This is a genomic window from Shewanella kaireitica, assembly GCF_023284045.1.
Classification (GTDB): Bacteria; Pseudomonadota; Gammaproteobacteria; order Enterobacterales; family Shewanellaceae; genus Shewanella; species Shewanella kaireitica.
Map to the genome: position 1 here is coordinate 1 of NZ_JAKIKQ010000011.1, position 115,343 is coordinate 115,343.

Sequence of the window (115,343 nt, forward strand, 5' to 3'; positions counted from 1 at the left end):
AGCTCAGTTTTGTCCATTTGAGTAGAATGGCAGTTGGCTTGCTCTTTTTTACAAGCAATTGGTCGAAGGTTCGAATCCTTCACGACCCACCACTTCTTATAGATTTTGAAACACTCCCTTAGATAGAATCTTTGCAATAACAATTCATACCGTCAGCTCAGTTTTGTCCATTTGAGTAGAATGGCAGTTGGCTTGCTCTTTTTTACAAGCAATTGGTCGAAGGTTCGAATCCTTCACGACCCACCACTTCTTATAGATTTTGAAAGACTTCCTTAGATAAAATCTTTGCAATAACAATTCATAACGTCAGCTCAGTTTTGTCCATTTGAGTAGAATGGCAGTTGGCTTGCTCTTTTTTACAAGCAATTGGTAGAAGGTTCGAATCCTTCACGACCCACCACTTCTTATAGATTTTGAAACACTCCCTTAGATAGAATCTTTGCAATAACAATTCATAACGTCAGCTCAGTTTTGTCTATTTGAGTAGAATGGCAGTTAGCTTGCTCTTTATATAGTCACAACTTGAATGGTTGCGTCATTTTAGGCGTTATCGCCTCTATTTATGATTTCAATATCCGCTTCTTTTAACTCAGTATGTAATCACTTCTTATACTGATTGGTATTATTTTAAATCTTTTCTGCATTAGCCAATTCACCATTAAAGCCAATCCATAGAGATAGTTTTTGATCTAGAGATAGATTATTCATCCTTATTTTTGGTCATATTCCGCTATCGCATCTCAAGGTGTTTGTTGTAGATGAAACGCATTTTTGGTGATATGACTAATAAAGATGAGTCTTCATAAAATTAAAGCTTAAATAATAGGTTAGCTTTTATTTGGTTAGTGACAGTTGTGTTACAAATTTTTTTCACTGCTTTCTTGATTGTGCGGAATACTCATAAGTAGTTGTATTTAATCATTAATTGATTTTTGTTTTTAGTCGATTTATTTTGATCATTTATTTTTTAAGGCTGCACTCTAAAAGAATAGTTACATCTCGCTCTTAAAATTATCGCGACTTATTAACACTTTGTAATTTTCTTTACTAACATTAGCGGCGATGGATGCGAAAGTGATTAATTAGTAAAGAGTGTTCTACCTTTGTCTGATAGACCTATTGCTAATGTTGCCTTGATGTTAAGTCGGTCATATTTCGTAAGGATAATAAAAAAATATGGGAGAAAGGGAATGAAACAAGCAAAATTAAGTATCTTGTGTGCTTCGCTTATCGCTGCAACGAGTGTGAGTGTACAGGCAGATACAGATTTTAAATTTGGTGGTTATGTAAAAGCTGATGTGATGTTCAGTGATTACAGCAATGGCGCACCTGATTCTGGAAGTCTATCACGACAGTTTTATGTACCAGGTACTATTTATGGTGATCCAAGTAACGGTAAGCAAGTTGTTGATTTCCAAGCAAGAGAATCACGCTTTAACTTTAAGTCGTCTACCGATATTGATGGACATAAACTAGTTGGTTTTATCGAGCTAGACTTTATGACTCACACCGACGGCAACGAGCGAGTGTCAAACAGTTACTCGCCACGTATTCGCCAAGCTTTTGTTAGTTTTGATAATTGGGCTGCTGGTCAAATGTGGACCACATTCCAAAATCCAGGCGCATTACCTGAAAACCTAGATTTTATAGGTGCTGCTGAAGGTACGCCTTTTGTGCGTCAAACCATGGTTCGCTACACAAACGGTGGTTTTCAATTCTCCGCAGAGAACCCAGAAACAACACTTAATGCCTATCGTGATCCAACAGGTAGCCGTATAACCAGTGGCAGCGGCATGGTGCCAGATTTTGTAGCTCGATATAATATGAAAACTGAAAGTGGTATGGCATTCACGTTTGCAGGCCTTGCACGTCAGCTTAACGTTGAGCAAGATGATTTAGACGCCTCAACGTTCGGTTACGGCTTAAGTTTTACAGGTGTGATCCCAGTTGGACAGGATGATATTAAAATGTCTGCCACCTATGGTGACGGCTTAGGGCGCTACATGGCACTTAACTACGCTAATGCAGGTGTATTGGACGTAAATGGTGACATTGAAGCGATTACCTCATACGGTGGTTATATTTCGTATCGCCATTGGTGGAATGATAAGTGGCGTACCAGTATCACGGGTTCAGGCTTTAAAGCAGATAACAATATTGACTTGATTGGCAATAACGTAAATAAAGACTCTTATTCTGGTTATATCAACTTATTGTATTCTCCGGTTAAGCCGCTTACGGTTGGCGTAGAGTATATGTATGCCAAGAACACCAAAGAGAATGGTTTTGATGGTGAGCTGAATCGAGTCATCTTTTCAATGAAGTATGTACTCTAGTTGATAAAAGGCTATTATTAGTAAGGTAATTTAGAGAACAAAAAAGGAGGCCGTAGCCTCCTTTTTTATTGAGCTGTTAAACTTATGCCGCTGGCATTAAGTCATTATCTCGTACATATTGTTCAAACTCAGTACAACCGCCAACATGATCTTTATCGACAAAAATCTGCGGTACTGTTTCAACTGGCTTACCCACTGTTTTTTCTAGATCGGCTTTGCTGATCCCTTCAGCATGAATATCTACATATTTGAACTTAAAATCTTCACGTTTTTCAGTAAGTTGCTCTGCAACTTGAACTGCACGTACACAATAAGGACAACCAGGACGACCGAAAATAACTACAAACATATTTATTCCTCAAAAATAGCTTGAGCACTTTATAACATACGCTACGGATTAGTTCTAATCGATATTTTTAGTTGTGTTAATCGCATTGCTGCATTTTCGGCTATATATTTAAGGAACTGCTGATTAGTCGTTCTGCACGGAACCGTTGAGAAATGACCAAGTTTGCTCAAACTGCGTTTCTATAATGGTGTATATTTCAAACTGATCAATCTCTAAGCTGATAGTTACAGTTCGATATCGCTCGGCTCGATTTGATAGCGGCCTTGGTAGTCAAAAATGGACTCAAGCAGATCCCAGCCTTTTTTGCCTTTCTTAAGTAGTAATAGATCTGGCTTTCTAAAGCTGTCGGCATCGTTAGCAAGCTCTTGAGCAGAGCGATACTTTTTATGTTTCATGCCCGGTGTTTTGCTGTGGGGGAAAATAAACAAAGCAAATACGGCTCTTATTTGCGCAGGCGTTTGCATCTTAAAATAGCGGCAAAAATCATTGCCTTCAATATCGATGTAGCGCACGATTAAGCGATCACCATCGGGCTCAAGCAACATAGTTTGGCATTTAAACAAATGGTGATGTTTCTGCTGTAATACTTCTTTAAGGCGCTTATCGGGGTCGACCAACACAGCTTGGCAATGGTTACAGACTTTTGCGGCTATATCGTTCTCTTCTCCGCAATTTGGACAGGCTTTAGAGCGAAACCTAAAGTCACACTGTTGCTTACCGTTGGTAGTGTCTATTAGTGCTTGGCAGCGCCTGCCAAAGTGCTCAATAATGTCACCATCGTCATCAGTTAACCCCCAGAAAATATTGGCGAAGTCGCATACCGGGCAATGAACTTGTACTGGTTTACATTTACTATTGGGTTTGGGCTGACCTACCTCTGGATAGAACAGGTCATAACCATTAGCTGCATAATCAATAATGAGACATTCTGTTTTAGCTGCATCGATACGTAAACCACGTCCCACCATCTGCTGAAACAGGCTGACTGAGGCCGTGGGTCGCATGATGGCTATTAAGTCGACGTGAGGCGCATCAAAGCCCGTAGTGAGCACTGCCACATTAACTAAGAATTTAATCTGCTTCGCTTTAAAGGCTGCAATTAGTAAGTCCCTGTCTTCGCGAGAGGTCTTGGCTGTGACTAGTGCTGGCTCATACCCGTCAAGTTTTGCCATTATCTCTTCGGCGTGCTTAACGGTCGCTGCAAAAATGATCACACCTTGGCGATGCTTTGCTAGCGCAATGAGTTGCTTGACGATAGCGGTGGTGGCTCGTCCGCAATGATTGAGCAGTGAATTAACCTCTGATTCGTTGTATTGCCCAGTAGGCGACGCTGTTAGCTCACTAAAGTCATATTGCGCACTAAGCCCATCAAACATTTTTGGTTGGCTTAAAAAGCCTTGTTTGATCAACGGGCGCATGGGCAGTTCAAAGATGCACTTTTCGAAAACGGGTTTGTCGGTATTGCCGATTTTACCATGATAATGATGACGATAAATCCAACCTAGATCTAAACGGTAGGGGGTAGCAGTTAATCCTAATAGCCTAATCTTGCTATTTTTTGATTTAAGATGAGCGAGCAACTGCTGATATTGGCTGTCTTTTTCTGGGCTGACTCGATGGCACTCATCAATAATGACTAGGCTATAAGGTTCGTTAAACTGTGTTGGCTGTTTAACCGCCGACTGGATACTGGCTACTACTGTTTTCCCACTGGTTGATTTCTGATTTAAGCCTGCAGAATAAATGGAGGCTTTCTGGGTGAGTAGGCCGACTTTTTCTGCGTTTTGCGCCACTAACTCTTTAACGTGGGTGAGCACCAGAACGCGACCTTTGGCGATTCTAGCTAATTCAGCGATTACAATACTTTTACCCGCTCCGGTGGGAAGTACCAATACGGCAGAGTCGCTCGTTGACTTAAAGTGGCTGATGGCGGCATCAACCGATTGTTGCTGGTAGTCTCGAAGTTGCACGTGAGTTTCCGTTTGGCAGGTAAATACAAAAACTGATAGCGAAATCATCACATAAATACGCTGTGACGGTAAGCAAAATGTGGATTTGTTTATTTAAAGGCATAAAAAAAGCCCCTCATAGAGGGGCTGGGAAGGTAAAGCGAGTATTTCTGCTTAACAATTATTCACTGCGGTTAAGACGAGATTCAATCAGGGTATCAATCACGGCAGGATCAGCCAGCGTTGAAGAGTCACCTAAGTTTGTCACTTCATTTGCGGCAATCTTACGTAGGAATCGACGCATAATCTTTCCTGAACGTGTCTTAGGTAAGCCGCCAGCCCACTGAATGAGATCTGGAGTTGCTAATGCGCCAATCTCTTTTCTAACCCATTGGCGAAGCTCTTGACGTAGCTCTTCAGTTTCTACCGTACCCCTCGTCAGCGTCACATAAGCGTAGATCCCTTGCCCTTTAATATCATGCGGGTAACCAACAACTGCGGCTTCAGCAACTTGCTCATGGGCAACTAAGGCACTTTCAACTTCTGCTGTGCCCAGTCTATGACCTGATACGTTAATCACGTCATCAACACGCCCCGTGATCCAGTAGTAACCATCTTCGTCACGTTTTGCACCGTCGCCAGTGAAATACATGCCTCTAAAGGTTTTAAAGTAGGTCAGTACAAAGCGATCATGGTCGCCAAACACGGTTCGCATCTGTCCTGGCCATGAATCAAGGATCACTAAGTTTCCTTCATTCGCGCCTTCTACGATATTACCCATGTTGTCAACAAGTGCTGGTTGTACACCAAAGAATGGGCGAGTTGCAGAACCTGGTTTGGTGTCTGTAGCACCAGGTAGTGGACTAATCAAAATACCACCAGTTTCTGTTTGCCACCACGTATCGACGATAGGGCACTTCTCATGACCAATGACATCGTTGTACCAGCGCCACGCTTCTGGGTTTATCGGTTCACCGACAGAGCCCATTATGCGCAGTGAACTGCCATCGAAACCATCGAACTGCTCTTTACCTTCGGCCATTAACGCACGAATAAGCGTGGGAGCGGTGTAAAGGATATTGACATTATGTCGGTCAATCATTTCACCTAAGCGGGCTGGGCTTGGGTAGTTAGGCACACCTTCGTGGATTAATACGGTAGCGCCATTGGCAAGTGGGCCGTAGACCATGTATGAATGACCAGTGATCCAGCCTACATCGGCAGTACACCAATACACTTCACCGTCTTTATAATCGAACACATATTCGTGAGTCATCGCAGCGTAAACCATGTAACCACCAGTGGTGTGTAGCACACCTTTAGGGTTACCGGTTGAGCCAGAGGTATAGAGTAAAAATAGCGGATCTTCAGCGCCCATCTCTTCAGGAACACAATGCTCGGAGGCAGTTTCCATTAAAGATTCCCACCAGATATCACGGCCATCAACCCAATTAATATCACCGCCAGTGCGCTTCATAACAATGACTTTTTCAATACAATCAACATCAGGGTGGGATAGTGCTTCATCGATATTAGCTTTAAGCGGGATAATACGACCTGCGCGAACACCTTCATCAGCAGTAATAACCACTTTCGAGTTGCCATCAATGACGCGTGATGCGATAGAATCAGGCGAGAATCCACCAAATACCACAGAGTGAATAGCACCAATGCGGGCACAGGCAAGCATGGCAACTGCGGCTTCTGGCACCATCGGCATATAAACTGTTACTACGTCACCGCGTCTTACGCCTTGGCTGCGAAGTGCGTTTGCAAACTTACATACGTCAGCATGCAGTTCACCATAGGTGATTGTACGCTGATCTTTTGCATCATCGCCTTCCCAGATAATAGCCACTTTGTCGGCGTTATTTTCTAAATGTCTGTCGAGGCAGTTGGCTGACGCGTTAAGCGTGCCATCATAGAACCATTTTATGAACAAATTATGGTCATCGAACGACGTTTTCTTTACTTTAGTAAAGGGTTTCATCCAATCGATACGGTTGCCGTGTTCTCTCCAGAAACCTTCAGGGTTTACAATCGACTCCTGATACATTTTTTTATATTGTTCGTCATTTACAAGTGCATTGGCTGCGATTTCACTTGGAACTTTGTAGAGAGACTGCATGCTCATTGGGCTTCCCTTATCTAATTTGCGTGAGATGAGTATGGATTGTGTGAGGGTTATATCTCTATTAGACCTTGGTCTAGTAAAAAAATATCCTTATTTTTTAAAAGGTTGTAATTTATTTTTGGCTAGATTTCATTTGGTTTTTACCGCAAAATAGGTAAAAAAAAGAGAATCCTATGAATTTGACTGTTCTGGTTGGCACTATTGCCATCATATATGTATGTATTTTGTTCCTCATTGCTTGGGGAGCTGAGCGCTGGTTCAGTCGTATCACAAAGCGGATCCAAACTTGGATCTATGGTTTAAGCCTTGCTGTGTATTGTTCATCATGGAGTTTTCTCGGCACGGTTGGTCAATCTGCCGATGATCTTTGGTCATTTCTCCCCATTTTTATTGGCCCTATCTTAATATTTACCGTTGGCTTTGGCCTGCTGAGAAAGATGGTAATTGTGTCAAAGGCGCAAAACATTACCTCTGTAGCTGACTTTATTGCAGCAAGATATGGTAAATCTCAAGTTCTCGCGGCAATCGTCACCTTAATCGCTCTGTTTGGCATCATGCCTTATATTGCGTTGCAACTTAAAGCTATGGTCTTTAGCTTGAATCTTTTTCAGCCTGAGGGCGCATTGTTCGACGGTACAAAAGTCTCACTGGTTATAACAGGCCTATTAGCCATTTTTGCCATTTTATTTGGTACACGAAAGCTTGATGCTACCGAGCATAACCCCGGTATGATGTTGGCGATTGCATTTGAGTCTTTGGTCAAACTCGGAGCATTTTTACTTGTTGGTATTGTCATTAGTTTTGGAGTCTTTGATGGCTTTGGTGACATCTGGCAGCAAGCCAGTGCCAAGGATTTGATCAATGAACCAAATCTTCGTATTGAATCACTGATGCCTGAGCTGCTGGTGGGTATGGCTGCCTTTTTGTGTATGCCTAGGCAGTTCCACGTCATGATGGTTGAGTGCACCAATGAAAAAACCATGGTTAAAGCTAAGTGGATGTTCCCAGTTTATCTACTGTTGTTTGGCCTGTTTGTGGCGCCACTTGCTTTGGCTGGTAAGTTATTACTCGGCGATGCGGTAGCCGCTGACACTTACGTGATTAATCTACCATTAGCACTTGATAAACCTTGGTTAGCTGTTGTGGCGCTGCTCGGTACACTGTCAGCTGCAACAGGAATGGTCATTGTTGCTGTTGTAACCATTAGCGTGATGGTGAGTAACGAGTGGCTGGTACCGCTAATGCTTCGAACTGGGCAAATAAAAGCCAGAAATTTTAGCCAGTTTTCGCAACTACTGCTTAATGCTCGCCGTCTTGCCATTATGCTTATTCTAGGCCTAGGGTATTTTAGCTATCTAACATTTATGGACAACGATTCGTTATCCTCCTTAGGGATGCTGTCATTTGGTGCTTTTGCTCAATTGGCCCCGGCATTAATCGGTGGTATGTATTGGAAACACGGTAATCGCAGTGGTGTTTTCTTAGGGCTGGCGGTTGGCTTTGGTTGCTGGTGTTACATCTTGCTACAGGGAGCAGCTACTCATTCAGGCATTGTTGCGACCGATATCGCTTTACTCGATTCTATTAAGCCCAACGTGCGCGATATTCTCATCGCATTACTGGCGAACTGCGGCTGTTATATGCTTGGTTCCATCTGGTTTCGCGCCGGAGTAGCCGAGCGCATACAAGCCAGCGCTTTTGTAACGCCTGGACGATTGAAAAAGGATACTAACCGCAAGAGTGCACCTGTTTCTCAGCAAGATCTACTCATACTAGCAAGTCGTTTTGTTAGTCCTACACGCGCCTATGAGAGTTTTTCAGGTTTTTCTGAGGATGCTGTTAAAAGCGATAGTTGGCATAAGGTTGCACCGCCTGAACTCATCGCGCATACCGAACATATGCTTGCTGGGGTTCTGGGGGCTTCAAGTGCATCTCTGGTGATGGACTCAGTCATGCAAGGGCGGGATTTGGCACTTGATGAAGTGTTTAGTTTGGTTGATGAAGCTTCTTCTAAAATTATCTTGAGCCAAGATATGCTTAGAGGTGCCATAGAGCACGCCTATGAAGGTATGAGCGTGGTCGATAAGGATCTGAATTTGGTTGCTTGGAATTTTAAGTATGCTGAGCTTTATGACTACCCAGACAATTTTTTACAGGCAGGCATGCCTATCAGTGATGTGGTTCGCTTTAATGCTGAACGCGGCTATTGTGGTATTGGCGATATTGAAGAGCAAGTGGACAAGCGTGTACAGCATATGCGCAATGGCACTCAGCATGTCTCAGAGCGGCAGCGCAAAGATGGCAAAGTCATAAAAATTCAGGGTAACCCCATGCCCGGCGGTGGCTTTGTGATGACTTTTACTGATATTACTCAATACCGCTTGCAAGCAAAAGCCCTGCAAGAATCAAACGAAACCCTTGAGGCTAGAGTAAAAGAGCGTACCTACGAGTTATCCATGCTTAATAGCAAACTGCTTGAGTCGAAGGCGCAAGAGGAGATGGCGAATGCATCTAAAAGTCAGTTTCTTGCAGCTGTTGGCCACGATCTAATGCAACCGCTAAACGCAGCTCGACTTTTCACTGCTTCACTTTCACAATACCCAAACTTAGATCTAGAAGCTAAAACTACCCTCAATCATGTTAACAGCTCACTGAAAATTGCCGGTGAATTACTGACCGACTTACTCGATATTTCCAAATTGGATTCAGGCATGGTTGATGTTAATCGGCGAGATTTTGCCATTGCAGATCTACTCGATGGCTTGGCGGTTGAGTTTGAGGCGATGGCTAAAGATTGTTCAATTAGTTTTAGCGCTATTCCTTGTTCGGCGACCATTAATTCAGATCCAAGCCTTTTAAGGCGGGTGTTACAAAACTTCTTAACTAATGCATATCGTTACGCCAAGGGAAGCCGTGTTTTGTTAGGTTGTCGTTATCGTGGCAGCGAACTTGAAATTCAAGTGCTTGATACCGGCTGTGGTATTGATGAAAGTGAAACCAAAGAGATTTTTAAAGAGTTTAAGCGACTGGATAACCCTGAGAGTAAAAGTGCCAGTGGCTTGGGTTTAGGCTTAGCCATTGCAGACAGGATTAGTCGTGTTCTAGAGCATGAAATCAACGTCAGTTCAACATTAGGGCAGGGCTCAGTATTTTCGATTAAAGTGCCACTTGGTAAGAAGATGACTGCGCCTACACCGAAAAAAGTCGCTTCTCTATTGCAACCTTTAGCAGGCGTGAAAGTATTATGTATTGATAATGAAGAGGCCATCTTAGCGGGGCTGGAAAGTCTATTAACGCGTTGGCAGTGTGAGGTTATCTGCGCCAGCGACTTTGCCGATGCTCGAATTAAGCTTGGGCTTAAAGGCGTTGCTCCTGATATCGTACTTGCAGACTATCATCTCGATAATGATCAAAATGGCGTCGATGCGATGGATGGAGTCAGAAACCTTTATGGTGAAAACCTTCCAGGTATATTGATTACCGCTAATACTCGTAAAGATTTAATTGATGACATTCAGCTTCGAGGTTACCACTACATGGCCAAAATGGTGAAACCTGCTGCGCTTAGAGCATTGATCTCCAGCTTGGTCAGAAAGGACTAATTACTGAAAACAAAAAAGGCACATCGCTTGTGCCTTTTTTAATTAAATGTGGTTTGAATTATTCAACTTTTACTGGAGTTAAACCTTTATCTCTTGATTCAACGGCACTGTCTACATCGAAGCCACCAGTCTTCCAATTTTTCGCTTCTTCAGCATCAAAAGATTGTCCTTTCCAACTTGTGGCACTGCTAAGGTTAAAGCCTTGTTTTGACCAACTCTCCGATTGCTCAGGGGTAAATCCGCCGCCTTTCCATGCTTGAGCTTGCTCAGCATTAAAGCCAATCTCCTTCCATGCAGCTATATCTCTTTCTGACATGCCTTTCCATGTAGCGGGCGCAGATGCACAGGCACTGAGCGCGAGGATAACCATTACTAAACCGAGTTTTTTCATTTCACAGTCCTTATTCTGATCGTGACTTAATATGCCGAATCTACCCAGAGCTATGCCTGTACGCCTCTCGACAACATATGTTCTATCATTTGCGGCAATACTCTCTCCTCATGGATAAGTTAAGAAGAGTGAAACAGAGGACGACGCGTACGACTTATCAACGTAAAAGGTATTTACCGTTCACTATTGAAGATAGTCGCTGAAATATCACTCGACAAGTTATTGCTTCAAATGGAGTAAACCGCCTTGGTATAAAGTTATCGGATGAAAAGTAGCAAATTTTTTGTCTTCGCGATTCAGATTTATGATGACTTGACCCAGCATTAAAGATGGATATACTGAACGACGTGTAAAAAATATAAAACAAGAAGTAATCAATTACTCAAAAGGAAATTGTTATGTCACAACCACGTTGCAACTCATACTACAACGCTACCATCAATACTGAAACTGACTACCCTGAGTTAGAGGGTGATATACGTGTTGATGTAGTGATTGTTGGTGGTGGATTTACTGGCGTAGCGACGGCCGTTGAGCTTAGTGAGAAGGGCTATAAGGTTGCGATTGTCGAAGCCAATAAGATTGGTTGGGGAGCGACAGGCCGTAATGGTGGACAGGTGACAGGCAGTTTGTCAGGTGATACAGCCATGACCAAGCAGTTGCGAAACAAATTAGGCACTGATGCTGAACAGTTCGTTTGGAATATGCGCTGGCGTGGACATGAAATTATTAAAACACGAGTAAAAAAGTACGGTATTGAGTGCGATCTTAAGCATGGCCATTTGCATACAGCCTATAAAGCGAGTCACATAGACGAGTTGCAACAGACCTATGATGAGGCTTGTAGACATGGCATGGAAACTGAACTTGAGTTGCTGACTAAAGAGCAGTTACCTGAGTATATTGATACACCTTTGTATTACGGTGGCCTATTAAATAAACGCAATATGCATCTGCACTCAGTCAATCTTTGTATTGGTGAGGCGAGGGCGGCGGAGAGTTTAGGGGCACAAATTTTTGAGCATTCCGCGGTTGTTGATATTGAGGATGGCGTACTTGCTACAGTGACGACCGCAAAGGGAAAGATCACTGCTAACAGTGTTGTGCTCGCGGGAAATGCCTATCATAAACTGGCGAGAAAAAAATTAAGAGGCATGTTGTTTCCTGCATCACTTGGGAATTGCGCCACTGCACAACTTACTTCTGAGCAGGCGCAAAGCTTGATCCCCAAAAATGTAGCTGTATATGACACCCGTTTTGTACTGGATTACTACCGACTAACCGCTGATAATCGCTTAATGTTTGGTGGTGGCACTAACTATTCAGGGCGGGATTCAAAAAATGTTGCCAATGAACTAAGGCCTGCTCTGGAGCGTACTTTCCCACAACTGAAAGGGATCAATATAGAGTATGAGTGGACGGGGATGGCTGGCATAGTACTCAATCGAATTCCACAGTTAGGCAAAGTTTCAAAAAATGTATTTTATTGCCAAGGATACTCGGGTCATGGGGTTGCAACCTCTCACATTATGGGAGAGATAATGGCTAATGCCATTATTGGAGATCAACAAGAGTTTGGTCTCTTTGCTGAGATGTCGCATTTAAGGATCCCACTCAACGAGTGGTTTGGAAATCAGGCATTGGCACTAGGTATGATGTACTACAAGGTCATGGAGAACTTTAGGTAGTAACAGGTTCTTGAACGTCATAAAAAAGCCGCATTAAAATGCGGCTTTATCGTAACAGATGTTTGTCCCGTCCTGAGTTAAATATCGACTTTTTCCATCTCTAACTGCTGCAGTGCAATGACAGCTTGAGTGCGATTTCTAACGCCCAGTTTTCTAAATATAGCAGTGGCATGCGCTTTAATTGTCGCTTCTGAAACGCCTAAATCATAGGCAATTTGTTTGTTAAGTAAGCCTTCAGCAAACATCTGCAGCACTTTATATTGCTGCGGGGTCAGGTCTGAAAGTTTACTGGCCATCTGATCAGTACCATCATCGCTGACTTCTTGCAGTTCAACACCTTCTGGTAACCATACATCACCAAATAAAACCGCCTCTAGTGCCGTAGCAAGGGTTTCCATAGATGATGATTTAGGGATAAACCCGGAGCTACCATAATGAATAGCACGACTAATCGTTGTATTGTCTTCGTGAGCTGAGATAACAACGACGGGGAGTTCTTGATAGTGAGTTCTAAGATGGATCAATGTCGAATAGCCGTGAGAGCCTGGCATCTGTAGATCCAGCAATACAACATCATATTCAATGTCGCTATTGTCTAAGAGATTTTGCAGTGCATCAGCGCTATCAGCTTCAAACCATTGAGTATTGGTAAACGCTGTGGCTAATGCTTGTCTTAAGGCGTTTCTAAATAGAGGATGGTCATCCGCTATTATTATATTTAAGTTTTCAGGCTTCATGGCTTTATAGGGTTATTTTGGTTGCTCGTGAAGATACTTTCAATGTAACAGATAAATGACAAGCTATTCTATGGCTTTATCCGACAAACGTTATTATTTGGTAAATTTTTGCATGGAGTTAGACTTTGGTCTAAAGGTTTGTACCTTTTATTTATAGGTTAATCAAAAGTTCGAAACAAATTAAAGAGGTTTTAACTAAACCTCTTTAATGTATACGTTTACCCTTGGGTCCAAACTGTAGTTGGCTTTCTATCATCGTCTACTGCGACAAAGGTAAAGACACCGCGTATCGCATGTTCACGAAGGTCTTGGTACATATCCTCTACAAAAATATTAACTTCAACTTTGATTGAGGTATTACCCACATGAATCACTCTGGCAATAATCTCCGCTAAAGAACCGGCGGGAATAGCTTTATTGAAATCAATTCTATCTGAACTGACGGTAACGAGTGTTTTGCGACAAAAACGAGTTGCAGCGATGAACGCTGTCTCATCCATCCAAGCCAAGGCTTCCCCACCAAACAGTGTATTGTGGTGATTAGTAATTGATGGAAACACAGCTTTAATTACGCGAGCTTCAGACTGCTCAATTCTCAGTGACATTGCTTCACTAAATTGAGTCGGAGTTTGAGTTAAGGGCATACGGCAACCTAAGGTTATGCACAAGAGAGGCGCGACTATACCTGTTTCACTTGCATTAGAATAGTGACTCTAACTTATTATTTGGAGATTTTTCCAGCTGTACACTGGTGTTTGTTATTATTGTAACGCATAGAAATTGAGTTGATACGGAGTTGGGCTGAATGAGACATAAATATTTAAAGTGCGTAGTTATGACTGTAATAGCCTTAGTTTTATTGGGATGTCAAAGCAGCAACGAGAAGCTTGCTGTCACTGAATTTGAAGGCTTTATCGGTTTTAAACAGAACAAGCCTTGGGCGATCACTTTTAACGACTGCACAGTCTATCGGTTTGCTGAAGCCAAGGTTTATTATTGGTTTGATAGAAACTTAGATAAGCTGAGCTGCTATAAATTTTCTGAGGCGGATAAAACGGCATTGCTTGGTTTTTTTAACAAGGTATACCAAATGCCAAGTTTAACAGCACCTTCCAAGGGCTTTATTCGTTTCGAGCAATTGAATGTATCGCCATCTGGTTGGGGCACATTTCCAAAGGTTTTTGCTAGGCAAGGTGCCAATTGGTTTCTCGTGCAGGAAGGCTGGATCTATCTACAAGATGCAGACTTTGAATTGGTTGAAATCTATCAAGGACTGCAGGATATGAGCTTAAAAGCCACTCATGACAGTTATTACAAGAATCATTAGATACATTTAGCTAACACATAAAAAAACGCATCGACGGACTTCAGTGGATGCGTTTTCGTAGCGAGATGAATTTACTTTAGTAAGTTCATTCTGGCTCTAGATGCTTTAGCAAGATCACTCAGTAACTTTTCTGAATCTTCCCAATGAATACAAGCATCGGTAATACTCTTGCCGTATACAAGTTCTTCACCAGCAACGACTTTCTGATTGCCTTCTTCGATAAAGCTTTCTGCCATTATGCCTGCAATGGCGGTAGAGCCTTGGCTCATCTGCTGCATAATTGAATCAGCAACATTAAACTGTTGCTTATGCTTTTTCTGACTATTACCGTGACTAAAATCGACAACCATACGTTGAGTCACACCTACACTCTCGAGTTGAGTGGCTGCTTTTTCGATATCTTCGCTATGATAGTTTGGTTGCTTGCCGCCGCGTAAGATAATGTGGCCATAAGGGTTACCATGAGTACGATAAACGGCCATTGCACCATCTTTATCTGGCGAGTAGAAGATATGCGGAGCCTGCGCTGCACGCACCGCATCGACTGCAATATCGATGTTACCGTCAGTACCATTTTTAAAACCTACAGGGCATGAAAGTGCTGACGCCATCTCACGGTGTATTTGGCTTTCTGTAGTACGTGCGCCAATCGCGCCCCAAGTGATCAAGTCTGCAATATACTGACCATTAACCATATCGAGGAATTCGGTTGCGATAGGTAGTTTTAGTTCAGTGATCTGCTGCAAAAGGTGGCGCGCTTTGCGCAAACCTTTGTTAGGACTAAAGCTACCATCTAAGTCGGGATCTGAAATAAGTCCTTTCCAGCCGACCGTAGTACGTGGCTTTTCAAAATAGACACGCATAAGGATGCAAAGATCATCCTTATATTGCTGATGCAGCTTTGCTAAGCGCTGAGCGTAATCGAGTGCAGCTTCTGTATCATGTATTGAGCATGGGCCGATGATGACAAGTAGTCGTTGATCATCGCCATTGATAATAGCCTCTACTTCACGGCGCTGCTCTACGAGATAGTCAGCTGCATCTTGAGTTAAAGGGTATTCAGAAGCGAGTTGTGCAGGTGAAATTACCTTACATAAAAGTGAGGTGCGTAGTTCGTCTGTTTTAATGGTCATTCACAATACCGAGCGTTCGTATGGGCTTTTTGCCTGATTACTTCGGATTATAACTAATCATAGCGTTATGCACAGTGGCAAATAACGGAAATTTAGCGCTAATTTGCCTCTTATTAGCAACTATTTGATTTATGTTATGCATTAGTAGTGGTGAAATGCATGATTCGCTTTAAATAGTTGTTGTGTTGGTAAAGACTGGTTAACGCGCATAGGAAGTAGGAAAATAAGCAGCTGTTATGTGTTATTCATTCAAAAAAGACACTGTGGATAGTTATTTTTAATGAACAAAAACACAGCGCATGGCGGAATGTTCTGCTGTTTCAATAAATGAAGGCTTTAAAAAGCCTTCATTTATTCATGAGGATTAGAACATATGACGCTCTAGGCTGGTTGCTTCTAAGATCTTGGTCGCAATCTCTTCAACCGAATGGTTGGTGGTGTTTACAAACGGAATACGCTCCCTTTTATACATCATTTCTACTTCTTTGACTTCAGTCCTACATTGGCGCAGTGAAGAGTAACGACTATTCGACATGCGACTTTGACGGATCTCATGCAAACGAACGGGATCAATGGTGAGCCCAAACAGTTTATCTTTGTTGCGTTTCAGTGCATCCGGAAGTTTCAAATTATCCATATCATCTTCGGTGAAAGGGTAGTTTGCTGCCTTTATACCAAACTGCATTGAAAGGTATAGGCTCGATGGAGTTTTACCACAGCGAGATACACCCAATAAAATAAGGTCCGCTTTATCCATGTGTTTCATAGTTTGGCCGTCATCATTTTCCATTGCGTAGTTAATTGCTTCTATTCGAGCTTCATAACTGTCGTTGGTTTTACCATGAGTTCGGTGTAAAGCTGGCGTTGCAGGCATGCCTAATTGCTTCTCTAAAGGTGCAACGAATGTGTTCAAAAAGTCGTAATCGAGTCCTTCGCTGCTATAGATGATGTCTCTAATCTCTGGTTTGACGATAGAATGGAAAACCAGTGGTCGCTCACCTGTTGTAATAAAACAATCATTAATTTGTGCCTTAACGGCTTCAGCTTTTTTTTCTGTTTCAACGAACGGAATAGTAAGTGCATCAAATTCAAGGGGAAATTGACTTAGTACTGCATGGCCAAACACTTCCGCCGTGATCGCCGTCCCATCTGAGATATAAAATACTTTACGCAACATTTTGACCTCTTGTAGTAATAAAATTACAAATAAAATTATACATTTACGCTTGTTGTTGGGGAGTGTAAAATGCCGCTGCTCTCGTGTGAAGAGCCACACTAAAATATACTTGCGGAGATTAGAACTGTGCAGCAATACGTACTCTGGTATCAAGAATTAGGCATGGGTGACGTCAACAAGGTCGGCGGTAAAAACGCTTCTCTTGGTGAGATGATTAGCAATCTTTCAAATGCAGGTGTTCAAGTGCCTGGTGGATTTGCGACAACGTCTTTTGCGTTCAATGAATTTCTTGAACAAAGCGGACTTAACCAGAAGATATACGAAATTCTAGAAACTCTAGATGTAGATGACGTGAACGCACTCGCTACAGCAGGTGCACAGATTAGACAGTGGGTTATCGATACCCCGTTCCATCCAGAATTTGAGCAAGTGGTTCGTGAGTCTTACGACAAACTTGCCGCTGAAACAAGCGACGCATCTTTTGCGGTTCGCTCTTCAGCTACTGCAGAAGATATGCCGGATGCATCTTTTGCGGGACAACAAGAAACATTCCTAAACGTGAAGGGCTATGAAGCGGTACTGGTAGCAACTAAGCATGTATTTGCTTCGTTGTTTAACGACCGAGCGATTTCATACCGAGTTCACCAAGGGTATGACCATAAAGGTGTTGCACTTTCTGCTGGTGTTCAGCGTATGGTGCGCTCTGACAAGGCATCTTCAGGTGTCATGTTCACTATGGACACTGAGTCTGGCAACAATGATGTGGTATTTATTACCTCTTCATTCGGTCTAGGTGAAATGGTTGTTCAAGGTGCGGTTAACCCTGATGAATTTTATGTTCATAAGCCAAGTTTAGTTGCTGGCCATAAAGCGGTTGTTCGTCGCAATATTGGTAGCAAGCTTATTCAGATGGTGTATTCAGATGATGAATCCCACGGTAAGCAAGTTAAGATTGAAGATATCGCCGCTGATAAGCGTCGTGAATTCTCAATCAATGACGCAGAAGTACAAGAGCTTGCTAAGCAGGCGATGACTATCGAGAAGCACTACGGTCGTCCAATGGATATCGAGTGGGCAAAAGACGGTAACGACGGTAAGTTGTATATTGTTCAAGCTCGCCCTGAAACTGTTCGTTCTCGTGAAGATGTGCAGCTTATTGAGCGTTACCACCTTAAGACTCAAGGTGACGTTGTTTGTGAAGGCCGTGCAATCGGACACAAGATTGGTAAAGGTGTTGCTAAAGTCCTTAAGTCAATTGACGATATGGACCAGATCCAACCTGGCGATGTACTGGTAACAGACATGACTGACCCTGATTGGGAACCAATCATGAAGCGCGCAAGTGCTATTGTTACTAACCGTGGTGGACGCACTTGTCACGCAGCAATTATTGCTCGTGAATTAGGTGTTCCTGCAGTTGTTGGTTGTGGCGATGTAACTGAACGTATTGAGAATGGTCAGGAAGTAACTGTTTCTTGTGCTGAAGGTGACACAGGCTTTATCTACAATGGTCTGCAAGATTTCGAAGTGATTTCATCACGTGTTGATTCAATGCCTGATCTTCCTATGAAGATTATGATGAATGTGGGTAATCCTGACAGAGCATTTGATTTCGCTCGTCTGCCTAACGAAGGTGTTGGACTTGCGCGTCTTGAGTTCATCATTAACCGTATGATCGGTATTCATCCAAAGGCACTACTTGAGTTTAACCAGCAAACGGCTGAACTTCAGGAAGAGATCCACGAGATGATCGCAGGTTACGACTCGCCAGTTGAGTATTATGTTGCTCGCTTGGTTGAAGGTATCGCGACTATCGGTTCTGCATTCCATCCTAAAAAGGTGATTGTGCGTATGTCTGACTTTAAGTCAAACGAATATGCAAACCTTGTTGGTGGTGACCGTTACGAGCCTGAAGAAGAGAACCCAATGTTGGGCTTCCGTGGTGCTAGCCGTTATATCTCTGAATCGTTCCGTGACTGTTTTGCGCTTGAGTGTGAAGCGATTAAACGTGTACGTAATGATATGGGTCTTAAGAACGTTGAGATTATGATCCCATTCGTTCGGACAGTAAGCGAAGCTGAACAAGTCATCCAGTTGCTTAAAGAGGAAGGTCTTGAGCGCGGTAAAGATGGTCTACGCGTTATCATGATGTGTGAGCTTCCATCAAACGCACTGCTTGCTGACCAGTTCCTTGAGCATTTCGATGGGTTCTCAATCGGTTCAAATGACTTAACTCAGCTTACACTCGGTCTAGATCGTGACTCAGGTATTATTAGCCATCTGTTTGATGAGCGAAACGATGCAGTTAAAGCCTTACTTGCCATGGCCATTAAAGCGGCTAAAGCAAAAGGTGCATACGTAGGTATTTGTGGTCAAGGTCCTTCAGATCACAATGACTTTGCTGCTTGGTTGGTTGAACAAGGCATTGATACTGTGTCACTAAATCCCGATACTGTGATTGATACTTGGTTATACCTTGCCGAAGCACATGGTTAACGTAAACCACTAAAAATGGGATGTTAGATCTGCGTGATTTAACATTTCGTTAAAAACATTAAAAAAGCCGCTTTTTAGCGGCTTTTTTTTGTTTATAATGTTCGGCATAAACTTAAGAATAATAATTGACAGAAGCCGCCATGTTACCGAAGTTATCTCATCAACAAACGCTTGAACCTGTTTACCTTTCCTTTTTGTCTACGCTAGAGGATGGTCAGTTTAGTGGCGATATAGACACCCGCTATAGTGCTCGATTAGCTCAAGCTACCGATAACTCGGTCTATCAGTTCTTACCGCAAGCAGTTATCTATCCTAAGACCGCTGATGATGTACAAGTAGCATTAACACTTGCCAATCAAGCAGAGTTTAGCAAAGTGGTCTTTAGCGCAAGAGGTGGCGGCACCGGTACCAATGGTCAGTCGTTAACCCATGGCATTATTGTCGATATGTCGCGCTATATGAATCAGGTTTTAGAGGTGAACGCAGCGGAAGGTTGGGTCAAAGTGCAGGCTGGCGTGGTAAAAGATGCACTAAACGATGCTTTGCGCGGCCATGGATTTTTCTTTAGCCCTGATTTATCAACGTCAAATCGTGCCACGTTAGGCGGTATGATTAACACTGACGCGTCAGGCGCGGGATCATTAGTTTACGGTAAAACATCAGATCACGTGCTTGGCTTAACCAGCATACTTTTCGATGGCAGTAAGCTTGAGACTCAATCTATCACTCAAGCTGAATTGGATGATGTCACTAAGGTTACCGACAATGCTCTAGGTCAGCAGTTGATTACAACGATTGCAGAAATGTGCAGAGGCAATCGTGAGCAGATTGAACAACGTTTTCCCAAGTTGAACCGCTTTTTGACTGGCTATGATCTGAAAAATGTTTGGGATGACAACTTAGAGAATTTCGACTTGTCACGTATTTTGACAGGTTCTGAAGGCACATTGGCGGTGATCACCGAAGCCAAGTTAAATATTACGCCGCTACCGACTTGTCGGATGATGGTTAACATTAAATATGACTCGTTTGAGTCAGCGCTGCGTCACGCGCCTGACTTAGTTAAAGCCAATGCAACCGTAGTTGAAACCGTTGACTCAAAGGTGCTTAACCTTGCCAAAGAGGACATCATTTGGCATTCAGTGTCATCACTCATTACCGAGGTACCTGGTAAAGAGATCGATGGACTTAACATGGTTGAGTTTGCGGGTGAACAAGCCGATGTTGAAGCCAGACTCACTCTGCTTGAAACCATGCTAACTAAACAGCTTGAGCAAAAAGAGGCAGGGCTTTTAGGGTATCAAGTCACTTCTGACAGAAATAGCATTAACACCATATACGCGATGCGTAAAAAGGCTGTTGGTCTTTTAGGCGCCGCTAAAGGCTCGCGTAAGCCACTGGCCTTCGCTGAAGATACTGCTGTGCCACCAGAGAAACTCGCCGACTTTATTATTGAGTTTAGAGCGCTGCTAGATAGCCATGAGCTGCAATATGGTATGTTTGGTCATGTCGATGCCGGTGTTTTGCATGTGCGTCCAGCACTGGATATGTGTGATGTAGATGATGAAAAGCTACTGAAGACGATTTCAGATCAGGTGGCAGACTTAACACTTAAATACGGCGGGTTGATGTGGGGCGAGCATGGTAAAGGTGTTCGCGGTGAGTATGGCCCTGCGGTTTTTGGTGAGCACTTATATGGCTTACTTGAAGAGGTTAAAGGATTATTTGATCCAAGCAATAAACTTAACCCAGGTAAGTTGGTAGCTCCTAAAAATAGTGGACCGATGCTCTACAATGTGGACAGTGTTAAGCGCGGTAGCTTTGACAGACAGATCCCTATTCAGACTCGTAACGCCTTTCCTGATGTGATGAATTGCAATGGTAACGGCCTGTGTTTTAACTACAGCCATTATTCACCAATGTGCCCATCTTTTAAGGTGACCGGTGATAGAGTTCAATCTCCGAAAGGACGCGCAGGATTAATGCGCGAGTGGCTACGTTTACTTGAAGCAGAAGGTATTGATGTCAATGAGCTGGCGCGTGCTAAGCCTTTAGGCTGGCTCCAAAGAGCGCAAAATAGCTTAAAAATAGATAAAGAGTACGATTACTCCCATGAAGTGATGGAGTCTCTCAAGGGCTGTTTAGCGTGTAAGGCATGCTCTAGTCAATGTCCAGTCAAAGTGGATGTACCAAAATTTAGAGCGCAATTCTTTGATATTTATTATCAGCGCTATTTGCGTCCTGCTAAAGATTATTTGGTTGCAGGCATCGAAGAGTCACTGCCATTAATGGCGTCAGCACCAAAACTGGTTAATGCAGTATCGCAAAATAGCTTGAGTAAGTGGGTGATAAAAAAGTCGCTCGGTTATGTAGATTCTCCAGCACTGTCGGTACCGACTTTAAAGCAGCGCTTAGAAGGCCATGCTAGTCGAGGCTATGATTTGGCTGCATTACAGCAAATACCTGAATCTGAGCGCAGTGATTATGTACTTGTAGTACAAGATCCTTTCAATAGCTTTTATGAAGCCGGCACCGTACTGCATTTTATAAAGCTGATTGAGAAACTAGGCCTTAAACCAATATTGTTACCATTCAAACCAAATGGTAAACCCATCCATATTAAAGGCTTTTTAGATAAATTTGCCCGAACGGCAAAGTCGACTGCTGATTTCTTAAATGAAGTTGCTAAGCTAGATATGCCAATGGTGGGTATCGATCCTGCATTGGTGCTTTGCTACCGTGACGAATACGCTGAAGTGCTTGGTGGTGCGAGAGGCGACTTCCATGTGCAACTCGCCAATGAGTGGCTGCTTGATGTGATAAAGCAGCGGCCTCGAGTTGAAGTAACCGATAGCGTCAACGAGGACAATGAGTTTACTTGGTTTAGCCATTGCACTGAATCAACCGCCAAGCCAAATACAGCTAATGAGTGGAAAGGGATTTTTGAACACTTTGGCGCTAAACTGAATACGGTTAGTCTGGGGTGTTGTGGTATGGCGGGCACCTATGGTCACGAGGCAGAAAATCTCGAACGCTCTAAAACGCTTTATGCGATGTCTTGGGAGCAAACCCTTGCTAAGTTACCGCAATCACAAGTGCTTATTTCTGGCTACTCCTGCAGAAGTCAGGTGAAGCGCTTTAGTGGCTTTAAGCCTAAGCACCCGATAGAAGCCTTACTAAAATTACTGTAAAGCCGATAAAAACTAGCCAATGGCTAGTTTTTGTTTTTAGCAGCGCCTAACGAGCGATAGTACTGAAAGGAAGCGATGTATGACCTCAAAAATAACAACCGCGACAGAAGCACTCAATACGCTGAATCAAGGTGCGCCCTTATGTGATGCTGGTGCTATTTTTGAAATCGCAGACAATGGCGACTGGTATTATCGAGGTGGCAAATTACCGCTTAAGTTCAGTAAACTTTTTGCCAGTATTTTACATAGGATTGAAGGTCAATATTATCTAATTACGCCTGTTGAAAAACTGAAAGTAAACGTGCTGAGTGAAGCGCTCGTTATTGTTGATTATGATGCAAAGCAAGCGGGCTCTTTTGAGGTTACAACAAGTATTGGTACTGAGCATGAGCTTGCAAGTTTTGATGGTTTTACTGTAATGGACGACAAAATTACGCTGCAGCTAGAAAAGGGGCTTGTTGCTAAGTTAAACCGAGCCTGTTTCTATCGATTTATAAATGAATTCATAGCCTAAAATGGTTGCTTGAGCATGAACTCGAATTAACTATTTCAAGATTATGATTTATAAGCTTTTTGATTGATAATCAACAATTAGCTATCGCTAAGGCTAGTTTCTTTTAGCGTAAGTGATAAGATTAAATGAACCGCTAAGCTGCTTAGGAGGTGCTGATTGAATCGATTTGAAAGTTTAAGTTACTTGGTCTCCCATCTAAATGTTGACCTACAAAATGCGTTAGATCAGAGGCTTAAACGCTATGATCTGGACATTAAACTTTGGCCAGTGCTGTTTTCGCTTTGGCAGGAAGAGGGTGTGACTCAAACTGAGCTGTCAAAGCGTTGTGATGTCGCTAACTACACCATGACCAGACTGCTGGATCAACTGCAACAGCAGCAACTCATTACCCGTCAACAAGATCTCGATAACCGCCGCGCATTCAATATATTTCTCACCAATAATGGTAAAGCGTTAGAGCAAGATCTTATTCGAGAGGCCGAGCGGGTCAACGAACTGTTTTTGGAAAACCTAACTGTTGAAGAGCAAGCCAAGTTCTTAACCTTAATCAATAAGATTAATCGTTTCTGCGATTAGCATCTGTCGAAAGTCTGGTTGCCTGTTGGCGACTCTTTTTAAAAGGAATTATCATGTATCGTATTTTCGTCGTATTCATTGTAGCTTTCACAGTCACAGCGTGTTCAGTCAATATTAATAAGTCGAAAACAAAGCCTGCAGTAAAGCCCGTTGAGCAAGTCAGTCAAAGCGCTGGGTTTATTCAATCAATAGCACTGGCGAATGGGGCAACTTTAGTCGTGGAAGAGGGACGATTAGAGCCTCGATCTATTGGTAGCATTAGCGTTAAGCTTTATAAAGATCTTAACGTAGGTGATTTTGTTGCTGCTGTTAATTTTGTTCGTGACGGTACGATTGTAAAGGCTGTTTTAATTGAGAATGGTGACGATAAGCAAAAGCTTTCGATTACAACAGTGACGGCGGGCAGCGGCAATTATCAAGCAAGCCAGTTGATTTGCGTTACATCTAATGAGATTAAGCTTTGCTGATTGTAACTTGATACCTTTAATTGGCAGTTTTACTAGCTCACCATGAGTAGGAATACTGCCAATAACCCTAAAGCTAGAATGCTCTGTTGGCTCATTAATCGGCTTCGATATAACTCTCTTTTCCCCTGCTTTAAACTAGCGACCAAATTATTTTGTTTATAGATCCTACATATGAGCTGTTCGGTGGCAGGATCAAAAAATAGGTGCAGCCTTGCAGGTTTACCATCTTTAAGCACAACTTGATGTTCGCTATTGTGGCCGAAGTTTAGTTTTCTAGAGACTCGCTTGCCATTGACATAGGCTTCTTCCAAGCCACACCAATTACTTGCTTGTAGCTCAATGTTTTCTTGGTTGAGATCATATTTAAAACAAACCATATACGGACCCACAATTTCCCTAGGGCTTTTAATTCAAGCAGAGGAATATGACGTTTGCCAGTCTGGAAAAATGAAAGTTGTATGAAAAGGGGTTATGTAGTTGGAAGTATGCAGATAAAAATTCAAAAAAAAGCCAAGCAACTGCTTGGCTTTTTTTAACTCAAACATTATTTAGCAGCGTTGATGATCTCGCGTGCCATTTCATCAGCAACATCACCAGTAGTACGGTTTTGTTCATCTGACTGCTTAAAGATTGTGAGTAGTGTGTTGTAGATCTCTTCAACTTTCGCTGTAGCAGCAGCAGGATCGTAGTCTTTTTCAAAAGAGACATTAATAATGCCGCCAGCATTTATCACATAATCTGGAGCGTAAAGAATGTTTTGCTCTTTCAACAACTCACCGTGGCGAACCTCTGCAAGTTGGTTATTGGCACAACCAGCAACAATTGTCGCTTTAAGCATAGGAATGGTGATGTCATTGATCGTTGCACCCAATGCACATGGCGCATAAACGTCAACATCTTGATGATAAATGTCTTGCGGGGCAACAACAATAGCACCAAATTCAGAGGCGACTCTATCTAATGACTCTTGGTGGATATCGGTAACAATTAACTCAGCACCTTCTTCATGCAGATGGCGACATAAGTAGTAACCGACATGGCCAACACCCTGTACAGAGATCTTAAGCCCTTTAAGGCTGTCTAGGCCACGCTGATGCTTTACCGCAGCTTTAATGCCCAAATAGGTGCCAAGAGCAGTATAAGGCGATGGGTCGCCACTCTTGCCTTCTAAACCAGCCATATAAGGGGTTTCTTCATGGGCGATCATAATATCGGCGGTTGATACACCAACATCTTCAGCTGAATAGTACTTGCCACCTAAGGTATCAATACAGCGGCCGAACGCTCTAAAGAGTGCTTCGCGGTCTGTTATTTTTGGATCGGCAATGATAACGGACTTACCGCCACCCATAGTCAGTCCTGCTAGTGCGTTTTTGTAGGTCATGCCACGAGAAAGACGCAGGACGTCGGTTATTGCTTCATCGTCTGATTCATAATTCCACATACGACAGCCGCCTACAGCTGGACCTAAGTTTGTGTTATGAATTGCAATAATGGCTTTAAGGCCGCTTTCTTTGTCCTGACAAAAAACAACTTGTTCATGGTCGTCAAAAGAGATGTGATTGAATACTGCCACTTGTTGATCTCCGCTATAAGCATCGAAAATGCCGCTACTGCTAGATTACAGTGCGATCTGTTTGTTATATTTATTGCAGAACGATAGCATTTAGCGATACTCTCAACAAAGTAAAGATTCGGATTATTTGTGATCCATGTGGCAATTCTGCTTTCCACTTTACGTTAACGTAAAGTTTTAAGCGTTATTTAAGCGAGTTAGGCGTGTAAAATTATTAGAGAGTTGCATAGCTATGGACTCAAAAGAACAATAAGAAAGGATGAAAGAGATGGCTGAACAAGAAGTCGATCAAGCTCAAGACCAAGAAGCATTAAGACAAGAGTGGATCAGAACGCAATTTCAAAAAGCGAACAAGTTTCTTGCTGAAAAAGGTATTATGCCAAATAAGGTGTATGCGGATGAAAGTCGCTACTTAGCGCCATTTGTCGCCATTTGGAAAATGGATTCTAAAAAACCAGCTAAGCAAACATTTTGGGTAATGTCAGGCGACTTACCTGCTGATTATGTTGATGTTAATGTCGCGGCAACCGCTCGTGATGCTATCCGTCATTTTTCTATGATGTGGCAAATGAAAGCTGAGAATATTCAGCGTTCAGGTCTGACTAAAGATCCTGCACAAGCTCAGTTTGCTGAGCTACTTATCTCGCGTGCAGAAGGCTTATACAAAATGCAGGCTGATGATAAAATTTGGGGACCTGCTGCATAAGTAATATTTTTTAATTAGCTTTTAAACGCCAGAATAAGTCACTTATTCTGGCGTTTTTGTTTAAAGTCCTTAAGCTCAGTCTTTAAATTGATAGCTCAGCCTAAGTAAAAATAACCACGATTGAGTAGTGTTAAAATCATCGTTAAGGTGTCTTTGTTTTGCGTCAACTCTTGGGTCTGCTGCGAGTCAAAGCTAAACTGGTTAGCTAACAAAGCGATATCTGTAGTTATGTTTGTAGAATGCTCGAAGGCTTCACCGTTAATAAATACTCTGTCAATGCTGTCATTTTCTAACTGCAACAATTTCAAACCACCAATGCGATTTAGCTCTGCACCTTGTTCAATGTCTTCGATTAGCATTTCTGCAGTATAGGGCACGTCAGGTTCACATAAATCCAGTTCAAAACGGTTCTGACTTAGAATGCAGCCTAACATTGTTTGATAACTGTGAGGGTCGCTGGCGAGGTCAGTGATAAGCGCCATCATATCTTGCTGGTGGCTGAGGCTCACTTGGTTAGCTATTGAAGGCTCAGAGGTTGAAGTAAAGCGCTTTAAGCCTGTATTACTATCAATAAGCCCATCGGCGAGCCCGCTGAATAACTCTTGCTGACTCGGAGCGCGGAAACCAATGGAGTAGCTCATCGCTGTGGTTAAGGTTTGGCCCTGGTGAGGGTAGCCAGGTGGAATGTATAACATGTCTCCCTTCTCCAGTACCACATCGATAATAGGTTCAAACCCTTCTATTAATGGTGTGGTTGGATCATTGTTTTTAGCAGCATATTGGCCTTTTTCACCGACAGTCCAATGTCGTTGACCTTCACCTTGAATAATAAACACATCATAGTTATCAATGTGCGCACCGACGCCGCCGTGCGGGGTCGCAAAAGAAGCCATTAAGTCATCAAAACGCCAGTCGGGTATAAAACGGAATGCGTTAATAAAATCTGCTGAATCTGGGTGCCAATGGTTGAGTGCCTGTACTAATAATTGCCAATGGCTATCACCAAATTTATCGTAATCTTCAAAAGGTCCCTGGCAGATCTGCCAGTCATTGTTCTTAGTGATTACTACTCGAGAAGAGATTTCCTCTTCACACGCTAAACCTGCAAGTTCATCTGGGCTGATGATCTCTTCAAAGTTAGGGAATGCATTTCTGATAAGTAACGGCTTTTTCTGCCAATAGTCGGTAAGAAAAGCATTGGTGTCTAAATTAAGACTGTACATGTTTGGCAGCACTCATAAAAAGGATAAAAATAAAGGCGATAAGCCTAAGCTTACCGCCTTATTTACAACATTAGTAGTTTAAAAACTAATGATTAAAGCTCGTCAACAAAAGTTTCTGCACGACCAATATAGTTGGCTGGTGTCATCTTCTTAAGTTCAACTTTCACATCTTCTGGTAGTTCTAGACCATCGATAAAGACGGCTAGTTGCTCACCATCGATACGCTTACCGCGCGTGAGCTCTTTAAGTTTCTCATATGGCTTTTCGATACCATAACGACGCATAACGGTTTGAACTGGCTCAGCCAGTACTTCCCAATTACCATCTAACTCTTTGCGAAGTTGCTCTTCGTTCACTTGTAGCTTACTGATCCCTTTTAATGTCGCTTGATAAGCGATAAGAGAGTGAGCCATACCAACACCTAAGTTACGTAGAACGGTAGAGTCAGTTAAGTCACGCTGCCAGCGAGATACAGGAAGCTTAGCGGCTAAGTGCTGCATCAGTGCGTTAGCAATACCTAAGTTACCTTCAGAGTTTTCAAAGTCGATTGGATTAACTTTATGTGGCATGGTTGAAGAACCAATTTCACCAGCAATAGTGCGCTGCTTAAAGTGACCCAGTGCAATATAACCCCAAATATCACGATCGAAATCGATAAGAATGGTGTTGAAACGTGCTAACGCGTCGAATAGCTCCGCGATGTAATCGTGCGGTTCAATCTGCGTTGTGTAAGGGTTCCAGTTGATACCAAGGCTAGTGACAAAGCGCTGTGAAAGAGCGTGCCAGTCAACTTCTGGGTAAGCAGATAGGTGAGCATTGTAGTTACCTACAGCACCATTGATTTTACCCATGATCTCAACATTAGAGACTTGAGTTAGTTGACGCTCTAAACGGACTGCAACGTTCGCCATCTCTTTACCTAAAGTAGATGGAGAGGCTGGTTGACCGTGTGTGCGTGACATTAATGGTACGGTTTTGTACTCTTTTGCTAATGCTTTAACCGCATCAACAATTTTTTGGCAATACGGCACAACCACTTGATCACGAGCTTCAGTTAACATCAACGCGTGAGAAAGGTTGTTGATATCTTCTGAAGTACAAGCAAAGTGAACAAATTCATCGATTGCAACAAGTTCAGCGTTATCTGCAATGCGCTCTTTGATGAAGTATTCAACCGCTTTTACATCGTGGTTGGTTGTTGCTTCAATATCTTTAACACGCTGGGCATCAGCTTCGCTAAAGTTATCTTTAATTTGATCAAGTAAAGCAAGTGCTGCTTCACTAAAAGGTGGAACTTCTTCAATTTCTGGGCAGCTAGATAGCAGCTTTAGCCAGTTAATTTCGACTTGAACACGGTATTTGGTCAGGCCGTACTCGCTGAAAATCCCTCTTAATGAGGCGGTTTTACTACCATAACGACCGTCTACCGGAGAGATAGCAGTTAGTGCGGAAAGTTCCATTAGAAGCTCCTTGATGAACTTGTCTTATATTATAGGGTGAGGCTTTTCATAGCTGTGTCGACTATTGTTTTTCTTGCGAAGACAAGGTGCCTACGCTTGCCTCCTAATTGACGCCATAACACTGCACTGCGCATGGCAGACAGTAAAAGAGCGCGAATTTTTTGTTGGGTTTGAGTGCGTTTCAAAAACTCTGGGTTACCCGAAATTTGTAATTTGGGGCCAAGTTCACTGACGATGTCGCTGTATATACCGGCAAAGTTAGCAATAACCTGTTCGTCAGTGATTTCAAAATGGCTAAGTTGGCGGTGGATCTGGTTGATCCGCTCAGACAACATTCCCATGGCGTTAGCCGAGCGAGTGAGCTTTCGCTCTAATGCTAAAATGCCCACTAAGTAGCGGGTCACTTCAACATCTTTTTGCTTACCGTCACCCAATTGGGCAACGATCATTTGATAGCCTTTTTTCAGCGCATCTTTATCAGCGTAAACCTCTGACGTTGAGTCAGGGTTAGTCACCAATACTGAATTTAAGCTTGCCGCGAGGGCATCTTTATCTGAGTCGCCGTGTCTGGCTATATACTGCACTTGGGCTACAGCTTGCAAAATGCCTGCAAAAGCCATTGTGCGTTCAAACAACTGATCGCTCATTGATTAATCTCTTATTAGTACGTCGATGATCCCGCCACCAAGACAAATTTCGCCATCGTAAAAAACAGCTGATTGTCCTGGCGTTACCGCAGCAACAGGCTCGTCAAATATTACCCGTATTTGGTCATCGCTGTCATAGGTTACAGTGCAGGGTACATCCTGTTGACGGTAACGTGTTTTCAAGGTGATTTTGGCGCCATCAGCAGGGCCTTTTCTATCGACCCAATGCAACTGGTTAGCCAGTAAACCGTTAGACATTAGGCGTGGGTGGTTACCCCCTTGGCCAACAACTAATACATTGCGGACTAAGTCTTTTTCAACTACATACCAAGGATCTTCACTGCTGTTCTTTAAGCCACCAATGCCTAAGCCTTTGCGCTGGCCTAAGGTGTGATACATCAAACCTTGATGTTGACCAATCACTTCACCTTCGCTGGTTTCGATGTTACCCGGTTGAGCGGGTAAGAAGGTGGATAGGAAATCAGTAAATTTACGTTCGCCAATAAAGCAGATGCCAGTGCTGTCTTTTTTATCGTGGGTGATGAGTCCCATCTCTTTAGCAATATCACGTACTTCGCTTTTTTCTAGCTCGCCAACAGGGAAGAGTGAGCGTGCAACTTGCTCGTGGCTAAGTGTGTATAAGAAGTAGCTTTGATCTTTATTACCATCAACACCACGCAGCATTTGGCTGGTGCCATCAATGTCGCGGCGGCGCACGTAGTGTCCCATCGCAATATAGTCAGCATCTAGAATTTCATCAGCAAACTCGAGAAAAGCTTTAAACTTAATCTCTTTGTTGCACATGATATCAGGGTTTGGCGTTCGGCCCGCTTTGTATTCTGCAAGGAAATACTCAAACACATTATCCCAGTACTCTGAGGCAAAGTTTACTGTATGCAGCTTAATACCAAGCTTATCGCAGACAGCTTGGGCATCTTTTAAATCATCTGCCGCCGCACAATATTCATCCGTGTCATCCTCTTCCCAGTTCTTCATGAAAAGGCCTTCTACTTGGTAGCCTTGCTTCATCAACAAGTAAGCAGATACAGATGAGTCAACACCACCGGACATGCCGACGATGACTTTTTTATCTAGATGGGTGGGGGCGATTGATGTCATAAATCCTAATAAAACCTTTGTGTTTGACGAGCGTTGCAGCCATATATCAGTTAAATATATGGGTTAAAAACCGAATTACAAGGGAGCCTAAAACTCACCTCTTTCTGCGGGGGCGTATTCTATCACGCATTGGGGGACTGATACCAATCAGTATCGGAAGTTGATCAACTTAGCGTGCTTTTAGCAAGTGAATTAAAGCCATTGATCATTGAGTATTTCGAGCGGATAGCGCTTGTCGTTTTGATAATCTTCAATTGATTTGAGTACCAATGGACTTCGCAGCTGAGATTTGAGGCTTGTTATTTCAGACAATGTCAGCCACTTTGTGCAGTTAATCGCGGGATCGATTGGTTTAGAATCAAGGCTGTTATCCAGTGAAGCACAAAAGGTATAGCGCACAAAGGCCAGCTCCTCGGTTGCAGTAAACTGATAGATTGATACCAGTGCTTGCGGCTCTATCTCAAGGCCTGTTTCCTCTTTCACTTCGCGAATACATGCATCAACAATCGACTCATTGGCTTCAAGATGGCCTGCTGGCTGATTATATTTAATTTTGCCTTCAATCAACTCCTCGACTAGCAAGTATTTACCATTAGCCTCAATTACACAGGCGACAGTTGTGTTGGGTTTATACCGTTCAGCCATTCTTACCACCCATATCTAGCTGTCGATACTGACCGTTAGGGAGATCGTCTAGACTCCATTGGCCTATTTTATAGCGGATTAATCTTAGAGTGGGAAAACCGATATTGGCGGTCATCCTTCTCACTTGACGGTTTCTGCCTTCACAGATCTCAATAGTGAGCCAAGTTGTTGGAATTTTTGCTCGCTCACGAATCGGTGGGTTACGTGGCCATACAGAGGGGCTACTCATGATATTAACTCTGGCGGGTAAGGTTAAACCATCTTTCAATTCGACGCCTTTACGCAGCTTATCGAGATCGGTTTCGCTGGGGGCGCCTTCGACTTGCACCCAGTAGGTTTTAAAGGTTTTCTTTTTCGGTTCAGTAATTTGCGCCTGTAACTTTCCGTCATTAGTCAGCAGTAATAAACCTTCACTGTCTCGGTCTAATCTACCTGCTGCATAAACCTCTTGTATTGGAATAAAATCTTTGAGAGTTTTACGGCCCTGCTCATCAGTAAATTGGCAAAGAACATCAAAAGGTTTGTTAAACAATACAATAACAGGATTGTTTACTTCTTTAGGCTTACTAGCCACTCTAGATGGACGCTGTGGTTTTTTCCCTGGTTTTGCAGAGAAACCATGGGGTTTAGCAGGCTTTCTAGCTGGTTTTTTTTTCGAAAATGGCTGAGTCACGCAAATTAACTTTTAAAAAAGGGGCTAATTTGTCTATTGTACTGCTCATTGGCCGTTAGTGGAATTTGAATCTTGCGCGGAATGTTTTATGATGTCGGCCATAAAAGTGTGATCCGCAACTAAATTTGAGTGTTAATGGGATCTTTATTAACCTCGCAGTGGTAAACAAAATAAAAAGTTATCGCACAGTGTTAGTGACGATAAATAATCGAAAGTGACTGAATTTTTTACCTTTTCATCATAAAAATAGACATAATTATTATAAAAATCTTAAATTTAAAATAATGTAGGACGAAAAATGAACGATAAATCATCAACGATCATCTATACCGAAACTGACGAAGCTCCAGCACTGGCAACTCTTTCTTTATTACCCATTATCCAAAAGTTTACCCAAAGTGCAGGTGTTGACGTTGAGACTCGTGACATTTCATTGTCAGGTCGAATCATCTCAATTTTCCCTGAAAATTTAACAGCAGAACAAAAAATCAGTGATGCATTAGCGGAACTTGGCGAGCTGGCGAAGACGCCAGAAGCTAACATTATTAAGCTGCCAAACATTAGTGCGTCAATCCCACAATTAAAAGCATGTATTTTAGAGTTGCAAAATAAAGGGTATGACATTCCTAACTACCCTGATGAGCCTGCAAATGATGTCGAAAAAGACATTCAAGCGCGTTACGACAAAATTAAAGGCAGCGCGGTAAACCCTGTATTACGTGAAGGTAACTCTGATCGCCGCGCACCGGGTTCAGTTAAAAAGTTTGCTCAGAAAAACCCACACTCAATGGGCAAATGGTCGACTGACTCTAAGTCTCATGTTGCTCATATGAGTGAAGGCGATTTTTACGGTAGTGAGAAATCTGTCACGCTCGATGATGCCGGTAGTGTTTCAATTGTACTGAGCAAAACAGATGGTTCAGAGCAAGTGCTTCGTAATGCTATAGCATTGCAAGCTGGAGAAGTTATCGATTCTGCAGTGATGAGCAAAGCTGCATTGGTTAGCTTTTATGAGCGTGAAACGTTAAGTGCTAAAGAGCAGGATGTATTATTGTCGCTGCACTTGAAAGCCACCATGATGAAAGTCTCTGATCCAATTTTATTCGGCCATGCCGTTAAAGTTTACTACAAAGACGTTTTTGCTAAGCACGGTCAACTATTTGAAGAACTCGGTGTTGATGTTAATAATGGTGTCGGTGATGTGTACGCAAAAATCGCTTCACTACCTGCAGAGCAAAAAGCGGCTATTGAAGCAGATATTGCCGCGGTATACGCAAGCAGTGCTGAGCTCGCAATGGTTGACTCTGATAAAGGGATCACCAACTTGCACGTACCAAGTGATGTGATTATTGATGCCTCTATGCCAGCAGCGATTCGTACTTCTGGGCAGATGTGGGGGCCTGATGGCCAGCTAAAAGACATGAAAGCGATGATCCCAGATCGTTGCTATGCCGGTGTTTACCAAGAAACAATTGATTTTTGCATTAAAAATGGTGCATTTGATCCAAGCACCATGGGTAGCGTACCAAACGTAGGCCTTATGGCTCAAAAGGCGGAAGAGTACGGTAGCCACGACAAGACTTTTGAAATTGCCGAAGCCGGTACTGTTAACGTTGTTGATCAAAATGGTGTTGTGCTTATGTCGCACAATGTTGAAGCCGGTGACATCTTCAGAATGTGTCAGGTTAAAGACGCGCCAATTCGTGACTGGGTTAAACTTGCCGTTAACCGTTCACGTTTATCAGCAACTCCAGCTGTGTTCTGGTTAGATGCCGCGCGTGCTCACGATGCTGAAATCATCAAGAAGGTTGAGTTATACCTGAAAGATCACGATACCAATGGTCTTGAGCTTCATATCATGTCGCCAGTTGAAGCAACACGCTTTACCTTAGCGCGTGTTAAAGCTGGCCAAGATACTATTTCTGTAACGGGTAACGTTTTACGTGACTACCTTACCGATCTATTCCCAATTCTAGAGCTGGGCACAAGTGCTAAAATGCTTTCAATTGTACCGCTAATGAATGGTGGTGGATTGTTTGAAACAGGTGCAGGTGGTAGTGCGCCTAAGCACGTGCAGCAGGTTGAGAAAGAGGGGCATTTACGTTGGGATTCATTGGGTGAGTTCCTCGCGCTCGGTGCCTCTTTAGAGCACCTTAGCCAAACAACCAACAATGCCAGAGCACAGGTATTAGCTGACACGCTAGATTTGGCAATCGGTCAGTTCCTCGATACAAACAAGTCTCCTTCACGCCGAGTGGGTGAACTTGATAACCGTGGAAGCCATTTCTACCTTGCTATGTATTGGGCTCAGGCTGTTGCAGCGCAAACGCAAGATAGTGAGTTACAAGCACAATTCACAGCTTTTGCAGAAGCACTGACGAGTAACGAAGAAACAATCGTTGCCGAGTTAAATGGTGTTCAAGGGCCAGCAGTGGACTTAGGCGGTTACTATCGTCTAGACGCGGCAAAGGCATCTGATGCAATGCGCCCAAGTGCAACGCTTAATGCACTGATTAACGGCTAGTTATTAACGGTCTGTGTCTTACAGGCCTGTTAAAAAGCCAATAAAAAAGCAGAGTAGATAACTACTCTGCTTTTTTTATTTCTTATCACATACTAAACTAGTTAGTGGGTGATATTGCTGACGCGTGCATACCTTTTGGACCTGCTTCTACTTCGAAACTGACGGGTTGACCCGCTTTTAGAGTTCGATAGCCTTCCATTTCGATGGTAGAATAGTGCGCAAAAACGTCTTCACCGCCAGCATCAGGGCAAATAAACCCGAATCCTTTGGCGTTGTTGAACCATTTAACAGTTCCGCTTGCCATACTTCCACTTCCTTCTGTTGTTCACTTCCCAGTAAGATAGTAAAACTTATCAGCGAGGAAAGTCCTTCGCTTACTGAACAGAATGAAAGCAGAAAAGCGTGTTGTCAAGTATATTTTAACATCCGAGTAACATTTTACGAACAAAGTGGTACACACTATTTAGTAGGATTTATGTTATTAAATAGATAGAGTTGGATAATCAATTGGAACAAGCCAAGACTAGAGGCTAGTATTGAAGCATGAGCAGAACAGAAAATATTGAACATGTAGAAGAGAGTGTTGAGTCAGAGTTAAAACAGCCTTCTATGTATAAAGTTATTTTAAATAACGATGATTACACTCCGATGGACTTCGTTATTGAGATTTTACAGCTATTTTTTAGAAAGGATGAAGCACAAGCCACTGAAATCATGCTTGCGATTCATCATAAGGGGAAGGGGATTTGCGGTATTTACCCTTTTGGTATTGCTGAAACTAAGGTCGCTCAGGTAAATCAGTTTGCAAGACAAAACGAACATCCGTTATTGTGTTCTTTAGAGGAGGCCTAATTTGGTTGAATCTGTTTTTAATTTTTGGGGGTGCTTATGCTAAATAAAGATCTTGAAGTCACCTTAAATCTGGCTTTTCAGCAAGCCAGAGATGCACGTCATGAATATATGACGGTTGAGCATCTACTGTTGGCATTAATCGATAACCCGGCCGCACAAGAGGCGTTAGTTGCTTGCGGAGCAAATCTCGATAAGCTCAGAGGCGAAGTCTCGAGCTTTATTCAACAAACCACGCCTATCATTGCCGATCCTGAAGAAGAGAAAGAGACGCAGCCGACACTTGGCTTTCAACGTGTGCTGCAAAGAGCGGTATTCCATGTCCAATCATCTGGGCGAAACGAAGTTACTGGCGCCAATGTCTTAGTCGCCATTTTTAGTGAGCAAGAGTCTCAAGCTGTTTATCTATTACGCTCTGGTGAAGTCACTCGTCTTGATGTGGTCAACTTTATTTCACACGGTTTTTCCAAGGACGATATTGACACCGACGCTGAACCAAACCGCATCGAAGATCAAACTGAGACAGAAGAAGAGCGCAGCATTTTGTCGCAATTTACCTCTAACTTAAATGAGTTAGCTAAAAAAGGTGAAATTGACCCACTTATCGGCCGAAGTGAAGAGATAGAACGCTCTATTCAAACTTTGTGCCGTCGTCGTAAGAATAACCCGTTATTAGTGGGTGAAGCTGGCGTCGGTAAAACGGCAATAGCTGAAGGGCTTGCCTACCGTATCGTTAAAGAAGAAGTGCCAGAGGTGATGAGTGAGGCTACGGTCTACTCACTTGATCTTGGCGCATTGCTGGCTGGTACTAAGTATCGTGGTGACTTTGAAAAACGCTTTAAAGGTTTACTCAAAGAACTCGCAAATGATGAGCATGCGATTTTGTTTATTGATGAGATCCATACCATTATCGGCGCGGGCTCAGCCTCTGGTGGCGTCATGGATGCGTCAAACTTATTAAAGCCATTATTGTCGAGCGGCAATTTGCGCTGTATGGGATCTACAACCTTCCAAGAATACCAAAGTATTTTTGAGAAAGACCGTGCACTGGCTCGTCGTTTCCAGAAAGTGGATATCAATGAACCGTCTGTCGCTGAGACGACTAAAATCCTTCAAGGGTTAAAGTCGACCTACGAGGACTACCACAATGTTCGCTACACCATGGCGGCATTGAGTATTGCAGCGAAACTATCAGACAAGCACATTAATGATAGACATCTGCCCGATAAAGCCATTGACGTTATCGATGAAGCGGGCGCGCGCATGGCTATGTTGCCAGCCAGCAAACGCAAAAAGACCATTGGCCAAAGCGAAATTGAAATTATCATCGCCAAAATGGCACGTATTCCTGAGAAGTCGGTATCGAGCTCTGACAAGGATATGCTTAAGAATCTAGAGCGTAACCTTAAGATGGTTGTGTTCGGTCAGGATATGGCGATTGAGGGGCTTAGTTCAGCGATTCGTTTATCTCGAAGTGGTCTTGGTGGCGAAAATAAGCCTGTAGGTAGCTTCTTGTTTGCAGGCCCTACGGGGGTCGGTAAAACTGAGGTCACGAGTCAGTTGGCAAAATGCCTCGGACTGAGTCTAGTGAGATTTGACATGTCTGAGTACATGGAAAGTCATACCGTGTCGCGTCTTATTGGTGCGCCTCCAGGATATGTGGGTTATGACCAAGGTGGCTTGTTAACCGATGCCGTGATTAAGAACCCTCATTGTGTGGTGCTACTCGATGAGATAGAGAAAGCGCATCCCGATGTTTATAATTTGCTACTACAAGTGATGGATCACGGTACATTAACGGATAATAACGGCCGTAAGGCAGACTTTAGGCATGTGACCTTGGTGATGACCACTAATGCTGGTGTACAGGAGACTATTCGTAAATCGATAGGCTTTAAGCAGCAAGATCACACTCAAGACGCGCTGTCGGAAATCAACAAGGTGTTTTCACCTGAGTTCCGTAACCGTTTAGATTCTATTATCTGGTTTAATCACCTTGATATGACTGTTATCGCTAAAGTGGTTGATAAGTTCCTGGTTGAGCTACAAGCACAGTTAGATGATAAGTCTGTAACACTTGAGGTTAGTGATGAGGCGAGAACGCTTCTGGCTGAAAAGGGTTACGACAAGTCGATGGGGGCAAGACCAATGTCACGCGTTGTGACGGACCTAATTAAACGTCCGCTTGCAGATGCAATACTATTTGGCGATCTAGAGAAAGGCGGTATCGCTCGTGTTGATGTGAAGGGCGATGAGATTGTCATTAAAGCGCAATCACAAGAGAAAGCCGTGCATTAATGCTGCGATAGGAGTGAAGTCGATAATGATACACAGGCTTCACTCTTTAGCTGCTATTATCTTGATTAGTGTTACTCAAATAACAGACAACAAAAAGCCGGCGCAAGCCGGCTTTTTAAATACGTTATAGGCTAATAATAACTTAGCGTGAACGGAAGACGATGCGTCCTTTGCTCAAATCGTAAGGGGTCAGCTGAACCGTTACCTTGTCACCCGTAAGAATACGGATATAGTTTTTACGCATTTTTCCTGAAATGTGTGCCGTTACGACATGACCATTTTCAAGTTCTACACGAAACATTGTATTTGGCAAGGTTTCAAGGATTGTGCCTTGCATTTCAATGTTGTCTTCTTTCGCCATTAATCAGTTATCCTGTTTAGCCTTCAAATATTAAAAACGGGCGTATCATGCCGCAAATTCACCTCGCTGTAAAGAAAAGGTTGAGTGAATCACGGCTGTAGAGGCGTTATAGTTTATTTGCTTATGTTTTTGATCTCAATCTCAGTAACCCAGCCTGAGTGGGTGAGAATTTGATGAGGTCGGTAGTCTCGCTTGTAATTCATCTTTCTCGATTCATCAATTTGATAACCCAAGTACAAAAATTGCTTTTGCATCATCTTAGCTATCTTGGTCTGCAATAAGATTAGCAGACTCCCCAAGGAGCGCTTATGTTCATCGGGATCAAAATAACTGTAGATAGCAGATAAGCTATTTGGCAGTACGTCAGTGACCGCTACACCGATCAGTTTGTTATCAATCGACAGTTCGATAAACAGTGGTTGCGTCCAGCTTGCAGTTGCAAAACTATCATATTGCTCAGGCGTTGCTGGAAACATAGCGCCATCAGCGTGGCGTGTATTAACGTAGCGCTCATAGAGGGCATACTGCTCATCTGTTTTATGGTCGACTATTTTCCAGCTTAAATCTTGGTTATTTTTTAGAGTACGTTTCTGTCTTTTTGACAGTTTGAACTCGTCAATTTCGAGCCTAATCGGTAAGCAAGCTGTGCAATGAGGGCATTGGGGCTTATAGATCATGCTACTACTGCGGCGAAACCCTAAGGCCAGCAGTTGTTCAAATAATCCAGCATCAATGATCTCCTCTTGTAGTACCAAGAGTTGCTCTTGCTGCTCATCTAAATAGCTACAAGGAAAGGTTTTGGTTCTGCCGACCGTAATCGGTCTTGATTTAGAGTTCAATCGGTACCTCTGCAGTTAACCAGCTATCAGGGTTTACGTCGCCGTCTCTTAGGTGCTTGAGTAATGTGAGAAAGTCTTTACGCTTTATTGATTTAGCCCCCAAGCTGTCTAAATGGGGATTTTCAACCTGCGCATCAATAAGTTTAAAGCCACATCGCAAAAGGTGCTGCTGTAATACGATCATAGCAGCTTTGGAGGCGTTAGTGCGAAGATGAAACATTGATTCGCCGCAAAAGACCTGCCCAATAGCGAGCCCATAAAGGCCTCCTATGAGGACATCGTCTTCCCACACCTCAATCGAATGTGCATGACCTTGCTGATGTAAACTCAGATACGCCTGTTGGATGTCAGCAGAAATCCAAGTTTCCTCTTGCTTGGCTCTAGGTGCCGCGCAGCCTTGAATTACAGCAGTAAACTGTTTATTGATGCTAAAAGTCCATGGTTGTTTTTTTAGGTATTTGACTAAACTACGGCTAACTCTCAAATTTCCTGGTGCAAAAACAGCGCGAGGATCGGGTGACCACCATAGTATGGGATCATCTTGGTTGAACCATGGGAAAATTCCGTTGTAATAAGCGTTTAATAGCCTTTCTGGCTGCAGATCGCCACCCACTGCAAGTAACCCGTTAGGGTCGCTCAGTGCTTGCTCAGGTGGCGGAAAACCTTGTTGATCTTGATTTAAATAGGACAGTGAGTTCACAATTGAGTAAAATTAGGCAATGTACATACCTTTAAGTTAGCGGAAAAAAGCCTATGTTGAAACCTCATCTTATTGTTTTTATGGTTCTCAGTTTGTTTTTGAGCATACCTCAACTCAGCGCAGCGCCTTATGATCGCAATCAAGCTGTTCCTGTTGAAAAAGTTGAATTTGGTCAAGTCGCATCAGTCAGAAATATCACTGAAAAGCAACTGGTTGAAGACCAAAATACTGGCTGGAAAACGTTTGGCGGTGCACTCATCGGTGGCGTGATAGGACATCAATTTGGTGGTGGTTCAGGCCAAGATGTCGCAACGGTGCTTGGCGCACTCTTAGGCGCTGGCATCGGTAATCGTTACGGTGATAGTTCATATTACCAAGAGCTTAAATTAGTCGAAATGATGATTACTTTGGACAGTGGCGAGCAAGTTATGGTTATTCAAGATTTAGATCAAGGAATGATTTTTAACGTCAATGATGAGGTTCGAGTGGTTTACCTCAAAGGTTATGTCAGAGTTGACCAACAGATGTAATCGGCAACGCTTCAGTTGATTGAAATTTAAGCGCAGTCAAGTAAAACTGCGCTTTTTTATTGTTTAAAATGTTACTAAGACATTCTTATTGCGGGATTTAAACAAACGAATAGCTACTTTGGCTTAGTTTCAAAATCGTAGATTCAATCAACTCGAGCTGCTTTTGAAACTCTATTTCGTCGCATGTGCCACCAATACTGAGCCGAATATGATTATGATGATTATCAAAGTCATCACCATCACGAATGAGTATACCTTCGGCGGCTAGCGCTGCGACAACATGATGAGATTTAAGTGGCAGAGCAAGCTTCAACCAGCCATTAAGGCCACGCCATGTCTGAGTTAACTTTAAACGTTCCCCCATGGCGATACATAGTTGCTGTCTTTGTGCTATTTGTAGCTCTCTATCTCCCATGTACGCCTTATTACTAATAATGCGGCAGGCAAGCTCGGTGTTAAGGGGCGATACCATCCAGCATTGGCTATAAAGTGCCTGTTTAATTTTAGCCAGTAACGGCAGTGGACAAAGCAGGAAACCTTGACGTAGCCCACCACAAAACAGCTTCGATAAACTAGATAGGTAAACCACCTTGTGCTGCTGCTCATCATCAGTGGATGCTTGATCTAGGCACCACATCGGCGTGTGCCATTCTTTAGGCAAACAGTAGTTCACATCGTCTTCAATAATGACCACATCATATTGGCGTGCTAGAGCAATAATGGTTTGCCTTTGTTGCAGATTGTATTGAATGCATGTTGGATTCTGATTGTTAGGGGTTAGATAAACAGCTTTTGGTTTATAGCGCACTATTTGACGTTCTAACTCAGCAAGGTTTAGTCCCTCTTGGGTCAAGGACACTCTCTCAATATTGAGCCCGAGTTGCTGCGCAGCGACTTTTATTCCGGGATAGCAGTTTTCTTCACACAGCAGGTGGTCACCCGCATTCATCAATCCATTTAAGACTGCAAAAATACCTTGCTGGGCGCCGTGACTAAAAACAATTTGCTCTGCAGTTTGAGGTATTTGACGCCTGTGTAGCCACTGGCTGAAATTGAGCTGATGTTGTGGCAGCGGGTCCGCATGGTATTGCATCAGTTGGCTAATCGTATGTGGCTCTTTAGCAAGCTCGCTTAAAGCATCACTAATAATACCGATTTGATTGGTTAGCGGTTGTTCGCAAGTAGCAAAGTTAGCCTGTTGCGGTTTTGAGTGATATCGAGTGCCTTTTACAAAGGTGCCAGCGCCCACTTTTGCATACACATAACCGCGTTGTTCAAGCAACGCATAAGCCCGGGTTACCGTGCCTACCGTAACAGCGACTTTATCCGCGAGTTGTCGCTGCGGTGGGAGCTTTGTGTCTGCTGGCAGTTGGCCATTTTTAATTGCTGCTTCAGCGGCCTCTGCAAGGCGAACATACAAAGGGCCTTGGTAGTTTTTAAGTGTTGGAACCCAAATTGTACCCATGACAATAAAACCATTGATCTGCTATTTGTATCGATTATTATGCGTCTAATGATTTGAGTGTGTCAATTATTGTATGCGTACAATTAGGGGGTGGAGATGAATATGGATTCACTATTTACGTTAATGGTGTCGGCGGCAATATTTTGCGCAACAATGACCATGACGCCTGGGCCCAACAATATTTTGCTCGCGACATCAGGCGCTAATTTCGGTGTGAAACAAACATTGCCGCATATTATCGGCATCCGAGTTGGCCAAACAATGTTGCATATCGCGATTTTGTTGGGACTTGGTGGCTTATTTCAGTCATGGCCGCTATTGCACTCAGTGTTGAAGACGGCATCGGTCATGTATTTATTGTTTCTTGCATATAGAGTGATGACTTTGCCAGTAGACGATGATTTTGACGTGCAGGATAGAAAACCTATGTCAATGAAAGAGGCTGCATTGTTTCAATGGATAAACCCAAAAAGCTGGATGGCAACGATAACGCTTTGTACCGCATTTACGGTAGGTGGTGATGGTTACTGGGCAAGTGCGTTACTAGGCTTATTAGTGTTTAATATTGTCGGCTTTCCAGCTTCGTTCACGTGGGTGGTGTTAGGCGCTGCAATAAAAGACAGACTCAATTCAACTAAGCGTCGACGTTATTTCAACTGGAGTATGGGGGGCTTACTGGTGGTAACGATCCCTTTAATCACCATATGAAGTCGCAGTAACTGATAGCCACCAACTAGCAATTTGTCCTACTGATTGATGGATTGAAACCAATATTAAAGCAAAAGCTAACAGCCTGAAATGGATGTTAGCTTTTTGCAAGGGAGTGTAAATGCAAAAAAAGCATTAGCTTTTAGGCTGTTGATATTTATCAAACCACCACAGAATATGAGCAACTTTAGACATCAAGTTGCTTGGGCGTTTGTATATACCATGAGGCGCATCCGGAATTCTCACCATCGCGGTATCAATATTACGCAGTTTTAGTGCTTGGTAGAACTGCTCTGTTTCTGCGATAGGTGTTCGCTTATCAGCTTCACCTGTTAACAACATCGTTGGAGTCGAGACATTACCAACATAGCTAATAGGAGAGAGCTTCATATAGTGCAGAGGATCTTCCCAAGGCATTTTCTCAAACCAATTTTTAATCACGAAAGGATAAATGTCAGTCGTTAATGCAAAACTAAACCAATTAATTACTGGTTTTGCCACCACAGCTGCTTTGAAGCGGTCAGTATGACCGACTATCCAAGCAGTTAGTACGCCGCCGCCTGAACCACCCGTTACAAATAGGGCTTGTTGATCAATTGATTCCTCTGCAATGACTCCGTCAACGACTGACATAAGATCATCGTAGTCTTGACTTGGGTAATTGTTATAGATGCTTTGGGCAAACTCTTTTCCGTAGCTATCACTGCCCCTAGGGTTAGCATAAACAACAACATAGCCACTAGCGGCCATTAACTGAATCTCGGCCGAAAAATGTGGTCCATAGTTGGTGACAGGGCCACCATGGATTTCAAGAATGAGTGGAAACTTTTTACCAGCCTTTTTCTCTGCGGCATAACCTGGCGGGTAAGCAACCCAGGCTTGAATATTACGTCCATCGAAAGACGATTTCACATTGAGTTCGCGAATATTTGCTAAGGTTTTATGATCGAGAGCATCACTATTGAGGTTTGTTAGCTGGGTGGTTCTCCCTTTTCGATTAATGGAGATATCTGCCGGACGCTGCGGATCTGAATAAGTGAAAGCGATCGTCCCATTTTGGGCGACGTCAAATTCACTGCCAGTATAAGGGCGTCCAAATGACAAACCGCCTAAATTTTTTGCAACGACACTTTTTTTACCTTTAAGGGGTTGATAGGCCACATAAGTTTCACCTCTATCGTGGTAACTCATGTAAACGGCTTTACTGTTATTAGCCCACTGAATGCTATTGACGGAACGATCAAAGTTAGCGGTTAAAGAGCGTTTATCTGAACCGTCGAGGTTCATTACATATAACTCAGTATTTTCGTAATTCTTATGATTCTGATCAGAGCCCAAATAGGCAATCATTTTGCCATTGGGAGAGACGGTAGGGTGATTATCAGGTCCATTGCGGGTTGTTAGTGGTGTACTTTGCAAGTTTGCAATATTAAGCGCATAGATGTTGCTGTCAGTCCATTCTAACTCGCTCTCATCGCGGGTATTCGCTGAGTAGATGATTTGCTGACCATCTTTGCTCCAGCTCAAATGGCTACGGTGGTCAATGGTACCATATGTCAGTTGCCGAGCAGCGCCACCATCGGCGGACATGACAAATATTTGGCTATTACCAGGCTTAGTGAAGCCCGTTCCATCAAAGCGATAGTACATTTCATCAACGTATACCGCGGGTTTAGCCCATTTGGCATTTTTAGGCTTGCCGGGCAGAGTAACTACCGATTTTGCCTGTGTATCTACGAAGCGAGTAAATGCTAGGTATTTACCATCGGGCGACCAAGAGATATTTGATGGGGCATGATCTAAATGACTCATTTGGCCTGATGCACCTGTCTCTAGCCACTGCATATGAATTTGTGCTGAGCCACTCGCTGTTGAGATATATGCAAGCTTAGTATTATCGGGTGAAAGGACGGGGGAAAAGTCGGAGTGCAAGCCGTTGGTTACTGGTGTTAGGTTTTTATCCTTGTCGACTTTCCAAATGTTGCCCAGTTTTTTGTCTGTGAGTATGTCCATATAATTGCGAACAAAAAAGACCTCATCACCTTTATTATTGATTTCAAGATCAGATGCATACTCAAGGTTAAACACATCTTCTAACTGCAAAATTTTAGGTGGTTGTGACAAAAGCGATGAATTAGATTGAGCATTGGATTCTGCTGCAATGACCATTGTTGTAGAAAGTGGTGCGATCATCAGTGCTATATAGATGCCGATCTTCATTGTTATCCCTTAAAATTAGCGGTGCTTTATTTTGCCAAAGTCTGTTATTTCTCTGTGCTTGGCATTCATATTCTTGAGTGTTCCTTGTGCTATCTGTCAAATTAGCACATGTAATATAAATGGTGAAACTATGTGAACTTACATTTACATTAAACTGTATTTAGGTATATTCATAACGATTGAATGTAACTAAAGATGATAATTCCAATGAAAAAAACTGAGCCGAAACTGTCTAAACTTTCAAACCGAATAAGCGTTCTTACATTGTTGATATCAGCCTCAATAAGTCAGGCAGCGCTAGCTCAGACTCAGGTTATACATGCCGGAGAGTTATTATCTATTCCAGGTAATGCACCGTTAAAAAATTATACTGTGGTGGTTGAAGAGGGAGCGATTACTGCCGTTAAAAAAGGTTTTCTTCCTGCCAATGAATTTGCTAGCGACGCCAAGCTTATCGACTTAAGTGATAGCTTCGTGATGCCGGGCTTAATGGATATGCATGTGCATTTGCAGATGGAACTAGGGCCTGACAATATCGCCGATACGGTTAAATTGTCTGATGCAGATGTGGCGATGAAAAGTGTTCATTATGCTAAAACAACATTAATGTCAGGCTTCACGACTGTGCGTGATCTATTGAGTGAACCCGAACAAATGTACGCCCTTCGTGACGGTGTAGAGAAAGGCTGGATTGATGGGCCGAGAATTATTGCAGCAGCAGGGATCTCGATAACTGGCGGGCATTTAGATGTTGACGGAATGGCGCCAGATCTATTGGCAATGAAGTCATCGAAAATGCTCTGCGATGGTCCTTTTGAATGTAGAAAAATGACCCGTAATGCGATTAAGTATGGCGCTGATGCAATTAAAGTTGCCTCAACAGGAGGCGTGTTATCTAACACAAATACAGGAACGGGTCAGCAGATGACCAACAATGAACTCAAAGAGATCGTTGAGACTGCCCATGCTTTGGGGCGCAAAGTTGCCAGTCATGCCCATGCCGCTGAAGGGATAAATGCTGCCTTACGTGCAGGGGTTGACAGTATTGAACATGGCAGTTACTCCGATGAAGAGTCGATAAAGCTGTTTAAAAAGTCGGGTGCCTATCTAGTTCCGACTTTACTTGCAGGCGCTACCGTTGTGGAAATGGCGAATACCTCAGACTTTATGGCTGCGCCAGTTAAAGCAAAAGCGATTAGAGTGGGCGCAGATATGCTCGATAACTTTAATACTTCCTATAAAGCAGGCGTAAAAATAGCTTTTGGCACCGATAGTGGTGTGTCTAAACATGGAATTAATGCCCAAGAAGCGGTGTTGATGTATCAGGGCGGAATGACCACGGCAGATATCTTAAAATCGGCAACGGTAAACGGCGCAGATCTTATCGGCATGAGCGACAAATTAGGCACCATAGAGGTGGGCAAGTACGCTGATATTATTGCTACAGATGCAAGCCCATTAAATGATATTGAGCAGCTGCTTGATGTAGATTTTGTGATGAAAGGTGGTAAAGTTTACAAGCAATAACGGTGTTACATGCCATTAAAAGGAGCTAATGCTCCTTTTAAACGTTTAATCGACCTACTTTTCTCCGCCAAAAATAAACTCTTGCTCGCTTTCAAGCCAAGTGGGAAATTTTTGCATGATTGTCGTAAACGCTTCGCTTTGTAAATGGTTTGCTAACCATTGCTGTACGTTTTTGTAGTCTGTTTGCTCGAACCAAGCTTTATCAACATGTGCAAATTGTCTGATGAAGGGGTAGATGGCGTAATCTGCAATGCAGGGTCCTTGACCGAACAGCTGCGGGTGCTTATCAAGTAAGGTTTCTAATTGCTGTACAAATAACTCACCTTGTTGACGGTAATACTGCTGACTGTGCTCAGGAAAACGGTCTGCGTATTTGTATTTATCCAACCAAGACTTAAAGACCTGATCGTTATACTCAATTAACGCTTTGGCTGCCTCTTGCTTCGCGCTGTTGTTTGTCAGTAACAGATCGTTCGGGTCATTTTGTGAAAGCGCCCAGCACATGATCTCAAAGCTCTCCTCTATTACAGCACCATTTTGCAATATTAATACAGGCACCGTGCCCTTTGGCGACAGGGCAAGCATTGCTTCAGGTTTATGCTTCAATACTATTTCGCGTAAGCTAACAGCTCTATTTGCCAGGTATATTCCAAGTCTAGCGCGCATTGCGTAAGGGCAGCGTCTAAATGAGTACAATGTCGGTAAGGTCATATTATTTATTTTAGATAAACTATTTTGAATAAAACGATGTCCCTATTTTTAACCGCCTACAAGGAAATAACAATCAATATTAACTGATTTAGCTGTCGCCTAAGTAAAGAGGATTTAGCCAGTATTCACTTATTAATATACAGACAATAGCTATCTGAATTCATCGAACCATAAAGGCCTTACTTTTTATACCTGTTTGTAGTGGTGTGATTCAGGTAGAATCCGCGGTTAATTTTGAGTGGTGGCTCACATTTTTGCCGCTGCTATCGTCAATGCACTGAAGATTAAGCTTCAGCTAGCAGTAAATGAGGTTTGTATGTCAAAAGTTGTTGTGTGTGCTATGTATAAGTTTGTCTCTCTGCCAGACTTTGAACGGTTCCAAAAGCCATTACTGAGTGTCATGGAAGAATCTGGCATTAAGGGAACGTTACTGCTTGCGAAAGAGGGGATTAACGGCACAGTGGCGGGCTCACAAAGCGCAATTGATGCATTACTCGTATGGTTAGCGACTCAGCCTGGGCTTGATAACATCGTACATAAACTGTCTTTTGACGAGGAGATGCCTTTTTATCGCACCAAGGTTAAACTCAAAAAAGAGATTGTGACCATGGGCGTTGAAGGGATTGACCCCAATGAAGTGGTGGGTACTTATGTTAAGCCAAAAGATTGGAATGAATTGATTTCTGATCCTGAAGTACTGCTAGTCGATACTCGCAATGACTACGAAGTCAAAATCGGCACTTTTAAAAATGCACTTGATCCACAAACTGCAACGTTTAGAGAGTTTCCTGAATACGTTAAGCAGAACCTAGATCCTGCAAAGCATAAGAAAGTTGCTATGTTTTGTACCGGTGGTATCCGCTGCGAAAAATCAACAGCTTACCTGAAAGAGCAGGGCTTTGAGGACGTATATCATCTTGAAGGTGGCATTTTAAAGTACCTTGAGGAAGTTAAACAGGAAGAGAGCATGTGGGAGGGGGAATGCTTTGTATTTGATAATCGTGTTGCAGTTAATCATGATCTTGAAAAAGGGCAGTATGACCAATGTAATGCTTGCCGCATGCCTATCACTGAAGCCGAAAAAGTATCACCGCAGTTTGAACAAGGGGTTAGTTGCCCTCACTGCATCGATAAAGTTACCGATAAACAGCGAGAGCGATTTTTAGAGCGTGAACGTCAAGTCCAGCTGTCAAAACAGCGTGGCGAAGCTCATATCGGTAGCGATGTCAGTGCCGTGATTGAGTCTCGTAGAGCTAAGAAAGAGCAGTTGAAAAAATCCCAAAATGAAAAACGTGCATAGTTTACACTTCCGTTAATTAGAGGCAGCAATTAGGCTGCCTTTATACTGCTTACTGCTTACTGCTTACTGCTTACTGCTTGTTACTCGTTTCAACAGCTTTCTTTTTGGCAAGCACTGCTGACTTTTCATCAGTATTCATCACGCCATTAAGCAGGTCCATCGGCAGAGGGAACAGAATGGTTGAATTTTTCTCTCCGGCAATTTCAGTTAAAGTTTGCAGGTATCTCAATAAGATTGCATTGGGTTCTGTGGCCAATGTTGTCGCCGCTTCAACCAGTTTACTGGATGCTTCCATCTCGCCAGACGCGTGGATCACCTTCGCGCGACGTGTTCTTTCTGCCTCAGCTTGACGGGCTATGGCTCTTATCATTGTCTCGTTAAGATCAACATGCTTTATCTCGACGTTAGAGACTTTAATGCCCCAATCATCTGTTCGACTATCTAAAATGCCTTGAATGTCGGCGTTGAGCATCTCGCGGTTAGCGAGCATTTCATCAAGCTCATGCTGACCCAAGACAGATCGCAATGTGGTTTGTGCCAGTTGCGATGTTGCTTGTAGAAAGTCTTCGACATTTATAATTGCCTTTTGGGAGTCAATGACTCGAAAATACAATACAGCATTGACTCTTACGGAGACATTGTCGCGGCTGATTACATCCTGACTTGGCACATCCATCACCACCGTTCTTAAATCAACTCTTACCATCTGTTGAATAAATGGAATGACAATGACTAATCCTGGGCCTTTTACTTGCTGGAAGCGACCTAAAAGGAAAATAACGCCTCTTTCGTATTCTCTTAAGATCCTAAATACACTGAGAAGCAGCGAGATAATAATAAACAGCATTACCCCAGTGAATATCGTGCCGTTAGTGATGAGTGGTTCCATTAGAAGTCTCCTTAGGGTCAACTATCGATACCTGCAACGACAGACCGTTGATGTCGTTAACAGTAACGCGCTGACCTTTGCTGAGTGCTTGCGAGCTAATCGCATGCCAACGTTCACCGTTTAGCAATACAAAACCTTGGTCTTCAAAGTCGTCGATAACAGCCGCAGTGGCACCGATAATCGCCTCTTGTCCTGTTACCACGGCGTTTTTTCTCATACGTAATATAAAGCCCAATGCGAACACGAAAAACAGTAAGCTAATGAAAGCAATAGTACCGATCAGAATTGGGGAGACTTGGAATTGTGGTTGCGGTGTATCAAACAGAAATATAGAACCGACCACAAATGCTGCAATGCCTCCCACACCAAATATGCCAAAGCTTGGCACCATAGATTCGGTTATGAGCAACACGATTCCTAACATCAATAACGCTAGCCCCGCGTAGCTCAATGGCAACATTTGGAATGCATAAAGGGCAATAATCAGTGAAATGGCCCCTGTTATCCCAGCGACACCGATACCTGGACTATAAAACTCCAGTAACAGACCGTAGACACCAATGATCATTAAAATATAAGCAATATTAGGGTTAGTGATGGTGGCGATAAATTGATTTTGCCAGCTCGGCTGTTTATTCACTAAGGCAGCACCTTTTAGATTTAAAGTCATTTTTACATCGCCTAACTCAATCACCTTGCCATCTAGGTTCCTGGCCAGTTGCTGAGGTGACTCTGCGATCAAATCAATCACATTTAGCGCTAAGGCTTCTGTTGCGGTTAATGTGGCAGCTTCTGTTACTGCGAGCTCTGCCCATTCTTGGTTTCTGCCGCGTAGCTGTGCTAACGAGCGTATATAGGCGATGGCATCGTTAAGGATTTTCTTCTCCATGGCAGAGGGACTTGGCTTTTCAGGTGTGTTATCTCCCTCTTTATCTGCTGGATTGATTTTATCGGGGGAGGGGGCGCTGGGCCCCATTTGCACGGGCGTTGCAGCCCCTAAGGTTGTAGCCGTTGCCATCGCTGCGACATGACACGCGTATAACATGTAAGTACCAGCACTCGCGGCTCTGGCGCCTTTAGGGTATACCAAACATGCAACGGGAATATTGGAGGTCAAAATCGTTTGATTGATAGCTCGTAGACTAGAGACTAAGCCGCCAGGTGTATCTAAAGTGATAATGATCAATGGCACATTTTGCTGTTGGTTGGCGGCATTAATTTCAGTGGTTAGTTGCTTACCAACCGCAGGCCCAATTGCCCCTTTAATGCTAACTACAGGTATTTCAATACCAAGCGTATTTTCATCCGCACTTTGCACTCCCACGCAAAGTAGGGCTGTGAAAATCACTAATAGGGCTAGCTTCCAGCGATGCATAATTAAACCTTAATGAATGCTTTAGTCGAATTCCTATGTCGGCTAAGGGGAGTCATTTAAGTTTAGTCTATTTTTGTCAAGAACACTGGGTTGTCTGGGCTTGAATTGTGAAACGTTTGCTAGCTGATTGCTGAGTAAAAGGGGGGCTGGATATGATCTGTTTTATCTGTTTCTGCTTATGAACTTGTTAGGCCTGAGTAGAAATTGCTCTTAGAAATAATTTTTAAAAATAACGCTTTTTGCATCCGATTAACTGTGCTATTTTTCACGGCTTTTTTACGATTAACGGGATAGACTCATGTTTGTTGGATTTGACTATGGTAGTGCCAATTGCGCGATTGGTATTATGCAAGGTGAAGAGGTCTGTTTAGTCCCGCTTAGTGGTGATGCTAAGTATTTAACTTCAACGTTATATGCGATGGACAGAGAGCTAATTGCCGAAGAAGTACTGAAGCAACTACCTGCAGATCAAAAGGCTGAATATACCCGTTTACGCTCGGCTCAATTGAGCCGCGCCGCATCCATGCGCCGCGAGCTAGATCTGTTACCCCATGAGCAAGCAGTATTCGTTGGCGAAGCCGCTGTAGAAGCTTACCTCGAGATGCCTGATGAAGGCTTTTATGTTCGCTCGCCTAAATCATTCCTCGGTGCGACAGGGCTAAGGGACAATCAAATCGCATTGTTTGAAGATATCGTCACCTTAATGATGATGCATATTAAAACAGTTGCTGAAAAAAATATGTTTGGAAACGGCGTGATCACTCACGCGGTCATTGGCCGTCCTGTTAATTTTCAAGGTATAGGCGGTGAGCAAAGCAATCTACAAGCAGAAGCTATTTTATCTTTAGCGGCTAAACGTGCAGGCTTTATCGATGTGGACTTCCTCTTTGAACCCCTCGCAGCCGGAATGGACTATGAAGCCTCATTAGATGAAGATGTTACTGTGCTGGTGGTCGATGTGGGCGGTGGCACTACAGATTGCTCTATGGTTAAAATGGGGCCTAGTCATATTGATAGTGCAAATCGAAGCCAGGACTTTCTAGGCCATAGTGGCCAGCGTATCGGCGGTAATGACCTTGATATTGCACTGTCAATGGCCGCATTCATGCCGCATCTAGGTTTAGGCAGCTTAATGGTCAATAAGCTACCAGTGCCAAGTAAACCATTTTGGAATGCTGTAGCTGTCAATGACATTAGCGCGCAACGAGATTTCGCTGCTTTGAACTCCAAAAAGCTCATCGAAGAGTTAATTAAAGATGCACAACAACCAGAGCTAATCACGCGTTTGCTAAAAGTGCAAAAAGAGCAGTTAGGCTATAAATTGGTTCGTAGTGCAGAGCAAAGTAAAATAGCGCTTTCTAGCGAAGACAGCATTGATACACCACTGAGCTTTATCCATGCAGGTTTGCATGCCAAGGTGACAGAAGTTGATTTTGAAAATGCGATTACCATGCCACTGAGTAAAGTAGAGTCGCTGATGCGAGAAGCATTAGAGACCTCAGGGGTTAAGCCCGACAGAATTTACGTCACAGGCGGCACGGCTCGTAGCCCAGCTATATACCGCAGGATCTCAGGTTTATTCCCTGATATTCCGATTGTCGTTGGCGATCACTTTGGTAGTGTGACGGCTGGATTAACCCGTTGGGCGCAAAGAGTATTTTCGTAGCGCTTTGTTATTCTAATTGGTTTGAAGATAAGCTAAATGCTCAGCGATTTGCTTTCGAATGAGTATGCAATTTTAATAAGGAAAAGTGATGAAAAAGTTAGCGTTATTAAAAGCGGGATTGCTTGGGGTTATTGCCAGCGCTACTTTAGTGGGATGCGGTGATGATGTTGGCAAGGTCAGCCTAGGCTTGTTTACCACCAAAGATGTGATAATTGATGCCCGTCATGATCCCAAAGTGGCTGGCGTAACATGTCATATTAGCCGCATAGAAGCTAATCTCAGCTTGGCTGACCCGTCTGATATGAGCATCTCTTGTCGTCAGACTGGGCCAATCTCTGCCGCTGATATCGCGGATATTGATAAGAGTAAAAATGGCGAAGTGGTGTTCAAAGCGTCACTGAGCGTTTTATTCAAGACACTTAAAGTAAGGCGTATTTACGATGCTGAGAATCAAACCTTACTTTACTTGTCATATTCGACCAAAGAGACTAATGGTAGTCATAAGCATGCCTTGTCTACAGTGCCGTTATACGGCACTCAAGCTTGGGTTGAACCTGTTACCATGCCCGCTAATTAGATTAAACGGCGTTATTTAACTGCTTTAGGTTACAGATAAATGGCGCCTGTTTGATTGGATCTCATCGATTAAACTTTAATTACTGTTAATGACACTATTAGCGGTACCGGCAACTGAGTCATAAACTATTTTTATTTCTGCTGTTTCACGGCCAGCGGTGTCATTGAGTGTGCGTAGCACATAACTACATTCGGTTAGCCCTGTAGGATTGCTATCAGCTTGGTGGCGGTAGGCTTGAAAGTTACTGCCATTGTCGACACTGGATAGTGATACGCTAGCGGGATCTTCAATTAAAGTATTCCACAAATCAACACAGCCTTGCTCTCCTTGGCCAATATTGGTTGGTTGTCCCATTGGTTCGCCCTTATCAATACCCAAAGGGAAGCCATTAGCATTCATATCAAGTTCATCACCAGCATAGCCAGGCAGATTATTCATAGGGTCATTGCCACCGACTATTTGCCAGCGAGTGTGACTGAAGGTGATAGCCTGTTGAAATGAGGCTGCTATCGCTTTTACGCGGCTGATCTCAGCGTCACGTTTAAAATCAACAAACTTTGGCGCAGCGATCACTGCCAAAATGCCCAATACGATAATGACTACAACTAACTCAATCAGTGTAAATCCTTTAACTTTATTCTTTGCGGCCATGCAATGTTTTCTTCCAACTAAGATGTGGTAATGAGCTTAATAGTAATTGATTTGTTAATAAACAAAAATAAAAAACCGCCACAGTGGCGGTTTAATCTTAGCTTCCTACATGATTGTTCTGTTTACTTAATACTGAAGCTGCCCTGCATAATTGCCCAATGACCTGGGAAAGAGCAGAAGAAACGGTAGTCATCTTTTGGATCTAAATCTGTGATACTAAAAGTAATGCTGGTTGATTCGCCACCGCCAATAATGTCGGTATGAGCGATGACTCTAGTATCTTCAGGTTTTACATAGCTATTGCCTGCGCCAGCGGCCATGCCTTCATTTGCAATTGCTTGCATATCAGCAGCTTTACTAAGCACCCAGTTATGCCCCATTGCAGATTTAGGCAATTGGCCGCTATGAGTTAACGTGAGAGTAACTTCTTTGCAGCTAGCAGGTACAGATAGCTGCTTTTTATCGAACTGCATCGTATCTGTTGCTGAAATAGATAATCCACACTCGTTTGCGAAACTTGTGTTGCTAAATAACATGAGTGCCATAGCGGTGATAAACGTAGTGATAGAACGCATAGTTTTTCCTTAGTTGATTAAGTTAAAAGCCGAAGCATATTAGAACAAAAGCACCTTAATGAGAATGATAAGTAATAGTAAATAAGTTAAAGACCGTTATGCAGCTATGTTGGTGGTTATAAAAGGGTGGGTAATTTGTCGTTTTTATTCAATCATCCGGTCTCGATGGTTGTTATTGTTTGATCACAGGAAAAGCGAAGCTTTAGGGCTGAGCGCGAAATATGTATTTTCGATTACAATCGACATACTATTGAACTTGAACGACTTTAGATATTTGGAATGGAGAATGGCGTTGGAACAGCAGACTATCACGCTAACACAGCTCGGTTGGCGACCTTTTTTTCAACAGCAGCTTAGCCTAGAGGAGCTAACTGAGCTCAGTATTGGCCGAGTGGTTGAGCAACATCGTAGTCATATCGTGGTGTTGAGTGAAGCTGGGAATTTACAGCTAACGCTGCCTCCGCAGTCTGAACGTGTCTGTGTGGGAGATTGGGCACTATTCGACGATTCAAACAGGCTCGTGCGTCATTTAGAGCGTCAGTCATTGTTTCAGCGTAAAGCGCCTGGCAGTAAAGTGGCCACCCAGCTAATTGCAGCTAATGTCGACAGCGTGATGATTGTTTGTTCGCTTAATCACGATTTTAACCTTAGCCGCATTGAGCGCTATCTTGCACTTGCAAAAGAGGCGCAAGTTGAGCCTGTGGTGGTACTGACTAAAAGCGACTTGTGCAGTGATGTAGATGATAAACGTCAGCAAGTACAGCAGCTTGATCCCTTTATGATGGTACATGCAGTTAATGCATTAGATGATGAAAGCCTGCAAGGTCTAGCGGCTTACTGTCAAACGGGCAAAACCGTGGCGTTTTTAGGCTCTTCTGGTGTGGGTAAGTCAACGCTTGTTAATGGGCTAATGGGGTTCGAGGCTCAACTCACCAGTGGCGTACGTGAAGATGATAGTAAAGGTCGTCACACTACCACCTCAAGAGCGCTTAAGTGGCTCCCACAAGGAGGATTGCTGATGGATACTCCTGGTATGCGAGAGCTGCAACTTAGCGATTGTGAGCAGGGGGTTAATGATACCTTTAGTGAAATTGTCGACTTAGCACAGCAATGCAGATTTGGTGACTGTAGTCATGAAAGTGAGCCAGGTTGCGCAGTTCAGGCTGCACTGAATGATGGTCAACTTGATGAACGCCGTTTAAACAGCTATCGAAAGCTAATGCGTGAGCAAGCTTTAAATAGCGCAACCTTAGCGGAAAAACGCGCTAAAGATAAAGCACTCGGAAAAATGATCCAAGGTGTACAAACTGCTTCTAGAAAATTAAAGAAGAATTATTAAATCTGTTCATGGAGCTTGAGCGAATAGCCATTAAGGCTATTGTTTGCCAGTTTTTGGTTGAGTGTTCAAATCTTAATTTCAAAGGCCTATTTAAATAGCCGCTATTCTTATCTAGCTGTATTTCACTCTTTAGATCTACTCAAAGACCCCGCCAATAGCCAATGCGGTTGTGGGGTCTGCTTTTGGCTGTTTTAACTCAAATTAGGTAATTTTGTTACATCACTGTTCATTTTGTGCGCTAAAACACCTTCAATGACAATTTATTTGTCACAGATCGTGTTTTTTAGCATTCAAAAAGGTTAATTTAGCGTCCTTAATATAAAACACTGTGTTCTTTTATAGTAAAAGTATATGTGTCGTTAAAGAGAGGGCTTTATGGAACATCGTTGGCAAATAGCTATTTCTGCAGGATTACTTGCCGCTGTATGGGCTGGGTTCGCTGATGTATTTCAACTTGTTACTTGGATAGGTTTTCTTGGCTGCAGTACCTTTTTTGCACAAACAGAGTCAGGTGCGAAGGGAATGCTAATGGCAATGACCACTAATCTCTCTGGTGTTTTCTGGGGCTGGCTCATTATTTCTGGTAGCAGTTTCTTTGTCTCTCCTCTGTTTGGATATGCCTTCACTGGGATTGCGACTGCAGCAATGTGTTTACAAGCCAGTTATCAAAAACTGGCTTTTATACCTGGAGCCTTTATCGGTTGCTGCATCACTTTTGCTATGGGTGGCGATATCGCTGCCATTTTACCGCCATTGCTGCTTGGTGCGATGCTTGGTTACAGCATGAGTTTGTTCACTGCCCAGCTAATCTCTCTTACTCAGAAGTTACAAACCATGCTTGCACAAAACACTGCGAAAGAGTCGTAAGGTTATCTTAAATAGAGCACTTCTGGGCCTTGCACCCTAAAGAGTGCATGAATTATTTAATGCTTATAAATGGTCGAAGGTTAAGGCCAAGGGAACTTCACGATGAAGCAAATTAGTTTTCGAACTGTCGATGCTGTATTAATCAAGCTCAGCCTTAATGGTAAATTTTGGGCAATCTGCACTATGGTAACCCTTATCACTCTAGGGGTTGCAGTCACCAATTATTTTAATAGCACACAACAGATAGAGGCCGCATCAATTGAGCGGGCTCAAGCGACTGTCGATGCTTATGCGTCTGTTGCTAATAGTCTTAATCTGGACGATGCTGCACTTGCTGATTTTGCCGCTGAAAATGGCTTAACTGTTGGTTACCTTCAAAAATCAAATCGAGTTAACAACAAGGTTACCGTGAGTGCTAACCTTGTATCAGAGCAGCTTGTTTATAGCGCCAATGTCGCTAAGTGGGAGCAAGACGCGCTGTCACAAGCTAATATGATGTTGTTACTTTCATTATTAGGCTTGCTGCCTTTGTACCTGGTGAGTTACTGGGTGTCTACCTCGTTAGGTGGGGGCTTATGGGATATGTATCAAGCGATAAAAAGGTTGGCGGACGGTGACTTAAGCTTTAGGCTCAACTTTTTTGGCAAAGACGATTTTAGTTTAATCGCCCGTGAAATTGACCGCAGTGCCGACAACATGAGTGAAATGGTGTCGGCCATAGCTAAAAATGCAGAAACACTTGCTCATGCAGCGAACGAGTTTCAGCAACAAGCAGGTCAAAATGAGCAGCTTACTCATGCTCAGCATCAATTTCTTGATACTGTTGCGGTGGCTATGTCACAAATGACGGCCGCTGTTGAAGAAGTATCAGCAAATGCATCAAGCACTTCAGAGCAAACTGAAATTAACTCCTCTCAGGCGGCTAACAGTAAAGTACAGTTAACTGAGGCTGTTGCGAGCATAGGTATATTAACCGAGAGGATCTCAGAAGCTTCTATTTCTGTTGAAGATCTCTCCCATGCTGCGACTCAAATTGGTGAGGTCGTGACTACCATTAATGGTATTTCTGAACAAACAAACCTATTGGCGCTTAACGCGGCAATTGAAGCGGCGAGAGCCGGTGAGCAGGGACGAGGTTTTGCTGTCGTTGCTGATGAAGTTAGAACCCTTGCTAGCCGCACACAGCAAGCGACAGTGGAAATTCAATCTATGATTGAAGGCCTACAAACTGGCACCCAAAAACTCAGCACCATTACAGGCGATATCGTATCCCAAGCAGATAAAGGCCGCGAAGCGATTATTTCCGTTAGCAATGATGTTGACAGCATGGCGTTATCAATTAGTACGGTATTTGATATGAGTGCACAAATCGCGGCGTCATCAGAGGAGCAAAGCGTAGCCTCAAGAGAGATCGCATCACAGCTAAATGATATTCGCGGACAAGCTGAAACAATAAAAGAAACCACAGGTCATTCTATTAGCTTAGCCGCTGACTTGAATGATGCATCAAATGGTTTAGATCAGCTTTTAGGGCAATATACCTTAGCAAAGACGAAGCTCGAAAGATCAACAGCCGCTAACTAATGCATACTCGCTTGGGTTGAAGCATACAAAAAAGCAGAGTAATACCAATCAGTATAAAGATTTGATCGCTCAGCGAGAGTAGATCAACTTCTTATACTGATTGGTATAAGGCTCTGCTTTTTTGTGGCTGTATTTCGTTCAAGCTATTCTTTTTCTAAAATAATTTGTAATATTTTTGTTGTTTTGCCTTTCTCTTTCCCAGATCAGCTTATTTATCACTATCGCTTGAAATGGAATAGAAACAATATGGATGTCATCACTCGGATTTTCGCCGTTGCACTGTTTGCATTGTGCTCTTTAGGTGTGCTGTTAATGCAGACTTCAACAGAGGTATTTGCTGCAGAAACAGCCTCTGTTCCGTTAAGCAAAAAAGTACTTATAAAGGTGATGGATGGGAACGCGCGCGCTATGGACAACATGGTTGTTTATCTGCAAGCAAAAGACGTAGATAGCACTAATAACTTGTTAAAAGGCGCGCAAGGGGTGGCAGAGCCAGTTGAAGTTCATCAAAAAGATAAACAATTCACTCCCTATATTACTGTGGTTCAAAAAGGTCATGAGCTGCAGTTTGTTAACGATGATGATATAACCCACCATATTTATTCTGCAATTGGACCCAAGCGGTTTTCGTTTAAATTACGCCAAGATGATGCCACCAAAACCATGGTTTTTGACAAAACAGGCCAGATCTCGATGGGATGTAATATCCACGACTGGATGAGCGGTCATATCTTGGTGGTTGATACGCCATATTTCTCCGCAACAAGCGTAAATGGCACTGCAGAGCTCAATAATATTCCTGCTGGAGAGTATGAACTGTTTGTTTGGCACCCGCAGCTCAATAGCCCAAACCATCGACAAGTTTTTAAGATCCACAAAAATGATAAGCCGTTAGTTTTTACTGCAACGCTCAATGCTGAAATGGGCCAAATCCCTGAGCAAAAAAGCCTTGATGACTTTGAGTTTTTGGAAGGCTACGAATGAAATACGGCTTCTTTAAGCAAATGAATCGATTGCAGATCCGTATTTTCGCTTTTTTTATGTTGCTGTTATTCGCGGTGCAGATGATTTCGTTTGTGGTCACTTACAACAATAATCAACGCCTAGCAGCACAGCAGCTTACAAATCAGCTAGAAGTGGCGCAATTAGTCTTTAAATCAGAATACGATAACCGTAACTACTATTTATCAGCTTTCGCTGAAACCGCGGCGAAAGACTTTGGCTTGAAAGATATTTTTATTGATGGTGATAGCCGTAGCTTTTTAGTGGCACTCAATAATCACCGCAAACGCATTAATGCTGACTTGGCCATAGCGGTTGCAGCCGATGGCAAAGTTATCGGGCAGTTGATAAACCAATACAACAAAGCGGGTGTGAAAAAGGTGAGCTTAGGTCCGGAGCAAAACCAAACTTTTCGTTATTCACTAGACAGTGCTTTTCAGCAAATAGATTCGCTATACGCGTTAGAAAGCAGCGTTTACCAAATTAAGTTTGCGCCGCTAACCAGTGGTGGCAACACAGTGATAGGTTGGGTCGGCTTTGGTTTTGTCATTGATGAAGCACTTGCGGGTACCTTGCAGCAATTGACTGGGCTTAATACGGGTTTTTTGTTAACAGAAAAAGGCGCTCCAAGCCGATTTTTAGTCAGTGGTCAATCGACAATGGCTGCGAAGGATAGCGCAGCAGTATTACGGTTTGTTGAAAGTAACTTAGACAACACCGATTACCTGTTATGGCAGCAATACCTTGGCAGTATGGCTGAGCAAGATCTACATGCATACATGTACCAACCGAGATCTGATCTTTTACAATCCTTTCAAAAACAGTGGCTATGGCAGCTTGGGCTCATATTACTGATGCTGCCTTTATCAATGTTACTGGCCTTTATGATCTCTGGCAGCGTCACTAAACCGATTAAAAAACTGGTGGAGCAGGCGAGGTATATTGCTAAAGGCAACTACCACAGCAAGGTCTCAGTCGGCAGCAGTGTCGAGATGATGCAACTCGCCGAAGAGTTTACTGTGATGCAACAAGCGATCCTTAGTCGAGAAAGCAAGATTGCTTTTCAAGCCTACCATGACCCGTTGACAAACCTTGCCAATCGTAATGAACTTGAGCGAGTCACTGCGGGCTGGTTTGAGTCGCAGCAGAATGTGGCGATCTGCTTGATAAATATTCGCCGTATTACTGAAGTCAATGTCACCTTAGGCCACGTGGTTGGTGATGAAGTGATTAAAGAGGTAGGGCGCCGATTAACTGCCATGACAGGTATCGATTTAGTGTGTCGCTTATCGGGCGATGAGTATGTGTTGGCTTTTAAAAATCTCGACGCCAATTCGCTTAAAGACGTACTGCAGCAACTACAACGTAATATTGAGCGAGAGTACCTTTACCAAGATATTAACTTGCACCTGCAAGTCACCGTAGGCACTGCATTTTATTATCCGCCAGCGGATTTAGTCACCTTACTCAGACAAGCCGATACTGCATTACATCATGCTAAAAAGCATAAACTTGACGACCAAGTGTATGACTCACGAATTGACATTAATACTTTGGAGCGTTTACAACTGATCAATGAGTTAAAATCGGCCATTGAGCATAATGAATTGGTGCTTTTTTACCAACCTAAGCTCGATCTCGGTTTAGGTAAAGTCACCCATGTTGAAGCCCTCGTTCGTTGGCAGCATCCCGTTAGAGGCTTAATTCCGCCCGATACATTTATTCCCATAGCAGAGAAAACAGGCCAAATGAATGCCTTAACTCGTTGGGTTATGGTCGAGGCGATAGCGCAGTATCATCGCTGGAAACGTCAGGATATTGAGCTGGCAATTGCGATAAATATTTCAGCAGAAAACCTAAAAGATGAGTCTTTCTGCCAATGGGTACTAGACATTATTGCCGATCAGAACATGCCTATTGAAGCGTTAACCTTAGAGATCACAGAAGACGCAGTGGTAGCCGATCCTGCCACAGCCATCAAACAGTTAAGCGTTTTGCGCCAATACGGTCTTAAGTTATCGATTGATGATTATGGAACCGGCTATTCTTCACTCGCACAGCTTAAACAGCTACCAGTCGATGAACTCAAAATAGATCGCTCTTTCATTCAGCAGTTGATGATCAATGGTGATGATAGAACCATCGTCAATTCGACCCTGCAGCTAGCTCATAGTTTAGGCTTAACGGTTGTTGCTGAGGGGATTGAGGATAAGGCGACGTTATCTTGGTTAAAGCAACGAGGTTGCGAAATGGCACAAGGTTATTATCTATCGCGGCCAATAGATGCGGATGCACTCAGTCAGTGGCTCGCTGAATTTCCAACTCACGAATAAGAAGAACAGATGAATACTACAGTATGGATACTCGGAGTATTAAGCCTATGTTTAACTCAAGGCGTCTACGCCGTTGAGCAGAAGGTATCGGGGATAGTTGATGTACGTGCAACCACAACTGACGGGCTGCGCTCCTTTGTTGACGGTGGCTTAGGCAAATTTAGGTTCAACCCCGAAACACAAGTGTCACTAGCTCAAGGTGGATTAAGTTATCAAGCGACTTGGGATAATGGCATAGGGGCACATGTTGTCGCTAACGCTTATTGGGATGGGGTGAAAGACAATGCAGGCATCACAGAGGCCTACATCAGTTATAAAAGCTTACCTTGGGACAATGGATTTAGAGTTACCGCAAAAACGGGCATTATTTATCCTCACATTTCACTGGAAAACATCGCCACTGCATGGTCATCCCCTTATACCTTAAGTTACTCAGCAATCAATAGTTGGTTGGCCGAAGAGGTGCGGCATATTGGCGCAAACATAGGTTTGCAACGTCTCGGTAAGTTCTCCCAATCGGCACATGACGTTGGTTTCAATCTAGAGACTTTTATCAATAATGACACCACCGGAGCCATGCTGGCGTGGCACGGCTGGACACTCAGTTCCAGGCAGACGCTTTGGCAAGAACAGATCCCTTTAAGTGCTATTCCTGCACGTAACAACGGCGGCATGCTAGCAGGTCAAGCTGCAGAGTCTGATCCGTTTATTGAACTTGATAACCGACTAGGATATCACGTCAGTGGCAATTGGCAGTGGCGAGGCAAGGGCAAAGTAAATGCTGGATACTATAACAATAATGCCGATACCCGCGTGGTAAAACAGGGGCAATATGCATGGTTAACTCGTTTTGCCTATGTGGGCTCCAAGTGGCGCTTACCGAACGGTATTGATTTTATCGGTCAATACCTGCAGGGCGATACCATGATGCGATCACCTACAGGCATGGTGGTGGTTGATAACGACTACCACAGTGCTTATTTATTGTTTAGCAAGCGCTGGCAAGCCCATAGACTAACAGTGCGTTTGGAAGATTTTGCTGTAATAGATAACGATAATACACTTGATGACCACAACAGTGAAAGTGGCCAAACCTATAGCGTTTCATATGCTTATCAGCTACGAAAAGGCTGGTTTTTACAGGGCGAATATAACCTTATCGATTCCGAGCGTCCAGCACGGGTAGCGCAGGGCGCGAGTGCTGAGTTGTTGGAGCAGCAGTGGCAACTGGCTAGTCGTTACTATTTTTAGTTGGGTTAAAGACAGGTACAAAAATGCCAGCATTAAAGCTGGCATCCTTTTAGTTTAAAAGCGGCTTAAACTAGCTAAAGCTGCTCCAAATCGGCGCATGATCTGATGGCTTTTCAATACCACGTAGATCGTAATCAACATCTGATTCTACCAAACGTGCTGCCAGTGATTTTGTCGCTAAAACCACGTCTATACGCAGGCCTCGGTTATCAACAAAACCTTTACTGCGGTAATCAAACCACGAGTAACGCTCACTGCGAGTAGGGTGCAATTGACGGAAGGTGTCAACTAAGCCCCAGTCCATCAATGTCTTAAGCCATTCACGCTCTTCTGGTTGAAAGCTACACTTACCCGTTTTCAACCAGCGTTTAGCGTTAGGTTCACCAATGCCAATGTCTAAATCGACTGGAGAGATGTTGATATCACCAATAATGGCAATATCTTCATCAGCGCTATGATGTTCATTTAAATAAAGCATTAAGTCTTTATAGAACTTACGCTTAGCCGGGTACTTTGTTTCATGGCTGATATTGTCGCCTTGAGGGAAGTAACCATTTAGCACGGTCAACTGACGGCCGTTTTCCTGCATAAAGGTGCCCATAATCATTCGGCGCTGGGCATCTTCATCATCGGTTGGAAAGCCTTTTTGAACTTTTAACGGCTCAGCCTTAGACAGCATAGCCACACCGTAATGCGCTTTTCCGCCGTGATAATGCACTTTATACCCCATGGCTTCGACATCAGCGAGTGGAAAAGCCTCATCGTGTACTTTGGTTTCTTGTAAACCAATCACATCTGGCTGGTGGCTATCAATTAAGGCTTGCAGCTGATGCAATCTTGCACGCAATCCATTGATATTAAATGAAACAATCTTCACAGTTGAGTCCTTTTATTTACGGCAACACTAACTTGTATGGTTTAACGATAACACTTTGGTAAACGCCAGCAGCAATGTAAGGGTCGGCATCAGCCCAGCGCTGCGCGTCTTCAAGAGAGGGGAAGTCAGCAACGACCAATGAACCAGTAAAGCCCGCTTCGCCTGGATTCTCGCTATCAATCGCTGGATGTGGACCTGCAATCAATAACTTGCCTTCATCAGCTAATAATTGCAGACGAGCAAGGTGATCTGCACGAACAGATAGACGTTTTTCTAAGCTATTTTCAATATCTTGCGACGAAATCATGTACCACATTATTTGAGTTCCTTCTTATCTTCTTCAGACATGCTTTTAAATAGATAAAATACAGTGAGCACGGTATTAATAAGGGTTAGGGCGGTTAGGCCAAATACTTTAAAGTTAACCCAAGTCTCTTGCGACAAACTAAAGGCAACATAGATATTAACTAAGCCACAGACGACAAAAAACAGTACCCAATACCAAGTGACATGCGCCCAAATTTTGTCTTCTACAACCAGTTCTTTGCCCAACATGCTTTTCAAAATTGGCTTGTTCATAAACTGACTGACAGCTAATGCAATAGCAAACAAGGCGTATACGATAGTGACTTTCCACTTGATAAAGGAATCATCATGCAAAATGAGGGTTAATGAACCAAATACAGTGACCATCGCAAAGGTAATGAGGTGCATCTTTTCTAACTTCTTATATAGCATGTAGCTAATAATAAGTTGTAATGCGGTGGCGGCAATTAAAGCGCCGCTGGCGATGTAGATATCGAAAAATTTATATACGGCAAAAAAGATAACCAGAGGCAAAAAGTCGAGCAACTGTTTCATAGGGTAATATCAATTATCAATTCATAAAAGTGAGGCTGAGTGTAGCATGCAAGCTAACAACGCAAAAGTTTAACCGCTTAACTTGAGCGCCGCGGTAAACTGCTGTTCAGTTAGGCGACATTAGGGTTACAAAATTGCCGCGAAGCTGCACATTTTAAGATGACTATTTGTTATGAATTGTGGGGGAGTTGAGCTAAAACTGGGGGGAGAGGTCACCCCCGATTGTAATTCACTGTTAAAACCAGCCATCAATAGTAATCAATAGTCACCGATTTCTTTCCGTAGGCACTTTGTAAAACTGGTACGCCTAGTTTTAGTACGCCATAAAAAATAAAGCATTAGGCTACTCATCAGTATTTGAAATGATCCAAGTTTTAGCTAAATCGAGCTCATGGTACTTAAAAGCTTTTACCTTCGCGGATATAAAATGACTCGCGATATCTTCAGCAATTGAGCTAAGCGAAGAGTCTGTCACCAAAGCGATATTTTTGATCTCTTTATGGTGATTTTTTACAAAAGTTAAGTGGGATAAAAGGCCGCCAAAAGAGTCCCAGCCAGGAAAGCTCTCTACAGAGATGATCAGCCCGTTCAGTTTGCCATGTTGCTCAATGAAGGGATCAATGACTTTAGTCGCCTTTTTAAAATCAGCTTCAGAGAGGCTTGAGTCTGGGGAAAGCATGGCAATGGCGTTCGGTACATCAATCTCAATGTTCAGCATAAAATTAACTCCTGTATGTTTAGCTAACAGCTTAGAATAGTGCTCTGTTCCATCAAGATAAAGCATAGCAGCTAAATGTTAATTTACAGCTGAAATCGCTTTGTTGATTAATCATCGGAGGCTAATGTGGGGGCCTCTGATTTCAGAGAACAACTGAAGTTTGCCGTGTAATATGCTTAGAGCGTTAACTTAAGTCTCTGGCGGCGTAACCCAATAAATCTCCCGCTTTTCCCAAAGTTATTTAACTGGTATAATGCGCCATGTATAATGTATGCAAAATAATTTTTAAGTAAAAGGTAATAAGATGGAAACGAATAGTTCAGATTGGCGATACACCGTTATGCCGGCCGTGTTTACATGGCTAAAAGAGTCAGAATCTGGTGCCCTTGAAATTGACTTTGATGCAACACAAAAATACGCTGCAGATATTTTAAAAGTTCAAGGCAAAGGCGGAAGCCGAATGGGTGGACTTGTCGGTTCTGGTACTCTAGGTGAGAATAGCTACCTAAGCTCAGAGCAGCGTCTATCTGCACTTAAAGCCCTTTCTGAAGTAGCTAAAGAATACAATGTCCCGTTGATCAGTGGCGCAGCGGCAGAAACTAAAGAAGAGCTTGCCGAAATCGTTAGAGAACTAGCGACGGTTGGAGTGGATACCGTAATGGTGATGCCACCAAAAACTAAGGAAGTTCCTTCTGACGAAGAGATGTATGCGTACTATGAGCTGTCTGCCATAGCTGCAAAAGAGGCTGGCGTAACCATTATGCCTTATAACAACCCTGATGCAGCCGGATATCACGCACTTTCAACAGATATTCTTAGAAGACTTGCTGCTCTGCCTGAAGTAACAGCTCTCAAAATTTCGACTACAGATGTTTCGACTATTGAAACGCTGATGTTAGAGAACAAAGAGTTAAAAATCTTGGCAGGTGTTGACACTGTAACTGTACACGCTGGACTTGCGGGGGCATGCGGTGGAATTACAGGCGTAGGTTGTATATTCCCAAAAGCGAGTGTCACTATGCAGGAGTATGTTAATAATGGCGAATGGGCTGAGGCAAACAAAATTTCTCAGGCTATGAATTCCATATCATATCTTGATGCACAGCCGTTGCTTATGGAATACCTTAAGTTTGCTTTTGGTATTCACCATAATGACGCTACTGGAGGCCTTCGTACCTTTGGTAAGACATTAACTCAACAGCAAATTGATGATGTTCGCGCAAGATATATTCTAGCAAAAGAAAGACTTGAAGCTTTGGATTTAATAGGCTAATTCTTTCAAATTTTCAAAAAAAGAAAGCTCCGTTTTGCCGGGGCTTTTTTGTGGCTGTCTTCGGATTTTCACTTGAAGAAAAACATCGAGACAGCCATAAAAAACATCGAGACAGCCATGGTTAATGGCCTAAATGATGACCTGCTACTATGCTTGATTTGAGCATTTAACAAGGAGGTTGCATGCCAAGGCCAAGACGAACCCTCATTAGTTTGGAAGATACCGCTTATTATCATTGTTGCAGTCGTGTAGTGCGGCGGGCCTTTCTGTGTGGTTATGACAAATATACAGGTAAGGACTATGATCACCGCCGTGATTGGGTTGAAAAGCAAATATTGAAGCTAACGGAGGTATTTTCGATAGATGTTGCCGCCTATGCTGTGATGAGTAATCACCTTCATCTTGTGCTGCACGTTGACGTAGGACAGGTTAATGCCTGGTCAGATAGAGATGTGGTGTTGCAATGGCATAAGCTATTTAATGGCACAGGGCTAACACAGAAATTTGCCAAGGGCGAAGTGATTGAAGAGTATGCTGTTGCCCAGCTTAAACATCTAATAGCTACCTATCGCTCAAGGCTAAGTGATATTAGTTGGTTTATGCGGTGCCTCAATGAGCCTATTGCGAGACAAGCCAACTTAGAAGACAATTGCACAGGCCATTTCTGGGAAGGGCGGTTTAAGTCTCAAGCTTTACTGGATGAAGCAGCAGTATTGGCTTGCATGGCCTATGTGGAGCTCAACCCGATTCGAGCCCAAATAGCTAGTACACCCGAGCAATCAGATTTCACTAGTATCAAGCTCAGAGTGAAAGCAGCACTATTAGGTGAGCAACCCAAAAGTCTTTTATCGTTTGTTGGTAATGAACGCGCTAATCAACCCAAAGGTATAGCTTTCTCACTGCAAGACTACCTTGTATTGGTAGATGAGACAGGCCGAGCCATTCGAGATGACAAACGTGGGGCCATCGATTCAAAGGCTAGTGACATACTTGACCGGCTAAATATCCCGACAGCAAACTGGATAAAAATCGTCACTGAATTTGGCCAACTGTTTCATGGTCCTGTAGGCACATTGCAAGAGTTTAGTCACTACTGTGAGCATTTGAATAAACGAAGGCGACACTTCTCAAGTAGTTGTCGGTATATTCCCACCAGCTAAATTCAAATCGTCACTTACCACATCGTTCCTCAGTCAAATTGACAGAGTTAACCTTCCTTACCGAAAAACTAACTATACGTGTCTGTTTTACGTTCTTAGGGTCTACTTCGCGTAGCCTATTAGTGTGTTGGGCGAAGATTAGAGGCGAGGAATCAAGCCGTCTTCGATATGCTTGGTGAGTGTCTGCTATGTTGTTGATTAATAATGGCTGGCTAATGTATTTAGCCAACTGTTTTTTGTCCTTATTAATTAGCTTGTTATATGTACTTTACCACTGACATTATTGTATTAAAAGGCTCAGTTTTTAAACCTTTAAAGTCGCCATAAAACATAGCTGAATGATATGCATCATAGCCAAGTTGATCTTTAAGTGTGAGATCTGCACCGTTTGAAACGAGAAAATTAACTATATCAAGGTGACCAGCCATACTTGCAGCATTTAGAGCTGAGATTCCGTTAGCATCAATAATATTGATATCGGAGCCACTATTGATAGCATTTTGGACACCAGATAAATTACCGCTCATAGAGCAGCGAATTAAATCGATATTTTGTTCAGGTGGATTGGGCTTCAAAATCGGGAGCGATCTCATTGACTATCCTTGTACCGCTTGAACAGCTTGTTATATTTTCATTACTCTGACTCTGCATTATTGAAAAATGCTTCAGGATTATTTACATACTTCGCTGCGCTAGATTGTAAAATATACTTTTTTAACTCAAATATATTAGGTCTAATTATTACGTGTTGCCCTGGTATAAATAAGGCGCAATTTAGTGATATAGCCGAATCGACGAGGGAACTAATTAGGCTTACATTGTTTTCACGTAAGTCTAATCTGAAGTCTATTGAGGAAACATTAGCATCATCACGCCAAACACTAATATCATTAGTTTTAGTATCGCCCCAAAGAGTTAAGTCTTTTGACCAAGATTCGTATCTAGGTAATATAGCGTCGAAAACTTTTTCGAAGTTATCTCTAGGTTGTTGATCTATCCAAGTGCAAGATGGATCAAAACCATCGTCACCATATAATTCTTCAGTTTTGAATCCGTTTTGTACTACCCATTGGAGGGGAATAAAATCGATTGTTACTTGCCAGACAGCCACCGAACCCTCCTGAAAATATAACGCCCCAATAAGAGGCTAAAAATGGTTGGCTAAAATAGTGAGGCACGAACGGTAGCCAACTTTTTTTAGTCCTTTTGATTGCCTTGTTAGGTGTTTTTACGTCGAGGTAGTTTTCCATTAATCGTGATATAACCTGAGATATACACCCAAATAGAAAACATGAGTAAACCTGATAATCCAGATAAAATAACAGAAAAGACAACAGAAAAACTGAATCCTAAAGTAGTTATCATTGAATATTGAGTGACGAAAGTTAAATAAAGACCATAAAGGCCAAGCAAACAAAGAGAGCCAGTGAGAAGCCTGAAGATCGGCCTTACACAGTTTTGATTACCTTTTTCTAAATCATTATCAACCATTTGAACTCATACCCATTAAACACCTAACGCCTCGTTAAGGGGCGAGAAATAGTTGGCTAAAATGTGAAGCGAAGCGAAACCGAGCCAACTGTTACGAGTCCCGCTTGAACGACTTGTTAGGTATCACTTTTCGCTTTAATTAATTCTAGTGCATCGATTAAAAGCTCGTGCTCTTCAGTACCTCTTTTAATATCCCATGCTTTCCTTAAGCTAAGACCAGCTAAAATAGCAAATGCAGTTGAAATTATGTGGTAACTATTGCCATTTAAAAATGGCACAATGCTTGGAAAAAAAGCAAAAGCGATTAAAACTATCCCCCAAATAAAATGTTCCCATTTAGATCTGATTTGTTTTTTTTGATATTTCTCTAATTTTTCGGCAAATTCCAATTTTGTCACAAAACTTCCTTTGATACCTAACAGCTTATTCATTAGTCGCTCGATAACGTTCTCGGCAACTCGTTTAATTTGTAACAAACTATCACTGCTAAGACATTGCTGTAAATAGATAATTTCTACAATGAAGTGATAGAAATTGCCTTGTTGGCTGCGTAGAAAGAGAGCCTAGGTTGTTCAATGGGTCCGTGTATCACTTTTTTACATTTCCTATGGTTTTGATTTTTATCGGTTTTGTTAAATGTTAAATAATTATCGATGCCTAGCAGTACTGTTTTTGGCATCTTTATTTGCGTGATAATTGGTATTTTGGGTCACTTTCAATTATACCTGTATATATATACAGTTGTTTTTTGAGGTGACTATTAAAGAGTCCGGTTACATTAGTGCTATTAGAACTGAAATAAGAGTTCGTCATTACAGCTATCAAACTGAGAAGTCATATCTGTACTGGAATCGATATTTCATTAATTACTGTCAGATCAGCCATGGTTCAGAGATTTCAGCCTCAAAAATTGGTCAGTTCTTATGTTATATCGCTGAGCAATGCAATGTTTCGGCAAGCACACAAAAACAAGCATTATGTGCCATTGTTTTTGCGTGTCGTTATGTACTGAAGATGGATACGTCCGGGTTAGATTTCCCCTATGCAAAAGCCCCAAAGCGGATACCTCAAGTCCTTTCTACAGAGGAAGCTAAACAAATTATTGGTCAGATGTCGGGGGATCATTTTCTCATTGCTGCTATCTTGTTTGGAGCAGGACTAAGGTTAAAGGAAGCACTGCGGATACGAGTAAAAGATATTGATCTAAACAATAAGTCAATTTTTATACACCAAGGTAAGGGCAAAAAAGATAGGGTTTGTATTCTGCCAAATGAACTTATATCGCCACTAGAATTGCAAATTGAGAAAGTAAGGAAAATACACAATAAGGATTATAAAGCTGGGTTTGGTATGGCCGCGTTGCCAATTTCTCTAATTAAAAAGTATGGAGCAAGTGCTAGAAAATTCCATTGGCAATTTTTTTTCCCTGCAACAAGACGGTGTATTCACCCTAGCGATGGATATATTTGTCGGCATCATATTCACCCTACGGCATTTTCAAAGGCGTTACGTCTCGCGACGAAGAAAGCGGCCATTGATAAGCGCGTAACGGCGCATACGTTTAGGCATTCTTTTGCAACAGCATTATTGAGAAAGGGCTATGATCTTCGGACAATACAAGAGTTAATGGGGCATACAGATATTAAAACAACACAAATTTATACTCATGTTATTGGTACTCATACCAGTGGTGTAGTGAGTCCGTTCGACTCTTGAAAAATTTTGGAAATTAAACATTAAAAAGCACGGCAGCTATTGAGTTGCCGTGCTTTTGGTATTGTGAGGAGCTAGGCGTTCGCCTTTACCTTGCCGTCGCGGCCTTCATATTGCGAGTAAATTCAGCAAGTGCGGCTAGCAACTGCGCTTCATTGTCTTTGTTGGCATCAATGATTTTAACGACCGCTGAGCCTGAAATCGCGCCTGCTGCTCCTGCATCAATGGCGGCTTTCACTTGTGCTGGCTCTGCAATACCAAAGCCCAGTAGCGGCGGTGCGCCATTAAACTCTTTCAGGCGGTTTAGAATATCAGTGATTGGCATGCCGGCTTTTGATTCTGTTCCGGTCACACCTGCGCGCGATAACAGATAGGTATAACCTTCACCTTTATCGCTCACAAGTTGTAGTGTTTCACTGTCAGCATTGGGTGGTGCGATAAATATCGGCGCGACGTTATGCGCTTTTGCCGATGTAATGAATGGCTCGGCTTCTTCTACTGGCACATCGGCGATAAGCACGGAATCAACGCCCGCGGCTTGCGCTTTGGCATAAAAAACGTCAACGCCATTGGCGTAAACCAGGTTGGCGTATAGCAGCAAACCAATTGGTAAGTCTGGGTATTTAGCGCGCACAGCGCTTAGCATGTCAAAGCATTGCGACGGCGTTGTACCTGCGGCGAGTGAGCGCAGGTTAGCACCTTGGATCACCGGGCCATCGGCCAGAGGATCAGAAAATGGGAAGCCAAGCTCTAGCGCATCAGCGCCATTCTCTACTAAGGTATCGATTATCTTTAAAGACAATTCAGGTGATGGGTCGCCTAAAGTGACAAAGGGGACAAATGCACCTTGGTTTTTCTTATCTAGTGCGGCAAAGGCTGCCTGATAACGATTACTCATTGCCACTCTCCTCAGTTGTTGAGCTGTCTGCTTGTTGCTTTTCTAAAATGTCAGCCACGGTGAAAATGTCTTTGTCGCCACGACCGGATAAGTTGACGACTAGTAAGGTCTCTTTGGTGGCCGCTTTGGCAAGCTTGACGGCATAAGCAAGTGCATGCGCTGACTCTAGCGCAGGAATAATTCCTTCACTACGGGCGAGTAGTTGGAATGTCTCTAATGCTTCATCATCAGTTGCTGACTCGTAAGTTGCACGGCCCGTTGCGGCAAGGTGTGCATGCTGCGGCCCAACAGATGGGAAGTCGAGACCAGCTGATACAGAGTAAGACTCTTCAATTTGACCTTCGCTGTCTTGCATCAATGGTGCTTTCATACCAAAGAATATGCCGGTTTTGCCGTGCTTTAACGGTGCGCCATGCATTGGGGTATCGATACCTTTACCTGCGGGTTCAACCCCAATTAATGCCACTTCCTCTTCATCGATGAAGTCGGCGAACATACCAATAGCATTTGAGCCTCCGCCGACACAGGCGATAACGGCGTCGGGCAGACGACCTTCACGTTCGAGGATCTGCTGTTTAGTTTCTGCACCAATCATGCGCTGAAATTCACGCACAATAGTTGGGAACGGGTGTGGTCCCGCTGCTGTGCCTAACAGGTAGTGTGCTTTGTCGTAACTGGCAGACCAGTCACGCATTGCTTCGTTACAGGCATCTTTTAGGGTGGCAGAACCTGAAGTAACAGGAATAACTTCTGCGCCCATTAGCTTCATTCTAAATACGTTAGGTGACTGGCGCTCAACATCTTTTGCGCCCATATACACTTTGCATTTTAAGTCGAGTAGTGCACAAGCAAGCGCGGTGGCAACACCATGTTGGCCTGCGCCTGTTTCGGCGATGATCTCTTTCTTACCCATACGTTTTGCGAGCAAGGCTTGCCCCAAAACTTGGTTAGTTTTGTGCGCGCCACCGTGGAGCAAGTCTTCACGTTTTAGGTAGATCTTAGCCAGTGGGTTAGGGCTGAGATTACGGGTAAGCGTGAGCGCTGTTGGACGACCTGCGTAGTTTTTAAGCAGATCGGTAAACTCTTTTTGAAACGCTTCATCTTCTTGCGCTTCGATAAAGGCTGTTTCTAGCTGTTTTAGTGCAGGCATTAAAATCTGTGGTACGTACATGCCGCCGTATTCCCCAAAGTAGGGGTTTAACTTACTCATAATATGGTCCTTTATCTTTCATTTCTAACGCGATGCTAATAACGTTAGCATCGCGTGGGATTCGATTTATTCGCACCGTAACTAGTACTGTCGTTAGTGGTGGCTCTAGTATTGACGTAACTTGGCAAAAGTTTGGCTGATCAGTTGATGATCTTTTATACCTGGGCTTTGCTCGAGGCCGCTGTTAAAGTCGAGCCCGTAGAACCCTTGGCTAGCAGCTTGTTCTGCATTATCTGCACTTAAACCGCCAGCGAGCAGCGCGTCGCTGCGATTAGGGAGTGACTGTTGCCAGTCAAAGGCTTGGCCTGTACCGCCAAATTGACCATCGCTTTTACTGTCGAACAAGATGCGGTCGGCGTTACTGGGTACATTGACCTCGGCACTGTTATTGTTACTATCAATAGCCACTGCTTTCCAAACTTGGCATTGGCTGTTTTGTTTTACCAGTGCCTGTTTTAGTGCGTCAATTTCAAGCGAGGTTTCTGCGCCGTGCAGTTGCACCGCATAAAGACCTAAGTGCTTTGCAATAGCGGCAATTTCATCACTATTTTCGTTAACAAAAACACCCACTAAATTGAGTTTATAAGTCGTGGCATTTAATGCTGTAACCAATTCAAGTGCTTGTGCCTTAGTCACTGCTCGTGGCGACTTTTGTGCAAAGATAAGTCCGCCGTACACCGCGCCATTTTTGGCCACTTCGATTAAGTCTTCGATACGAGTTAATCCGCACACTTTATTGTGGCCTAAGGTTAATGTTCTGCAGGCTAAATCTAAGTCATCTTCAGCCATTAATGAACTGCCCACTAAAAAGCCGTCAACTAATGGTGCTAACCGACGCACTTGTGCTTGGTTGTAGATCCCCGATTCGCTGATCACCACGCGGTCTGCAGGAATATGCGGCGCTAGCGCTTCGGTGGTGGCGAGATCGGTCGACAAGTCGCGCAGGTTACGGTTATTGATGCCGATGATGGCAGCATTTAGCGCAATGGCACGGGTCAATTCAGCTTCGTTGCTGACTTCGGTTAAAATATCTAACTGATACTTTGCCGCTTCTGCTGCGAGTGTTTGGTACTGGTTATCGTCAAGTACTGAAAGCATGAGCAAAATGGCGTCGGCACCTTGGTGCGCCGCGAGTTTGATTTGGTATGTATCGACAAAGAAGTCTTTACACAAAATAGGCTGCTTAACTCGGGCACGTACTCTTGGAATATAATCCATATCACCTTGGAAAAACTGCTCATCGGTGAGCACTGAGATCCCTGCAGCGTATTGGTTGTATACATCGGCGATGGCATCGACATCAAATACGTCTCTGATTAACCCTTTTGATGGGCTGGCTTTTTTACACTCTAAGATAAAGCCTGCGTTGGGGACTTTCAGTGCATCATACAAACTTCTGTCTGACTGCTTTGGTGATAAGCTCTCTTCGGGAAACCGCAGCTTTAGGGCTGCCATATGAGCGGCTTTAGTATCAACAATTTTAGTGAGCACATTGCTCTCTTTCGCTTGGGTGTCACTGGCCATGGGGGTGTCTCTTACATCGCTATCGTTGTTTATGTTCGTTAGTTGGCTCACGCTAAACTCCTTTTGCTGCTTGGCTAGCATCGGCGAGCGCTGTTAGCAATTGGAAGGCTTTACCACTTTCAATGGTTGCCAGCGCTAATGCTGTGCCGGCTTTGACTGAATCACAAACACCAGCAACATACAGGGCGCAACCTGCGTTAATGGCAACGGCATTCATGTGCGCCGTGCGGCCTTTACCTTGCAGTATAGCGCGTGTAAATTCGGCATTTTCCTCTGGCGCGCCGCCCTCTAAATCACTCAACTTTGCCTCGGGGACCCCTAAATCTGCTGGTGTGATACGGTACTCGCTAATTTCACCATCTTTTAGCTCGTGCACTAAAGTATCGCCATGCAGGGCGACTTCATCGAGTCCGCTGCCATGTACCACCATGGCGCGTGTTATGCCAAGCGCTTTTACGACTTGTGCGATAGGCGCAACAAGCTCTGGGCTGTAAACGCCTAATAGCATAAATTCGGGGTGTGATGGGTTGATAAGCGGCCCCAGTACATTGAACAGAGTGCGTGTTTTTAGTGCTTGGCGCACAGGGACTGCGTGAGCCACGCCGCCATGGTAGTGGGGCGCGAATAAAAAGCACAAACCTAAGTCATCAAGGCAGTCACGGGCGGTTTCGGGTGCCATGGTTAAATCGATACCAAACTGCGCCAGCAGATCGGATGAGCCCGATTTACTCGACACGCTACGATTACCATGTTTAGCGACTTTTGCGCCTGCTGCTGCGGCAACAAAGGCTGCAGTGGTAGAGATATTAATGGTGTTATGGCCGTCGCCGCCGGTGCCAACAATATCGACAATCCCTTGGGCGACAGTTGTTTCACTTGGAGCCGGAAACGGTTTTGCAGCGGCTCTAAGTGCATCTGCAGCACCTGATATCTCATCGATAGTCTCACCGCGCATTTTCATCGCAACCAACATTCCAGCCATGGTGACTTCATTCATTTCGCCTTGAATGATAGTACTAAACAGCGTTTTAGCATCTTGGCGGCTTAAGCTTTCACCACGGTAAAGTGACTCTAGCAGTTGGGCATTGTCGATTAGTTGGCTCATGATGTTTGTCCTTTTACGTCAAGTGTTGCTTCTTTTGTGGTCGCTGTCTGCGCTAAAGATTGTGCCAAGTATTCCAGTGATTGCACTAATAACTGGCTGCCTAGGGTGGTGAGAATTGATTCTGGGTGAAACTGAAAGCCGACCGCTTTGTCTTGGCGGTGTATTATCGCCATTGGCATATCTTCAGTGGTGGCAATCACTTCTAAACACGCTGGAACATGCGTTGCCACTAAGCTGTGATAGCGAGCAACCGGCAAGGGCGAGGGCAGATCAGCGAAAATATCTTGTCCATTGTGAGTAGTAGGACTGGCTTTGCCATGTACCACTTGCTGGGCACGCTCCACTTTACCGCCATAATGTTCAACTAATGCTTGATGGCCTAAACAGATCCCTAGCATGGGGACTTTTCCTGCCACTTTGCTGATCAATGTCATTAGCGATCCCGCTTCGTGGGGTGCGCCGGGTCCTGGTGATAACACCAAGGCGGCTGGCGTAGTTTCGTTGAGTAACTTGCCTGCAATAAAGTCTGCATCTACATCGTTGCGGTAGATGATAACTTCATAGCCAAGGCTACGAAATTGGTCGACAAGGTTATAGGTAAATGAATCGAAATTATCGAGTAAATAGATCTTCATAATCCACCTCCCATTTTAATGGCTGAAATGACGGCTTGGGCTTTTTGTCTGGTTTCATCGGCTTCGGCTTGTGGATCTGAGTCAAACACCACTCCAGCGCCTGCTTGAATAAAAGCGGTGCCATCTTTGACAAAAGCGGAGCGAATAACAATACAGGTATCCATATCGCCTAAACCGTTGAGGTAACCCACCGCGCCACCGTAACTACCACGGCGAGTTTTTTCGGCGCCGCGTATTAACTGCGCTGCGCTAACTTTAGGTGCGCCGGTTAGTGTGCCCATGTTCATACAAGCTTGATAAGCATGTAGCGCATCTAAATCGTTTCTCAGTTGACCTGTGACCCGGCTAACGAGGTGCATCACGTGGGAGTAACGGTCTACTTTGAGTAGTTCTGGCACTTTGCGAGTGCCGCTTTGGCTGATGCGGGCAACATCATTACGGGCTAAATCAACTAACATGATGTGCTCTGATAGCTCTTTTTTATCAAGCCGAAGTTCGAGCTCGTTACGGCTATCAAGGTCAAAATCTATTTCACCATTGGCTGTTTTACCGCGTTTACGGGTGCCTGCGATAGGGTAGATCTCAACTTGATTGGTACTGGCTTCATATTTAAGTGCACTTTCAGGTGAGGCGCCAAAGAGGGTGAAACCTTCGCCTCTAAAGTAAAACATGTAAGGGCTTGGGTTGGTCAGTCTAAGTGCACGATAGGCGCCGAGTGTATTGGGGCAGGGCAGACTGAAGCTACGTGATGGCACTACTTGGAAGATATCGCCTGCAACAATGTGCTGCTTTAAATCATTAACGGTTTGCTTAAATTCGCTATCGGAGATATTAACTTGAGTGTCAGCATCAATGGTTTTGAGCTCTGCGATAGCGGTGAGTGTGGTGCAGCTTTGTTGTAACTCATCCATGCGCGTAGCAAGCGTGTTTGTTATTGCTGCATTGGCTACTGCAAACTGATGGGTAATGATGTCGGCACTTTGTTGCTGGTGATCAACTAAAATCAGCGTTTCAGCGAGATAGAACAGGTAGTCAGGGCAACTGTTATCGCCTTCTGGGACAGACGGCAGTGGCTCGACAGTATCGATTAAATCGTAGGATAACACCCCCCCTAAAAACAGGTCTTCGAAAGCGGGAGTATCGCTGCAACGAATGTGCTGCACCAGCATACGCAGGCCATCGAGCGGCGAGGTGGCTTTTAAGCGGGCATCTTCATCCAGTTGTGTACTGTCTTTACAAAGCTTAACGGTTAACGCTGTTGTGGAGGCTTGTTCGATTTCTACCGCGGCAAAGTGCTTGGTAAAAAAGGCTTTAATTGGTGTCAGTAGCGTTTGGCCATTATCGGTGAAAGCAGTAAAAGTTAATTGGTAGCCATCACAGCGGATCATCATTGCTGCGTGGGTCAAAATAATACTTTTTAGATGGTCTTTACTTTCTATCTCTGCTGACTCAAGCAACATCGTATGTGGCGCGTCATTGGTCACATGCTGATACAAGCGCAGCGGGTCGTCATGGTAAGCGAGTGACTGTTTATTAGTCATGACTTTCGCGATATCTTTTACTGTCATGCTAAGCTCCTGCCGTAGGGAATAATGGGTTATTCATTGTTATATCTCTTTTTAATACTTAAAAATCAAGAGCCTGCTGCTTGTGGGTTTTGTATAAAACGTTACCGCTGTTGTTTAGATACAAAAAAGCCCGCAATTGTGCGGGCTTTTTTGTTGAATCTTGTCTCAAACTGATTGAGCACAGAATTTCACACCACCCGCTAATTTGGGAAGTGCCACCACCAATTAATGTTTTGGAAAGTTGTAAACTGTGTCATTTAAAATTCAATCTAGTTTGTTGTCGTGGCTATATAAAAACATTTGCAGACAAAGGCTGTCAATTGAATATTGCTCTTTTTGAGAAAAGATAATGAAAAAAGCAGATCTGACCGATATCGCAGGCGGTTAGCGTAAAATTTATGTGAATTCATCATGCTTTATTCACAAAGTGCAGCAAAGTGTGTCGCTTTCTATAAAAGTGATAGTTAAAAAAGCAATTCAAGAGGCAGACAAAACTCTGTGTTGGACCGCTTTGTTGTTGGAGAGTATCACTGCTATTGATAACATCTAACTCAGCTTTGTTGGCATTATTAACCAAGCTGATTACAAAATGGCTATTTAAATCCCCTTTCAAGGTTAAACTCAAGTATTATAAGGGGATGAAAGATGAAAATATTAATGAAGTAAAACTGGTTGATCTGCATAGCCATACCACTGCATCAGATGGCCAACTTACCCCTTCAGAATTGATCGAACGCGCTATCAGCAAAGGTGTGCAAGTTTTTGCTATTACCGACCATGATACAACCGATGGCTTGGCTGAAGCCCACCAATACAACAATAACCATGAAACCCCGTTGGAGCTAATTAATGGGGTTGAAATTTCAACCCGTTGGAACAGCTTCGACATACATATCGTTGCGCTTAATGTCGATATTGAAAACCAAACGATGGTCGACTTTCTTTCGCACCAGCGTGAATTAAGAGCGACCCGAGCATTTGAAATTGGTGAACGTCTCGCCAAAGCGGGTATAGAGGGCGCATATGAAGGCGCAAAATTCTATGCTGGCGATGCCGCGATTAGCCGTGGCCATTATGCTCGTTGGTTGGCAGAAAAGGGTTATGCCACCACCACAGCCAATGTGTTTAAGAAGTATTTAGCACGCGGCAAAACGGGATACGCGCCCAATAATTGGGGCGATATGGCCAGCGCAATTGATATTATCCACCAAGCAGGTGGCGTTGCTGTGCTGGCTCATCCAAGCGGTTACAAGCTATCGGCTAAATGGCTTAAGCGTTTAGTGCGAGAGTTTAAAGAAGCAAATGGTGATGCCATTGAGGTTGTGTTAGGTCAACAGACCATTGACGATCGAAATAATCTGATCGCACTCACCGTGGTGAATAATTTGATGTGCTCACTAGGAAGTGATTTTCATTTTCCGGGAAGCTGGATAGAGCTTGGTAAAAATATGTTCCAACCCCAAGGTGTTAACTGGGTTTGGCAGTCAGATAAATGGAAGGAAGCACAATGAGTCAGTTTTTTTATGTGCATGAGGAAAACCCTCAAGCACGCTTAATAAGCCAAGCGGTAAATGTTATTCAACAGGGTGGCGTTATTGTTTACCCTACAGATTCAGGTTATGCCTTAGGTTGTTTATTGGGCGACAAAGATGCAATGAGCAGAATTGCACGAATTAGACAGATAGATAACGACCATAACTTTTCTTTGATGTGTCGAGATCAATCTGAGCTTGCGACTTATGCTCGAGTGGATAACCAAGCTTATCGGGTGCTAAAGCACAATACGCCTGGGCCGTATACGTTTATCTTTAAAGCCTCGAAAGAGGTGCCTAAGCGTTTGCAAAACCCGAAAAAGAAAACCATAGGTATTCGTGTACCTGACAACGTGATTGCGCTAGCGCTGTTAGAAGCCCTTGATGCCCCACTTATGTCGACCAGTTTGATCTTGCCGGGTGAAGAGTTTACTGAGTCTGATCCTGAGCATATTCGTGATGTTTTGGAACATCAGGTTGATTTGATTATTCACGGCGGTTATTTAGGTGAGAAACCGACCACGGTTATTGATATGTCAGAAGGTGACATTGAGGTGATACGAGAAGGCGCTGGGGATGTGAGCCCTTTTCTGTAGGGATATCGGTTGACGATAATCACTTTAAACAATAGCTGTTTACGGGTATAATCGCGCGTTTGCGAAATAGAGTGGGTAGAAGGATGGAGGGAATTGTACAAGAATTGCCTTTAGCCATGGTGCAAGGTGAGCCTGTAAAGGTGATGCCGAAGGATCTTTTTATTCCCCCCGAAGCGTTGGAAGTATTTCTTGAGTCCTTTGAAGGGCCGCTGGATCTGCTGCTTTACCTCATTCGTAAACAAAAGCTTGATGTGGTTGACCTACCAATATTTGCGATAACGCAACAGTATTTAGAGTACGTCAATCTGCTTCAAGGTGCCAAAGTTGAATTAGCGGCTGATTATTTGGTCATGGCAGCAACCTTAGCTGAGATTAAGTCGCGGTTATTACTGCCAAAACCTGATGTAGAACATGAGGATGAAGAAGATCCTCGTGCGCAGTTAATCCGTCAGTTAAAAGCGTATGAAGTGATTAAAGATGCGCAGGAAAAGTTAGATGTTCTGCCGAGAATGGAGCGGGACATATTTCAAGCAAAAGCGGTTCCAGCAGCCAATATAAAGCCTGAATTATTACCTCCTGAAGTTTCATTAACTGAAATTGCACGTGCTTTCTCTTCAGTGCTTAAACGTATTGAAGCGACTGAAAGTCATCATGTTGTTCGAGAAGTGCTTTCGACACGAGAGCGAATGACACAAATTTTGGCCAAGCTAAACGCGCAAACCTATTTACCTTTTGAAGCTTTATTTGATTTTGAAGAGGGACGCAGTGGCGTGGTGGTTAGTTTCTTAGCGTTAATGGAATTGGTAAAAGAATTGTTGGTGGAACTGGTACAAGCTGAACCTTTTTCGACTATACATGTTAGAGCGTACTAAGGATCTATTTCGTTGTCACAGATTAATCCAGAGCAGCTAAAGCAATTAATTGAAGCGAGCCTTTTCGTGTTGGCAAAGCCAATGACGATTAAGGCGCTTAAAGAGACAGTTCTCGCAGAGTTTACTGTATCTCGAGCTAAAATTAAGGCGACCATTGAAGAGTTGCAGCAAGATTATGAAGGGCGCGGGGTACAATTGATTAAAGTGGCTGGTGGTTATCGTTTTCAGACTATCTCTGAACTAAGCCAGTATTTGCAGCCATTATGGCAAGAAAAAGCGCCTAAATACTCGCGCGCAACCATTGAAACATTGGCGGTAATAGCCTATCGACAACCTGTCACTAGAGGTGATATCGAATTTGTTCGAGGCGTTGCTATCAGTAGTCAAATTATTAAGAGTTTAAACGATAGAAACTGGATCAAAGTCGTGGGGCATAAAGAGGTACCGGGAAGACCGGCACTTTATGCAACGACCACAGAGTTTTTGTCATACTTCGGGTTGGACAGCATCACGGATCTACCGTCGCTGTCAGATCCCGAATCATTGGATGCACTTTTTTCGACAGTGAAAAGTGCGCCAGAAAAAATAGAAGAGTCTACTAATGAGTGAAAAATTGCAGAAAGTCTTGGCCCGAGCAGGCCATGGCTCCCGTCGTGAGATGGAGGCATGGATTGCTGCAGGTCGAATTAGTGTTGACGGTGAAATCGCAAGTCTTGGCGATCGCGTTGAATCAGATGTCAAAGTGCGTATCGATGGACGCGCCATTTCGATAAAGTCTGAAGAAGATGTGGTTTGTCGTGTTATTGCTTACCATAAGCCAGAAGGTGAGATCTGTAGCCGTAAAGACCCTGAAGGTCGACCTACAGTATTTGACCGCTTACCTAAAACCCGAGATTCACGTTGGGTTGCGGTAGGGCGTTTGGATATCAACACCTCTGGTCTGTTGTTATTCACCTCTGATGGTGAATTAGCCAACCGCTTAATGCACCCTTCAAATGAAGTTGAGCGTGAATACGCGGTGCGCACCTTTGGTGAAGTGAATGATGCGTGTATCCAGCGTTTACGTATGGGTGTGACTCTGGAAGATGGCCCAGCTAGCTTTGATAAAGTCAAAGCAGCTGGTGGCGAAGGAATGAACAAGTGGTGGCATGTCAGTTTAGCTGAAGGCCGTAACCGCGAAGTACGTCGTCTTTGGGAGTCTCAAGAGGTGCAAGTTAGCCGCCTTATCCGTATCCGCTATGGCATGATTGAGTTACCAAAATCTTTGCCTCGTGGTGGCTGGATAGAGTTGCCTATTGAACAGGTTAACTACTTACGTCAAACCGCAGGCATGGATGAAGAAACTCGCAGTATTTTAGGCACTGATAAACACAGTGTTGCCCGTGCAAAAGTACGCGGTGCTAAAATACGCCGTGCAGTACGTAAGCATAAAGCCACAGCAACGCCTAATAAGCCGAGCCGTAGCCGTTCATAAGCAAGAGTAACGCTTACGAGTATTGTGACATCAAAAAAGGCCGCTAATTAGCGGCCTTTTTTATGGCTTTATTTATGAACTTATACCAATTGCATTAAGTATTTGGCCAGTTCAGAGCCCCTCAGCCTTTTCAATTCAAAGCGCATCGGTAAAGAAATGGTTATTCCCTTTTAAGCCAATGCAAAGCAGAAGTGGAAAGACTGAGGGGCTCACGTAGTGCGGCTGAGGTTAAACAAAACTGGCAAAACGCTGTATGCTTCGCTATGGGATTTGGATATAGAATAACTATTAGCTCAAATTCCACTACTTGCCTACAGCGTTTTGAATTCCCGCTGAATGGTCAAACTTGTAATGCAATTGGTATTAATGATTATTGTGCATTAAGCTGCTGGCCATTGATGTCTGCCGAGTCTTTACCCATTAGGTAAAGGTACGTTGGCATGATCTCTTCAGGCTTTTTGAGTAACTGCGGGTTTTCTGCAGGGTAAGCATTGGCACGCATACCGGTGCGAGTCGCCCCTGGATTTATGCTATTAGTGCGTATATTGCTGCCTTCATACTCGTGAGCAATCGCCTGCATCATGCCTTCCGTTGCAAATTTAGACATTGCATATTCGCCCCAGAATGAGCGGGCTTGGCGACCAACACTGCTTGAAGTGAAAACAAGAGAAGCACTTTCAGATTTGCGCATCACTGGTAATAGCGCTTTTGTTAACATAATTTCAGCAATAACGTTAACTTTGAATACCTCTTCAACTGAACTCATGGTGATATGTTCAAACGGCCCAAGCACACCTAGCATGCTGGCGTTATGCAGTAATCCATCTAAATGACCAAACTGCTCTTCAATGGTTTCTGCCATATCGAGGTAATTTTGTTCTGTTGCCCCCTTCAAATCGAGCGGGACAATAGCAGGTTTCGGGTAACCAGCTTGTTCAATTTGGTCGTAGACGGCTTCAAGTTTTTTTACTGTCTTACCTAAAAGAATGACCGTTGCACCGTGCTGCGCGTATGTTAGCGCCGCAGTCTTTCCTATGCCATCGCCGGCACCGGTTACCAATATAACTTTACCATTTAGTAAATCTTTTGCAGCTTGATATTCCAACATGAGTTAATACTTCCTCTGAGCTCAAACGCCCGTCACTTCTAGAGTCGCTGATATGGTAAACAGCTGTTTTAAACAAACGATTAATTTTTGCTCAGCTATTCGCTAACGCAATGTGACAAAAATGTAGCTAAGTCAATAATTTTGCGTTAACTTGAACTGAGTTAAGGGCTAACAATAAGCCCTATTGGTCATACATTGCTGACTATTGTGACCAATTTCTAAGAGAAAACAAAATTATTACAACAAGATTTGGGGAAAAAAGATGAAAAAGCTCTTTTTAGGTGTCGCAATCACATCTGCATTGGGTCTCACCGCCTGTAGTGAAGACAGTTATAACGAATTAGTCGACAAAACGGAACCATTGGTCCCTCAATCAGTTATGGTCTTTGATCCTGGTAACGGTGAACTACCATTACCCAATGACATTCTTTTTAGTGGCACGCTCGATGGCACATTGAATATTCCTGATGAAGCGGCTGATGGCAGCAGTGACTACACTGACCCCTCTATGGCGCTTGGTGCATTAGACGGTTGGTCAACAACAGCGCCAATTTCTATTGCGGTTGCCCCCGCTACCGATAATGACGGTACGGTATTAACTTTGAGTAAGTCATCGGTTGAACAGCCTGGCGCGGTGAGAATGTTTGAAGCCACTGTCGGTGGCGCGTTATCATCAGATCCTGAGTGTACCAGTGCACCAGATGTTTCCGCTTGTAAAGTGGGTGAAGAGCTACAATTTGGCGTTGACTTTATTACCACAACCTCTGGAAATAGCGTCGTTATCGTACCGCTTAAACCTTTAAAGGCTAAGCAATCTTATATTTATGCGACAACCAACCTTGTCCAAGATTCAGCTGGTCGCGCAATTGCACCATCTGCGACCTATTCATTGTTAAAATTGGATATTGACACTAAACCGTTAGAAACACCTGAGCAATTATTGTTGCAAGCGGCTGTCAATAGCTATGAAAAAGGTATGGCTGCAGCGGGTGGGCCGGATGCTGAATCAGTAAGTTATTCTGGTTTATTTACCACGCAGTCAGTTGCCGATGTTTATGAAGTTTCAAAGTTGCTAATTGCAGGGCAGCCTGGCTACCAACCAGAGTTTACAATGCCACCTACAGATACTGGGTACACTTTGGCGCAGGCATTAATGATGCCGCCAGAGCATCCTGCTTTTGAAGGTGCGAGTAAAGTTAACCTTTGGAAGGCAGAACTTAAATTACCCGTTTACGGTGATTGTTCGTCTACCCAGTGTTTAGATGCAGATCTAAACCCAACGATTAATGGAATGTGGAAAGCGGCTTACGATAGCCCTGTATCGGTATTGCTTGCATTACAAATGGGTACCTTGAGTCAAGAAAACTACTTTGCTCAAGCGATTGCAAATGGCATTGAAGATCCAGTTGCAGCATTGAGCGACCCAACCATGCTTGCAGGGAAATTGTGGAATTTAGATGATGGTACTCCTGCTGATAAGGCGCGTCATTTAACTAAGTTTAACCCTATCCCACAGATTAAAAATTATGAGTTAGTTCCTGTACAGATGACTGTACCTAACTTTGCACCTGCACCCGCAACGGGTTGGCCAACAACTATGGCTATGCATGGTCTCGGTGGCGGTAAAGAGATGGCCTTTGCGTACGCGGGGACTTATGGTGAGTTAGGTGTGGCAACGGTTGCTATCGATATGCCACTACACGGTGCACGTTCATTTGGGAAGGACTTAATTGTTCCTGGGGCATATACTGTTTCGGCTTCAGATCCTGCTTACGGTGCGGTTGTTGGCGATGAAACACTGTTCTCACTGGGTAATCCATTAGCTTTTATTAACATTGCTAGTACGTTGAGTGTACGTGATAACTTCCGTCAAGCGACGTTTGATCATTTAGCCGTACGTGCTGCGCTTACTGGTTATGCTGGACAATTGGCTGCAGCTGGTGCTCCACAGGTATTTGATAATAACCAAATTAGTGCACAAGGCCTAAGTCTTGGCGCAATTGTCGGTACTGATTTTGCAACTTATGCAAGCACTGGCCTTACGCATCCAAGCGGTGCTGACTTGAGTTCTGTTTATGCGCTCAATGCTGCGTCACTTGTCGCACCATCAGGCGGCTTTGCAGGAACCTTTATTGGTTCAGCGACTTTTGGTCCATTGTTATTTGACAACATCGTCACGACGGATGCTTTCCTTGAGTTAGTTGAAGAAGCAAATAAAGATCTTGGCTACGAAGTCGGAACGCCTGAGTACGATGCACTGGTTAAGTCGGTTTATGATGCTTTCTTACCAACGTTTGCCTTTGCTGTGCAAACTGCGGTTGATAGCGCAGACCCGATTAACCATGCTGCGATGCTTAAAGCTACGGGGTTGCCTATTCACTTAATTGAAGTGGTTGGCGATGGTGCTAACAGCTTGCCTGACCAAGTTTTGCCTAACCGTGTACCTGGCTACCCAATTTCTGGTACTGAGCCGCTAATTGAAAACTTAGGTCTTGCCTGTGTAGATAGAACCACTGTAGGCTCTGGTGTAGTGAGGTTTACTAAAGGGCATCACAGTTCAATTATTGACCCTAGCCCAATTGACGGGGTTACAGATGGACTTGAAGATGTAGCTACGGTTGAGATGCAAACACAAGCAGCATTCTTCTCATACAGTGCTGGTTTACCTGATGCGGTTAGCCCAACTATCTACTTAGGTTTGGTTGTTGGCACCGATGCAGCGAAAATGGTAGTACAACCTTGTATGTAATATTGACTGTTTAACAGCTTAAAAAACCCAGCTTTTGCTGGGTTTTTTATTGGCAATTTTAATTACACTTTTAATTGCGACATAGGCTGCTAGAATAGCGGGCAATAATACCAATTGCATTAAAAGTTTGACCATTCAGCGGGAATTCAAAACGTTGTAGGTAAGTAGTGGGATTTGAGCTAATAGTTATTCTATACCCAAATCCATAGCGAAGCATACAGCGTTTTGAAACCCGCACTACGCGGGGCCCTCAGTCTTTCCACTTCTGCTTTGCATTGGCTTAAAAGGGAATAACCATTTCTTTACCAATGCGCTTTGAATTGAAAAGACTGAGGGACTCTGAACTGGCCAAATACTTAATGCAATTGGTATAAATGAGAACAACAATCGATTTAGTTGGAGAATATTTTGGAATTTTTGTACGAATACGGCTTGTTTTTAGCCAAAGCGGTGACGATAGTCGTGTCAATTCTGGCTGTTGTGATTGTGGTTTTAGCATCAACGATTAAACACAAAACTGAGAAAGGTGAACTGAAAATTACCAATATCAGTGATGACTTAAAAACACTGAAACATGATCTCAAAGAAGAGTTGCTGTCTAAGAAGGCGTTTAAAGCCTATGAGAAAAAAGTAAAAGCAGACGAAAAAGACAAAGAGAAAGCGCAAAAAGACACTAAAGAGCCTGCGAGTGAACCTAAAGTCTTTGTTATCGATTTCAAGGGCAGCATTGATGCCGGAGAAGTAGCCTCTCTTCGTGAAGAGATAAGTGCAATTTTAACTATTGCCGACAAAGGCGATGAAGTCATTGTTAATGTTGAAAGTGGCGGCGGTATGGTGCATGGCTATGGTTTGGCAGCGAGCCAGCTCGATCGATTAAGAAAAGCCGAAATTCCATTATCAATCTGTGTTGATAAAGTGGCGGCTAGTGGCGGTTACATGATGGCTTGTGTGGCTAACAAGGTGTACGCAGCGCCGTTTGCTATCGTTGGTTCTATAGGGGTGGTTGCCCAAGTGCCTAACTTTAATCGTTTGCTTAAAAAGCATGATATTGATTATGAGCAGCATACTGCAGGTGACTTCAAACGCACTCTGACCATTTTTGGTGAAAATACTGATGAAGGGCGTGAAAAGTTTCAAAAAGAGCTTGAAGAGACACATGTGCTGTTTAAAGAGTTCATTTCTAAGTACAGACCAGAACTTGATATTGCTAAAGTGGCTACTGGCGAGCATTGGTATGGTCAGCAAGCAATTGAGCTTGGCCTGATTGATGAAGTGGCAACCAGTGATGACGTGATCCTAAAGCTTGCCAACGAGCGCACTGTCGTTAAAGTGAGTTATCAGCTTAAGAAGAAACTGTCTGATAAGATTGCCCATGGTGCATCTTTGTCTTTCAATGCCATTTTTAACAAATTTGCAGAAAAGAACCAACCACTTAAATAATCATTAGTGGCAGTTGAATAAAAAAACCTGCAGAAGCAGGTTTTTTTATGGCTAAAAACAGCTGATGGGCTGTTAATTCGTATTCAAATCCGCTAAAACTAGCTTTAGTTCTTCATTATTAAGCGGAGTCAAATGCATAAAGTTTGCAGCTACAAACCACACCTGATGGTGGGCGATCAGTCTTATCCTGCTTATGAATTAAGAAACCTGCTCAGCTACTTGAAGAAACAATTTGGTATAGAGGTTGTAGAACAACTGTACCAAGAGATAGGCGTTGGTGAAAATGAGTTGGTTCATAGTCAATTTGTCTATGTGTGGCAAGTCGACTACGCCATGACGTTTTTGCAGAACTTAAGTCAAGATCCAGAGGTCGGCGCTAAAGCGGCCAGTGACTACCAAGTAAAAGATTTGGGTTTTTTATTGGGTTATCTCACTGAGTTTACGACCTTAGGAGAATGCCTTGAGTTTGTCATTGCACACCCGGAACTTGTGGGGAGCTTTTCTGATACCTTAATCCGTAACGAAGAGGGTTTACTTAAGGTTAGGTGGCTTAATACTAACAAGCTCAACGTTGAGAAATACAGCTGCCAGTTTCAGCACAGTATTGCCTCTTTGATGACCTTTGCGCGACAGTTGACTGGCATTGAGGTGAATGTCAAAGAGATCGCTTTGGCTGAACCTAAACGCTGTGCCGACTTTTTAGCCTCATGCACAGGCGCGTCAGTTGGTTTTGATGCCGAATTTTTTGAATGGTCTATTGAGCATCAGTTGTTGAGTTTACCCATTACATTCTCTTTCGCTGCCGCAGAGCCCGGTATTACTGTCGACCCTAGTCATTCCTATATTTCTTCGCTCTTAACAGAGTTAAGAGAAAGTGCACCTGAACTGCCGAGCATGGATACAATGGCTTTGTCGCAAAATATCAGCAGCCGCACATTAAGACGCCGGTTATCGAACGCTGGTACAAGTTATCAGAAGTTGGTTGATCAAGTTCGTTGCCAAATGGCAATCGATCTTATTTTGTCGAGTGAACGCTCAATTGAGTCGATAGCAGATCTGATGGGTTTTGGTGATGTTAGCCATTTTAGACAGAGTTTTAAGCATTGGATAGGGCATCCTCCCGGGCATTTTCATCGCCTTAATCGAGGTAAAGACAGAGCGAGCGGCTCTTTGAATTGAGTCGCTCTGTTGTTAATCACTGCTTTACTGTTAGGTTTCATAAATGCTGACAATTACCAATATTAGCTGGCATTGCGTCAATCCACTCTTTAATAACAGCAACTGCTTCGGTATGCACTATGGCGCGTCCAAGTGGCGGCATTCTGTCTTTGGCTTGATTAAGCTCTTGGCGATAGACCACGATGGAATGTTCACCGTCACTTGGAATAATGTCATAAGATAAGCCCTTGCTTCCACCATCCCAACCAGGGGGCTGTTTACAGATCCCATATTGATAACTGGTATGATCAACATAAAAGCCAAGACGTAACCCCGATATGCTGGCAAATCCATCTGCGTTATGACAATGAGCGCAGTTTATATCCAGATAGCCCTTAGCTCGCGATGTTAATGAAGCGCTTTGATCGTTTATCTCTGCCGTTTTCCCCACGTCACTAAGAGCGGGTAAGCCGTTTAATAAGTTGAGTTGTTGCCATAGTTGCAGCTGATTGATGCTTTGACCTTGATAATTGATATCACGATTAAGTAGATGGGCCTTTATGCCTATGGGCCTGATAAGTGCGGTTTGATTGTCACTGCCAAGCGTAGATTGATGGCATATTTTACACTCGGCTCGACTAGGAACATGATAATCGAATACCTCTCTCACACCTTGATGATTCAAGCTGTGGGGCACATCTAAACCTGCTAGCTGCAGTGTCGCCTCTGCACCATTCCAAACATAAGGCAGGGTAGTCCAGCCAGCTTCTCGATGAATGAGTAGCCGAGTTTCTATTTGTACTTCATTGTTGGCGCCGCCAACTTGAGTATCGAAAGGTAAGGAGAACGTTTTCACCAGTACGGTACCTACTGGGAGCTCAAAGGTCGCTGTAGGGTGGTAGCTAATTTGTTTGCTTTGAGGCAGGAAAATAAAGCGGTGTTTGTTGGCGTAATTAGAAAATAGCTGCGTCGATAGCTGGTACGCCATTCCTGGCGTTACTGGATCGGATGTCGGTACACTCGGATCTACAAATAGTCCATATTGGGAGAGGCTTTGGCAGTCCTCAGTCATTAAGGCATCCCAGTTAACTTCGCTCGTCGTATTGTCACAGACTGATACTGGAGGCTCTGTGATTGGCACATCTGGCGTTGTTGGTGTTTGTTCAACAACTTGCTCAGTTGAATCATCTGAGCCACCGCACGCGCTTAACGACAAGATTAAAATGAATATTGCTATTTTATCCATAAGCTACCCAATCAATTTACTTGATAATACTCACATGAAAAACTCGCTGAATTGATGGAATAAAAAAGGCCGGGATTAACCGGCCTTCTTAAGTCATTCCATTTAGCTTGAGCAAGATGCGCTTGGTAGGCGCTTAATCCACTCATTGATTAACGCAACACCTTCTGCGTGCGAGAGACTACGACCAATCTCAGGCATTCTGTCACCTGGATTGTTGGTTTCCATACGGAAATGTAAGATAGACTCTTCAGGGCTGCCCGGAACAATATCAAAGCCAAGAGAACCACCACCATAAGCAACGGGTGACTTACAAGTACCGTGCGATAAACCCGCATCTTCAGCATATGCTCTCCAGTACTCCAGCTTTAAGCCGGTATTAGAGGCATTACCTTCAGGGCGATGACAGTGAGCACAGTTAATGTCTAAGTAACCTTTAGCTGTCTTCATTAACGCATCATCGCTAAGGCTGCTCACACTCGATTCATCGCCATCATTGTATGCTGGAACAGTATCGATAGTGGCGACATCTGGTACGCCTTGCAGAATGCCCGCTGATTGCCACTTCAATAACTGGTTCATGCTGCCGTCGCTGTAGGCAAAATCCTTGTTAAGTAAGCGAGCTTTTGGCCCGATAGGGACAAACTTAGCAGGACTATCAGCGTCGGGTTTAAACTGATGACACTGTTTACATTGGTTCATGCTTGGTACGACATAATCAAAGTCCATTGACTCACCGTTATGCATGACTTTTTTAGCTTGAATTGCGCCTGCTTTTGCAAGTACAGCATCTGCTTTTTCTGCATTCCATACGTAAGGAAGTGCAGTCCAACCTGTTTCACGGTGGATGAGTAATCGAGTTTCTACTAAATCTTCGTTGTCTAAGCCACGCTTGCTGGTATCTGCGGGAAGGGCAAAGGTTTTTACCAGAACGGTTCCTACTGGAAAATCCAGTGACTCCATTGCCGAGTAGTCTGCTTTTTCGCCTTCAGGTACAAACACATAACGATACTTGCTTGAATAATCGGTAAACAGCGGCGTATTTAAGTCATAAGGTAAACCGCCAGAGTTAGGCGCATCGTCAGGGTTCTTTGCATCAGCAAAAAGATTGTAGTCTGATAGATTAGGGCAGTTAGCTTTTAGAAGCGCATCCCAAGAGGCATTACTACCTTCTGCTTTACACAGAGCTAAATCACCGTCACCGACTAATCCGCCTTCGTCCTCTCCTATTGAGCCGCCACCGCCTACTAAGTTACCACCGTCACAGCCTTCAACATCGTCATCGACGCCACAACCAAAGATTTGATCACCAAAGGTGACGGTATGCACGGGCAAGCTTACCTGAGCACAGTTCATGAGTTTATCTTGAGTCTTTTCATACAGAACTTCAGGAATTGAAATATCGGTATTTTCATTGGCATATAGTCGACCAAAAGAGACATCGCCATTGTCGCTGGCACAGACATTGTCACTGCCGTCAGCCGCAAATGGCATCTCCTGTAATCCTAGATAAGCCGCAGTCCCATTATTAGAGAGCATTTCGCCTAAGCCATCGTATAACACCCCCGGAAAAGCCCCGTGAGTGAATAGGTAAGCTTTAATGATGTCATCAATGAGGTAGCCATTTGGCTTTTGGCCGTACCCTGTGATGACGTTATCATGGATATAGATATTACGTGGGGTTGGGCGCCAGCCATCTTCAATCGGCTGCCCCGGTTGACCATAGTTACCGACAAATGCATTCATATCAGGCTCGGCAATAAAGAAGCTCGAAATGGTGATCCCCATCGTGTCATGGTTGTTGACTTCATTATTAAATATTTCAACATCGTCAGTTGAAAGGATAATCATACCCGTGCCCGGTGGCACGATGTGAACACCTGCGGGGTTGGCGGAAGCATTGGCAAAATTCTTGGTATTGTTATCGTAGACCTTGTTATTGAAAATACGAACGCTAGAGCCGTATCTATGGTTGTTGATTGGTAGATCGAATACCAAAATACCGCCGGTATTGCCCATCGCTTCGTTATCGTATACGTCTGCATACTTTGAGTTTTCTATCTCAATACCTGCAACGTTCTCTTTAGCGATGTTACGTCTTACAACAATGTACTGCGATTGACCGACGTAAATACCCGCATCGGCACTACCACGCACATAAGTGTCTTCAATGAGAATGTTTTCACATTCTACAGGGTAGAGACCATAAGCGCCGTTGCCTTCATCAAGCTCACCTTCCCAGATTGTTGCCAAACGGCGTAAGATGATACCGTTGGTATTTTTAAGCTTGATGCCATTATTCTTCGCTTCATTGACCGAAAGGTCTTGAATAATAATATTGACTGCATTTTGAACGAATATACCGTCGCCTGAGTTGGCTTTAGAGAAATCGAGCACGGTTTCGTCTTGGCCATAGCCCATAATAGTGATGTTTTTGGCAAAGCTGCCATCACCGTCGACATCGCCATCAAAGAGTAATGTTGATTCAATTTCAAATGTGCCCTTTGGCAGAACGATAACGTCGTTACTTTGGGCATTAATGAGTGCTTCTTGAATGCGGATAGTGAGGTTTTCACCATCTTCAATCATTATTGCCCCTTCAGGAAATGAAGGCCCTTCAGGCTCAGGGGTCACAACCGGTGGGGTTTCGATTTTTGTGATGGTGTCGTCATCGTCAGAAGAACAAGCCCCCAAGCTTATTGCGACTGCAGTGGCGATTAATGATGGCATTAGCCATGAAGGTTTCTTGTTGAGCATAGCGTCTCCAGAATTATTTTTATTATGCGCCTCTTAGATTGCACTGACGTACCAGATAAGCAATGTGAAATTCGGACAACAAGTTTGCAACATTGTGTTATCAAATGCTTTTTAAACCACAGTTAAACGTAAAGCATGTTGTTAGCTATTGAAAATTAATATGAAGAGCTTGTAATTCAAACGACTGTATTATTTTTGTGCTGATAATTTTTCAGTGATTTTATTTTACCGTGCAGAATGTTGTTAAATTAATACAGAAACAGAGGGTTATGAAAATGAAGTTAACAAATGACATCTTCGCAGGGGGTCATAACGGTAGGGAGGTCTAAATATCCAGCTTAGCAAGTAGCAGGGGGTATCGTGATGCAACTTTTTTGATCGATAACTCTTAAGCCGGTTTTACAATGGCGCCATGATGGTGCTGGATATCGTTATCTTTGCATGTCGGGCCCAGTGATAGCGGGTTTAGCTATCCAACATGTTTTTATGACAACATTACAAATCGATACCAAATCCAATAATAAACTGATAGTCATTGGGCTCTGGAGTTTGTCCGCTAGCGTCTGGCTGAGGGTTATTGGTGCGATCCCACACGAGTGACAGGTCAAGGTCGAACATATCTGTTAGTTCTATCTCTAACGTTGCAATAGCATGGTGGGTATAGCCGCCTGAGGTTTCGTTACCGTATTGCAATCGATAGAGTGCGTTAAAATCGATGTCAGATGATATTTCTGTGTCATATAGACTTTCAATTACTAAGGTTGCACTGCTATCTCTTTGATCTTCATTAACTTCAACGGTATCGAATCGAGTTAACGTATAAGCGGGGCCGCCACTGACGCTCCACTCTGTTTTTGAGGTGTCGACAATATTATAACCAAGACCAGAACCTATAGTGATTCGGTAGTCAGTATTTAAAAATGGATCAATGTAGATTTCAGCGAATACAGGGCGAAGATAAAACTGTTTAGAGATAAACCAGTCAAAGTTACTGTTGATACGATGGTTGTTGATATTGTTTTCGCCATCAGTCTCTGAATAATTGCCAATATAATCTAGATTAAACCTTGATTGGGTTGTACGGCGTTTTGTTTTAGCGATCGCGCTATAATCTATTTGATCGGTATTACCTTTGCGAAAATTGGCGCCTAAGCTAATTTTACTGGACCAATAGTTAGCTTCGGTTTGTTCTCCAGCAATGATGGTCATTATTTTTGAACTATCAAACTCTTCACCGTTAATGTAGGACTTTCCATCTTTAATCAACAGTCTGCCTGATTTAGTAGTGAGGTCGGTAAAGCCGATACTGACAATGCTACTGCTTTGCAGTATTTTTACGTCTTCCCAATCGATAAACACACTATCAAGTTCGTCGCTATCAAATTCAAGTTTGTCATCATAGAGATTAACAATCTCGCCCTTAAGTAGCTCCAAAGATGTCAGTTGCAGCCAGTCATACTGAGTATCAACGGGGAGGGTTATCTGTTCGGGCGTGATCTGAGGTAAGGACTCTGCGGCTAAAACAGGTATCGTTAAACAAAAAAGTGTAACACTACCGGTTGCTATTGCAGCCAAATTGAGTTTTTTGCTCATCGAGATCCCTTGCCGTTCATATATCCAAAAATATGATAGATTACAGATTATTCTGATAGATTAATAATTTACAAACTTGCTCTGTTCGCTTCAACTATTTTATTGTTTTTTATGTCATTTAGTGTGGTTTTCCGTTGCTTGTTGTAACCATGGCTGCATAAACTCTGCGATTTGTGGTTGGGCCTTTGCATTTGGATGGATCCCATCTCTTTGCATCAACGTACTGTCAGTGACAATAAACTCCATAAAGAACGGCATTAAGGTAACATCATGCTCTGTAGCGAGTTCTTTATAAACGGTTGATATCTGAGATGCATAGCGTGGGCCGTAGTTAGGCGGTACCATAATTTCACTCAGTAGCACTTTTATCTGTTTATCTTGGGCAAGCTCGATGATTTTTGTAAGATTATTTTTCAGCTGCTTAGGCGGAAAACCACGAAGACCGTCGTTGCCGCCAAGTTCAATTAGCAGTACATCAGGGCTTGCAGAGTCAAGCAGGGCGGGCAGTCTGCGTAATCCACCCGCAGAGGTTTCGCCACTAACAGAGCCATTGATGATGGTATGTTCGGGCATTTTTTTACGTAGTAGATGCACCCAACCTTCATTTTCTGGCATGCCATAACTTGCACTTAGGCTGTCACCTAGGATTAATATAGGGGCAGCACTTAGCGGGAAACTGCTGAAAATAAATAATAAGACAAAACCGAGTCGTCGGTTTTTAAGGTCTAAGAAGGGTTTTATGTCTGAAAAAAGCGCCATATCAGTAAGCCACCTAGTTAAATCAGTTAATACTCAAGAGGGGGAACTGACTATCCTCAACGGCATTAATATGGATGTCAAGCAGGGAGAGAGTGTTGCGATACTTGGGCCGTCTGGTTCAGGTAAATCAACACTACTAGGCTTGCTCGCAGCACTCGACTCTCCGAGTCAAGGCTCCATTTTGCTTGATGGTGTGGCATTGGAGACTCTGAATGAGGAATCTAAGGCTGCACTTCGAAAGCAAAAAGTAAGCTTTATTTTCCAATCTTTTATGTTGGTCGATACCTTAAATGCGCTTGAGAACGTTATGTTACCCGCAGAACTTGCTGGGATCCCAAATGCGAAAGATAAATCTCAGGCGATGCTAGAGCGTGTTGGATTAAGCCATAGATTGAACCACTTTCCTAACCAATTATCAGGTGGCGAGCAACAGCGTGTGGCGATTGCCCGAGCTTTCATCTGCGAGCCCAAAGTGTTGTTTGCTGATGAACCGACAGGCAATTTAGATTCAGCTAATAGTGATAAAATTGCCGACATGCTGTTTGAACTCAACCGAGAGAGTGATACCACGTTAGTGTTAGTGACTCACGACATGGTTTTAGCAAGCCGTTGTCAACGTCAGTTTATGATGGATTCAGGTAATTTAACGGAGAAATTGTCGGCGTCAGCTGATGATGTGCTAGATGAAACAATCGCTGAAGAGGCAAGTTCATGGAGCTAAAATTAGCATGGCGGCTTTTTAAGCGGGAACTGTCCCAAGGACAGTTGCTGCTCATTATCTTGGCTATCACCCTGGCAGTATTGTCGGTAACAGGCCTAGCGTCTGTGAGTGAGCGGTTGCAGCTTGCTATTAATGGGCAAGCCTCAAAGTTTATTGCTGCAGACAGAATCATAAACTCTCCAAAGAAGATCGATCCTGCAGTGCTTGCTATTGCCGATGATATTGGTTTATCGCGCGTCACCAGCATGCAGTTTAACTCTATGGTTTATGCCGGTGACGAGTTTCAACTTGTCACCGTTAGAGCGGTTGAAGAAGGGTACCCGCTTAAGGGCAATATTGAGCTAAGCACTGGTGTGACACAAGGGCTACCTAGTGCCGACAGTATATGGTTTGAAACCCGCCTTGGTGGTTTGCTTGGCTACCCAAAGCAAATTGAAATTGGCAACGCTAGTTTTGGCTTGTCAAAAGAGATTGTCCGTTTACCCGATGCTGGTTTCAACCCATTCGCTTCATCGCCAGTGGTCCTGATGCGTATTGAAGATGTGGATAAAACGCAAGTGATCCAACCTGGCAGTCGGGTTACTTACCTGTATCAATTTAGCGGCGATAGCGCGAAACTCGATACCTTTGAGCAACAAGCGAAACCACTGCTCAATACCAGTCAGCGTTGGGTTGATGTGCAATCGGGTGATTCGCCTATTGCTAGTGCGGTGAAGCGGGCAGAGCGTTTTCTGTTGTTAGCGAGCTTACTGGGTATTGCTTTGGCCTGCGCCGCGATAGGTATCGCTGCGCAACGTTACTGCCAGCGTCATTATGATGTGGTGGCCATGCTCAAAACATTTGGCGCCTCTGCTAAACAGATAAGAGTATTATTTGGCACTCATCTATTGCTGGTTACTGCTGTTGGTGTGGTGCTTGGACTTGTCGGTGGTTTTGGATTAGACCGTGCTATTACCTCTTTTTTACCTGCAGAAATAGCGGCCTATAGCCCACCAGTCAGTCGACCTATCTTATTGGGTATTGGTACTGGTTTTATCAGCGCCTTTATGTTTTCAGCCTATCCATTAATGCGCTTATTAGCTATCCCACCACTTAGGGTATTGCAGGGACATCTTGAAGGGTTACAGTTAGGTATGTGGCTGCACTTACTGCTTAGCTTAACTGCAATGGCGATATTGGGTTATTTGTACTCTCAGAGCCTACCATTAACACTGACCGTCGTTGCTGCTGTTTTATTGTTAGGGCTTTTGCTCAGTGTGTTAGGCTTCTTCATGATCCGTTTAGGTCATAGTGTCGGTATGAAGACCACCAATCCATTGCAACTCGCATTAGCTGGACTTCGACGCCGAGCAAGACAAAATGCAGTGCAATTAGTTGGTTTTAGCAGTGCGTTAGTATTGTTATTGACCATATTTGCGCTCAGGCAAGATATCCTAAATGAGTGGCAGAAACAGCTACCAGAGAATGCTCCTAATTACTTTTTGGTTAACATTGCTCCGGAAGAAACCAATGCCATTGCCGATTTCTTAAAGCCACATGTTAAAGTCCCGCCAGTGATTTATCCGGTGATCAGAGGCCGATTGACAGCGATTAATGATGAGGTGCTCATCTCATCAGAGCAAAAGAAAGCGGGCGAAGAGGGGCGGGTTGGGATCTCTCGTGAGCTTAATTTAACCTATCGCGATAGCATGCCCGAAAATAACGAAATAATATCAGGCAGCTTTAACCAAGATATTAATGATGTTTCAGTTGAATCTGGAGTGGCTGAACGACTTGGTTTAGCACTCGGCGATAGTTTAACGTACACCATCGATAACCAGACTTTAACGGTGAAAGTGGCCAGTATTCGTGAAGTGCACTGGGAAACACTGCAGCCTAATTTCTTTATGATCTTCACCAAAGAAGCCTTAGCGCCGTTTGCTTATACTTCAATGTCGAGTTTCCACCTTGAGGATTCTCAGCGGTCAGTTATTTTATCCTTGATAAAACAGTTTCCAACCGTATCAATTATTGATGTTGGTGCGATGGTGATGCAACTGCGACAAATCATTGAGCAAGTATCATTGTCGCTGACACTAGTGATGGTGCTGGTGCTACTGGCAAGTGCGTTAGTGATGATAGCGCAGACGGAAGCTGGAATGGCGAGTCGTCAGCGAGAGTTGGCAGTGCTTAGAACATTTGGCGCATCAGGTTGGCTGCTTCGAGCTGCAACGGGTCTAGAGTTTGCTTTGCTGGGAACGATTGCCGGGGTATTAGCGGTTATTGTGGCTGAATTTACTTTGTATCTACTAAAGACCCAAGTATTTGAGCTTAATGTCTATATGCATTGGCCTTGGTGGGCAATTGCGCCACTATGTGGTGGACTAGTTGTGGCTTCATTGGGGTTGTGGCGTTGTCGCCAACTGCTGAATAAGTCTTGTGGAGAGCTGCTTAAAGCACATTAATAGTGGCTATATATCAAAAAGGGATGCCGGTAGTGTATCCCTTTTTCCTTTATGATTTAAAAATTTCACTAAAGGCATCATCAATAGTTGCATAGCTAAATTCAAATCCATCTGCGAGTGCTTTTTGCGGTACGACATATTGCCCATCAATGAGTAGCGTCGACATCTCGCCTAATGCCAGCCTCAGCCCGAATGCTGGAGCTGGAATACAAGTTGGGCGTTTTAAGGCTGTGCCCATTGCATGAGTAAACACCTTATTGCTTACCGGAGCAGGTGCGCAGCCGTTATAAATACCGCTGCACTGCTTATTGTTAAGCATAAACTCAATCAAGCGGATGAGATCGGTTTGGTGGATCCAGCTCATCCCCTGTTTACCGTTTGCAATCGGCCCCCCTAAGCCGAGTTTGAATGCCGGCAGCATCTTAGCTAATGCACCGCCGTGAGCGCCAAGTACCAGTCCGATACGCACAATACAAACGCGGGTTGAATCGCTTACAGCATTTAGTGCCGCTTTTTCCCACTGTGAACATACTTTATGGGTAAATTCACTTTTACTTTCTTGGCTTAAATTAAAGTCTTCATTGATATGCTGCTCGCCTTGGCGACCATAAAAACCTACCGCAGATGCACTAACAAAAGTGCTTGGAGGGTTTTGACTGGCTTTAATGAGTGCAGAAATTTTGTTTGTGATCTGCCAACGGCTCTGACAAATGGCCTCTTTTTGAACACTAGACCAACGTTTACCTGCAATGGGTTCGCCCGCTAAATTGATGACAGCATCAAAACTGTCCAAGTTTGCTAGGTTGTCGAGATCCGCTAAATAACGGTGAGCTGCACCTAATTTAGCGGCAGCACTTCCTGGTGACCTGGTGAGTAGAGTCAGTCGATGCTGAGGGCTTAGCAACTTAACTAATTGACTGCCGACAAATCCACTCGCGCCGGTAATTAATATTTTCATAGGCTTTTGTTTTTAAGGGGTCTTAATAGAGTTTACGCCAAATATGGCAAATAGGATCTCTCTAACTTTATTCTTATTATAAACGTTGCCGAGTTGACTCTGCTTTGTATACTAAAACGCCTTGTATTGTAACGGAGTAGAGCTTGATTTTATGGCGCTGTGATTGCTATCTACTTGAGTTGAAACTAAAGCGGTGATTTCTATAAAATCATGCGATAATTCAAGCTATTATTTATTTTTAGTCAGTAGATGAATTTATCAACTGTCTATAAATGGCGAGTATACCAGTTAGACTTGGCATTTTAGCTGTGGAACCTTAGGATAGGGTTCTTATCTATATTCATTGCAGTAAATTGTAATTTAATTCTGAATCAACAAGGATTTATTAATGGGCCGATTTGAGAGTCAAGGCGTGGCATTTAAAGGCTTTGCCATCTCTGCATTCATTGTAGTGATTTTGGCAGGTATAAAAACAGCAAGCCCTATTGTGGTTCCTTTTGTATTGTCGGTGTTTATAGCGGTGATCTGTAATCCAGTTATTAGCTGGCTTACTCGCCATAAAGCCCCTAGAGGACTTGCGGTATTAATGCTAATGGCTTTTATTGTGCTGATGGGATTGTGGTTAGCGTCAATAGTGGGAACTTCAATCAACGAGTTTTCTAAACAACTGCCATTTTATAGAGATCAGCTGATAGAACAGTTTTCTTGGATTGTAGAAAAGCTAGCCGCGTTTAATATTCAGATCTCCAAAGATCAGATTTTGGCTTATTTTGATCCTGGTGTTGCGTTATCTATGACCACTAACATGCTAACCGGTGTGGGTAGTGTGATGGCTAATCTATTTTTAATCATTTTGACTGTTGTGTTTATGCTGTTTGAGTCCAACGGCTTTTCAAGGAAGATGCATTTAGCCCTCGACGATCCGGATATGCGACTACAGCAAATCGATCGTTTTTTAAATTCAGTCAACCAATACATGGTGATTAAGACTTTAGTGAGCCTTGGTACTGGCCTAATCGTGGGGGTTGGCTTGTACATTATTGGTGTGGATTACGCATTATTGTGGGGCGTTATTGCCTTCTTGTTTAATTATATCCCTAATATTGGCTCTATTATTGCTGCAATTCCCTCGGTGTTACTCGCATTTATACAGATAGGTCCTGGCGCTGCTGGTGCCGTCGCTCTGCTTTATTTAGGTACGAATACGATTATGGGTAACGTGGTAGAGCCGCGTTATATGGGCCGTGGTCTCGGCTTGTCGACTCTAGTAGTTTTTTTATCATTAATATTTTGGGGATGGTTGTTGGGCTCAGTAGGTATGCTGCTATCTGTCCCTCTAACTATGATAGTTAAAATAGCGTTAGAGTCGAGTCAAGGTGGGCGTTGGTTAGCGGTGTTACTTGGTGATGATGTTACTGAGGATAAAGATGAGCCTGATGACAGTTTAAAGATTGAAGAAAGTAAAAAGTGAGTTAAATGCAGTTATTTATTGAAGCAATAAAAGACCTTACCTTTGGTGAAGATGTCGGCCGTTTATTTCACGGTCGTGGTGGGTGTTATCAAGGTGCTGAGCATCTTTGTTTGGATTGGTTTGCGCCCGTTATATTATTAACCAGTTTTAAACCATTGACTGATGATGAGCTTTCAGTGATTACCGAGGCTTTAGAGCAACGTTGGTGCGAGCTAAAAGGTGATACACCGATTAACTTGGTATTTCAGTATCGGGCTGGTGGCGAAACACATACTGACATCCTTAAAGGCGAAGTACCGGATAAGCACGTAGTCACTGAAAATGGTGCTCAATTTCAGGTGCACTTATTGAAAGGTCAAAATCACGGCTTATTCTTGGATATGAGCAATGGTCGGCAGTGGGTTCGTGACAACAGTGCTGGTAAAAAGATACTGAACTTGTTTGCCTATACTTGTGGCTTCTCTGTTGCTGCGCTGCAAGGAAAGGCTGCAGAAGTGGTTAATATTGATATGAGTAAAGGCTCGTTATCGATAGGTAAGCAAAACCATCTGTTAAACGGCTTTGGCTCTGGTGCGCGTTTCTTAGGCCACGATATTTTTAAATCTTGGGGCAAGCTCACAAAACTAGGGCCTTATGATTTGATTATTGCCGATCCGCCTAGTAATCAAAAAGGCAGTTTCGTGGCAACTAAAGACTATGCTCGATTGTTGAAACGTTTGCCAAGTTTACTTGCGGCAGATGGTGATATTCTTTTGTGCCTCAATGCGCCTGAACTTACTATCGATTTTTTAAAGGGGCAGGTGGCAGAGTACAGCCCTAGTTTAACGTTAGAGCAGCAGTTGCAGAATCCACAGGTGTTTAAAGATATTGACCCCAATAAGGCACTGAAAGTGTTGCGTTACAAACAACAGAGCGATTAAGTCGTTTGATAAAGGTTTACAGAGTGAAAAGGTCAAACAGCATGTTTGGCCTTTTTTGTTCCTGAAATAGGCTGTTTAAGCGTTCGATAAGGACTGATTGCCTATGGCGGGATCTTATACCAATTGCATTAAAAGTTTGACCATTCAGCGGGAATTCAAAACGCTGTAGGAAAGTAATGGGATTTGAGCTAATAGTTATTCTCGGCTCTGGCATCCTGCTCCGCTCTCGATAATTGCTCCTGCATTATTCTACCTTCGACCATCCTTGGTCTCGTATCTCCTAAATCTGACTGCCAAGGAGGGCCGGAATGTCTTATTTTGTATGGAACACAATAGAGCATTTAGTCGTATATCGAATGCCACATGTGCTGTATTAAGTGATTTCCCCATGCCTTAAATATCAGCCGCACGTTGTGAGCGTCTCACGACTTTCACTGCTACGTTGCGTTGTTTCAAAAGGGGATAACCATTTTTTCCACAGTGCGCCTTGAATTGAAAGCCCTGAGAAAGCTCTGAACTGAGTATATCCCTAATGGAATTGGTATTAGCTTGGTAAAATTCCCGTATACGACAGATAATTCAATGGGGATGATTAAGATATAGCAGTGGGTGTTGCCATCTTGTATACTTTTTAGGCTTATTAAAGTGACTGTTTAGTGTGAAAGTGAATAAAAAAATGAAAGACTTTCAGTTTTAATGACGTTAATTAAGCTTTTAAAGGTGAAATATAGAGTTTTAGACTGTTTTTTCATTTTAAACTGAAAGTTTTCTGTAAGTGTCTCGGTAATGCTGTTATAATCTGCGATAGAAACACTGCAGAGTTGGCATGTTTTAAGAAAGGCAAAATGTCACACTATTGATGACATGCTTTTGTACCCTACACCTAAATCAAAGATCCGGAGTCGTTATGGAAGTTCAGGAATATGAAGGCGCATATTATCAACTACAAGATGAGATGTTAGAGTCTCTGCCAGTTGAGATGGATGAAGAAGCATTTTTGGATTAGGACAGCCGTAGATAAAACTATCTGATGTCAGTTTTATTTAGAAGAAATAGCAACCAGTAGGTTGCTATTTTTGTTTGCAAGTTTTGTCATTACCTAGCCTCTAGCCTCTAGCCTCTAGCCTCTAGCCTCTAGCCTCTAGCCTCTAGCCTCTAGCCTCTAGTCTCTAGTCTCTAGCCTCTAGCCTCTAGCCTCTAGCCTCTAGCCATTTACATTTCTTTTTTCAGGGACCACTTCAGTAATTATCCACTTCCCTTTGCGTTTATTTAAGCGCAATGTTCTATCATCGACCCAAAACTGCCCACCACGCAATCCCATAATCTTTACGATGACGGTGACATCTTCAGTCGTTTTTCGAAAAAAATCGATATCCACCTCATCGACTTCCATCTCAACGTCGGTTAACGACAGATTAAGTACATGCCGTTGTACTGAAGCGGCAATGTAATAGTGTGACAATATATCCTTCATTGAGTCATCGACGAACAACTTGGCTTTCTCGACATCACGTTCGACATAAATAGCATTTAGAAAACCGAGAGAGGAGAGTTCGGGCGTACGCATAGAGGGAATTGACGGGTCTGCTAATACAGACTGGCCTGCGGTATTGTCGCAAGCAGAAATGCTAAACAGTGACACAATAAGAATAAGGTATTTCAACATAAGTTTTTATTATTGGATTTTTTAGCAGTATTACGATATTCCAGCACTAACGCAAGATTTTACTGTTAGATCTCACGCAAAGCTTGACCTAGATAAAGATCTAAGGCATATCTGTATAGATAACTTATAAAGGTTATCCACAGAATCTGTGGACAAGTGTGTTGAAGACTATTTTTAGTGTGGTTAAGTTATTAATATATCAGCATTAAATTTACTGGTTATTTTTTGACGCATTCTCATCGTGTTTAATATTTAGGCTGTAAAAACTCAGCAAGAATCCCAAATTAGCCACAATTTCGATCGCAACGATCCTTATTAGTTGAAATTGGTATCGCTTAACTCTCTAGTCAAAAAAAAAGCCTGCATGAGCAGGCTTTTTTAGTTTTATCGTATTCTGAATAAGTATAACAATTTCATCGCTCAGTGAATGTATAGCGCCTCTGAGCCGAACAACCTCTTATACTTATTAGCTTTCGTTTTGCGAAGCCTGAATAGCGGTAAGTGCGATGGTGTAAACAATATCATCGACAAGTGCGCCGCGTGATAAGTCGTTTACAGGTTTACGCATACCTTGCAGCATTGGACCAATAGAGATCAGGTCTGCACTTCTCTGAACCGCCTTGTATGTAGTATTACCGGTATTTAGGTCCGGGAATACAAATACAGTTGCTTGACCTGCAACAGGGCTATCAGGCGCTTTAGAGCGAGCAACGTTCGGCATAACTGCGGCGTCGTACTGTAAAGGACCATCAATCACTAGATCTGGGCGTTTCTCTTTAGCAATGCGAGTCGCTTCACGAACTTTATCTACGTCAGAACCTGTTCCTGAACTACCAGTAGAGTAACTGATCATTGCTACGCGTGGATCAATGCCAAAAGCGATTGCCGATTCTGCTGACTGGATAGCAATATCTGCTAATTGCTCTGCATTTGGATCTGGGTTAATAGCACAATCACCGTAGACTAAGACTTGATCTGGCATCAACATGAAAAAGATAGAGGAAACTAAGCTTGAGCCAGGCGCAGTTTTGATTAACTGTAACGGTGGACGGATAGTATTGGCCGTGGTATTAACCGCGCCAGATACGATACCGTCGACTTCACCTTGAGCAAGCATCATAGTACCCAGTACCATGTTGTCTTCTAATTGCTCTTTAGCTACGACCTCGGTTAAGCCTTTATTACGGCGAAGTTCAACCATAGGTTCAACATAACGACTGCGAGCGGCTTCTGGTTCAACGATTTCGACGCCTTCACCTAAAGTTACGCCCTGTAACGTCGCAATACGTTCAATCTCTTCACGGTTACCCAGTAACACACAACGAGCAATACCGCGCTCAGCACAGATGCTGGCAGCTTCGATTGTTCTTGGTTCATCACCTTCAGGTAAAACAACCGTTTTACGAGCGGCGCGAGCAAGTTCTGTTAATTTGTAACGGAATGCTGGTGGTGACAAGCGATGTTCACGTGGTGAGTTTTTAGTAATGCTCTCAACCCAGCTTTGATCAATATGTCCGGCGACAAACTCTTGAACCTGCTCAATACGCACGGCATCGTCTACCGGAACCTCATGGTCAAAGCGTTGAATGTTAAGCGAGGTTTGCCATGTATTGGTATCGATTAAGAATACGGGTAAGCCAGTTTCAAAAGCTTGCTCACAGAGTTCCATAATTTGGGGCTCTGGCTCGTAACCACCAGTTAGCAGCAATGCACCAACTTTGATACCGTTCATTGAAGCAAGACAAGCTGATACGATTACGTCACTGCGGTCGCCAGAGGTCACGAGTAGTGAATCTGTCTTAATATGAGTAACCATATTTGGAATACTACGGGCGCAGAACGTCACTTTACGCATGCGGCGAGTGTTCATTTCGCCTGCGTTGATAATCTTAGCGCTGAGGTGCTTAGCAAGATCTGAAGCACGAGGTGCCACTAAATCTAGGTTATAAGGCACGCTGCCTAAAATACGTAGTTTGCTCTTACCTGGTAGCTGGAACATGTTTGCTGCATCAGTGCGCTGAACACTGTCGTGATCAAACACTTCTGAGAGGTCAGGGCGAGCGCGGCCTTCGTCATCAACTGGAGCACCAATTTTATTGATAATCGCGCCAATAAGACGTTTGTTTTTATTTCCGCCCCATGAGTTATGCGAGATCTCTAAACGGTTCATTAATGCAGTAGGACTTTCATTACCTGGCGTGGCGACAAAAATCACATCAGCATCTAAGGCTTTAGCAATCGCATGGTTTACATCACTTGAGAACGGATGATTACGCGTTTGGACCAAACCTTCAACAATCAGTGTTTCCGTATCATCTGCAAACTCAGTTGCACGGGCAATAATCTGCTCCATCAATACATCTGTCTTGTCTGCACGGATCAGGTTTTCTGCGTGGTCCATCTCAAACGGTTCGAGTGGATTAACAGTCGGTGATTTGCTTAAAATTGTGGTTGAACGCTCAGGTCCACGATCATTTGGCCGCTGTTGGGCAATAGGCTTGAAAAACCTAACCTTAACACCGTGGCGCTCTAGCGCACGAACCATACCTAAACTAATTGATGTTAACCCTACACCAGTCCCTACAGGGATGAGCATAATGTTGCGAGACATAAATACCTCTTAAAAACTCGAGTACGCCACAAAAGTATGGCTTTAAAAATGTGTTTTTGAGCTGCTAGGATATCTAGCTAGCAGCTCAAAATAGACAGGTTTGACTATTTAATTAGTGCGACAGCATCTTGGGCAATAACCCACTCTTCATTAGTCGGGATAACCATTGCCACTGGACCTTCGTCTTTAGTAATTTTACCTTGCTTACCAAAACGTGCCGCAGTGTTACGTTCTTTGTCGACTTTAAAGTTAAAGATCGCTAATGAGTTCAGCACTTTTTCACGGATAACATCAGAGTTTTCACCGATACCACCAGTAAATACGACGGCATCAAGGCGCTCTAAAGGTACTGTGTATGATGCGATGTATTTTGCTAGTCGGTAACAGAAGATCTCTAGTGCAAGGGTGGCACCTTTGTGACCTTTTTCGTATCCTTCTTCAATACCGCGGCAATCATTAGTTAGCTCAGAAATACCCAACAGACCACTTTGCTTGTTGAGTAGGTTGTTAACTTCATCCAATGTATAACCAAGACGATTAACTAAGTGGTAGATAATAGATGGGTCCATATCACCGCAACGAGTGCCCATAACTAGACCTTCAAGCGGCGTTAAGCCCATAGAAGTATCCACACTCTTACCGCCTTTAATTGCAGTAACAGATGCCCCGTTCCCTAAGTGAGCACAAATAACATTGGTGTCAGCTTCATCTTTACCTAAAGCAGCTGCTGTTTCACGGCTGATGAATAGATGGCTAGTACCGTGCATGCCATAGCGGCGAATCGCATTTTCTCGGTAAAGCTTGTACGGCAGGGCGTAGATAAAGGCTTTCTCTGGCATCGTCTGATGGAAAGCAGTATCAAACACGGCTACTTGTGGCAATTCTGGGAATGATGCTTGTGCAGCACGAATACCAATTAGGTGAGCAGGGTTATGCAATGGCGCTAATGTGGCACAATCTTCGATACCTTGAACCACGGATTCATCAATGATCACTGAGTGAGTAAACTTTTCTCCGCCGTGTACAACACGGTGGCCAATGGCTTGGATCTGTTCGGCAATTTGAGGATGCGCGCCTAAGATGTTGTTTACGATATATTCAACAGCTTCTCTGTGAGCAGTAAATGCGCCTAAACTCGCATCGTGCTTAGCACCGTTAACTTTCCACTTAATCCGTGAGTCTTCAAGACCAAAACACTCGGCTAGACCTGAAATTTGGTCATCACCAGTTAGCGCATCAATAATCGCAAACTTAAGAGATGAACTACCGCAGTTAAGCACCAATACCAGTTTGTTTGACATGTTTAAACCTTTCGCAATAAGTAATGAAATCGTTTGATTCACTGAATAATAGCAATCGGTATAAGTAGTGGGTCTACTCAGAGTGTTTTTGGCGAACTAATTCAAGGCGGATAATTGCCATAATGGTTGTTCCCATTTGCCTTTATCCAACACCGAAGTAGGAAGCCAAAAACACTCCTTACAGGCGAGTTTTAGCGACTCTGATGCTGCGTTAATGAGCTTGAGCGTAGAATAACTATGCGCTTCACTCATTGCAAACCACATGGATGTGGTGAATGTCATTCATGCAGGAGCATTTAATGACCTTGCCTCAAAATCGCTAAACTCTCGCTGAGCGACCAAATCTTTATACCGACTGCTATAACAATAACTTCTATGGCAACTATAGGCCGAAGTCGTAAAATGTGCCCTGTAAAAGAGCGAAAATCTGTTGCTTACCGGGCACAGAGCCTTGGGGCAAGCCGAGTGTTTGTGCTAGAGTTAGGCTTGTTATTGATTTTTAATAGGTGCCATTCTTGAGCATTCAAGTTCTCAAAACCTTAGGTGAAGGCCGTCGTTATATGAAGACTTGGCCTATGGTTAGACAACTGAGTTTTTATTTTCCTGAGTACCGCGTTATGCGCGCGACTCAAATTGCTTTGCCTTTAATGCCGCTGTTAGCGGTGTTGGCTGGTGCCAGTCAGTTGTATCTGCATGGCTGGGACTACTTACCACAAGCAATCACTATTGCATTATTCTTTATCAGCTTACCTATTCAAGGCTTGCTATGGTTAGGTTGGCGATCCGCTCACCCTTTACCGTTAACTTTGTTGGACTGGGGTAATCAGTTATCAACTAAACTGTCTCAAATGGGTGTAAACTGTCGGCCTTTAGGTGCTAAAGCTTGCTATTACGATATGGCGCTTATATTGAAAGCGGCATTCGAACGTTTAGATGCAAGTTATTGGGAAGAGCTTTAGCACGGCAAATGTCTAATAAATCGCATTAATACCCATATCGATAAAGACTTGCTTTATCTGTTCCATCGTTTCGGTAGTTGGAGGAGAGATTTGATTGAGTTCATACTCTTCACCCATCGCTTCCCACTTATGTTTACCTAATTCGTGATAGGGCAGTAACTCTACTTTTTCTACGTTGGTCATTGGTTTGATAAATTCGGCCAATGCTTGTGCCGATGGAATATCATCGGTAAATCCACCTACAACAACATACCGAATCCAAGTCTTTTGGTTTCGCTTATGCAAATGTTCGGCAAATTGTAATGTACGTTGGTTGCTGACTTTGGTTAAATCGATATGTTTTTCATCGTTTATCTGTTTAATGTCAAGCAACACCAAATCGGTGCTATCAAGTAACTTATCAATAATTGGGGTATATTTGCGGACAAAACCATTGGTGTCTAAGCAGGTATGAATACCTTCTTTTTTACAAGCTCTAAAAAGCTCTTCGACAAACTCTGGTTGTAATACCGCCTCACCACCACTGGCTGTAACGCCGCCACCACTGGCTTCTAGAAAAGGTCGATAGCTAATGATTTGGCTCATTAGCTCATCGACTTTGATTTCTCTACCGCCGTGTAGATCCCAAGTGTCGCGATTATGACAGTACTGACATCGCATCAAGCAACCTTGCATGAAGGTGATAAACCTTATGCCTGGACCGTCTACTGTGCCAAAGGACTCTAATGAATGAATCCGACCTGTTACTGCCATTATTACTCCTTGTGAGGCTAGTGCAGCACCTTGCTACGCTAGCCGAATCAACACATTAAACCGACGTTATAGACCTTTAGTAAAGGTACGAGTAATAACGTCTTGCTGCTGCTCAGGTGTTAGTGAGTTGAAGCGTACCGCATAACCTGAAACACGAATGGTTAGCTGTGGGTACTTATCAGGGTTAACCACGGCATCTTCAAGCATTTCACGGTTCATTACGTTCACGTTTAGGTGTTGGCCACCTTCACGACTGTCGTTATGAGCAAAGTAACCATCCATTAATGCTGCAAGGTTAGCTTTACGGCCATCTTCATCTTTACCTAACGCATTAGGAACGATAGAGAAGGTGTAAGAGATACCGTCTTGTGCATGAGCAAAAGGTAGTTTAGCAACTGATGTTAAAGAAGCAATGGCTCCTTTTTCATCACGACCATGCATAGGGTTTGCACCCGGTGCGAAAGGCGCGCCTGCTTGACGTCCGTCAGGTGTGTTACCTGTTTTCTTACCGTAAACCACGTTAGAGGTAATGGTTAGGATAGACTGTGTAGGAATCGCATCACGGTACATCTTCATGCTACGGATCTTAGCCATAAAGCGCTCTACAAGTTCTGTCGCTAATTCATCAACACGTGCATCGTTGTTACCAAACTTTGGATAATCACCGCTGATATCGAAATCAACAGCAATGCCATTTTCGTCACGAATTGGCTTAACTGTGCCGTATTTAATTGCAGAAAGTGAATCTGCTGCAATTGATAGACCGGCGATACCACATGCCATTGTACGACGAACATCTCTGTCGTGAAGCGCCATAAGTGCGGCTTCGTAAGAGTACTTGTCGTGCATGAAGTGAATAGCGTTCAATGCTGAGACATATTGCGTTGCCAGCCAGTCCATCATGGTGTCTAAGCGACCCATAACGTCATCGAAATCTAAAACTTCATCTGTGATTGGCGCAAACTTAGGGCCAATTTGAGTCTTAAGTTTCTCATCAACACCACCGTTGATGGCATAAAGCATCGTTTTAGCGAGGTTGGCACGGGCTCCGAAGAACTGCATGTGTTTACCAACAACCATTGGGCTTACACAACATGCGATAGCATAATCGTCAGATTCAAAATCTGGACGCATTAGGTCATCGTTCTCGTACTGAATAGAGCTAGTATCGATAGAAACTTTAGCTGCATACTTTTTAAAGTTAAGCGGTAACTGCTCAGACCAAAGTACAGTGATGTTTGGCTCTGGGCTTGGGCCCATGTTGTACAAAGTGTGCAAGAAACGGAAGCTAGACTTAGTCACTAAGGTACGGCCATCTAGACCCATACCTGCGATTGACTCTGTTGCCCAGATTGGGTCGCCAGAGAATAGCTCGTCGTACTCAGGAGTACGTAGGAAACGAACCATACGTAACTTCATCACGAAATGGTCAACCATCTCTTGTGCTTCTTGCTCAGTCAATACGCCAGCAGCGATATCACGCTCAATAAAGATATCAAGGAAGCTTGAAGTACGGCCCAATGACATTGCTGCGCCATTTTGGCTCTTAACTGCCGCAAGGTAACCAAAGTAAGTCCACTGAATCGCTTCTTTAGCGTTGGTAGCTGGCTTTGATATGTCGAAGCCGTAGCTTGCTGCCATCTGCTTCATTTGACCCAGTGCTTTATGCTGCTCTGCGATCTCTTCACGAAGCTGCATTGTGTAAGATAGGTTTTCGCCTGTTTCGAAGTCAGCTTGAAGTGAACCAAACTGAGCAAACTTATCTTGCATTAGGTAATCGATACCGTAAAGCGCGATACGACGGTAATCACCAATGATACGACCACGGCCATACGCATCAGGTAAACCTGTCAACACACCCGATTTACGACAACGCATAATTTCAGGTGTATAGATATCGAATACACCTTGGTTATGTGTCTTACGCAACTCTGAGTAAACATACTTGATGTTAGGATCAAGTTCGCGGCCATATGCAGCGCAAGAACCTTCAACCATGCGGATACCACCATTAGGCAGCATTGCACGTTTAAGCGGTGCTTCAGTTTGCAGACCAACGATTGTTTCTAGGTCTTTAGTGATGTAACCCGCTTCATGAGAAGTGATTGTTGAAACTTTGTCTGTATCAAAATCGACAGGGGCGTGGGTACGGTTTTCTTGCTTAACGCCTACCATTACTTTATCCCAAAGCTCAGTAGTCGCTTCGGTTGCATCTGCTAAGAAAGACTCATCGCCTTCATAAGGAGTGTAGTTAGCTTGGATAAAGTCACGCACATTGACTTCAGTTTTCCAATCGCCTGGCGTGAAACCTTCCCACGCGTTTGCAAACTGTTCAGTTTTTTCGGTCATCGTACTAATACCTTCTGTTTGAGATAAAGGTTATTGGCGTTAACAAGGTTTATCGTTTAACCCTAACGACCAATAGCTAATGCTTAAACGTTTCGAGGCCGTAGCCTGTTGTTGAAACGTTTTCGAAGTGATTTCACTTCGCAAGAATTTGTTTGTTGATAACCACAATAGCACTCTACAAAAGTGGTTTATCTAAATTGGTAAGACCAATTTACCGTAAGTATATTACCATAGCCTTACTGAGCCTGCACTTTAATCCGTAGCCAATTGCCGCGTATTTATTGAAACTGTTAACAAGATAGCATTTATTAAACAATTTAATGTTTGCATCTATGTCTGATGTCAGGTATCGACTTGTTGGTCTATTTTTCGCAAGGCAATTTATTGCTGGTTATTCTCTCTCTTAATTCATTGCGAGTGATAAAGCTCGGGTCTGATAGCTTTGCGGTTAGCCTAATATATTAAGTCATAGTGAGTATCAAACTGATTGATAAGAATTATAGATGAGAAAAAGGCGAAGAGAGTGCAGGGCTCTCTTCGCCAGTTCATTTAAAGTAGGGCTGGTATACCCGTTATCATGCCAACCGCTAACATTGCCGCAAGACAAATAACAAATGCGAGTCCAGGGATGACCATACGGTCGGTGAATGATAATGATTTTGCTCGTTCTTTATCACCAATAAGACCATTATTGTCTAGGAACATGGTTAATGCCCATGCAAGCACTGGGTTTGCGACGAATGCGGCAAAGATACATATACCCGCAGATTGGCTATTTTTAGTATCTTTTACCATCTGCATACCTGCTTCAAGTAGTGGTAAAAATACCCCAACCAAAAGCGCAATCGACATAACAGGTCGCCACACGGTAACGTCCATTGGATAACCAATCACTGCCACTAAGATACACATTATTCCGAGTAAAATAGCACCTGCAGGTATTGGACGTTTCGCGATAGCAGCAGGGATCATGTATGTCCCCCAAGATGAGGTAATGTTACCGCCACCAACTGCTGTACCGACAATCTGACGTACCGAGCAGGTTGTCATGGTATCGTCGACATCCATCAATACCTTCTCTGAACCTTTTGGATAGTTAAGCTCTTGGAAGATGCGGTGTCCTAGAAAATCGGGCGACCACATAGCAACCGCTAAGATTGCGAAAGGTAAAGAAGCGATAAAGTGTTCAAGATTTGGTAAGCCTAACTGCCAGCCGTATTCTGTTGAACCCCACCAGTACATAGGATTTAAGTTAGGGATCCCAGGTTCGGTCACAAACTTCAGATCAAGTCCTGCACCGAGTGCAAAAGCGAGCACGATTGCGGCAATGGAACACAATGGAATAGCTAGCCAACGCTTGCCAACTTTAGCAAGATAAGCATATAAGATGACGTTAGCCAGTAGGATGAAGAAAGCCACATAACCTAGGCTGTAATCCAAAGCATGCTTGGCTTCAAGCCCGCCAGCCCAGTCAAACAGCGAAGTAATTTGGCTCTTGGCCCCCATGAAACCTAGGAATACTAACAGTCCGCCGGCAACCCCACTACTGGTCAAATTAACCAGTCGTGATCCACCTTTGAAATAACTGAGGATCAAGCCGAACACACCAAGCAAAATAGCGAGTGCTAGAGGATGAGCTCCTGCTAAGGCAATGGCACCAATAAGCGGGATCATTGGCCCGTGGTTGCCACCAAGGTTAGCGCGAGGATTAATGAATCCAGAGCTGATAATGCAAAAGAGTAGTGCGGGAATCAGCATTTCAACCCGTACGACTTGAATTGCGAACTCAGCACCTAAATTGACATGCTCCCAGCGTTCAGAGAGACCCGATGCCCATGCAGCCATAACGGCTGAATACATCACGGTTATACCTATGGTACCAGCGATAGCGGGGACTAAGTCTTCCCATTCAAAGCGAAAGTCTCTACCAGGGAGGTTAAGGCCCCAGCGTTTAGGCTTCATGATTTTTAATTCATTATCCAAATACTCTTCGCGGGTATTGAACTCTGATGCGGGGCGGTGAAGTGCTTGGTAGCTCTGATCTGAGCTTTCTTCTGCTTCATTCTTTACTGTTTCAGGCATAATTTCTCATTCTCCGAAAAGAACTTAGGTTATTCATCGGGATTTATGACAGTTATTTAGTTGTTCCCTGTTAATTAACAACTTGCATCGCTATAAGTGTAGTCGACTTCAAGTCTTTGTTAACGCTTCTGTAACGGCAAATTCTCAGCATCAATCGTGCTAAATGCAGGTTACATGGGTAATCCGTTACTCACGCTAAATTGGTAAGACCAATTTACCTCAAAGATCTTAACATAGTAACCTAGGTACAACATCAAGTATCAAAGTTATTGAATGTGGTGTTTGATTAAATTGAGAGCGACTTAACAACTTATACAGTGATGGCTAAATAATCTAATAATAGGCATGTAACTTGCCTTAGTGTCTAGATCAATAAAACCCTCTTTTCTGTATCATTAATAACCACTAGTAAACTTTCTTTGTTTGTGGCAATCCTAGATCACAAGAACCGGGCATTTATCACACCAAATTAAACCCAAGTTGTGATCTGTGTCGCCTTTGGGTTTCGCAACCGTTTATATCAAGCAATAACCGTATGGGGACGGGCATTAGCTTTATCTTTAAATCAGCTATCGATAATCTTCTACGACACGTTGCTGGCTTATTAAAAGTACACTGTCGAGTTTTGCTCACACTGTTAATGCTTACCTAGTTACTTCCCAAAAATTCAGTCGCCGCATGTAAGTCAAATTTTAAAATGCGCCTAAAAATCAACGATATAATTGTGATTATGTGTTCTGGTAACACAATTAACATCTTCAGGTGGCCTTTTACTTGTATCAAAATTAATGATTGTGTCCATCATTATTATCAAATTTTATTGTGTCATTGCTTCGGGTAATTTGTGCTTAGAACAAGAGTACGTTTTGAATAACTGGAGTGTGGGATGAGTGTAGATCTAGTGACTTACTGTTACGTCACAGTAAGGGGGCAGCATGGCAGCAAATAGCCATACAAAGCAGATGCCAATAATTGAGCAAGTAGAAAGCCCTCTATCGCAAAAGAGTGCGTTAAAGCCGAGTATGTATCAGCAAGCAGAGCGCTATGGCGCGGATAAAGTGGTAAAGGCCCATTGGCAGTCTTTCGGTTTGGCAGTATTTGCCGGCGCATTTATCGCATTAGCATTTGTGTTTTATATCACTGTCACTACTGGCAGTACCGGGCCTTGGGGCTTAATGAGGCTCGCTGGAGGCTTAGCGTTTAGTCTTGGGTTAATGCTGGTAGTGATCTGTGGTGGTGAGCTATTCACCAGTACAGTGTTAAGCAGCGTCGCTTGGGCACAAAAACAAGTTACAACGCAGTCACTGCTTAAATGCTGGGGGCGAGTTTATGTCGGTAACTTTATTGGTGCAATGCTAATGCTGTTATTGATTATTGTCGCCGGGATGCAGAATTTAAATGATAGTCATTGGGGACTCAATGCACTTAACATCGCCCAACATAAGTTGCATCACGGTTGGTGGCAAGCTTTCGTGCTGGGAATGCTCTGTAATATGTTGGTATGCCTTGGTGTTTGGATGACTTTTTCCAGTAAAGACGCATTAACCAAAGCGATATTACTTATGCTACCTGTGGCGATGTTTGTTAGCAGCGGCTTTGAACACAGTATCGCCAACCTATTCATGGTGCCTTTAGGCATAGTGCTGGCGAATATTTCAGACCCAGCTTGGTTTGCTGCGCTAAATGTCACTCAAGAACAATTTAGCGACTTAACAGTGACTAATTTTATTTTCAATAACTTAATACCGGTGACACTCGGCAATATTGTCGGTGGGGGGCTGTTTGTTGGCTTAGGCTACTGGTTAATTGAAAAAGCTAACCCAAGTCCATCTCTGCTTTCAATGACACAACATAAACACTCGAGCTTGGCTGAAGTCATTTCATTGTCAGATCTCGAAAAAAATAACCAAACACATTTTGTAGAACAAACCTTTGCTGAACCTTCACTGGCGCAAAGTCCTAAAAGTGCCTACCTATCTTCTGGAGTAAAAAATATGCCTAAAACAATACAAAAACTAAATGTTAGCGACCTAATGAATCCTGCCCCATTTACACTGACAGCTGACATTTCCGTATACGAAGGGTTAAAGCGTCTTACTGAAAGTGCGAGCCGAGGCGCGCCTGTTATTAACGAGCAGCAACAGTTACTTGGTTTTGTTTCACAACAAGACCTTTTACGCAGCTTATGGTCAGAAGAGTTCGCCCGTGGTGTAAGTTTTAAAGTCGCAGATCTGATGCAAACTCAAGTATTGACGGTATCGCCGTCAGATGCGGTTGCTGATTTGATAGAGCTTATGGTTGTAGATAGAAAAAAATTATTTCCGGTTAATGACAGTGGAATGCTGATTGGCAACACATTCAAAAGCTACGAAGAGCGCCTAAGAGGGGCTAATGCTAGTAAACCTAGTGTGTTCCCTGTGGTTGAAGGCGGCATATTATGTGGTGTTATTACACGGGAAGATATCGCGCAAAAAGTCTGTGAAGTCTATAAATTCTAAATAGATCAGAGTTTAAGAAAGGACAAAGAGGAGGGAACT

The 115,343-nt window shown here is 43.4% G+C and carries 95 protein-coding genes and 1 other annotated feature; of the genes, 42 read left to right on the forward strand and 53 right to left on the reverse strand.

Annotated features, from left to right (window positions below):
• The first annotated feature begins 1,190 nt into the window (after positions 1–1,190).
• Positions 1,191–2,336 carry a DcaP family trimeric outer membrane transporter gene (locus L2730_RS13730; protein ID WP_248975113.1) on the forward strand — a complete coding sequence of 382 codons (1,146 nt, stop codon included), beginning with the start codon at positions 1,191–1,193 and terminating at the stop codon, positions 2,334–2,336.
• An 82-nt stretch (positions 2,337–2,418) separates the two neighbouring features.
• On the opposite strand, the gene L2730_RS13735 is transcribed toward L2730_RS13730, so the two are convergent.
• From L2730_RS13735 to acs, 3 genes are all read right to left on the reverse strand, one after another.
• Complete coding sequence (locus L2730_RS13735; RefSeq protein WP_220736211.1) at positions 2,419–2,685, reverse strand: GrxA family glutaredoxin; 267 nt, start codon at positions 2,683–2,685, stop codon at positions 2,419–2,421.
• A 224-nt stretch (positions 2,686–2,909) separates the two neighbouring features.
• Positions 2,910–4,655, reverse strand: coding sequence for a DNA repair helicase RadD (radD, locus tag L2730_RS13740; protein WP_248975114.1), 1,746 nt, complete (start codon positions 4,653–4,655; stop codon positions 2,910–2,912).
• Between the two features lie 160 nt (positions 4,656–4,815).
• The gene (gene acs / locus L2730_RS13745; RefSeq protein ID WP_248975115.1) at positions 4,816–6,768 is read right to left on the reverse strand and encodes an acetate--CoA ligase; all 1,953 of its coding nucleotides are present in this window, start codon (positions 6,766–6,768) and stop codon (positions 4,816–4,818) included.
• Between the two features lie 173 nt (positions 6,769–6,941).
• Between acs and L2730_RS13750 the strand changes: the two genes are divergently transcribed.
• Positions 6,942–10,370: a hybrid sensor histidine kinase/response regulator gene (locus L2730_RS13750; RefSeq protein ID WP_248975116.1), complete on the forward strand. Its 3,429-nt coding sequence runs from the start codon at positions 6,942–6,944 to the stop codon at positions 10,368–10,370.
• 58 nt (positions 10,371–10,428) lie between these two features.
• On the opposite strand, the gene L2730_RS13755 is transcribed toward L2730_RS13750, so the two are convergent.
• Complete coding sequence (locus tag L2730_RS13755) at positions 10,429–10,761, reverse strand: hypothetical protein (protein ID WP_248975117.1); 333 nt, start codon at positions 10,759–10,761, stop codon at positions 10,429–10,431.
• A gap of 398 nt (positions 10,762–11,159) precedes the next feature.
• Between L2730_RS13755 and L2730_RS13760 the strand changes: the two genes are divergently transcribed.
• Entirely contained in the window at positions 11,160–12,449 is a 1,290-nt protein-coding gene (locus L2730_RS13760; RefSeq protein ID WP_248975118.1) for an NAD(P)/FAD-dependent oxidoreductase, read from the forward strand.
• A gap of 77 nt (positions 12,450–12,526) precedes the next feature.
• On the opposite strand, the gene L2730_RS13765 is transcribed toward L2730_RS13760, so the two are convergent.
• Both L2730_RS13765 and L2730_RS13770 read right to left on the reverse strand, forming a co-directional pair.
• Positions 12,527–13,186 carry a response regulator transcription factor gene (locus L2730_RS13765; protein ID WP_020911986.1) on the reverse strand — a complete coding sequence of 220 codons (660 nt, stop codon included), beginning with the start codon at positions 13,184–13,186 and terminating at the stop codon, positions 12,527–12,529.
• 218 nt (positions 13,187–13,404) lie between these two features.
• Positions 13,405–13,830 (reverse strand): acyl-CoA thioesterase, encoded by a 426-nt coding sequence (locus L2730_RS13770; RefSeq protein ID WP_220736204.1) that lies wholly within the window; start codon positions 13,828–13,830, stop codon positions 13,405–13,407.
• A 191-nt stretch (positions 13,831–14,021) separates the two neighbouring features.
• On the opposite strand from L2730_RS13770, the gene L2730_RS13775 reads away from it, so the two are divergent.
• The gene (locus L2730_RS13775) at positions 14,022–14,513 is read left to right on the forward strand and encodes a hypothetical protein (protein WP_248975119.1); all 492 of its coding nucleotides are present in this window, start codon (positions 14,022–14,024) and stop codon (positions 14,511–14,513) included.
• Between the two features lie 71 nt (positions 14,514–14,584).
• On the opposite strand, the gene L2730_RS13780 is transcribed toward L2730_RS13775, so the two are convergent.
• Both L2730_RS13780 and ppsR read right to left on the reverse strand, forming a co-directional pair.
• A complete protein-coding gene (locus tag L2730_RS13780) occupies positions 14,585–15,646 on the reverse strand; it encodes a 3-deoxy-7-phosphoheptulonate synthase (protein ID WP_248975120.1) in 1,062 nt (353 codons plus the stop codon).
• Positions 15,647–16,010: 364 nt separating this feature from the next.
• Positions 16,011–16,823, reverse strand: a complete 813-nt coding sequence (gene ppsR, locus L2730_RS13785; protein WP_248975121.1) for a posphoenolpyruvate synthetase regulatory kinase/phosphorylase PpsR — start codon at positions 16,821–16,823, stop codon at positions 16,011–16,013.
• A gap of 126 nt (positions 16,824–16,949) precedes the next feature.
• Between ppsR and ppsA the strand changes: the two genes are divergently transcribed.
• From ppsA to L2730_RS13810, 5 genes are all read left to right on the forward strand, one after another.
• Positions 16,950–19,319 carry a phosphoenolpyruvate synthase gene (gene ppsA / locus L2730_RS13790; protein ID WP_248975122.1) on the forward strand — a complete coding sequence of 790 codons (2,370 nt, stop codon included), beginning with the start codon at positions 16,950–16,952 and terminating at the stop codon, positions 19,317–19,319.
• Positions 19,320–19,459: 140 nt separating this feature from the next.
• Positions 19,460–22,510 (forward strand): D-2-hydroxyglutarate dehydrogenase YdiJ, encoded by a 3,051-nt coding sequence (gene ydiJ / locus L2730_RS13795; RefSeq protein ID WP_248975226.1) that lies wholly within the window; start codon positions 19,460–19,462, stop codon positions 22,508–22,510.
• A gap of 79 nt (positions 22,511–22,589) precedes the next feature.
• Entirely contained in the window at positions 22,590–23,024 is a 435-nt protein-coding gene (locus tag L2730_RS13800; RefSeq protein ID WP_248975123.1) for a DUF1285 domain-containing protein, read from the forward strand.
• Between the two features lie 156 nt (positions 23,025–23,180).
• Positions 23,181–23,600 (forward strand): MarR family winged helix-turn-helix transcriptional regulator, encoded by a 420-nt coding sequence (locus L2730_RS13805; protein WP_248975124.1) that lies wholly within the window; start codon positions 23,181–23,183, stop codon positions 23,598–23,600.
• 53 nt (positions 23,601–23,653) lie between these two features.
• Positions 23,654–24,067: a PliI family lysozyme inhibitor of I-type lysozyme gene (locus tag L2730_RS13810; protein ID WP_248975125.1), complete on the forward strand. Its 414-nt coding sequence runs from the start codon at positions 23,654–23,656 to the stop codon at positions 24,065–24,067.
• Between the two features lie 32 nt (positions 24,068–24,099).
• On the opposite strand, the gene L2730_RS13815 is transcribed toward L2730_RS13810, so the two are convergent.
• Both L2730_RS13815 and L2730_RS13820 read right to left on the reverse strand, forming a co-directional pair.
• Positions 24,100–24,444, reverse strand: a complete 345-nt coding sequence (locus L2730_RS13815) for a hypothetical protein (RefSeq protein WP_248975126.1) — start codon at positions 24,442–24,444, stop codon at positions 24,100–24,102.
• Positions 24,445–24,611: 167 nt separating this feature from the next.
• The gene (locus L2730_RS13820; protein ID WP_248975127.1) at positions 24,612–25,643 is read right to left on the reverse strand and encodes a Leu/Phe/Val dehydrogenase; all 1,032 of its coding nucleotides are present in this window, start codon (positions 25,641–25,643) and stop codon (positions 24,612–24,614) included.
• 268 nt (positions 25,644–25,911) lie between these two features.
• On the opposite strand from L2730_RS13820, the gene L2730_RS13825 reads away from it, so the two are divergent.
• Positions 25,912–26,349 carry a DUF4826 family protein gene (locus tag L2730_RS13825; RefSeq protein ID WP_248975128.1) on the forward strand — a complete coding sequence of 146 codons (438 nt, stop codon included), beginning with the start codon at positions 25,912–25,914 and terminating at the stop codon, positions 26,347–26,349.
• A gap of 95 nt (positions 26,350–26,444) precedes the next feature.
• Here the strand turns inward: L2730_RS13825 and L2730_RS13830 are convergent, their stop codons facing one another.
• The 6 genes from L2730_RS13830 to L2730_RS13855 form a co-directional block, all read right to left on the reverse strand.
• Positions 26,445–27,572 (reverse strand): ribosomal protein uL16 3-hydroxylase, encoded by a 1,128-nt coding sequence (locus L2730_RS13830; protein ID WP_248975129.1) that lies wholly within the window; start codon positions 27,570–27,572, stop codon positions 26,445–26,447.
• Between the two features lie 92 nt (positions 27,573–27,664).
• On the reverse strand, positions 27,665–29,032 hold the full coding sequence (gene purB, locus L2730_RS13835; RefSeq protein WP_248975130.1) for an adenylosuccinate lyase: 1,368 nt from the start codon (positions 29,030–29,032) through the stop codon (positions 27,665–27,667).
• Between the two features lie 29 nt (positions 29,033–29,061).
• On the reverse strand, positions 29,062–29,679 hold the full coding sequence (hflD, locus tag L2730_RS13840; protein ID WP_248975131.1) for a high frequency lysogenization protein HflD: 618 nt from the start codon (positions 29,677–29,679) through the stop codon (positions 29,062–29,064).
• A gap of 3 nt (positions 29,680–29,682) precedes the next feature.
• Entirely contained in the window at positions 29,683–30,798 is a 1,116-nt protein-coding gene (mnmA, locus tag L2730_RS13845; protein WP_248975132.1) for a tRNA 2-thiouridine(34) synthase MnmA, read from the reverse strand.
• 192 nt (positions 30,799–30,990) lie between these two features.
• Positions 30,991–31,443: an NUDIX hydrolase gene (locus tag L2730_RS13850; protein WP_248975133.1), complete on the reverse strand. Its 453-nt coding sequence runs from the start codon at positions 31,441–31,443 to the stop codon at positions 30,991–30,993.
• A complete protein-coding gene (locus tag L2730_RS13855; protein ID WP_248975134.1) occupies positions 31,436–32,116 on the reverse strand; it encodes a pseudouridine synthase in 681 nt (226 codons plus the stop codon). The genes L2730_RS13850 and L2730_RS13855 overlap by 8 nt, the downstream gene beginning before the upstream one ends.
• Before the next feature lie 298 nt (positions 32,117–32,414).
• Between L2730_RS13855 and L2730_RS13860 the strand changes: the two genes are divergently transcribed.
• Positions 32,415–34,640: an NADP-dependent isocitrate dehydrogenase gene (locus tag L2730_RS13860; protein WP_248975135.1), complete on the forward strand. Its 2,226-nt coding sequence runs from the start codon at positions 32,415–32,417 to the stop codon at positions 34,638–34,640.
• A gap of 97 nt (positions 34,641–34,737) precedes the next feature.
• Here L2730_RS13860 and cspD read toward each other — a convergent pair whose 3' ends face one another.
• Entirely contained in the window at positions 34,738–34,944 is a 207-nt protein-coding gene (gene cspD, locus L2730_RS13865) for a cold shock domain-containing protein CspD (protein WP_012155761.1), read from the reverse strand.
• A 239-nt stretch (positions 34,945–35,183) separates the two neighbouring features.
• Here cspD and clpS point away from each other — a divergent pair, with 239 nt between their 5' ends.
• The gene (clpS, locus tag L2730_RS13870) at positions 35,184–35,492 is read left to right on the forward strand and encodes an ATP-dependent Clp protease adapter ClpS (RefSeq protein ID WP_020912009.1); all 309 of its coding nucleotides are present in this window, start codon (positions 35,184–35,186) and stop codon (positions 35,490–35,492) included.
• 36 nt (positions 35,493–35,528) lie between these two features.
• Complete coding sequence (gene clpA / locus L2730_RS13875) at positions 35,529–37,787, forward strand: ATP-dependent Clp protease ATP-binding subunit ClpA (RefSeq protein ID WP_248975136.1); 2,259 nt, start codon at positions 35,529–35,531, stop codon at positions 37,785–37,787.
• Between the two features lie 142 nt (positions 37,788–37,929).
• On the opposite strand, the gene infA is transcribed toward clpA, so the two are convergent.
• The 3 genes from infA to aat form a co-directional block, all read right to left on the reverse strand.
• A complete protein-coding gene (gene infA / locus L2730_RS13880; RefSeq protein ID WP_005500725.1) occupies positions 37,930–38,148 on the reverse strand; it encodes a translation initiation factor IF-1 in 219 nt (72 codons plus the stop codon).
• 113 nt (positions 38,149–38,261) lie between these two features.
• On the reverse strand, positions 38,262–38,987 hold the full coding sequence (locus L2730_RS13885) for an arginyltransferase (RefSeq protein WP_248975137.1): 726 nt from the start codon (positions 38,985–38,987) through the stop codon (positions 38,262–38,264).
• A complete protein-coding gene (gene aat / locus L2730_RS13890; protein ID WP_248975138.1) occupies positions 38,977–39,687 on the reverse strand; it encodes a leucyl/phenylalanyl-tRNA--protein transferase in 711 nt (236 codons plus the stop codon). Before aat ends, L2730_RS13885 begins: the two co-directional genes overlap by 11 nt.
• Positions 39,688–39,740: 53 nt before the next feature.
• Between aat and L2730_RS13895 the strand changes: the two genes are divergently transcribed.
• Entirely contained in the window at positions 39,741–40,217 is a 477-nt protein-coding gene (locus tag L2730_RS13895; RefSeq protein WP_248975139.1) for an outer membrane lipoprotein, read from the forward strand.
• 97 nt (positions 40,218–40,314) lie between these two features.
• Here L2730_RS13895 and L2730_RS13900 read toward each other — a convergent pair whose 3' ends face one another.
• Positions 40,315–41,682, reverse strand: coding sequence for an aminotransferase-like domain-containing protein (locus tag L2730_RS13900; RefSeq protein WP_248975140.1), 1,368 nt, complete (start codon positions 41,680–41,682; stop codon positions 40,315–40,317).
• A gap of 102 nt (positions 41,683–41,784) precedes the next feature.
• Between L2730_RS13900 and L2730_RS13905 the strand changes: the two genes are divergently transcribed.
• Positions 41,785–42,390, forward strand: coding sequence for a LysE family translocator (locus L2730_RS13905; RefSeq protein ID WP_248975141.1), 606 nt, complete (start codon positions 41,785–41,787; stop codon positions 42,388–42,390).
• 135 nt (positions 42,391–42,525) lie between these two features.
• Here L2730_RS13905 and L2730_RS13910 read toward each other — a convergent pair whose 3' ends face one another.
• Entirely contained in the window at positions 42,526–44,610 is a 2,085-nt protein-coding gene (locus L2730_RS13910) for a S9 family peptidase (RefSeq protein ID WP_248975142.1), read from the reverse strand.
• Positions 44,611–44,817: 207 nt separating this feature from the next.
• On the opposite strand from L2730_RS13910, the gene L2730_RS13915 reads away from it, so the two are divergent.
• Entirely contained in the window at positions 44,818–46,137 is a 1,320-nt protein-coding gene (locus tag L2730_RS13915; protein ID WP_248975143.1) for a metal-dependent hydrolase family protein, read from the forward strand.
• A gap of 54 nt (positions 46,138–46,191) precedes the next feature.
• Here the strand turns inward: L2730_RS13915 and L2730_RS13920 are convergent, their stop codons facing one another.
• A complete protein-coding gene (locus L2730_RS13920; RefSeq protein ID WP_248975144.1) occupies positions 46,192–46,848 on the reverse strand; it encodes a glutathione S-transferase in 657 nt (218 codons plus the stop codon).
• Positions 46,849–47,164: 316 nt separating this feature from the next.
• Here L2730_RS13920 and trhO point away from each other — a divergent pair, with 316 nt between their 5' ends.
• Complete coding sequence (gene trhO / locus L2730_RS13925; RefSeq protein ID WP_248975145.1) at positions 47,165–48,148, forward strand: oxygen-dependent tRNA uridine(34) hydroxylase TrhO; 984 nt, start codon at positions 47,165–47,167, stop codon at positions 48,146–48,148.
• A 70-nt stretch (positions 48,149–48,218) separates the two neighbouring features.
• Here the strand turns inward: trhO and L2730_RS13930 are convergent, their stop codons facing one another.
• Entirely contained in the window at positions 48,219–49,037 is an 819-nt protein-coding gene (locus L2730_RS13930; protein ID WP_248975146.1) for a slipin family protein, read from the reverse strand.
• Positions 49,018–50,412 carry an NfeD family protein gene (locus L2730_RS13935; protein WP_248975147.1) on the reverse strand — a complete coding sequence of 465 codons (1,395 nt, stop codon included), beginning with the start codon at positions 50,410–50,412 and terminating at the stop codon, positions 49,018–49,020. Before L2730_RS13935 ends, L2730_RS13930 begins: the two co-directional genes overlap by 20 nt.
• Positions 50,413–50,710: 298 nt before the next feature.
• On the opposite strand from L2730_RS13935, the gene yegD reads away from it, so the two are divergent.
• Positions 50,711–52,078, forward strand: coding sequence for a molecular chaperone (yegD, locus tag L2730_RS13940; RefSeq protein WP_248975148.1), 1,368 nt, complete (start codon positions 50,711–50,713; stop codon positions 52,076–52,078).
• Between the two features lie 88 nt (positions 52,079–52,166).
• Positions 52,167–52,655, forward strand: a complete 489-nt coding sequence (locus L2730_RS13945) for a CreA family protein (protein ID WP_248975149.1) — start codon at positions 52,167–52,169, stop codon at positions 52,653–52,655.
• A 75-nt stretch (positions 52,656–52,730) separates the two neighbouring features.
• On the opposite strand, the gene L2730_RS13950 is transcribed toward L2730_RS13945, so the two are convergent.
• Positions 52,731–53,306, reverse strand: a complete 576-nt coding sequence (locus L2730_RS13950) for a type II secretion system protein (RefSeq protein WP_248975150.1) — start codon at positions 53,304–53,306, stop codon at positions 52,731–52,733.
• Between the two features lie 122 nt (positions 53,307–53,428).
• Entirely contained in the window at positions 53,429–53,881 is a 453-nt protein-coding gene (gene azu / locus L2730_RS13955; RefSeq protein WP_248975151.1) for an azurin, read from the reverse strand.
• A gap of 286 nt (positions 53,882–54,167) precedes the next feature.
• On the opposite strand from azu, the gene rsgA reads away from it, so the two are divergent.
• The 6 genes from rsgA to L2730_RS13985 all read left to right on the forward strand — a co-directional run bounded on the left by rsgA (position 54,168) and on the right by L2730_RS13985 (position 62,257).
• Complete coding sequence (rsgA, locus tag L2730_RS13960; RefSeq protein ID WP_248975152.1) at positions 54,168–55,220, forward strand: ribosome small subunit-dependent GTPase A; 1,053 nt, start codon at positions 54,168–54,170, stop codon at positions 55,218–55,220.
• Between the two features lie 375 nt (positions 55,221–55,595).
• Positions 55,596–56,087, forward strand: a complete 492-nt coding sequence (locus tag L2730_RS13965) for a DUF1097 domain-containing protein (protein WP_248975153.1) — start codon at positions 55,596–55,598, stop codon at positions 56,085–56,087.
• A 102-nt stretch (positions 56,088–56,189) separates the two neighbouring features.
• Positions 56,190–57,671, forward strand: coding sequence for a methyl-accepting chemotaxis protein (locus L2730_RS13970; RefSeq protein WP_248975154.1), 1,482 nt, complete (start codon positions 56,190–56,192; stop codon positions 57,669–57,671).
• A gap of 246 nt (positions 57,672–57,917) precedes the next feature.
• A complete protein-coding gene (locus L2730_RS13975) occupies positions 57,918–58,655 on the forward strand; it encodes a cupredoxin domain-containing protein (protein WP_248975155.1) in 738 nt (245 codons plus the stop codon).
• Complete coding sequence (locus L2730_RS13980) at positions 58,652–61,006, forward strand: bifunctional diguanylate cyclase/phosphodiesterase (RefSeq protein WP_248975156.1); 2,355 nt, start codon at positions 58,652–58,654, stop codon at positions 61,004–61,006. Before L2730_RS13975 ends, L2730_RS13980 begins: the two co-directional genes overlap by 4 nt.
• A gap of 9 nt (positions 61,007–61,015) precedes the next feature.
• The gene (locus tag L2730_RS13985) at positions 61,016–62,257 is read left to right on the forward strand and encodes a hypothetical protein (RefSeq protein WP_248975157.1); all 1,242 of its coding nucleotides are present in this window, start codon (positions 61,016–61,018) and stop codon (positions 62,255–62,257) included.
• A gap of 70 nt (positions 62,258–62,327) precedes the next feature.
• Here L2730_RS13985 and xthA read toward each other — a convergent pair whose 3' ends face one another.
• The 4 genes from xthA to L2730_RS14005 form a co-directional block, all read right to left on the reverse strand.
• Positions 62,328–63,134, reverse strand: coding sequence for an exodeoxyribonuclease III (xthA, locus tag L2730_RS13990; protein ID WP_248975158.1), 807 nt, complete (start codon positions 63,132–63,134; stop codon positions 62,328–62,330).
• Positions 63,135–63,150: 16 nt separating this feature from the next.
• Positions 63,151–63,450, reverse strand: coding sequence for a YciI family protein (locus tag L2730_RS13995; RefSeq protein ID WP_220736167.1), 300 nt, complete (start codon positions 63,448–63,450; stop codon positions 63,151–63,153).
• Complete coding sequence (locus L2730_RS14000; protein ID WP_248975159.1) at positions 63,450–63,995, reverse strand: septation protein A; 546 nt, start codon at positions 63,993–63,995, stop codon at positions 63,450–63,452. The genes L2730_RS13995 and L2730_RS14000 overlap by 1 nt, the downstream gene beginning before the upstream one ends.
• A gap of 343 nt (positions 63,996–64,338) precedes the next feature.
• Positions 64,339–64,713 carry a SpoIIAA family protein gene (locus L2730_RS14005; protein ID WP_248975160.1) on the reverse strand — a complete coding sequence of 125 codons (375 nt, stop codon included), beginning with the start codon at positions 64,711–64,713 and terminating at the stop codon, positions 64,339–64,341.
• 304 nt (positions 64,714–65,017) lie between these two features.
• On the opposite strand from L2730_RS14005, the gene L2730_RS14010 reads away from it, so the two are divergent.
• Positions 65,018–65,986, forward strand: coding sequence for a dihydrodipicolinate synthase family protein (locus L2730_RS14010; RefSeq protein ID WP_248975161.1), 969 nt, complete (start codon positions 65,018–65,020; stop codon positions 65,984–65,986).
• A gap of 182 nt (positions 65,987–66,168) precedes the next feature.
• Complete coding sequence (locus L2730_RS14015) at positions 66,169–67,146, forward strand: transposase (protein ID WP_248975162.1); 978 nt, start codon at positions 66,169–66,171, stop codon at positions 67,144–67,146.
• Positions 67,147–67,403: 257 nt separating this feature from the next.
• Here the strand turns inward: L2730_RS14015 and L2730_RS14020 are convergent, their stop codons facing one another.
• The 4 genes from L2730_RS14020 to L2730_RS14035 form a co-directional block, all read right to left on the reverse strand.
• Entirely contained in the window at positions 67,404–67,739 is a 336-nt protein-coding gene (locus tag L2730_RS14020) for an ankyrin repeat domain-containing protein (protein ID WP_248975163.1), read from the reverse strand.
• Positions 67,740–67,780: 41 nt separating this feature from the next.
• Positions 67,781–68,257 carry a hypothetical protein gene (locus tag L2730_RS14025; RefSeq protein ID WP_248975164.1) on the reverse strand — a complete coding sequence of 159 codons (477 nt, stop codon included), beginning with the start codon at positions 68,255–68,257 and terminating at the stop codon, positions 67,781–67,783.
• Between the two features lie 107 nt (positions 68,258–68,364).
• The gene (locus tag L2730_RS14030; RefSeq protein WP_248975165.1) at positions 68,365–68,637 is read right to left on the reverse strand and encodes a hypothetical protein; all 273 of its coding nucleotides are present in this window, start codon (positions 68,635–68,637) and stop codon (positions 68,365–68,367) included.
• A gap of 116 nt (positions 68,638–68,753) precedes the next feature.
• The gene (locus L2730_RS14035; RefSeq protein WP_248975166.1) at positions 68,754–69,068 is read right to left on the reverse strand and encodes a hypothetical protein; all 315 of its coding nucleotides are present in this window, start codon (positions 69,066–69,068) and stop codon (positions 68,754–68,756) included.
• Positions 69,069–69,390: 322 nt separating this feature from the next.
• Here L2730_RS14035 and L2730_RS14040 point away from each other — a divergent pair, with 322 nt between their 5' ends.
• Complete coding sequence (locus L2730_RS14040; RefSeq protein WP_248975167.1) at positions 69,391–70,353, forward strand: integron integrase; 963 nt, start codon at positions 69,391–69,393, stop codon at positions 70,351–70,353.
• Positions 70,354–70,438: 85 nt separating this feature from the next.
• Here L2730_RS14040 and trpA read toward each other — a convergent pair whose 3' ends face one another.
• The 6 genes from trpA to L2730_RS14070 form a co-directional block, all read right to left on the reverse strand.
• On the reverse strand, positions 70,439–71,248 hold the full coding sequence (trpA, locus tag L2730_RS14045) for a tryptophan synthase subunit alpha (RefSeq protein WP_248975168.1): 810 nt from the start codon (positions 71,246–71,248) through the stop codon (positions 70,439–70,441).
• Positions 71,241–72,458, reverse strand: coding sequence for a tryptophan synthase subunit beta (gene trpB, locus L2730_RS14050; protein ID WP_248975169.1), 1,218 nt, complete (start codon positions 72,456–72,458; stop codon positions 71,241–71,243). Before trpB ends, trpA begins: the two co-directional genes overlap by 8 nt.
• 105 nt (positions 72,459–72,563) lie before the next feature.
• Entirely contained in the window at positions 72,564–73,982 is a 1,419-nt protein-coding gene (gene trpCF, locus L2730_RS14055; protein ID WP_248975227.1) for a bifunctional indole-3-glycerol-phosphate synthase TrpC/phosphoribosylanthranilate isomerase TrpF, read from the reverse strand.
• A gap of 52 nt (positions 73,983–74,034) precedes the next feature.
• Positions 74,035–75,087, reverse strand: a complete 1,053-nt coding sequence (gene trpD, locus L2730_RS14060; protein WP_248975170.1) for an anthranilate phosphoribosyltransferase — start codon at positions 75,085–75,087, stop codon at positions 74,035–74,037.
• Entirely contained in the window at positions 75,084–75,722 is a 639-nt protein-coding gene (locus tag L2730_RS14065; protein ID WP_248975171.1) for an aminodeoxychorismate/anthranilate synthase component II, read from the reverse strand. Before L2730_RS14065 ends, trpD begins: the two co-directional genes overlap by 4 nt.
• Positions 75,719–77,290 carry an anthranilate synthase component 1 gene (locus L2730_RS14070; protein ID WP_248975172.1) on the reverse strand — a complete coding sequence of 524 codons (1,572 nt, stop codon included), beginning with the start codon at positions 77,288–77,290 and terminating at the stop codon, positions 75,719–75,721. The genes L2730_RS14065 and L2730_RS14070 overlap by 4 nt, the downstream gene beginning before the upstream one ends.
• A gap of 120 nt (positions 77,291–77,410) precedes the next feature.
• Positions 77,411–77,520, reverse strand: a sequence feature (Trp leader region).
• A gap of 408 nt (positions 77,521–77,928) precedes the next feature.
• Here L2730_RS14070 and rnm point away from each other — a divergent pair.
• The 5 genes from rnm (at position 77,929) to rluB (ending at position 81,764) form a co-directional block, all read left to right on the forward strand.
• Positions 77,929–78,801, forward strand: a complete 873-nt coding sequence (gene rnm, locus L2730_RS14075; protein ID WP_248975173.1) for an RNase RNM — start codon at positions 77,929–77,931, stop codon at positions 78,799–78,801.
• A complete protein-coding gene (locus L2730_RS14080) occupies positions 78,798–79,418 on the forward strand; it encodes an L-threonylcarbamoyladenylate synthase (RefSeq protein ID WP_248975174.1) in 621 nt (206 codons plus the stop codon). Before rnm ends, L2730_RS14080 begins: the two co-directional genes overlap by 4 nt.
• An 83-nt stretch (positions 79,419–79,501) precedes the next feature.
• Entirely contained in the window at positions 79,502–80,290 is a 789-nt protein-coding gene (locus L2730_RS14085; protein ID WP_020912060.1) for a segregation and condensation protein A, read from the forward strand.
• 12 nt (positions 80,291–80,302) lie between these two features.
• The gene (gene scpB / locus L2730_RS14090; RefSeq protein WP_248975175.1) at positions 80,303–80,899 is read left to right on the forward strand and encodes an SMC-Scp complex subunit ScpB; all 597 of its coding nucleotides are present in this window, start codon (positions 80,303–80,305) and stop codon (positions 80,897–80,899) included.
• Positions 80,892–81,764 (forward strand): 23S rRNA pseudouridine(2605) synthase RluB, encoded by an 873-nt coding sequence (gene rluB / locus L2730_RS14095; RefSeq protein ID WP_020912062.1) that lies wholly within the window; start codon positions 80,892–80,894, stop codon positions 81,762–81,764. The genes scpB and rluB overlap by 8 nt, the downstream gene beginning before the upstream one ends.
• A gap of 370 nt (positions 81,765–82,134) precedes the next feature.
• On the opposite strand, the gene L2730_RS14100 is transcribed toward rluB, so the two are convergent.
• Entirely contained in the window at positions 82,135–82,872 is a 738-nt protein-coding gene (locus tag L2730_RS14100) for a YciK family oxidoreductase (RefSeq protein ID WP_248975176.1), read from the reverse strand.
• 262 nt (positions 82,873–83,134) lie between these two features.
• Between L2730_RS14100 and L2730_RS14105 the strand changes: the two genes are divergently transcribed.
• The 3 genes from L2730_RS14105 (at position 83,135) to L2730_RS14115 (ending at position 88,240) form a co-directional block, all read left to right on the forward strand.
• On the forward strand, positions 83,135–85,621 hold the full coding sequence (locus tag L2730_RS14105; RefSeq protein ID WP_248975177.1) for a VolA/Pla-1 family phospholipase: 2,487 nt from the start codon (positions 83,135–83,137) through the stop codon (positions 85,619–85,621).
• Positions 85,622–86,029: 408 nt separating this feature from the next.
• Positions 86,030–87,061 carry a protease SohB gene (sohB, locus tag L2730_RS14110; protein ID WP_248975178.1) on the forward strand — a complete coding sequence of 344 codons (1,032 nt, stop codon included), beginning with the start codon at positions 86,030–86,032 and terminating at the stop codon, positions 87,059–87,061.
• A gap of 132 nt (positions 87,062–87,193) precedes the next feature.
• Positions 87,194–88,240 carry a helix-turn-helix domain-containing protein gene (locus tag L2730_RS14115; RefSeq protein WP_248975179.1) on the forward strand — a complete coding sequence of 349 codons (1,047 nt, stop codon included), beginning with the start codon at positions 87,194–87,196 and terminating at the stop codon, positions 88,238–88,240.
• A gap of 37 nt (positions 88,241–88,277) precedes the next feature.
• Here the strand turns inward: L2730_RS14115 and L2730_RS14120 are convergent, their stop codons facing one another.
• The 4 genes from L2730_RS14120 to L2730_RS14135 form a co-directional block, all read right to left on the reverse strand.
• Positions 88,278–89,465: an SO2930 family diheme c-type cytochrome gene (locus L2730_RS14120; RefSeq protein WP_248975180.1), complete on the reverse strand. Its 1,188-nt coding sequence runs from the start codon at positions 89,463–89,465 to the stop codon at positions 88,278–88,280.
• 102 nt (positions 89,466–89,567) lie between these two features.
• Positions 89,568–92,219, reverse strand: a complete 2,652-nt coding sequence (locus L2730_RS14125) for a parallel beta-helix domain-containing protein (protein WP_248975181.1) — start codon at positions 92,217–92,219, stop codon at positions 89,568–89,570.
• A 495-nt stretch (positions 92,220–92,714) separates the two neighbouring features.
• On the reverse strand, positions 92,715–93,812 hold the full coding sequence (locus L2730_RS14130) for a DUF481 domain-containing protein (RefSeq protein WP_248975182.1): 1,098 nt from the start codon (positions 93,810–93,812) through the stop codon (positions 92,715–92,717).
• Positions 93,813–93,926: 114 nt separating this feature from the next.
• The gene (locus tag L2730_RS14135) at positions 93,927–94,571 is read right to left on the reverse strand and encodes an arylesterase (protein ID WP_248975183.1); all 645 of its coding nucleotides are present in this window, start codon (positions 94,569–94,571) and stop codon (positions 93,927–93,929) included.
• On the opposite strand from L2730_RS14135, the gene L2730_RS14140 reads away from it, so the two are divergent.
• Positions 94,552–95,292 (forward strand): ABC transporter ATP-binding protein, encoded by a 741-nt coding sequence (locus L2730_RS14140; RefSeq protein ID WP_248975184.1) that lies wholly within the window; start codon positions 94,552–94,554, stop codon positions 95,290–95,292. The two genes, L2730_RS14135 and L2730_RS14140, sit on opposite strands and share 20 nt — an antisense overlap.
• Positions 95,283–97,736 (forward strand): ABC transporter permease, encoded by a 2,454-nt coding sequence (locus L2730_RS14145; RefSeq protein ID WP_248975185.1) that lies wholly within the window; start codon positions 95,283–95,285, stop codon positions 97,734–97,736. Before L2730_RS14140 ends, L2730_RS14145 begins: the two co-directional genes overlap by 10 nt.
• 49 nt (positions 97,737–97,785) lie before the next feature.
• Here the strand turns inward: L2730_RS14145 and L2730_RS14150 are convergent, their stop codons facing one another.
• Positions 97,786–98,694 (reverse strand): TIGR01777 family oxidoreductase, encoded by a 909-nt coding sequence (locus L2730_RS14150; protein ID WP_248975186.1) that lies wholly within the window; start codon positions 98,692–98,694, stop codon positions 97,786–97,788.
• A gap of 388 nt (positions 98,695–99,082) precedes the next feature.
• Here L2730_RS14150 and L2730_RS14155 point away from each other — a divergent pair, with 388 nt between their 5' ends.
• A complete protein-coding gene (locus tag L2730_RS14155; RefSeq protein WP_248975187.1) occupies positions 99,083–100,165 on the forward strand; it encodes an AI-2E family transporter in 1,083 nt (360 codons plus the stop codon).
• A 5-nt stretch (positions 100,166–100,170) separates the two neighbouring features.
• Entirely contained in the window at positions 100,171–101,085 is a 915-nt protein-coding gene (locus L2730_RS14160; RefSeq protein ID WP_248975188.1) for a class I SAM-dependent methyltransferase, read from the forward strand.
• A 1,204-nt stretch (positions 101,086–102,289) separates the two neighbouring features.
• Here the strand turns inward: L2730_RS14160 and L2730_RS14165 are convergent.
• The 3 genes from L2730_RS14165 to ackA form a co-directional block, all read right to left on the reverse strand.
• Positions 102,290–102,751, reverse strand: coding sequence for a hypothetical protein (locus tag L2730_RS14165; RefSeq protein ID WP_248975189.1), 462 nt, complete (start codon positions 102,749–102,751; stop codon positions 102,290–102,292).
• Between the two features lie 466 nt (positions 102,752–103,217).
• A complete protein-coding gene (pta, locus tag L2730_RS14170; protein ID WP_248975190.1) occupies positions 103,218–105,362 on the reverse strand; it encodes a phosphate acetyltransferase in 2,145 nt (714 codons plus the stop codon).
• A 104-nt stretch (positions 105,363–105,466) separates the two neighbouring features.
• The gene (gene ackA / locus L2730_RS14175; RefSeq protein WP_248975191.1) at positions 105,467–106,663 is read right to left on the reverse strand and encodes an acetate kinase; all 1,197 of its coding nucleotides are present in this window, start codon (positions 106,661–106,663) and stop codon (positions 105,467–105,469) included.
• Positions 106,664–107,178: 515 nt separating this feature from the next.
• On the opposite strand from ackA, the gene yfbV reads away from it, so the two are divergent.
• Entirely contained in the window at positions 107,179–107,622 is a 444-nt protein-coding gene (gene yfbV, locus L2730_RS14180) for a terminus macrodomain insulation protein YfbV (RefSeq protein WP_248975192.1), read from the forward strand.
• A 12-nt stretch (positions 107,623–107,634) separates the two neighbouring features.
• On the opposite strand, the gene pflA is transcribed toward yfbV, so the two are convergent.
• The 3 genes from pflA to L2730_RS14195 form a co-directional block, all read right to left on the reverse strand.
• A complete protein-coding gene (gene pflA / locus L2730_RS14185) occupies positions 107,635–108,375 on the reverse strand; it encodes a pyruvate formate lyase 1-activating protein (RefSeq protein WP_248975193.1) in 741 nt (246 codons plus the stop codon).
• 66 nt (positions 108,376–108,441) lie between these two features.
• Positions 108,442–110,724, reverse strand: a complete 2,283-nt coding sequence (gene pflB / locus L2730_RS14190; protein WP_248975194.1) for a formate C-acetyltransferase — start codon at positions 110,722–110,724, stop codon at positions 108,442–108,444.
• A gap of 549 nt (positions 110,725–111,273) precedes the next feature.
• Complete coding sequence (locus L2730_RS14195; protein ID WP_248975195.1) at positions 111,274–112,806, reverse strand: DUF3360 family protein; 1,533 nt, start codon at positions 112,804–112,806, stop codon at positions 111,274–111,276.
• 962 nt (positions 112,807–113,768) lie between these two features.
• Between L2730_RS14195 and focA the strand changes: the two genes are divergently transcribed.
• Positions 113,769–115,304, forward strand: coding sequence for a formate transporter FocA (gene focA / locus L2730_RS14200; RefSeq protein WP_248975228.1), 1,536 nt, complete (start codon positions 113,769–113,771; stop codon positions 115,302–115,304).
• The last annotated feature ends 39 nt before the right edge of the window (positions 115,305–115,343 follow it).

Coding starts and splice junctions, on each gene's coding strand:
- trpA (WP_248975168.1), bottom strand. CDS start 71,248: ATGAGTAATCGTTATCAGGCAGCCTTTGCCGCACTAGATAAGAAAAAC.
- L2730_RS14140 (WP_248975184.1), top strand. CDS start 94,552: ATGTCTGAAAAAAGCGCCATATCAGTAAGCCACCTAGTTAAATCAGTT.
- L2730_RS14085 (WP_020912060.1), top strand. CDS start 79,502: ATGGAGGGAATTGTACAAGAATTGCCTTTAGCCATGGTGCAAGGTGAG.
- pta (WP_248975190.1), bottom strand. CDS start 105,362: ATGTCTCGCAACATTATGCTCATCCCTGTAGGGACTGGTGTAGGGTTA.
- L2730_RS14070 (WP_248975172.1), bottom strand. CDS start 77,290: ATGACAGTAAAAGATATCGCGAAAGTCATGACTAATAAACAGTCACTC.
- L2730_RS13825 (WP_248975128.1), top strand. CDS start 25,912: ATGGCTGAACAAGAAGTCGATCAAGCTCAAGACCAAGAAGCATTAAGA.
- ppsR (WP_248975121.1), bottom strand. CDS start 16,823: ATGTTGCGTAAAGTATTTTATATCTCAGATGGGACGGCGATCACGGCG.
- L2730_RS13755 (WP_248975117.1), bottom strand. CDS start 10,761: ATGAAAAAACTCGGTTTAGTAATGGTTATCCTCGCGCTCAGTGCCTGT.
- L2730_RS14065 (WP_248975171.1), bottom strand. CDS start 75,722: ATGAAGATCTATTTACTCGATAATTTCGATTCATTTACCTATAACCTT.
- L2730_RS14160 (WP_248975188.1), top strand. CDS start 100,171: ATGCAGTTATTTATTGAAGCAATAAAAGACCTTACCTTTGGTGAAGAT.
- cspD (WP_012155761.1), bottom strand. CDS start 34,944: ATGGCAAGCGGAACTGTTAAATGGTTCAACAACGCCAAAGGATTCGGG.
- rsgA (WP_248975152.1), top strand. CDS start 54,168: ATGGCGTTGGAACAGCAGACTATCACGCTAACACAGCTCGGTTGGCGA.
- trpCF (WP_248975227.1), bottom strand. CDS start 73,982: ATGGCCAGTGACACCCAAGCGAAAGAGAGCAATGTGCTCACTAAAATT.
- L2730_RS14115 (WP_248975179.1), top strand. CDS start 87,194: ATGCATAAAGTTTGCAGCTACAAACCACACCTGATGGTGGGCGATCAG.
- L2730_RS14035 (WP_248975166.1), bottom strand. CDS start 69,068: ATGAATAAGCTGTTAGGTATCAAAGGAAGTTTTGTGACAAAATTGGAA.
- infA (WP_005500725.1), bottom strand. CDS start 38,148: ATGGCGAAAGAAGACAACATTGAAATGCAAGGCACAATCCTTGAAACC.
- L2730_RS13980 (WP_248975156.1), top strand. CDS start 58,652: ATGAAATACGGCTTCTTTAAGCAAATGAATCGATTGCAGATCCGTATT.
- L2730_RS14030 (WP_248975165.1), bottom strand. CDS start 68,637: ATGGTTGATAATGATTTAGAAAAAGGTAATCAAAACTGTGTAAGGCCG.
- L2730_RS13995 (WP_220736167.1), bottom strand. CDS start 63,450: ATGTGGTACATGATTTCGTCGCAAGATATTGAAAATAGCTTAGAAAAA.
- L2730_RS13970 (WP_248975154.1), top strand. CDS start 56,190: ATGAAGCAAATTAGTTTTCGAACTGTCGATGCTGTATTAATCAAGCTC.
- L2730_RS14010 (WP_248975161.1), top strand. CDS start 65,018: ATGGAAACGAATAGTTCAGATTGGCGATACACCGTTATGCCGGCCGTG.
- L2730_RS13810 (WP_248975125.1), top strand. CDS start 23,654: ATGTATCGTATTTTCGTCGTATTCATTGTAGCTTTCACAGTCACAGCG.
- L2730_RS13735 (WP_220736211.1), bottom strand. CDS start 2,685: ATGTTTGTAGTTATTTTCGGTCGTCCTGGTTGTCCTTATTGTGTACGT.
- L2730_RS14105 (WP_248975177.1), top strand. CDS start 83,135: ATGAAAAAGCTCTTTTTAGGTGTCGCAATCACATCTGCATTGGGTCTC.
- L2730_RS13945 (WP_248975149.1), top strand. CDS start 52,167: ATGAAAAAGTTAGCGTTATTAAAAGCGGGATTGCTTGGGGTTATTGCC.
- L2730_RS13920 (WP_248975144.1), bottom strand. CDS start 46,848: ATGACCTTACCGACATTGTACTCATTTAGACGCTGCCCTTACGCAATG.
- L2730_RS13730 (WP_248975113.1), top strand. CDS start 1,191: ATGAAACAAGCAAAATTAAGTATCTTGTGTGCTTCGCTTATCGCTGCA.
- L2730_RS13850 (WP_248975133.1), bottom strand. CDS start 31,443: ATGGCTGAACGGTATAAACCCAACACAACTGTCGCCTGTGTAATTGAG.
- rluB (WP_020912062.1), top strand. CDS start 80,892: ATGAGTGAAAAATTGCAGAAAGTCTTGGCCCGAGCAGGCCATGGCTCC.
- L2730_RS13900 (WP_248975140.1), bottom strand. CDS start 41,682: ATGGGTACAATTTGGGTTCCAACACTTAAAAACTACCAAGGCCCTTTG.
- trhO (WP_248975145.1), top strand. CDS start 47,165: ATGTCAAAAGTTGTTGTGTGTGCTATGTATAAGTTTGTCTCTCTGCCA.
- L2730_RS13780 (WP_248975120.1), bottom strand. CDS start 15,646: ATGACCATTAAAACAGACGAACTACGCACCTCACTTTTATGTAAGGTA.
- clpA (WP_248975136.1), top strand. CDS start 35,529: ATGCTAAATAAAGATCTTGAAGTCACCTTAAATCTGGCTTTTCAGCAA.
- L2730_RS13965 (WP_248975153.1), top strand. CDS start 55,596: ATGGAACATCGTTGGCAAATAGCTATTTCTGCAGGATTACTTGCCGCT.
- L2730_RS14020 (WP_248975163.1), bottom strand. CDS start 67,739: ATGAGATCGCTCCCGATTTTGAAGCCCAATCCACCTGAACAAAATATC.
- L2730_RS13760 (WP_248975118.1), top strand. CDS start 11,160: ATGTCACAACCACGTTGCAACTCATACTACAACGCTACCATCAATACT.
- rnm (WP_248975173.1), top strand. CDS start 77,929: ATGAAAGATGAAAATATTAATGAAGTAAAACTGGTTGATCTGCATAGC.
- L2730_RS13775 (WP_248975119.1), top strand. CDS start 14,022: ATGACTGTAATAGCCTTAGTTTTATTGGGATGTCAAAGCAGCAACGAG.
- L2730_RS13975 (WP_248975155.1), top strand. CDS start 57,918: ATGGATGTCATCACTCGGATTTTCGCCGTTGCACTGTTTGCATTGTGC.
- L2730_RS14100 (WP_248975176.1), bottom strand. CDS start 82,872: ATGTTGGAATATCAAGCTGCAAAAGATTTACTAAATGGTAAAGTTATA.
- L2730_RS13950 (WP_248975150.1), bottom strand. CDS start 53,306: ATGGCCGCAAAGAATAAAGTTAAAGGATTTACACTGATTGAGTTAGTT.
- L2730_RS14080 (WP_248975174.1), top strand. CDS start 78,798: ATGAGTCAGTTTTTTTATGTGCATGAGGAAAACCCTCAAGCACGCTTA.
- yegD (WP_248975148.1), top strand. CDS start 50,711: ATGTTTGTTGGATTTGACTATGGTAGTGCCAATTGCGCGATTGGTATT.
- pflA (WP_248975193.1), bottom strand. CDS start 108,375: ATGGCAGTAACAGGTCGGATTCATTCATTAGAGTCCTTTGGCACAGTA.
- L2730_RS13770 (WP_220736204.1), bottom strand. CDS start 13,830: ATGCCCTTAACTCAAACTCCGACTCAATTTAGTGAAGCAATGTCACTG.
- purB (WP_248975130.1), bottom strand. CDS start 29,032: ATGGAACTTTCCGCACTAACTGCTATCTCTCCGGTAGACGGTCGTTAT.
- focA (WP_248975228.1), top strand. CDS start 113,769: ATGCCAATAATTGAGCAAGTAGAAAGCCCTCTATCGCAAAAGAGTGCG.
- mnmA (WP_248975132.1), bottom strand. CDS start 30,798: ATGACATCAATCGCCCCCACCCATCTAGATAAAAAAGTCATCGTCGGC.
- L2730_RS13860 (WP_248975135.1), top strand. CDS start 32,415: ATGAACGATAAATCATCAACGATCATCTATACCGAAACTGACGAAGCT.
- L2730_RS14155 (WP_248975187.1), top strand. CDS start 99,083: ATGGGCCGATTTGAGAGTCAAGGCGTGGCATTTAAAGGCTTTGCCATC.
- ydiJ (WP_248975226.1), top strand. CDS start 19,460: ATGTTACCGAAGTTATCTCATCAACAAACGCTTGAACCTGTTTACCTT.
- L2730_RS14125 (WP_248975181.1), bottom strand. CDS start 92,219: ATGCTCAACAAGAAACCTTCATGGCTAATGCCATCATTAATCGCCACT.
- trpD (WP_248975170.1), bottom strand. CDS start 75,087: ATGAGCCAACTAATCGACAATGCCCAACTGCTAGAGTCACTTTACCGT.
- L2730_RS14120 (WP_248975180.1), bottom strand. CDS start 89,465: ATGGATAAAATAGCAATATTCATTTTAATCTTGTCGTTAAGCGCGTGC.
- L2730_RS13830 (WP_248975129.1), bottom strand. CDS start 27,572: ATGTACAGTCTTAATTTAGACACCAATGCTTTTCTTACCGACTATTGG.
- L2730_RS13800 (WP_248975123.1), top strand. CDS start 22,590: ATGACCTCAAAAATAACAACCGCGACAGAAGCACTCAATACGCTGAAT.
- azu (WP_248975151.1), bottom strand. CDS start 53,881: ATGCGTTCTATCACTACGTTTATCACCGCTATGGCACTCATGTTATTT.
- L2730_RS14130 (WP_248975182.1), bottom strand. CDS start 93,812: ATGAGCAAAAAACTCAATTTGGCTGCAATAGCAACCGGTAGTGTTACA.
- acs (WP_248975115.1), bottom strand. CDS start 6,768: ATGAGCATGCAGTCTCTCTACAAAGTTCCAAGTGAAATCGCAGCCAAT.
- L2730_RS13985 (WP_248975157.1), top strand. CDS start 61,016: ATGAATACTACAGTATGGATACTCGGAGTATTAAGCCTATGTTTAACT.
- L2730_RS13895 (WP_248975139.1), top strand. CDS start 39,741: ATGTTGAAACCTCATCTTATTGTTTTTATGGTTCTCAGTTTGTTTTTG.
- L2730_RS13910 (WP_248975142.1), bottom strand. CDS start 44,610: ATGAAGATCGGCATCTATATAGCACTGATGATCGCACCACTTTCTACA.
- L2730_RS14015 (WP_248975162.1), top strand. CDS start 66,169: ATGCCAAGGCCAAGACGAACCCTCATTAGTTTGGAAGATACCGCTTAT.
- L2730_RS14195 (WP_248975195.1), bottom strand. CDS start 112,806: ATGCCTGAAACAGTAAAGAATGAAGCAGAAGAAAGCTCAGATCAGAGC.
- L2730_RS14145 (WP_248975185.1), top strand. CDS start 95,283: ATGGAGCTAAAATTAGCATGGCGGCTTTTTAAGCGGGAACTGTCCCAA.
- trpB (WP_248975169.1), bottom strand. CDS start 72,458: ATGAGTAAGTTAAACCCCTACTTTGGGGAATACGGCGGCATGTACGTA.
- L2730_RS13935 (WP_248975147.1), bottom strand. CDS start 50,412: ATGCATCGCTGGAAGCTAGCCCTATTAGTGATTTTCACAGCCCTACTT.
- L2730_RS13815 (WP_248975126.1), bottom strand. CDS start 24,444: ATGGTTTGTTTTAAATATGATCTCAACCAAGAAAACATTGAGCTACAA.
- L2730_RS14000 (WP_248975159.1), bottom strand. CDS start 63,995: ATGAAACAGTTGCTCGACTTTTTGCCTCTGGTTATCTTTTTTGCCGTA.
- L2730_RS14005 (WP_248975160.1), bottom strand. CDS start 64,713: ATGCTGAACATTGAGATTGATGTACCGAACGCCATTGCCATGCTTTCC.
- hflD (WP_248975131.1), bottom strand. CDS start 29,679: ATGAGCGATCAGTTGTTTGAACGCACAATGGCTTTTGCAGGCATTTTG.
- L2730_RS14135 (WP_248975183.1), bottom strand. CDS start 94,571: ATGGCGCTTTTTTCAGACATAAAACCCTTCTTAGACCTTAAAAACCGA.
- L2730_RS13930 (WP_248975146.1), bottom strand. CDS start 49,037: ATGGAACCACTCATCACTAACGGCACGATATTCACTGGGGTAATGCTG.
- ackA (WP_248975191.1), bottom strand. CDS start 106,663: ATGTCAAACAAACTGGTATTGGTGCTTAACTGCGGTAGTTCATCTCTT.
- L2730_RS13905 (WP_248975141.1), top strand. CDS start 41,785: ATGGATTCACTATTTACGTTAATGGTGTCGGCGGCAATATTTTGCGCA.
- L2730_RS14150 (WP_248975186.1), bottom strand. CDS start 98,694: ATGAAAATATTAATTACCGGCGCGAGTGGATTTGTCGGCAGTCAATTA.
- L2730_RS13765 (WP_020911986.1), bottom strand. CDS start 13,186: ATGAAGCCTGAAAACTTAAATATAATAATAGCGGATGACCATCCTCTA.
- L2730_RS13750 (WP_248975116.1), top strand. CDS start 6,942: ATGAATTTGACTGTTCTGGTTGGCACTATTGCCATCATATATGTATGT.
- L2730_RS13915 (WP_248975143.1), top strand. CDS start 44,818: ATGAAAAAAACTGAGCCGAAACTGTCTAAACTTTCAAACCGAATAAGC.
- pflB (WP_248975194.1), bottom strand. CDS start 110,724: ATGACCGAAAAAACTGAACAGTTTGCAAACGCGTGGGAAGGTTTCACG.
- L2730_RS14165 (WP_248975189.1), bottom strand. CDS start 102,751: ATGTTGAAATACCTTATTCTTATTGTGTCACTGTTTAGCATTTCTGCT.
- clpS (WP_020912009.1), top strand. CDS start 35,184: ATGAGCAGAACAGAAAATATTGAACATGTAGAAGAGAGTGTTGAGTCA.